The 114198-nt window shown below is 66.6% G+C and carries 111 protein-coding genes and 2 pseudogenes (2 of these 113 only partly in view); 31 read left to right on the top strand and 82 right to left on the bottom strand.

Going from position 1 to position 114198, the window contains the following annotated elements; genetic code table 11:
* Both mftF and mftE read right to left on the bottom strand, forming a co-directional pair.
* On the bottom strand, nt 1-973 hold the 5' portion of the coding sequence (mftF, locus tag AAFP30_RS17190) for a mycofactocin biosynthesis glycosyltransferase MftF (protein ID WP_419231182.1). 464 nt of this gene lie to the left of the window's left edge; only the first 973 of its 1437 coding nucleotides appear in the window; its start codon is at nt 971-973; its stop codon lies off the left edge, out of view.
* On the bottom strand, nt 970-1689 hold the full coding sequence (mftE, locus tag AAFP30_RS17185; protein WP_419231181.1) for a mycofactocin biosynthesis peptidyl-dipeptidase MftE: 720 nt from the start codon (nt 1687-1689) through the stop codon (nt 970-972). The genes mftF and mftE overlap by 4 nt, the downstream gene beginning before the upstream one ends.
* A gap of 183 nt (nt 1690-1872) precedes the next feature.
* On the opposite strand from mftE, the gene AAFP30_RS17180 reads away from it, so the two are divergent.
* On the top strand, nt 1873-2973 hold the full coding sequence (locus tag AAFP30_RS17180; protein WP_419231180.1) for a CaiB/BaiF CoA transferase family protein: 1101 nt from the start codon (nt 1873-1875) through the stop codon (nt 2971-2973).
* Between the two features lie 252 nt (nt 2974-3225).
* On the opposite strand, the gene AAFP30_RS17175 is transcribed toward AAFP30_RS17180, so the two are convergent.
* From AAFP30_RS17175 to mftA, 5 genes are all read right to left on the bottom strand, one after another.
* A complete protein-coding gene (locus tag AAFP30_RS17175) occupies nt 3226-4038 on the bottom strand; it encodes a mycofactocin-coupled SDR family oxidoreductase (RefSeq protein ID WP_419231179.1) in 813 nt (270 codons plus the stop codon).
* A gap of 113 nt (nt 4039-4151) precedes the next feature.
* Complete coding sequence (gene mftD / locus AAFP30_RS17170) at nt 4152-5354, bottom strand: pre-mycofactocin synthase MftD (RefSeq protein WP_419231178.1); 1203 nt, start codon at nt 5352-5354, stop codon at nt 4152-4154.
* A gap of 43 nt (nt 5355-5397) precedes the next feature.
* Nucleotides 5398-6663, bottom strand: coding sequence for a mycofactocin radical SAM maturase (mftC, locus tag AAFP30_RS17165; RefSeq protein WP_419231177.1), 1266 nt, complete (start codon nt 6661-6663; stop codon nt 5398-5400).
* A 62-nt stretch (nt 6664-6725) separates the two neighbouring features.
* Nucleotides 6726-7088: a mycofactocin biosynthesis chaperone MftB gene (gene mftB / locus AAFP30_RS17160; RefSeq protein WP_419231176.1), complete on the bottom strand. Its 363-nt coding sequence runs from the start codon at nt 7086-7088 to the stop codon at nt 6726-6728.
* Nucleotides 7088-7186, bottom strand: coding sequence for a mycofactocin precursor MftA (gene mftA / locus AAFP30_RS17155; protein ID WP_419231175.1), 99 nt, complete (start codon nt 7184-7186; stop codon nt 7088-7090). Before mftA ends, mftB begins: the two co-directional genes overlap by 1 nt.
* 106 nt (nt 7187-7292) lie before the next feature.
* On the opposite strand from mftA, the gene mftR reads away from it, so the two are divergent.
* From mftR to AAFP30_RS17140, 3 genes are all read left to right on the top strand, one after another.
* Nucleotides 7293-7913 carry a mycofactocin system transcriptional regulator gene (gene mftR / locus AAFP30_RS17150; RefSeq protein WP_419231174.1) on the top strand — a complete coding sequence of 207 codons (621 nt, stop codon included), beginning with the start codon at nt 7293-7295 and terminating at the stop codon, nt 7911-7913.
* Between the two features lie 73 nt (nt 7914-7986).
* Complete coding sequence (locus AAFP30_RS17145; protein WP_419231173.1) at nt 7987-9042, top strand: 2Fe-2S iron-sulfur cluster-binding protein; 1056 nt, start codon at nt 7987-7989, stop codon at nt 9040-9042.
* Nucleotides 9043-9083: 41 nt separating this feature from the next.
* Nucleotides 9084-9467 carry a hypothetical protein gene (locus tag AAFP30_RS17140; protein ID WP_419231172.1) on the top strand — a complete coding sequence of 128 codons (384 nt, stop codon included), beginning with the start codon at nt 9084-9086 and terminating at the stop codon, nt 9465-9467.
* A gap of 215 nt (nt 9468-9682) precedes the next feature.
* On the opposite strand, the gene AAFP30_RS17135 is transcribed toward AAFP30_RS17140, so the two are convergent.
* From AAFP30_RS17135 to AAFP30_RS17090, 10 genes are all read right to left on the bottom strand, one after another.
* On the bottom strand, nt 9683-10375 hold the full coding sequence (locus tag AAFP30_RS17135; protein ID WP_419231257.1) for a DNA alkylation repair protein: 693 nt from the start codon (nt 10373-10375) through the stop codon (nt 9683-9685).
* 33 nt (nt 10376-10408) lie between these two features.
* Nucleotides 10409-11623, bottom strand: a complete 1215-nt coding sequence (locus AAFP30_RS17130) for an NAD(P)/FAD-dependent oxidoreductase (RefSeq protein ID WP_419231171.1) — start codon at nt 11621-11623, stop codon at nt 10409-10411.
* A 31-nt stretch (nt 11624-11654) separates the two neighbouring features.
* Nucleotides 11655-12185 (bottom strand): hypothetical protein, encoded by a 531-nt coding sequence (locus tag AAFP30_RS17125; protein ID WP_419231170.1) that lies wholly within the window; start codon nt 12183-12185, stop codon nt 11655-11657.
* Nucleotides 12182-12754: a hypothetical protein gene (locus tag AAFP30_RS17120; RefSeq protein ID WP_419231169.1), complete on the bottom strand. Its 573-nt coding sequence runs from the start codon at nt 12752-12754 to the stop codon at nt 12182-12184. Before AAFP30_RS17120 ends, AAFP30_RS17125 begins: the two co-directional genes overlap by 4 nt.
* A gap of 41 nt (nt 12755-12795) precedes the next feature.
* On the bottom strand, nt 12796-13287 hold the full coding sequence (locus tag AAFP30_RS17115) for a hypothetical protein (protein ID WP_419231168.1): 492 nt from the start codon (nt 13285-13287) through the stop codon (nt 12796-12798).
* Nucleotides 13284-13844 (bottom strand): hypothetical protein, encoded by a 561-nt coding sequence (locus tag AAFP30_RS17110; RefSeq protein WP_419231167.1) that lies wholly within the window; start codon nt 13842-13844, stop codon nt 13284-13286. Before AAFP30_RS17110 ends, AAFP30_RS17115 begins: the two co-directional genes overlap by 4 nt.
* Nucleotides 13845-13982: 138 nt before the next feature.
* The gene (locus AAFP30_RS17105; RefSeq protein ID WP_419231166.1) at nt 13983-14840 is read right to left on the bottom strand and encodes an SDR family oxidoreductase; all 858 of its coding nucleotides are present in this window, start codon (nt 14838-14840) and stop codon (nt 13983-13985) included.
* 38 nt (nt 14841-14878) lie between these two features.
* Nucleotides 14879-15487, bottom strand: a complete 609-nt coding sequence (locus AAFP30_RS17100; protein ID WP_419231165.1) for a TetR/AcrR family transcriptional regulator — start codon at nt 15485-15487, stop codon at nt 14879-14881.
* Nucleotides 15484-16821, bottom strand: a complete 1338-nt coding sequence (locus AAFP30_RS17095; protein WP_419231164.1) for a cytochrome P450 — start codon at nt 16819-16821, stop codon at nt 15484-15486. Before AAFP30_RS17095 ends, AAFP30_RS17100 begins: the two co-directional genes overlap by 4 nt.
* Nucleotides 16822-16885: 64 nt before the next feature.
* Nucleotides 16886-17881 (bottom strand): o-succinylbenzoate synthase, encoded by a 996-nt coding sequence (locus tag AAFP30_RS17090; protein WP_419231163.1) that lies wholly within the window; start codon nt 17879-17881, stop codon nt 16886-16888.
* A gap of 74 nt (nt 17882-17955) precedes the next feature.
* On the opposite strand from AAFP30_RS17090, the gene AAFP30_RS17085 reads away from it, so the two are divergent.
* Complete coding sequence (locus AAFP30_RS17085; protein WP_419231162.1) at nt 17956-18882, top strand: oxygenase MpaB family protein; 927 nt, start codon at nt 17956-17958, stop codon at nt 18880-18882.
* A 12-nt stretch (nt 18883-18894) separates the two neighbouring features.
* Here AAFP30_RS17085 and AAFP30_RS17080 read toward each other — a convergent pair whose 3' ends face one another.
* The 9 genes from AAFP30_RS17080 to AAFP30_RS17040 form a co-directional block, all read right to left on the bottom strand.
* The gene (locus AAFP30_RS17080; protein ID WP_419231161.1) at nt 18895-19650 is read right to left on the bottom strand and encodes an alpha/beta fold hydrolase; all 756 of its coding nucleotides are present in this window, start codon (nt 19648-19650) and stop codon (nt 18895-18897) included.
* A gap of 72 nt (nt 19651-19722) precedes the next feature.
* Entirely contained in the window at nt 19723-20706 is a 984-nt protein-coding gene (locus AAFP30_RS17075; protein WP_419231160.1) for a hypothetical protein, read from the bottom strand.
* Between the two features lie 372 nt (nt 20707-21078).
* Entirely contained in the window at nt 21079-22020 is a 942-nt protein-coding gene (locus tag AAFP30_RS17070; protein WP_419231256.1) for an alpha/beta hydrolase, read from the bottom strand.
* Nucleotides 22021-22384: 364 nt separating this feature from the next.
* Nucleotides 22385-23575, bottom strand: coding sequence for an elongation factor Tu (gene tuf, locus AAFP30_RS17065; RefSeq protein ID WP_419231159.1), 1191 nt, complete (start codon nt 23573-23575; stop codon nt 22385-22387).
* Nucleotides 23576-23702: 127 nt separating this feature from the next.
* The gene (gene fusA / locus AAFP30_RS17060) at nt 23703-25808 is read right to left on the bottom strand and encodes an elongation factor G (RefSeq protein ID WP_419231158.1); all 2106 of its coding nucleotides are present in this window, start codon (nt 25806-25808) and stop codon (nt 23703-23705) included.
* A 93-nt stretch (nt 25809-25901) separates the two neighbouring features.
* Nucleotides 25902-26372, bottom strand: coding sequence for a 30S ribosomal protein S7 (rpsG, locus tag AAFP30_RS17055; protein ID WP_419231157.1), 471 nt, complete (start codon nt 26370-26372; stop codon nt 25902-25904).
* A 6-nt stretch (nt 26373-26378) separates the two neighbouring features.
* Nucleotides 26379-26750: a 30S ribosomal protein S12 gene (gene rpsL / locus AAFP30_RS17050; RefSeq protein WP_419231156.1), complete on the bottom strand. Its 372-nt coding sequence runs from the start codon at nt 26748-26750 to the stop codon at nt 26379-26381.
* Between the two features lie 431 nt (nt 26751-27181).
* Nucleotides 27182-27811, bottom strand: a complete 630-nt coding sequence (locus AAFP30_RS17045) for a hypothetical protein (RefSeq protein WP_419231155.1) — start codon at nt 27809-27811, stop codon at nt 27182-27184.
* Between the two features lie 141 nt (nt 27812-27952).
* Nucleotides 27953-28849 carry an exodeoxyribonuclease III gene (locus AAFP30_RS17040; protein WP_419231154.1) on the bottom strand — a complete coding sequence of 299 codons (897 nt, stop codon included), beginning with the start codon at nt 28847-28849 and terminating at the stop codon, nt 27953-27955.
* A 72-nt stretch (nt 28850-28921) separates the two neighbouring features.
* Between AAFP30_RS17040 and AAFP30_RS17035 the strand changes: the two genes are divergently transcribed.
* Nucleotides 28922-29521: a Pr6Pr family membrane protein gene (locus AAFP30_RS17035; protein WP_419231153.1), complete on the top strand. Its 600-nt coding sequence runs from the start codon at nt 28922-28924 to the stop codon at nt 29519-29521.
* Between the two features lie 72 nt (nt 29522-29593).
* Here AAFP30_RS17035 and AAFP30_RS17030 read toward each other — a convergent pair whose 3' ends face one another.
* A complete protein-coding gene (locus AAFP30_RS17030; protein WP_419231152.1) occupies nt 29594-31138 on the bottom strand; it encodes a DUF222 domain-containing protein in 1545 nt (514 codons plus the stop codon).
* A 116-nt stretch (nt 31139-31254) separates the two neighbouring features.
* On the opposite strand from AAFP30_RS17030, the gene AAFP30_RS17025 reads away from it, so the two are divergent.
* The gene (locus tag AAFP30_RS17025; protein WP_419231151.1) at nt 31255-32892 is read left to right on the top strand and encodes a sigma-54-dependent Fis family transcriptional regulator; all 1638 of its coding nucleotides are present in this window, start codon (nt 31255-31257) and stop codon (nt 32890-32892) included.
* Between the two features lie 9 nt (nt 32893-32901).
* Here the strand turns inward: AAFP30_RS17025 and AAFP30_RS17020 are convergent, their stop codons facing one another.
* Complete coding sequence (locus AAFP30_RS17020) at nt 32902-34038, bottom strand: HPP family protein (protein ID WP_419231150.1); 1137 nt, start codon at nt 34036-34038, stop codon at nt 32902-32904.
* Between the two features lie 228 nt (nt 34039-34266).
* Between AAFP30_RS17020 and AAFP30_RS17015 the strand changes: the two genes are divergently transcribed.
* The 3 genes from AAFP30_RS17015 to AAFP30_RS17005 all read left to right on the top strand — a co-directional run bounded on the left by AAFP30_RS17015 (nt 34267) and on the right by AAFP30_RS17005 (nt 37899).
* On the top strand, nt 34267-35763 hold the full coding sequence (locus AAFP30_RS17015) for an aldehyde dehydrogenase family protein (RefSeq protein ID WP_419231149.1): 1497 nt from the start codon (nt 34267-34269) through the stop codon (nt 35761-35763).
* A gap of 34 nt (nt 35764-35797) precedes the next feature.
* Nucleotides 35798-36916, top strand: coding sequence for an NDMA-dependent alcohol dehydrogenase (locus tag AAFP30_RS17010; protein WP_419231148.1), 1119 nt, complete (start codon nt 35798-35800; stop codon nt 36914-36916).
* A 173-nt stretch (nt 36917-37089) separates the two neighbouring features.
* The gene (locus AAFP30_RS17005) at nt 37090-37899 is read left to right on the top strand and encodes an alpha/beta fold hydrolase (RefSeq protein WP_419231147.1); all 810 of its coding nucleotides are present in this window, start codon (nt 37090-37092) and stop codon (nt 37897-37899) included.
* A gap of 21 nt (nt 37900-37920) precedes the next feature.
* On the opposite strand, the gene AAFP30_RS17000 is transcribed toward AAFP30_RS17005, so the two are convergent.
* From AAFP30_RS17000 to AAFP30_RS16950, 11 genes are all read right to left on the bottom strand, one after another.
* Nucleotides 37921-39228, bottom strand: coding sequence for an ammonium transporter (locus AAFP30_RS17000; protein ID WP_419231146.1), 1308 nt, complete (start codon nt 39226-39228; stop codon nt 37921-37923).
* Between the two features lie 126 nt (nt 39229-39354).
* Nucleotides 39355-40410 (bottom strand): YdcF family protein, encoded by a 1056-nt coding sequence (locus AAFP30_RS16995; protein WP_419231145.1) that lies wholly within the window; start codon nt 40408-40410, stop codon nt 39355-39357.
* A gap of 25 nt (nt 40411-40435) precedes the next feature.
* The gene (locus AAFP30_RS16990) at nt 40436-41059 is read right to left on the bottom strand and encodes a TetR/AcrR family transcriptional regulator (RefSeq protein ID WP_419231144.1); all 624 of its coding nucleotides are present in this window, start codon (nt 41057-41059) and stop codon (nt 40436-40438) included.
* Nucleotides 41056-41853 carry an enoyl-CoA hydratase family protein gene (locus AAFP30_RS16985; RefSeq protein ID WP_419231143.1) on the bottom strand — a complete coding sequence of 266 codons (798 nt, stop codon included), beginning with the start codon at nt 41851-41853 and terminating at the stop codon, nt 41056-41058. Before AAFP30_RS16985 ends, AAFP30_RS16990 begins: the two co-directional genes overlap by 4 nt.
* Before the next feature lie 17 nt (nt 41854-41870).
* The gene (locus AAFP30_RS16980) at nt 41871-43040 is read right to left on the bottom strand and encodes an acyl-CoA dehydrogenase family protein (RefSeq protein WP_419231142.1); all 1170 of its coding nucleotides are present in this window, start codon (nt 43038-43040) and stop codon (nt 41871-41873) included.
* Nucleotides 43037-45025: a biotin carboxylase N-terminal domain-containing protein gene (locus AAFP30_RS16975; protein WP_419231141.1), complete on the bottom strand. Its 1989-nt coding sequence runs from the start codon at nt 45023-45025 to the stop codon at nt 43037-43039. The genes AAFP30_RS16980 and AAFP30_RS16975 overlap by 4 nt, the downstream gene beginning before the upstream one ends.
* Before the next feature lie 8 nt (nt 45026-45033).
* Nucleotides 45034-46632 carry an acyl-CoA carboxylase subunit beta gene (locus tag AAFP30_RS16970; protein ID WP_419231140.1) on the bottom strand — a complete coding sequence of 533 codons (1599 nt, stop codon included), beginning with the start codon at nt 46630-46632 and terminating at the stop codon, nt 45034-45036.
* Entirely contained in the window at nt 46629-47789 is a 1161-nt protein-coding gene (locus AAFP30_RS16965) for an acyl-CoA dehydrogenase family protein (RefSeq protein WP_419231139.1), read from the bottom strand. The genes AAFP30_RS16970 and AAFP30_RS16965 overlap by 4 nt, the downstream gene beginning before the upstream one ends.
* A 3-nt stretch (nt 47790-47792) precedes the next feature.
* Complete coding sequence (locus AAFP30_RS16960) at nt 47793-49520, bottom strand: acyclic terpene utilization AtuA family protein (RefSeq protein WP_419231138.1); 1728 nt, start codon at nt 49518-49520, stop codon at nt 47793-47795.
* Nucleotide 49521: 1 nt separating this feature from the next.
* Nucleotides 49522-50322 (bottom strand): TIGR03084 family metal-binding protein, encoded by an 801-nt coding sequence (locus tag AAFP30_RS16955; protein WP_419231137.1) that lies wholly within the window; start codon nt 50320-50322, stop codon nt 49522-49524.
* 412 nt (nt 50323-50734) lie between these two features.
* The gene (locus AAFP30_RS16950; RefSeq protein ID WP_419231136.1) at nt 50735-51664 is read right to left on the bottom strand and encodes a PaaI family thioesterase; all 930 of its coding nucleotides are present in this window, start codon (nt 51662-51664) and stop codon (nt 50735-50737) included.
* A gap of 119 nt (nt 51665-51783) precedes the next feature.
* On the opposite strand from AAFP30_RS16950, the gene AAFP30_RS16945 reads away from it, so the two are divergent.
* The 5 genes from AAFP30_RS16945 to AAFP30_RS16925 all read left to right on the top strand — a co-directional run bounded on the left by AAFP30_RS16945 (nt 51784) and on the right by AAFP30_RS16925 (nt 57079).
* A complete protein-coding gene (locus AAFP30_RS16945; RefSeq protein ID WP_419231135.1) occupies nt 51784-52245 on the top strand; it encodes a hypothetical protein in 462 nt (153 codons plus the stop codon).
* An 85-nt stretch (nt 52246-52330) separates the two neighbouring features.
* Nucleotides 52331-53920, top strand: coding sequence for a fatty-acid--CoA ligase FadD1 (gene fadD1 / locus AAFP30_RS16940; protein ID WP_419231134.1), 1590 nt, complete (start codon nt 52331-52333; stop codon nt 53918-53920).
* A complete protein-coding gene (locus tag AAFP30_RS16935) occupies nt 53917-55011 on the top strand; it encodes a TIGR03857 family LLM class F420-dependent oxidoreductase (RefSeq protein WP_419231133.1) in 1095 nt (364 codons plus the stop codon). The genes fadD1 and AAFP30_RS16935 overlap by 4 nt, the downstream gene beginning before the upstream one ends.
* Complete coding sequence (locus tag AAFP30_RS16930) at nt 55008-56066, top strand: phosphotransferase (protein WP_419231132.1); 1059 nt, start codon at nt 55008-55010, stop codon at nt 56064-56066. The genes AAFP30_RS16935 and AAFP30_RS16930 overlap by 4 nt, the downstream gene beginning before the upstream one ends.
* Nucleotides 56063-57079 (top strand): NAD-dependent epimerase/dehydratase family protein, encoded by a 1017-nt coding sequence (locus tag AAFP30_RS16925; RefSeq protein ID WP_419231131.1) that lies wholly within the window; start codon nt 56063-56065, stop codon nt 57077-57079. The genes AAFP30_RS16930 and AAFP30_RS16925 overlap by 4 nt, the downstream gene beginning before the upstream one ends.
* A gap of 190 nt (nt 57080-57269) precedes the next feature.
* Here AAFP30_RS16925 and AAFP30_RS16920 read toward each other — a convergent pair whose 3' ends face one another.
* From AAFP30_RS16920 to AAFP30_RS16885, 8 genes are read right to left on the bottom strand one after another with little or no spacing between them, the layout of a single operon-like run.
* Nucleotides 57270-58148 carry an SDR family NAD(P)-dependent oxidoreductase gene (locus AAFP30_RS16920; RefSeq protein ID WP_419231130.1) on the bottom strand — a complete coding sequence of 293 codons (879 nt, stop codon included), beginning with the start codon at nt 58146-58148 and terminating at the stop codon, nt 57270-57272.
* Nucleotides 58148-59416 (bottom strand): hypothetical protein, encoded by a 1269-nt coding sequence (locus AAFP30_RS16915; RefSeq protein WP_419231129.1) that lies wholly within the window; start codon nt 59414-59416, stop codon nt 58148-58150. The genes AAFP30_RS16920 and AAFP30_RS16915 overlap by 1 nt, the downstream gene beginning before the upstream one ends.
* A 5-nt stretch (nt 59417-59421) precedes the next feature.
* On the bottom strand, nt 59422-59964 hold the full coding sequence (locus AAFP30_RS16910; protein ID WP_419231128.1) for a nuclear transport factor 2 family protein: 543 nt from the start codon (nt 59962-59964) through the stop codon (nt 59422-59424).
* Nucleotides 59965-59979: 15 nt separating this feature from the next.
* Nucleotides 59980-60177, bottom strand: a complete 198-nt coding sequence (locus tag AAFP30_RS16905) for a ferredoxin (RefSeq protein ID WP_419231127.1) — start codon at nt 60175-60177, stop codon at nt 59980-59982.
* A 5-nt stretch (nt 60178-60182) separates the two neighbouring features.
* Nucleotides 60183-61532 carry a cytochrome P450 gene (locus AAFP30_RS16900; protein WP_419231126.1) on the bottom strand — a complete coding sequence of 450 codons (1350 nt, stop codon included), beginning with the start codon at nt 61530-61532 and terminating at the stop codon, nt 60183-60185.
* Nucleotides 61532-62347 (bottom strand): SDR family oxidoreductase, encoded by an 816-nt coding sequence (locus tag AAFP30_RS16895; RefSeq protein ID WP_419231125.1) that lies wholly within the window; start codon nt 62345-62347, stop codon nt 61532-61534. Before AAFP30_RS16895 ends, AAFP30_RS16900 begins: the two co-directional genes overlap by 1 nt.
* Complete coding sequence (locus AAFP30_RS16890; RefSeq protein ID WP_419231124.1) at nt 62347-63600, bottom strand: cytochrome P450; 1254 nt, start codon at nt 63598-63600, stop codon at nt 62347-62349. Before AAFP30_RS16890 ends, AAFP30_RS16895 begins: the two co-directional genes overlap by 1 nt.
* Nucleotides 63597-64181, bottom strand: coding sequence for a TetR/AcrR family transcriptional regulator (locus tag AAFP30_RS16885; protein ID WP_419231123.1), 585 nt, complete (start codon nt 64179-64181; stop codon nt 63597-63599). Before AAFP30_RS16885 ends, AAFP30_RS16890 begins: the two co-directional genes overlap by 4 nt.
* Nucleotides 64182-64245: 64 nt before the next feature.
* Here AAFP30_RS16885 and AAFP30_RS16880 point away from each other — a divergent pair, with 64 nt between their 5' ends.
* From AAFP30_RS16880 to AAFP30_RS16860, 5 genes are all read left to right on the top strand, one after another.
* Nucleotides 64246-65712, top strand: coding sequence for an aldehyde dehydrogenase (locus AAFP30_RS16880; protein WP_419231255.1), 1467 nt, complete (start codon nt 64246-64248; stop codon nt 65710-65712).
* A gap of 72 nt (nt 65713-65784) precedes the next feature.
* Nucleotides 65785-66519, top strand: coding sequence for an SDR family oxidoreductase (locus tag AAFP30_RS16875; protein WP_419231122.1), 735 nt, complete (start codon nt 65785-65787; stop codon nt 66517-66519).
* Complete coding sequence (locus AAFP30_RS16870; RefSeq protein ID WP_419231121.1) at nt 66516-67388, top strand: NAD(P)-dependent oxidoreductase; 873 nt, start codon at nt 66516-66518, stop codon at nt 67386-67388. Before AAFP30_RS16875 ends, AAFP30_RS16870 begins: the two co-directional genes overlap by 4 nt.
* Nucleotides 67385-67771 carry a carboxymuconolactone decarboxylase family protein gene (locus AAFP30_RS16865; protein WP_419231120.1) on the top strand — a complete coding sequence of 129 codons (387 nt, stop codon included), beginning with the start codon at nt 67385-67387 and terminating at the stop codon, nt 67769-67771. The genes AAFP30_RS16870 and AAFP30_RS16865 overlap by 4 nt, the downstream gene beginning before the upstream one ends.
* The gene (locus AAFP30_RS16860) at nt 67768-69138 is read left to right on the top strand and encodes an alpha/beta hydrolase domain-containing protein (RefSeq protein WP_419231119.1); all 1371 of its coding nucleotides are present in this window, start codon (nt 67768-67770) and stop codon (nt 69136-69138) included. Before AAFP30_RS16865 ends, AAFP30_RS16860 begins: the two co-directional genes overlap by 4 nt.
* 24 nt (nt 69139-69162) lie before the next feature.
* Here the strand turns inward: AAFP30_RS16860 and AAFP30_RS16855 are convergent, their stop codons facing one another.
* Nucleotides 69163-70281: a hypothetical protein gene (locus AAFP30_RS16855; protein ID WP_419231118.1), complete on the bottom strand. Its 1119-nt coding sequence runs from the start codon at nt 70279-70281 to the stop codon at nt 69163-69165.
* A gap of 139 nt (nt 70282-70420) precedes the next feature.
* On the opposite strand from AAFP30_RS16855, the gene AAFP30_RS16850 reads away from it, so the two are divergent.
* Complete coding sequence (locus AAFP30_RS16850; protein ID WP_419231117.1) at nt 70421-71008, top strand: helix-turn-helix domain-containing protein; 588 nt, start codon at nt 70421-70423, stop codon at nt 71006-71008.
* A gap of 116 nt (nt 71009-71124) precedes the next feature.
* Here AAFP30_RS16850 and AAFP30_RS16845 read toward each other — a convergent pair whose 3' ends face one another.
* The 4 genes from AAFP30_RS16845 to AAFP30_RS16830 are packed head-to-tail and all read right to left on the bottom strand — an operon-like array spanning nt 71125 to nt 76181.
* Entirely contained in the window at nt 71125-72270 is a 1146-nt protein-coding gene (locus tag AAFP30_RS16845) for an alpha/beta fold hydrolase (protein WP_419231115.1), read from the bottom strand.
* A complete protein-coding gene (locus AAFP30_RS16840) occupies nt 72267-73652 on the bottom strand; it encodes a wax ester/triacylglycerol synthase domain-containing protein (RefSeq protein ID WP_419231114.1) in 1386 nt (461 codons plus the stop codon). Before AAFP30_RS16840 ends, AAFP30_RS16845 begins: the two co-directional genes overlap by 4 nt.
* 9 nt (nt 73653-73661) lie before the next feature.
* Nucleotides 73662-75344, bottom strand: a complete 1683-nt coding sequence (locus AAFP30_RS16835) for an AMP-binding protein (protein ID WP_419231113.1) — start codon at nt 75342-75344, stop codon at nt 73662-73664.
* A 9-nt stretch (nt 75345-75353) separates the two neighbouring features.
* Nucleotides 75354-76181, bottom strand: a complete 828-nt coding sequence (locus AAFP30_RS16830; RefSeq protein WP_419231112.1) for a lysophospholipid acyltransferase family protein — start codon at nt 76179-76181, stop codon at nt 75354-75356.
* A 160-nt stretch (nt 76182-76341) separates the two neighbouring features.
* On the opposite strand from AAFP30_RS16830, the gene AAFP30_RS16825 reads away from it, so the two are divergent.
* Nucleotides 76342-76995 carry a PaaI family thioesterase gene (locus tag AAFP30_RS16825; protein WP_419231110.1) on the top strand — a complete coding sequence of 218 codons (654 nt, stop codon included), beginning with the start codon at nt 76342-76344 and terminating at the stop codon, nt 76993-76995.
* Here the strand turns inward: AAFP30_RS16825 and AAFP30_RS16820 are convergent, their stop codons facing one another.
* Genes AAFP30_RS16820 through AAFP30_RS16810 form a run of 3 tightly spaced genes read right to left on the bottom strand, consistent with a single transcriptional unit; the run spans nt 76996 to nt 81816 of the window.
* On the bottom strand, nt 76996-77730 hold the full coding sequence (locus tag AAFP30_RS16820; RefSeq protein ID WP_419231109.1) for an ABC transporter ATP-binding protein: 735 nt from the start codon (nt 77728-77730) through the stop codon (nt 76996-76998).
* A complete protein-coding gene (locus AAFP30_RS16815) occupies nt 77727-80549 on the bottom strand; it encodes an ABC transporter permease subunit (RefSeq protein WP_419231108.1) in 2823 nt (940 codons plus the stop codon). The genes AAFP30_RS16820 and AAFP30_RS16815 overlap by 4 nt, the downstream gene beginning before the upstream one ends.
* Nucleotides 80550-80559: 10 nt before the next feature.
* On the bottom strand, nt 80560-81816 hold the full coding sequence (locus AAFP30_RS16810) for an ABC transporter substrate-binding protein (RefSeq protein ID WP_419231107.1): 1257 nt from the start codon (nt 81814-81816) through the stop codon (nt 80560-80562).
* Nucleotides 81817-82055: 239 nt separating this feature from the next.
* Here AAFP30_RS16810 and AAFP30_RS16805 point away from each other — a divergent pair, with 239 nt between their 5' ends.
* Entirely contained in the window at nt 82056-82973 is a 918-nt protein-coding gene (locus AAFP30_RS16805; protein WP_419231106.1) for an amidohydrolase family protein, read from the top strand.
* Between the two features lie 24 nt (nt 82974-82997).
* Here the strand turns inward: AAFP30_RS16805 and AAFP30_RS16800 are convergent, their stop codons facing one another.
* The 8 genes and pseudogenes from AAFP30_RS16800 to AAFP30_RS16765 all read right to left on the bottom strand — a co-directional run bounded on the left by AAFP30_RS16800 (nt 82998) and on the right by AAFP30_RS16765 (nt 88817).
* Nucleotides 82998-83711, bottom strand: coding sequence for a nucleotidyl transferase AbiEii/AbiGii toxin family protein (locus AAFP30_RS16800; protein WP_419231105.1), 714 nt, complete (start codon nt 83709-83711; stop codon nt 82998-83000).
* A complete protein-coding gene (locus AAFP30_RS16795; RefSeq protein ID WP_419231103.1) occupies nt 83680-84174 on the bottom strand; it encodes a helix-turn-helix domain-containing protein in 495 nt (164 codons plus the stop codon). The genes AAFP30_RS16800 and AAFP30_RS16795 overlap by 32 nt, the downstream gene beginning before the upstream one ends.
* 82 nt (nt 84175-84256) lie before the next feature.
* A complete protein-coding gene (locus AAFP30_RS16790) occupies nt 84257-85021 on the bottom strand; it encodes an amino acid ABC transporter ATP-binding protein (RefSeq protein WP_419231102.1) in 765 nt (254 codons plus the stop codon).
* A gap of 1 nt (nt 85022) precedes the next feature.
* Complete coding sequence (locus AAFP30_RS16785; RefSeq protein ID WP_419231101.1) at nt 85023-86837, bottom strand: ABC transporter substrate-binding protein/permease; 1815 nt, start codon at nt 86835-86837, stop codon at nt 85023-85025.
* 65 nt (nt 86838-86902) lie between these two features.
* Nucleotides 86903-86992 (bottom strand): annotated as a pseudogene (locus tag AAFP30_RS16780) (VapC toxin family PIN domain ribonuclease); the annotation flags it as partial.
* A gap of 186 nt (nt 86993-87178) precedes the next feature.
* Nucleotides 87179-87331 (bottom strand): annotated as a pseudogene (locus AAFP30_RS16775) (type II toxin-antitoxin system VapB family antitoxin); the annotation flags it as partial.
* Between the two features lie 148 nt (nt 87332-87479).
* Nucleotides 87480-87749, bottom strand: coding sequence for a DUF2277 domain-containing protein (locus tag AAFP30_RS16770; RefSeq protein WP_419231100.1), 270 nt, complete (start codon nt 87747-87749; stop codon nt 87480-87482).
* A gap of 99 nt (nt 87750-87848) precedes the next feature.
* A complete protein-coding gene (locus AAFP30_RS16765) occupies nt 87849-88817 on the bottom strand; it encodes an NADPH:quinone oxidoreductase family protein (protein ID WP_419231099.1) in 969 nt (322 codons plus the stop codon).
* 49 nt (nt 88818-88866) lie between these two features.
* On the opposite strand from AAFP30_RS16765, the gene AAFP30_RS16760 reads away from it, so the two are divergent.
* The gene (locus tag AAFP30_RS16760; RefSeq protein WP_419231098.1) at nt 88867-89562 is read left to right on the top strand and encodes a class I SAM-dependent methyltransferase; all 696 of its coding nucleotides are present in this window, start codon (nt 88867-88869) and stop codon (nt 89560-89562) included.
* Nucleotides 89563-89642: 80 nt separating this feature from the next.
* On the opposite strand, the gene AAFP30_RS16755 is transcribed toward AAFP30_RS16760, so the two are convergent.
* From AAFP30_RS16755 to AAFP30_RS16740, 4 genes are all read right to left on the bottom strand, one after another.
* Nucleotides 89643-90599, bottom strand: a complete 957-nt coding sequence (locus tag AAFP30_RS16755; protein ID WP_419231097.1) for a hypothetical protein — start codon at nt 90597-90599, stop codon at nt 89643-89645.
* Nucleotides 90600-90745: 146 nt separating this feature from the next.
* Complete coding sequence (locus tag AAFP30_RS16750) at nt 90746-91504, bottom strand: SDR family NAD(P)-dependent oxidoreductase (RefSeq protein ID WP_419231096.1); 759 nt, start codon at nt 91502-91504, stop codon at nt 90746-90748.
* On the bottom strand, nt 91501-92427 hold the full coding sequence (locus AAFP30_RS16745) for an alpha/beta hydrolase (protein ID WP_419231095.1): 927 nt from the start codon (nt 92425-92427) through the stop codon (nt 91501-91503). Before AAFP30_RS16745 ends, AAFP30_RS16750 begins: the two co-directional genes overlap by 4 nt.
* A gap of 2 nt (nt 92428-92429) precedes the next feature.
* Complete coding sequence (locus AAFP30_RS16740) at nt 92430-93827, bottom strand: flavin-containing monooxygenase (RefSeq protein ID WP_419231093.1); 1398 nt, start codon at nt 93825-93827, stop codon at nt 92430-92432.
* 123 nt (nt 93828-93950) lie between these two features.
* Here AAFP30_RS16740 and AAFP30_RS16735 point away from each other — a divergent pair, with 123 nt between their 5' ends.
* A complete protein-coding gene (locus tag AAFP30_RS16735; protein ID WP_419231092.1) occupies nt 93951-94589 on the top strand; it encodes a TetR/AcrR family transcriptional regulator in 639 nt (212 codons plus the stop codon).
* A 202-nt stretch (nt 94590-94791) separates the two neighbouring features.
* Here AAFP30_RS16735 and AAFP30_RS16730 read toward each other — a convergent pair whose 3' ends face one another.
* The 5 genes from AAFP30_RS16730 to AAFP30_RS16710 are packed head-to-tail and all read right to left on the bottom strand — an operon-like array spanning nt 94792 to nt 100437.
* Nucleotides 94792-95649 (bottom strand): LLM class F420-dependent oxidoreductase, encoded by an 858-nt coding sequence (locus AAFP30_RS16730; RefSeq protein ID WP_419231091.1) that lies wholly within the window; start codon nt 95647-95649, stop codon nt 94792-94794.
* Between the two features lie 54 nt (nt 95650-95703).
* Nucleotides 95704-96750, bottom strand: coding sequence for a prenyltransferase (locus AAFP30_RS16725; protein ID WP_419231089.1), 1047 nt, complete (start codon nt 96748-96750; stop codon nt 95704-95706).
* Entirely contained in the window at nt 96747-97487 is a 741-nt protein-coding gene (locus AAFP30_RS16720; RefSeq protein ID WP_419231088.1) for a class I SAM-dependent methyltransferase, read from the bottom strand. Before AAFP30_RS16720 ends, AAFP30_RS16725 begins: the two co-directional genes overlap by 4 nt.
* Entirely contained in the window at nt 97481-98755 is a 1275-nt protein-coding gene (locus AAFP30_RS16715; RefSeq protein ID WP_419231087.1) for a glycosyltransferase family 4 protein, read from the bottom strand. Before AAFP30_RS16715 ends, AAFP30_RS16720 begins: the two co-directional genes overlap by 7 nt.
* 2 nt (nt 98756-98757) lie before the next feature.
* Nucleotides 98758-100437: an FAD-dependent oxidoreductase gene (locus AAFP30_RS16710; RefSeq protein ID WP_419231085.1), complete on the bottom strand. Its 1680-nt coding sequence runs from the start codon at nt 100435-100437 to the stop codon at nt 98758-98760.
* Nucleotides 100438-100591: 154 nt separating this feature from the next.
* On the opposite strand from AAFP30_RS16710, the gene AAFP30_RS16705 reads away from it, so the two are divergent.
* Entirely contained in the window at nt 100592-101374 is a 783-nt protein-coding gene (locus AAFP30_RS16705) for an acyl-[acyl-carrier-protein] thioesterase (protein ID WP_419231254.1), read from the top strand.
* Nucleotides 101375-101387: 13 nt separating this feature from the next.
* Here AAFP30_RS16705 and AAFP30_RS16700 read toward each other — a convergent pair whose 3' ends face one another.
* The 8 genes from AAFP30_RS16700 to AAFP30_RS16665 form a co-directional block, all read right to left on the bottom strand.
* On the bottom strand, nt 101388-101942 hold the full coding sequence (locus tag AAFP30_RS16700; RefSeq protein WP_419231084.1) for a DUF3558 domain-containing protein: 555 nt from the start codon (nt 101940-101942) through the stop codon (nt 101388-101390).
* The gene (locus AAFP30_RS16695; protein WP_419231082.1) at nt 101939-102832 is read right to left on the bottom strand and encodes a DUF3558 family protein; all 894 of its coding nucleotides are present in this window, start codon (nt 102830-102832) and stop codon (nt 101939-101941) included. The genes AAFP30_RS16700 and AAFP30_RS16695 overlap by 4 nt, the downstream gene beginning before the upstream one ends.
* A 10-nt stretch (nt 102833-102842) precedes the next feature.
* The gene (locus AAFP30_RS16690) at nt 102843-103037 is read right to left on the bottom strand and encodes a hypothetical protein (RefSeq protein ID WP_419231081.1); all 195 of its coding nucleotides are present in this window, start codon (nt 103035-103037) and stop codon (nt 102843-102845) included.
* A 242-nt stretch (nt 103038-103279) separates the two neighbouring features.
* Nucleotides 103280-104947, bottom strand: coding sequence for an allophanate hydrolase (gene atzF / locus AAFP30_RS16685; RefSeq protein WP_419231080.1), 1668 nt, complete (start codon nt 104945-104947; stop codon nt 103280-103282).
* Nucleotides 104944-106980 (bottom strand): 5-oxoprolinase/urea amidolyase family protein, encoded by a 2037-nt coding sequence (locus AAFP30_RS16680; protein ID WP_419231079.1) that lies wholly within the window; start codon nt 106978-106980, stop codon nt 104944-104946. Before AAFP30_RS16680 ends, atzF begins: the two co-directional genes overlap by 4 nt.
* Nucleotides 106981-106985: 5 nt before the next feature.
* Nucleotides 106986-107651, bottom strand: coding sequence for an urea amidolyase associated protein UAAP2 (locus AAFP30_RS16675; RefSeq protein ID WP_419231078.1), 666 nt, complete (start codon nt 107649-107651; stop codon nt 106986-106988).
* 120 nt (nt 107652-107771) lie between these two features.
* The gene (locus AAFP30_RS16670) at nt 107772-108611 is read right to left on the bottom strand and encodes an urea amidolyase associated protein UAAP1 (RefSeq protein ID WP_419231077.1); all 840 of its coding nucleotides are present in this window, start codon (nt 108609-108611) and stop codon (nt 107772-107774) included.
* A 109-nt stretch (nt 108612-108720) separates the two neighbouring features.
* Nucleotides 108721-110247 carry an amino acid permease gene (locus AAFP30_RS16665; protein WP_419231076.1) on the bottom strand — a complete coding sequence of 509 codons (1527 nt, stop codon included), beginning with the start codon at nt 110245-110247 and terminating at the stop codon, nt 108721-108723.
* A gap of 244 nt (nt 110248-110491) precedes the next feature.
* Between AAFP30_RS16665 and AAFP30_RS16660 the strand changes: the two genes are divergently transcribed.
* The gene (locus AAFP30_RS16660; RefSeq protein ID WP_419231075.1) at nt 110492-111139 is read left to right on the top strand and encodes a TetR/AcrR family transcriptional regulator; all 648 of its coding nucleotides are present in this window, start codon (nt 110492-110494) and stop codon (nt 111137-111139) included.
* Here AAFP30_RS16660 and AAFP30_RS16655 read toward each other — a convergent pair.
* On the bottom strand, nt 111105-111602 hold the full coding sequence (locus AAFP30_RS16655; protein ID WP_419231074.1) for a DUF4188 domain-containing protein: 498 nt from the start codon (nt 111600-111602) through the stop codon (nt 111105-111107). The genes AAFP30_RS16660 and AAFP30_RS16655 overlap by 35 nt on opposite strands.
* Nucleotides 111603-111657: 55 nt before the next feature.
* On the opposite strand from AAFP30_RS16655, the gene AAFP30_RS16650 reads away from it, so the two are divergent.
* Genes AAFP30_RS16650 through AAFP30_RS16635 form a run of 4 tightly spaced genes read left to right on the top strand, consistent with a single transcriptional unit; the run spans nt 111658 to nt 113709 of the window.
* Nucleotides 111658-112230, top strand: a complete 573-nt coding sequence (locus AAFP30_RS16650; RefSeq protein ID WP_419231073.1) for a WHG domain-containing protein — start codon at nt 111658-111660, stop codon at nt 112228-112230.
* Between the two features lie 29 nt (nt 112231-112259).
* Nucleotides 112260-112778: a MarR family winged helix-turn-helix transcriptional regulator gene (locus AAFP30_RS16645; protein WP_419231072.1), complete on the top strand. Its 519-nt coding sequence runs from the start codon at nt 112260-112262 to the stop codon at nt 112776-112778.
* On the top strand, nt 112775-113143 hold the full coding sequence (locus tag AAFP30_RS16640; RefSeq protein WP_419231071.1) for a DoxX family protein: 369 nt from the start codon (nt 112775-112777) through the stop codon (nt 113141-113143). The genes AAFP30_RS16645 and AAFP30_RS16640 overlap by 4 nt, the downstream gene beginning before the upstream one ends.
* A complete protein-coding gene (locus AAFP30_RS16635; RefSeq protein ID WP_419231070.1) occupies nt 113119-113709 on the top strand; it encodes a hypothetical protein in 591 nt (196 codons plus the stop codon). The genes AAFP30_RS16640 and AAFP30_RS16635 overlap by 25 nt, the downstream gene beginning before the upstream one ends.
* A gap of 126 nt (nt 113710-113835) precedes the next feature.
* Here the strand turns inward: AAFP30_RS16635 and mmsB are convergent, their stop codons facing one another.
* Nucleotides 113836-114198 carry the 3' portion of a 3-hydroxyisobutyrate dehydrogenase gene (mmsB, locus tag AAFP30_RS16630; protein ID WP_419231069.1) on the bottom strand. 507 nt of this gene lie beyond the right edge of the window, so 363 of the gene's 870 nt are visible here — the last part of the coding sequence; its start codon lies beyond the right edge, outside the window; the stop codon is at nt 113836-113838.

Here is a 114198-nt window from a genome sequence, read left to right as displayed (position 1 = left end):
TGACGACCGGAGCCGCGAATCCGCCGTGCCGGTCGGCCAGATGTGCGGCGCCAGTGCCGTAGTACCGGCGACGATCGAGCACCGAACGCAGGTCGGTGCGATGGTCGTGGGCCACCTCGGCGACCGGGTCGTAGCGAATTCGCCACCCCGCCTTGTGCGTCCGCCAGCACAGGTCGACGTCCTCGGCGACCCGCAGCGACTCGTCGAACTCCTCGAAGGCGCAGCGCCGCACGACCATTGCCGCGCTCGGCACATACGGCGTGGGTGTGCCCGGTACGACGGCACATTCGGCCGGCCCCATGTCAAGCGACGAGTAGCCGTTCTCGTAGCGTTCGGCCAGTCCGACGCCGTGCCGGGTGCGGCTCAGTCCGACGATCCGCGGTGCGACGATCCCCACCGACGGGTCGGAGAAATGCCCGAGCAGCATGGTCAGCCACTCCGCGGACGGGACGACGTCGGAATCGAGGAAGGCCACGAAGTCGGTGGTCGCTGCGGCCGCCCCGGCGTTGCGGGCCGCCGACGGTCCGCGGTTGTGACCGAAGCGGATGACCCGCACACCGTCACCGGTCACGTGGATCGGTTCCGGGGACCCGTCGTCGACGACGATCACCGGGGAGGTACCGGCCACCGCCGCGAGCAGTCGATCGACGCCCGCCTGGTTGCCCCGCACCGGCACGACGATGGTCACGTCGTCGGGCTTCGGTCCGAACATCGGACGCGGATGGGCGATCCCGGCGTCCAGCAGACGACGAGACAGTGTACGGGTTGCGTTGTCGCACACTTCGATTCGACCATCGGCCGAGGTCATGCCGAGCGCCGCGTCGGACAGTCGCAACATCCGGGTGGGCGATCCGCCGACCAGGTAGCGCAGATCGTGGCGTCGCGCGCACCGCATGTCGATCTGCACCTGGAAGCCGTCCGGCAGGCGGGTGTCCACGGCGGCCGACCGCGCGGCGTCGTCCACAGCGGTCACCGCAGCCGTCCCGTTTCGTCGACCGCCCACGCCGACACCGCATCGCACAGCCCGACCACCAGCGCATCGGTCACCGCCGCGCCGTGCCCAGCGGTGGCACCGGTCGGGTCGCCGAGCACGCCGTTGGCACTCACCGCCGCCACCCCACCACTGCGCATCTGCGGCAGCAAGGTGGCGATCGGCGCCACGTTGCCCGCCTCGACCGCCGAGCCGCGCACGTCGTCGGGCGAGAAGTGCAGCAGCACAGAGGTTTCGGTATTGCCCGCATGGGCGTCGGCACCGGGCACCGCGCAGGGGAACCAGGCGACGTCGCGACCCTCGTACCGCAACCGCTGCACCGCGGAGACCAGCGTCGAACCGTTGCCACCGTGCCCGTTGACGAAGACCAGGCGGTCGGCCCAGCGGCAGGCGCTGCGCCCGTATTCCAGCAGCAACAGATGCAGCGCGTCATGGCCGAGGGAGATGGTGCCGGGAAACCCCTCGTGTTCGCCGCTGGCGCCGTAGTTGAGTCCGGGCGCGCTCAGCACCAGCGGCGAGTCATCCTGAGCACCACGATCCGCCGCGCGGGTCGCCACCATTGTCGCGATGCGGCTGTCGGTGTCGAGCGGAAGATGCGGACCGTGCTGCTCCGTGGCCCCCAGCGGCACCAGCAGAGTCACCGAACGATCCGACACCTCTGGCCAACACAGTTGCCCCAGCGCCACCCGACGTGTCATTGGACCAACTCTAGCGACGCATCGGGTGACTGGTAACCGCCTCGCGCGGTTTTCTTCGGTCGGGATCGGATCCCTGACCGACCAGCCAGCAGCCCTCCTGTCCGAGCGATCGATCGGTTATGCGATGCTGATCGGACAACGTGACGCCCGACACGGCGGGCGGCGACGCACCGGAGGTTCTTCATGACGTCTCAGAACAGCGGAAAGAGTGGTCCGCTCAGCGCAATCCGCGTGATCGAGTTCGCCGGCATCGGCCCGGGACCGCACGCCGCGATGATGTTGGCCGATCTCGGAGCGGACGTCATCCGCGTGCAGCGTGCGGGTTCCCTGCCCGCCGAGGGCCGGCCTGCTGACGCCCTCCTGCGCGGACGTCGCGTCGTCGAGGCGAATCTGAAGGATGCGGCCGACCGCGAGGAGATCCTGCGCCTGGTCGGCAAGGCTGACGTCGTCCTCGAGGGTTTCCGTCCCGGTGTGATGGAGCGTCTCGGACTCGGACCCGACGATCTCGCCGCGGTGAATCCGGGTCTGGTGTACGGCCGGATGACCGGGTGGGGGCAGGAAGGTCCGCGCGCCGATCGCGCCGGCCACGACATCAACTACATCTCGCTGACCGGCATGCTGCACGCGATCGGCCGTAAGGAAGACCGCCCGGTGCCGCCCCTGAATCTCGCAGGCGATTTCGGTGGCGGATCGATGTTCCTGGTGATGGGTGTGCTCTCCGCACTGCTGGAGCGCCAGACCTCCGGTAAGGGGCAGGTCGTCGACGCCGCGATGGTCGACGGCGCCTCGGTGCTCGGCCAGATGATGTGGGCCTTCCGCGGCACCGGACTGTGGAGTGATGAGCGCGGCGTCAACATGCTCGACACCGGCGCCCCCTACTACGAGGTCTACGAGACCTCCGACGGCAAGTACATGGCCGTCGGCGCCATCGAGCCGCAGTTCTATGCCGAACTGCTGACGGGTCTCGGCCTCGCCGACGCGGATCTCCCCGGCCAGAACGACGTCGCCAACTGGCCCAAGCTCGAGCAGGTCTTCACCGAGACCTTCAAGTCGCGTACCCGTGACGAGTGGACCAAGATCTTCGACGGCACCGACGCCTGCACCTCCCCGGTCCTGACCTTCGGTGAGGCCCCCTCGGACCCGCACATGTCGGCGCGCTCCAACCTCGTCGAGATCGACGGCGTCACCCAGGCCCAAGTCGCCCCAAGGTTCTCCCGCACGGTGCCGGCAACCCCCACCGGCCCCGCGCGCGAGGCGACCCCGGCCAGCGACGTCTGGACCTGACCTCCCGAACGTCACCAGCACGAACGTTGACAGCGCCCTGAAATTCGTTGACGGCGCCCAGCAACACATCGACGGCGCCCGGGGCACCCAACCCTGGGCGCCGTCAACGAATTTCAGGGCGCTGTCAACACGAAAGACACCTGACGCAAGGGCGCACGAAAGACACCTGGCACGAGGGCGCACGAAAGACACCTGACGCAAGGGCGCACGAAAGGCACCTGACGCGAAGGCGCACAAAGGCAGGGGCCGAGGCTAGACCTTCGAATTGCCCATGTCGATCTGGAACTCGGCGGCGGTGATCGCTTTGGCTCCGTCGGACGCGAGGTAGAGCACGGCGTCGGAGATCTCGTCGAGACCGGCGACCGGGTGGTAGTTGAGGATCGACGTGAGGTGTGGGGTCACCCACGGCATGCCGAAGATGCGGTGCGCCTCGGTGTCGGCGACGCCCATCGGGGTGTCGACCGCGTACGGGTGCACACTGTTGACCCGAATCCGATAGTGCCCCAGCTCTTTCGCCGCGGTCTGGGTGAGCCCGCGGAGTCCGAACTTCGACGCGGAGTACGACGCCTGCAGCGGCATCGCTTTCAGTCCGGCGACCGAGCTGATGACGGTGATCGACCCACCGTTCCCCGCTTCGATCATCGTCGGGATGGTGGCGCGCAACGTCTTCCACGTCCCGACGAGGTTGGTGTCGACGACGTCCGTGAACTGTTCCTCGGTCAGTTCCCAGGTCGCACCCCAGGTGAGGATGCCGGCGTTGGCGACCACGTGGTCGAGCCGCCCGAACTGTTCGACACCGTCGGCTACCAGCTGCTGCTGAAACGCAAGGTCGCGCGTATCGCCTTGGCGGGCCAGGATTTTGCCGCCTGCCTCTTCGACAAGCCGCACTGTTTCGGCAAGATCGTCGGCGGTCGCCGCCGGATATGTGGTGTGCTCGGCCACCGGCCCCGCGATGTCGAGGCCGATGATCGACGCACCCTCTGCCGCAAACCGCAGCGCATGGTTGCGCCCCTGCCCCCGCGCGATCCCCGTGATGTAGACGACCAACCCGTCAAACGTTCCCATGGGAAAAACTGTAACACGTTCTACTTTGGCAACCCCGACCAACTCACATGTCCAGCACGACGCCCACTCGACCCGAAGGGGGCCGAGTGGGCGTCAAAGCAAGGTGCGTGCGCTCAGATCTGGCCGAACTGCCTTTCGAAGCCTTCCGGGATGATCAGGTCTTCCCGGCTCAGCTCGTGAACACTCTTGTGCCCCAACCCCATCACAACGCCGTCGAGGCCCATGCGGAGGAGGTCGAGGACGTTCTCGACGCCGGTCTGGCCGTTGGCGGCGAGACCCCACAGATAGGCACGACCGATCATCACCGCACGCGCGCCGAGGGCGATCGCCTTGGCGACGTCGCTGCCGCGGCGGATGCCACCGTCGAGGAGCACCTCGATGTCGTTGCCCACCGCGTCGGCAATCGCCGGGAGCAGGCGAATGGTCGCCGGTGTGCCGTCGAGGTTGTTGCCGCCGTGGTTGGACACCGACAGCGCCGACGCACCGATGTCCACGGCCCGCTTGGCGTCGTCGAGGCGGGTGACGCCCTTGACCATGAACGGCGCGTCGCCCCACTGCTCGCGCAGCCACTTGAGGTCTTCCCAGGTGGGCGGCGGGGTGCCCATCCATTCGCCGTACGCACCGAAGAAGGTCGGGCCGGGTTCTTCCACCGCGCGCGACACGTTCGGTGCGGTGAGATCAGGGATGATGAGCTTGCCGTCCTTGAACCAGTCCAGCGCGTACCGCGGCTTGACCGCGATCTCCGGCGCCAGTCGCAACAACGCGGCGAAGTCGACCTTCTCCGGGATCTCCGGACTGCCCCAGTCACGACCGGTGTTGAACACCCAGTCGGTGGTGACGATCAGGCCCTTGGCACCGGCTTCCTTGGCGCGCATCGCGCGGTGCAGGATCTCGTCGCGGGTACCGAGCCAGTAGATCTGGAAGAAGATCTTGTCGTTGACCGCGGTCACTTCCTCAACCGGATGAGAAGCGAAGCTGGACAACCCCATTGCGGTTCCGCGGGCGGCGGCGGCGCGGGCGACGGCCACCTCGCCGTCGGGGTCGACGGCCTGCACACCGGTCGGCGAGATCATCACCGGGAACGACAGTTCCTGGCCGAGGACCGTCGTCGACAGCTCCCGGTCGGGCTGCGCGCCGATCACGTGCGGCGTGAACTCGATCTCCTTGAACGCGTCCACGTTGTCGTTCACCGTGACTCCGGCCTGCGTGCCGGCGATCAACGAGGAGTACACCGACTTCGGCAGGCGTTTCTTGGAACGTCGCTGCGCCTCGGCAACGCTCTCGAACCAGGGGTTACGGGCCCAGGGGTTCTTCATTGTTCGTACATCCCTATCTCATACGGTTCGCCAGATGGCGGGTTTACAGCTTGACCGGCGTGAACCCGGCGAGCGGGTTCTCGTCGCAGCTCTTGGACGGCGGACGGGTCATCAGCGTCAGCGGGGTGCCACGCGAATGATCTTTGTTCGCAGAGGGTTTGGTGCGTTCACCGGCGAGCAACTCCTCGCCGTAGCCCTGCACGCACTCCGGATCGGGCCCGGCCAGGGGCAGGCCGGTGAAGAATTTCGCGGCCATGCAACCGCCGCGGCACGCGTCGAAGTGGGCGCACTTCGTGCAGGCGCCCGCGTTCTGCGGCTCACGTAGTTCGAGGAACAGATCCGAGTTCTGCCAGATCTGCTGGAAACCACCGTCGGTCGTGATGTTGCCGGCGAGGAAATTCTCGTGAATGGCGAAGGGGCAGGCGTAGACGTCGCCGACGGGATCGATGAGGCATACGACGCGCCCGGCGCCACACAGGTTCAGACCCGGAAGCGCGCCACCGCCGTCCACTCCGCCGAAGGCCGACAGGTGGAAGAACGAGTCACCGGTCAAGACCCCATCACCGTGTGCGACAAGCCAATTGTAGAGCTCGCGCTGCTGTTCCGGCAGCGGGTGCAGGTCATCCCACACGTCCGCACCGCGACCCGAGGGACGCAGCCGGGTGATCCGCAGGGTGGCGTTGTAGCGGTCGGCGAGCGCCTTGAACTCGTCGAGCTGCGCGACGTTCTGCCGCGTCATGACCACACTGATCTTCGCATCCTTGAAGCCCGCCTCATGCAGATTCTCCAGGGCGCGCACGGCCATGTCGAAGGAGCCGGGACCGCGGACGGCGTCGTTGACCTCGGCGGTCGCGCCGTCGAGGGAGATCTGCACGTCGACGTAGTCCGACGCGGCCAACCGCGCGGCGACCTTCTTGTCGATACGTAATCCGTTGGTGGAGAACTTGACTCCGACCTGGTGACTCGTCGCGTAGTCGACGAGTTCCCAGAAGTCGGGTCGCACCGTCGGTTCGCCGCCGCCGATGTTCACATAGAACACCTGCATACGCTGCAGTTCGTCGATGATCGCCTTGCACTGTTCAGTCGAGAGCTCACGCGGATCGCGCTTACCCGACGACGAGAGGCAGTGCACGCACGCCAGGTTGCACGCGTAGGTCAGCTCCCAGGTGAGGCAGATCGGAGCGTCGAGACCCTTCTCGAACTGGTCGACCAGCCGCCCCACCTTGGGCGGCGCGGCCACGGGGGCCGGTGGGGTCAGTAGGGACGGAACCGAAGTCGTTACGGTGGGCGGCTTTTCGAGCGTGGTCATCGGTGACTCCTTGGGCTGGTCGAGTCGGCAAACGAAGTGGGCAGGGTGACGGTGGGAGAAGTTCAGGCGGCAGTACGCCGGATGATCATTCCCGAGTCGGCAAGCGCGCCGAGCGCCTGCAGGTAGAGGGGCCGCTCTGCGGCGCCGATACCGGCTGCCGTCAGGGCTCCCTCCGCTTCGTCGTGATCGGTCAACGATCCCACGATGCCCACGACGGTGAGGTTCTTGAGGAACGAGAGCTTACGGGTGCCGAAGTGGTACAGGAGCGCGCCGAAGGGCTCCGGGCGCAGCGCCACTTTGGGATTGAGCATCCATGCGGCCGTTGTATCGAATTGTTCGGACATGACTGGCTGGGGTGAGGGCCCGGGCCCGGTGGCCGCGTCCACGCGGCCACCGGAAACCGGACTCGATGTCGGGGCTGACATCAGTAGACCCCGCACATCCCGTCGATCGACACCTCTTCGACAAGAGACTCGCCCACGAGCTCGGTCTCCTGCATGGACGTAGCTGCCTGATCGGCCATGATCCAACCTCCAATTTGTTGTCGTGATGTGGATCACCGAATACTATAATGGCACCCGGTGCAGAAAAACACCCCAACGCCAAAACTAGCCGGACGGACAGGTGGAATGAGGTCGTCGGATCAGGCACGGCAGCGTGGCCGCGCCACCCAAGCGGGTCGCCGCCCGCTCACCTCACGTGCGCAGATCAGCAACGTCGCCATCGATCTCTTCACCTCGCGCGGCTTCGACGAGACCAGCGTCGATGATGTCGCCGACGCGGTCGGCATCGCGCGACGCACCCTGTTCCGCTACTACCCCTCCAAGAACGCCATTGCCTGGGGCGACTTCGACGAACACCTCGACGACATGCGCACCCTGTTGGCCGACATCCCCACCGAGTTACCGATGTCCGAGGCTCTGCGCCGGGCGCTCATCTCATTCAACGAGGTGCCGTCGGACGAGGTGGACGGCCACCGCAGGCGCATGGCCCTCCTGTTGGGAGTCCCTGCACTACAGGCACATTCGATGCTGATGTACGCCGATTGGCGGCACGTCATCGCCGAGTACTGCGCCCACCGCCTCGGGCTCGACGAGCGCGACCATCTCCCCCAGACCATCGCGTGGATGTGCCTGGGCATCGCACTGTCCGCCTATGAGCAGTGGCTGGCCGATCCCACCACCGATCTCGAGGCGCTCATCGAGGCGGGGAGTCGTACGCTGGCGCACGGAGTCGACGCGCTGTCCTGATCGGCAGTCCATGGGCTAAGCTGAACTAGAACGTGTTCTAGTTTCGAGTGGTTTCGAGTGGAGAGGTGGCGAGATGACCGAACTGACGCCGCACGGTTCGCGCAGCGTGATCCTGACGGTCGCCGAGGTCATCGACGAGACGCGCGATGCGCGCTCGGTCGTCTTCGACGTCCCCGACACCCAGCGCGAGCACTTCACCGACTACAAGCCGGGACAGTTCCTCACCCTGCGTATCCCCAGCGACCAGACGGGCTCGGTGGCGCGCTGCTATTCGCTGGCCTCCTCACCGCGTACCGACGACAAGCCGAAGGTCACCGTCAAACGGACCGTCGACGGCTACGGTTCCAACTGGGTGTGTGACAACCTGGCCGCGGGCTCGCAGATCGAAGTGCTGCCGCCGTCGGGAGTCTTCACGCCGAAGGACGTCGACACCAAACTGCTGCTGATCGCCGCCGGCTCCGGGGTCACCCCGGTGATGTCGATCCTCAAGGCCGCACTCCACGCCGGCACCGCGCCGATCACGTTCTTCTACGCCAACCGGGATGTCGACGACGTGATCTTCGCCGACGAACTGCACGATCTCCAAGCGGCGCACGCGGATCGGCTCACCCTCATCCACTGGCTCGAGTCGCTGCAGGGATTGCCGAACGATCAGGTGCTGGCCACCACCTTCCGCGCCTACGCTGATCACAGCGCATACCTCTGCGGCCCCGGACCATTCATGGACGCGGTCCACAAAGGCCTTGCGGGAGCGAACTTTCCGCACCACAACGTACACACCGAGGTGTACAACTCGTTGTCCGGCGATCCGTTCGCCGACGTCGAACTCGCCGAGGTCAGCGACGAAGAAGATGCCGAATCGGCGACCGTCGAGGTGGAACTCGACGGCGAAACCCACAATCTGCGCTGGCCCCGGTCACGGTCGCTGGTCGACGTGATGCTCGCGGCCGGGCTCGACGCGCCCTATTCCTGCCAGGAGGGCGAGTGCGGTTCGTGCGCGTGCACGCTGACCGAGGGTACGGTCGAGATGGAGAACACCGGCGCGCTCGACCCCGAGGACATCGCCGACGGTTACATCCTCGGGTGCCAGGCGCATCCGACGTCGGATGCGCTGAAGATCGAGTTCTGACCATCGGTTGGCGCGCCGAGCAATTATCGACCAGGAGGACCATGAGTTCGACCCGATTCACCCCCGACAAGCTTGCCAAGGGCATGGCAGCGATGCTATTCGCCATTGGCACACTGCATTTCGTCGCCCCCAAACCGTTCGACGAGATCATCCCCGAGGAGATCCCGGCCGATCCGCGCACCCTGACCTATGCGTCCGGGGTCGCCGAGGTGGCCATCGGCGCGGGTCTGCTGGCGCCGAAGACCCGACGGCTCTCCGGCGGACTGGCCGCCGCGCTGTTCGTCGCGGTCTATCCGGCCAACATCAACATGGTCCGACTGTGGTGGGACAAGGGTCCCGCCGCGCGGGCGATCGCGATCGGACGACTTCCGTTGCAACTCCCAATGATCTGGGCTGCGGTGAAAGTGGCGCGGGCGCAAGGGTAAAGGGGTGGCCCTTCGTGGCTCGTCGCTAGCGCTCCTCGCACCTCAGGGAGCGAAGAAAACGTCGCGCGACCCCGTGGTCCCTGAGGAGCCCGCGAGCGCCAGCCAGCGTCACCACATCGCCCCCTGAGGAGCCCGCGAGCGCCAGCCAGCGTCACCACATCGCTCCCTGAGGAGCCCGCGAACGCCAGCGAGCGAGCGTCACGAAGGGCGCCCGGTCACAACGCTCGATAGTGCGCTCGCTGTTCGACGGTGAGATGTTCGGTGGCATAGGAGAGCGCGGTGCGACCCATCTGCGCCGCGTGCTCCTCCAAGAACCCCAGCAGCAGTTCACGATCCACACGTTTGCCGAGTTCGCGCAGCATCCAGCCGCTCGCCTTCTGGATCAGGTCGCGGCGGTCGTCGAGGACGATCGGTACCACCGCGAGGGTGGCATCGGCCGAGCCGTGTTTGAGGAACGCGAACGTGCCGACGATGCCGACCCTTCGTGGCCATAGTTCCGGGTCGCGGGCATACTCCAGCAGCGGACCGTAATCGGCCCTGCTCCGTAGCCATTCACCCAGGATCGGGTCGGCGGATGAGTCGACCAGATCCCAGTTGTCGACCCGTCCGGCCCGTACTGCGGCGCGGTACTGCTCCACCCAGGGTTCTCGGGTGGACTTGTCTGCGCGTTCGAACTCGTTGCGCAACAAGATCAGTGCGGTCAGTCGGTGCTCATGGACCGCGGAAGCCAGCAGTGCGTTGACCGTTTCGGCGTCGACACCCCGAAATCGCTTGGCCACCTTACGTTGCGCAGGCACGGTGACGCCGATAAAGACGTCACCCTCGCCGTACTCCCCCGGCCCCGTCTTGAAGAAGCGCGCCGAGCCGATGGCCCGTTCCGGATCCGCGACCTCGGCGAGCGCCGCGATGATCCGGTCAGCGTCCGCCGTGGTGGCCACGGCTCAGCCCAGCACCTCGGAAATCGGTGTGGGGGTGAGCAATTTGGCCCGCGTCTTCATCACCGCGCCCACCTTGCCTGCGCCGACGACGCCGGTGAGGATGCCGTCGCGGCTGTAGTAGGCGAGGAATTTCGCGCCGTCGTCGTCGACGACGTGGACGTCGTCGGTCGCTCGCGGGCTGCCGAGCACCTGAATCTTGAGTCCGTACTGGTCACTCCAGAAGTACGGCGCCGACGCCGGGATCATCGCGTCGCTGCCGGTCACCCGGTGGGCCACCGCGGTCGCCTGCTCGACGGTGTGCGTCCAGTGTTCGACGCGTCGCAGTTGACCGTCCTCGTCACGCCAGTTGGCGACGTCGCCGAGCGCGAAGACATCCGGCACCGACGTCGCACCATGCTGATCACAGGCGATTCCGCCACCGAATTCCCGTGCGGCCACCTCGATTCCGGAGCCGTCGAGGTAGTCGATCACCGGCGTGGAACCGATACCGACGACCACGATGTCGGCGTCGATCTCGGAGCCGTCGGCCAGCCGTACCCCGCGCACCCGGGAGCCGTCGGTGAGCACCTCGTCGACGCCGATTCCGGTGCGCACGTCGACACCGCGTTCCTTGTGCATCCGGGTGACCAGCGCGCCGATCTGCTCGCCGAGCGCCGCGGCCAACGGGGTCGGGGCGGGTTCGACGATCGTCACGGTCATGCCGCGCGCGGAGAGGGAGGCGGCCACTTCGCAGCCGATGAATCCGGCGCCGACGATCACTGCCCGGGTGGCACTCTCGGCGTCGGCGCGCAGCGCGAGTGCGTCGTCGACGGTGCGCAGCACGTGTACGCCGGCGATCTCGTCGGTGCCCGGCAGGGGCCGCGGCAGCAGTCCGGTCGCCAGGATCAGCGTGTCGTAGACCAGGGTTTCCGAATGCGCCGGATCGTCGAGCCGCTCGATGGTGACGGTGTGGTCGTCCGGCGAGATCGCGCTCACCCGCTCTCCGGTGCGTAATGCGATCGACGATTCGGCGAAGAACTCGGCCGGTTTGAGGTCGACGCGGTCGTCGTCGCCGAGCAGCACCGACTTCGACAGCGGCGGACGGTCGTAGGGCGGATGTGTTTCCGCCCCGATCAACGTGATCGGTCCGGTGTAGTCGTTGGCACGGAGGCTCTCGGCCACGCGAATGCCGCCCAGACCTGCCCCAACCACCACGACACCCGCGGGTGATCCACTCATCCCGTATTCCTCCATCAGCTCGAGTTCCCCGTCATCGCGTGACGTCCCCGACCGCTCCCAGGGCGGCCAGACGCCAATTCCCCTCGACATTACGCATGAGCGCCCACCTCGCGATAGGTGTGCGTTCGCCATCGCCGGATGTCGAGACGCCCGGCACGCGGATCATCTGGTCGGCGAACACCAGGACTTCGGCACGGTCGGTGTCGTAGGTATCGACCCCGACGCCCTGCACTTGCACCGTCATACTCGCGCCGGTTTCCACGGCGGTGGGCAGCACCACGTCGGGTCCCTCACTCCGGTAGCGCACCAGCAGTGGACCGGTCAGCTGCGCGGTCACGGCGGTGCGGGTGGCGGCATCATCGGTGGGCGCGAAGGTCATCAGCGCGGTGATCGCGTCGCGGGTCGCGGCCAGCACCGCGCTGCGTTCGGCGTCGTCGGGTACCGGTTGCGCGCGTCGGATACCGAATGCCGCCACCACCGCGACGAGCACCGCTATCAGAGCGATCGCGGCCGCCGCGATGGCCCGGCGACGCCTGGTTCGGGGGCTGCGGGTCTCGCTCATGTCAGTCCCGCCTGCGACAGCCGCCAGCCTGCATCGGTCCGGGTCATGGTGGCCTGCACGGTGATCCGCCGATCATCAGGTGCCCCGCCGAGCAGCTCCGGGTTGGTGGCCTCGGCGACCAGCAGCACCGTCGAGGTGGCGCCCACGTCCTCGGACGGTGGGTCGACGACCAGCCCGGAGGCCAGCACCTCCCCCGTCGACGGTGCGCCCTGCGCCCGGATCTCTGCGGCGATCGGTAGCCAGTTGTCGGCCAGCCGTTCGCGTTGCTCGCCGGTGGTGGCCGCGATCGCCCGCCGCACGTACTCCTCCGGGTTCTGCGGGTCCGCGGTCAGCAGTGTGGCCACCGCGGAGTCCGCGGCGGCGAGCACGTCGGCGTTGGTGTCGGCGCGGTCGGTCGCGGTGTGATGGCGCACCGTGGCGGCGACGAGGAATCCGGCGAGTACCACCGCGAGGACGAGCAGGCCGGCCACCGTCGCAAGTACGATCGTCGTCCGACGGCGGGCCCGCGCCCGCAACGGTTCGGCGGCCGCGATCCGCGCCGCCCGCAATCGGTCGGTTGCGTCTGTCACCCGCCCCCTAGCCCGGTCCACCGCCTCCGGTTCCGGCGCGTTCACTGCAGCACCTCCAGGTCACCGAGGACCCACCGTCCGTCGATGTGCTCGAACTGCGCGGTGACCGAATGCTGTTCGACGACAACCGGTCCGGACACCGGCGTGGTGGTGACAGTCGCGCGGATGAGTGTGTCGCCGTGATCGGCGTCCGCGTCGGTCACTCCGACGGCGTCGGGTACCCACACCACACTGCGCACGCCGGCGGCCGGCGGCCGGGTCAGTTCGGTGGCGTGATTGGTGGCGAACCGCCCGCCGACGAGCCCCCGAGCGCGTTTCCGGTCGGCCGCCCAACTGTCGGAGTCGACCGAGAACACCTGCGCAACAATCTTTCCCGCCGCCTCTCGCAACTCGTGCCGCGATGTTTCGACGGCCTCGTCCGTAGCGACCGCGCGCAACATCCAGACCAGCACGCCACCGAGGACGGCGACCACGATCAGCGCGCTGGCGAGCAGGATCGTGGCCGCACGCACGGACAGGATTCGTGAGGTCATGGAAGGTATTGCACCGCCGCGAGTTTCAGCGTGCCCGCATCCGGCGCGACCAGGACGCGCAGCCGGAATTGGCGGGTCTGCGGCGGGGTGGTGAAGTCGACGGTGGCGGCGACGAGCACGGCAGCGCTGTCACCGGTGCGCGCCGACACGCCCGCGCCGTCGACGGTGCCGCGTCCGACGGTGCCCTGTGACCGCACAAATTCGGTGTAGCTGTCGGCGGATTGGGCGAACTGGTCGTAGAAGTCGCCGGTGGCGCCGTCGAGGATGCGCCGCGCGGCGTCGGCACGTCGGAAGTCCGGGCTGAGCAGCAGCGCGACCCGCGAGGTGGCGGCGCGTTGGTAGTCGGCGTCGGTGTAGGCACGCTCGGCCCGCACCCACAGGGTGACCGCGGTCGCTGCGGCGGCAACCGCCACGATCGCGAGGACCGACAGCCACACCCAGGCTCGGGGTGCCCGCCGCACGCCGGCATCGATCTCGGCGACCGCGAGCTCGTCGCGAGCGGCGCGAAGCTCGGCACGTGCAGTGCGCACGTCGTCGAGTCGACGGTCGGCAGCCATGCGTGTCCCCTCCCGGCGTGTCCCCCTCGAATCGCCTCCACCCTAACGACTACGGGTGGCGCAGATCACCATGGGCCCTTCGAGACGGCCCTCCGCTCGCGCTCCGGGCCTCCTCAGGGATCGGCGTAACAGCAGCGGTCAGCCGCCGATGCGCTTGCTGTAGGCGGCACGCCGTTCGGTGTCGACGTCGAGAAACATCGTGTCCAGCTTGGTCATTCGACGCGAGGCACGCTTCATCCGCTGTCCGAACAGGGCGTTGGCGTGCACCCAGGCCATCGAGCGGGGCGCGGTGACCCGTACGCGTGGCCGCGCGATGATGCCGAGGACCTCGGCAGCCACCTCGTCGGGACCGATCGCGCGGACCAGTGAGTTCGTCGTGAGACCGTCGATCAACGCAGTGCGGGTGAATGTCGGCAGCACCGTGCTGACCCGCACCCCGGTACCGGTAAGTTCGGCGTCGAGCGCCTCGGAGAACTCGATGACCCCGGCCTTGGCGCCGTTGTAGACGGCCATGCCCGGCGTGGGCAGCCGTCCCGCGACGGATGCGATGTTGACGATCTGCCCATGTCCCCGCGCCACCATCCGGCGGGCGGCGAGTTGGGTGCCGGTCATCACGCCGAACAGGTCGATGTCGAGGGTGCGGCGGATCATTGCCGGATCGAAGGTGAGGAAGTCGCCGACCGGCATGATGCCTGCATTGTTGATGAGCACGTCGATGGGGCCGACGGTGGCCTCGACCGCGTCGAGGAACTCCTCGAACGACCGTCGCTCGGTGACGTCGACGGTGAAGCCGCCCACCCCGAGGTCGGCCGCGGCCTTGCCGACCGCTTCTCCATCGACGTCACCGAGCGCGACCCGCGCGCCGGCCTCGAACAGGTGAGTCGCGGTCTCGAATCCGATACCGCGGGCACCGCCGGTGATGGCGATGACCTTGCCGCGCAACGCGGCTCGGATTTCCTGATGATCAGGACGGTTACGACGAACACGCAGCGGCATGGCAGAACTCCTTGACGGACAACAGAAATCGGTAAACGTCACCAGATCATCGGGGCGAGATAGGTGGCGGCAAGATCGCGGACCGCTTCGGCGGTTTGCCGTTCCGGTTCCGACGCCGGGAACTCGAGAAACGAGATCACCAGTCGCACATGCAGTTCCACCGCATGCCGCAGCTCCGTGTCTGGCATCTGGGCACCGGCGGACCGCAGGGTGGCGGCCACCCGGTGGGTGACCATGTCGATGAACAGCGACGTCACCGCCGAGGTGATGCCCTTCATCTCCGAGTCGGTCAGCACGAGTCGATGCATCAGCGGGTCGTCGGTGATCATCGACGCACCTTCGGCGAACGCCTCGACGACGGCCTCGCGCGGTCCGAGTCCGACGACGGTTTCCTCGAGTCGACGCATGCCCTTCTCGTAGAGGTCGTTGGCCACCGCGAGCAGCAGCGCCTCCTTGTTGGGGAAGCGCCGGTAGAGGGTGCTGCGGCTGACACCGGCCTGATTGGCGACCTCGTCGACGTTGGCCCGACGCACCCCGACCGCGGTGAACTCGGCCGCCGCCGCGGTGAGGATCGCCTGCTCCTGATCCTCTGGGCTCTCGGTGTTGCGGATCTTGCGACGAGGCTTGGCGGTGGACTTGGTGGTCATCGCCGGATCACCGTGGCCGGAAGTTTGTCCTTGGGCACCGGTAGTGCGCTGTAGTCCATGGGGATCTCGTAATCGCGCGGCACCGACCACTCGTAGCCACGCAGCAGGTGATGCATGATCGTCTTGATCTCCATCTGACCAAAGTACAGTCCGATGCATTTGTGCACGCCACCCCCGAACGGCGTCCAGGCCAGCCGATGACCCTTGTCCTCGGCGCGTTCCGGCGAGAAGCGTTCGGGGTCGAACATCTCGGGGTTGGTGAAGAACTCGGGATCGCGATGGTTTGTCAGCTGCGGAATCGTCACGAACGTGCCCTCGGGCACGTAGTAACCGCCCACCGAGGTGTCCTTGACCGCCACCCGCGGCTGCCCCGGCACCGGCGGACAGAGCCGCAGTGATTCCTTGAGCACCAGATCGAGCACCGTCATCGAACCCAGATCGTCGTACCCGAGTTCCGGATTCATCGACAGCGACTCCTCGCGCGCCTTGTGTTGCCACTCAGGAGATTTCGCCATCCAGTAGGCCATCTGGGTCATGGTGATGGTGGACGTGTCGTGGGCGGCCATCAGCACGAAGATCATGTGGTTGACGACATCGGCGTCGGTGAAGCGGTGGCCGTCATCGCTTTCGGCGTGGCAGAGGACCGAGAACAGGTCCGGGGTCTCGCGGGCGCGTTTGGCGTCGATGTTGGCGTAGAAGAACTCCTCGAGCACCTTGCGGGAGCGCAGTCCCTTCCACCACCGTCCGCCGGGCACCGGCTTGCGGACGTAGGCGACGCCGGCGCGCACGGTCTCGATGAACGCCTTGTTGAGCGTGTCGGCCTCGGCCTGGGGCAGTTCCACGCCGAGGAACACCTCGAGTGCCACGTCGAGCGTCAACGACTTGAACTCGTTGAACAGCTTTACTTTTCCGGTCGGGAATCGCTGCATGCGGTCGGCGATCATCGGCTGCATCTCTTGCATGTAGCCCTTGAGCGCCGACGGCGTGAACGCCTGCTGCATGATGTGGCGATGATGGCGGTGCTCGTCGAAGTCGAGCAGCATGATGCCGCGATTGAAGAACGGCCCGATCATGTAACCCCACGCCGGACCGTTGGCGAACGCCTTGTCGCGGTTCATCAGAATCTCGTCGGCGGCCCGCGCGCCGGCGAACGTCACGAACTCGGTCCCGAACGCGTGCAGCGACGACACCTCGCCGTACCGAGCCCGCCGAGCCTCCCCGTAGCCGAACGGGTCGCGGCGCATCGACATCATCTCGAGGATGCCGTTGCGTTCGACGCAGGGCACCTCGACCAACCCGCTCCCCGTCGGGGCTTTCGCCAGCACCTTCGCCATCGCATGCCTCCTCGCCGCGGTGTCACCGGGCGGCGACGATGTGACCGGAGTCGCAGCCCTGCTCCTATTGGAACAGATTTGCCAAAATGTTTCTAGTACCTGACGGCGGTTCGCTCAGTGCGTCGTGGCACCGACGCAGCCGGTCGTGCCACCAGGCCGTACGTTCCGGCGCGACGAATGCGTGATCGATCTCGGTCTCCGGATCACACCATCGGGGTCTGACAATTCCCCTCTCCGGGACGAACGGCTCGGCCACATCCCCGACGAACAGCGACCCGGTCCCCAGCCCACAGGCGTGGTCGAGATGCGGGAGGGCCGCCGCCGCCGCGACCCCGGCGGCCATGCCGACCGCAGAATCCAGCGCCGACGACACCACCACCGGCAGCCCGATCTCGTCGGACAGCGTGAGCAGCGCGCGCATGCCACCGAGCGGCGCGACCTTGACCACTGCGATGTCGGCCGCATCGGCGGCCACCACCCGCATCGGGTCGGATGCCTTGCGGATGGATTCGTCTGCGGCGATCGGCACGTCGACGGCGCGACGCACCTCGGCGAGCTCTTCGACTGTGACACAAGGCTGTTCGGCGTACTCGACGTCACCGATCGCGCGGATCGCAGTGATCGCCTCGGCCACCGACCAGTTGGTGTTGGCGTCGATGCGCACTTTCTCGACGACCTCTCGAGCCGCCGCGACCCGCGCCACATCATCGTCGAGGGTCTGACCGGGCTCGGCGACCTTGACCTTCGCCGTCGTCGCACCCGGGTAGCGCGCGAGGATCGCGGCCACCTCGTCGGCGGGGACGGCCGGCACGGTCGCGTTGATCGGCACCGCGTCCCGGACGAGGGCCGGCGGCCCGAGGTAGGCCGCCTCGATGCCCGCTGCCAGCCACATAGCGGCTTCGACGTCGTCATACTCCACGAACGGCCCGAACTCGCCCCACCCTGCTGGACCGCGGAAGATCATCGTCTCGCGGGTGGTGATGCCGCGGAATCGGGTGCGCATCGGCAGCGCGACGACGATTGACTCGGCGAGCAGTTCCGCCGCGGACGGTGGCGTCATTCGGCCAACCTCTTCCTCTCATCTCGTTGGAACAAACCTTCACATTCGTTCCAACGTGGGTTACGCTGCGTCGTATGTCAGTCAACCAGGACTTCGACGCCAGCATCCGCGAGGCCGAACCCATGATCGTCGAGGACACACCGGTCGCCTCGCCGCGTCTCGGCGCCGACTCGCTGATCTGGAAGTTCTACGGCGACTCCCGCGGCATCCTCGGCTTTCAGCGCCTCGCCGGCACCGAGAACTGCATCGAACAACTCGGCCAGGCGGTCCTCGACCACTCGATCATCTTCGACGACTTCCTCGGCCGCGCCCGCCGCACCGGACCGCCGGTGATGAAGACCGTCTACAGCACCGAACCGCAGAAGTGGGGTCGCACCGTCCGCGACTTCCACCGCGACATCAAGGGCATCACGCCCAGCGACGGCTCGCGCTATCACGCGCTCAATCCGGAACTCTTCTATTGGGCGCACGCCACCTTCGTCGACCAGGTCCTCTACATCACCGACACCTTCATCCGCCGCCTCAGCTACGCCGAAAAGGTCCAGATCTTCGAGGAGTCCAAGGTCTGGTACAGCCTCTACGGCGTCAGCGACCGCGGCCAACCGCAAACCTACGACGAGTTCTGCGCCTACTGGGACGACATGCTCGCCCGGTTCGTGCCGCATAAGACCATCGTCTACGCCACCGGGTACATCCGGCAGGGACTGCCGCGGCCGAAGAAGATCCCGGCGCCGGTATGGGCGGTGCTCTCCCGGCCGTTGAACGCCTTCATCCGTACGGTCGTCGTCGGGACGCTGCCGCCGCAGATGCGGGAGGTGTGCGGACTCGAGTGGAATGCGAAGCGGGAGCGAAACTTCCAACGGTTCGCGCGCGGGATGCGCGGGCTGAATCCGGTGTTCAACCGGTTGCCGCTGAAATGGCTCTACGTCCCGTGGGCCTACGACGCCTGGACCGCGATCGGCGTCGATCCGCGTCCGCTGCACAACAAGCAGGGTGCCTGAGCCCGGATCAATTCACTGATCGCCCAGAAACCCAGCCACCACCCGATTGAACTCGCCGCGACGGTCGCGGTGCACACTGTGGCCGGCGTCGATCAGCGTAAATTGTCCGTCCGGCAGCGTCTCACTCAATGTCCGAAGGTGCTGCGGCGGAAGGAAACTTCGCGAGCCTCCGGAGATCACCAGAGTCGGTGATCCAACCTCGGCGAGGTCGGCCCACCACTGCGGATCGGCGACGGTGAACTGCGGGCTGACGGCTCCCATCATGCTGCGGTCGAAGCGGACCAGCGGGGCCGGATTGAGCAGCGCCCATCCGATACCGCGGATCGTCTCGCCGAGGGACGCGCCGGCGGTGATGCCCTCGTCGACGTCAGCCTGATGCCGCGGCATCGGCGGGATCTCTTCGAGGACCATCCGACCGATCCGGTCCGGGTCTGCCATCGCCAGCCGGAGCGTTCCCTGCGCCCCCAACGAGTGCGCGACGACATCGACGCGCGCCACCTGGAGTTCGTCGAGAACGAACCTGAGGTCGTCGCGGAAGTCGTCGAGCAGATAACTCGGCGCATGCGCGCTGCGGCCGTGGCCGCGCAGGTCGACGGAGATCACCGGGCGATCCGCACGCTCGCACTGCGCCGCCAACGATCGCCACGTGCTGTGGTCGGTGGCCATGCCATGCACGAGAAGGACCGGTACACCGTCGGTCGGCTCACCGAATGTCCGGACGGCAAGCCGCAGATCGCCCGAAGGGCCCTGCCGTTGCATGAATCGCATGGTGGTCACCATAGCGGTCGCTGGGTATTCGTCGGGTTGTTGGACAGCGCGGCAACCGTCCGTATCTTCACCTCAGCACGCCGACTCGCCGTACCGGTCCCAGAACGGCGGCTGGTCGGGGCCGTCGTCGCGGTACGGGTGATCGTAATGAAGGTCGTCGCGTGCGGGACGCAGCCGGAGGCCGGTGCCGAGATCGCCGTCGAGTGTTTCGGTGATCTTGCGGCCAATCGTCGAGAAGTCATGCGCCGCCGACGAATGCGGATACATGTCGGACAGCAACGCGAGCCAGTGGTAGACCTGCCGCAAGTCATCGGCGGCGAGTGGCCCGTTGGCCCACTCGGTCTCCTGTGTCGTCCTACTCCATGATTGCCACGGGTAATCCGACGAGGCGGGTGGTGCCACCGCGAAGAGTCCCTGCACGATCACATCGTTGCGTTCGGCCCCTGATTCCGCACGCCACCGCTGCACCACCTGCGCGTAGGTGGCGTAGTCCGCCGCGGTCCAATTCGACTGCCGGAGGTCACGCCATCCGGCACGGCGCAGCGATCGCACGGCCCGGGTCTCCAACACCGGACTCGGATGATGCGCATCGCCACCGCCGGCGAAGTAGAGGAACCAGGTGAACCCACTCGACGCCAAACGATCGATCGCGTTGCGCCCGTCCGGTTTGAGCAGGGTGAACGCCTCGGCCGGATCCTCCCGACTCGCCTGCGCCGCTCGCTGCAACAGTTCTCCGAGGTACACGCGATCTGCGGCCACCGCGGCTATTCGTTGTTTCGTGTCACTATGTCGGCGTCCCTGACAAAACGCAATCGTGTTCCACAGCAGTGCGATCGCATCGTCAGGCGAGTGCACCGAGACTGCACCCAGGTCGAACAGGCCTCGCCTCGAGATGGTGTCACCGTGCATGACGTCGGGAAAGTCGTGCACGGCGAATTCGGTGTGCCACCAGTCCCGGTCGATCGATACCGCGTCGTCGAAGATCTCAGCGGCGCGGTCGCCTGCGGCCAGCCAGATTGACAACGCGGTGGGCACGGGAATCGTGAGGGGCTTCATGCCATGTTGGACGCACGAACACCCCGGCCGGTTCCACCGCCTCATCGGCAGGGAACGCCGGCGCAGCTCGGCGACAAATCGTGTCGGTGGGTTGGGCTACCGTGTGCCTAGATCAATTGATGCGGGGTCCGCGGGTTGTCGCGGACGAGGATGTGGGTGTCCTGGCGACTCTCCCGAAAGCATGGTCCCGCAAGTGTTCTCCTTCTCTGATCCCGTTGCCGACGACGCGGCTCTGACTCGAGTGTCATCGACCGCTGCGCCTGGTCTGGCCCGGGAGATGCAGCGCCGCGCACGGCAGGCCGATGCCGGTATCCGCGACGCCCCGGACAAGGCGGCGACCGGGGAAGTGTCCGTACGTAGGTGCCGACCAGCTCACCGATCGCGGAACCACCCGGCACGCTGCGCCCGGAACACCATGTCCTGCCAATAACCCCATTGGTGGGTGCCGAGGATCGGGTAGTCGGTGGTCACCCGTACGTTCTGGATGGCCGCGGCCAGCTCGAACGCCCGCGTCTGGGCCAGTGTCGCGACCTCGAGCGGCGTGCCCTTCACCGATCCGATCGCGTCGGTGTTGTACGGCCCCCACAACCCGGTGGCCGCGGCGATCCGGACCCGCATGCCACGCATGCGCGGGAGCTGGGTGAGAGGGTCGTTGTTGAGCCAACGGACGTCCCACGGCGGCCCCCACATGGCATCGGCACTGAAGGGCCCCACCCCGGCCTCGAGGCCGGCGTCGATCAGCGCCACCCGCACCGCCTCGCGCATCGTCGGCGCCGACAGCGTCAGAAACCCCGACATCGAGAACACGTGCGAGATCCGATTGCGGTGGTAGGCACCGTAGATGAGCGCGGAACTGCCACTCATCGACACGCCCATCAGCGCATACTTCCCCTTCGGTCCGACGGCGAGACCACGAGCGTCCAGCGCCCGGATGATGCTCGTGAGCCGGCAACCCCAGCGATAGCGGTACTTGATCTTGTTGCCCGGACTCGCCGCGTTCCAGTCCGAGTAGAAGCTCGCCAGCCCGCCCGCGGGCTCGACGACATTGACCCCGCGGTTGGCCAGTCGCTGAATGCGCGTCTCGTGTCGCCAGCCGCTCATGTCCGACGTCGCACGCAAACCGTCGAGCGCGATGACCGTCTTGTAGTTGCCCCACCGCGTCCACATGTCCACCGGTGTGGCCGGCATCCCGCAGCCACCGACATAGAAGCGTCCGAAACTCGCCGCGTTGGCGCTACCGGAGCTGACCGTCCCCAGGCAGGCCACCGCGACGACGGTGAGGAGGAGGGCGAGCGCACGACGACGGCGGCGCATCACCGACGGGCGCCATTTCACAGACAACTGCACTGTCGAACAGTAATTCGACGCTGATCCGCGATGCTACGGCTGTGATCAGACCTCGCCACGCTTGAGACCGGCCTGTTACCAGTGGGGCCAATGTGACCAGAGTGTCTCGCTGCCCGGTCTGTGCATATTGCCGCGCCACCGCCGCAACCTCATCCCGCACCCGCGGGTCCGATCGCAGGTCGATCGCCCCCTGAGTCGATATCCCGTTGCGGCGCAAGATCTCGAAGATCTCCCCCGCCAGTTGAGCCGACGACACAGCACCCAGGAATAGCAAAGACGCCCAACCACTTTCACGGTTGGGCGCCTTGGCTTGACTCAGTGAGTCAGAAGGTCACTTGGTGATCTTCGTGACGCGACCGGCACCAACGGTGCGGCCACCCTCGCGGATCGCGAAGCGCAGGCCCTCGTCCATGGCGACCGGCTGGATGAGCTTGACGCTCATCTCGGTGTTGTCGCCCGGCATGACCATTTCGGTGCCCTCGGGGAGGGTCACGACGCCGGTCACGTCCGTGGTACGGAAGTAGAACTGCGGACGGTAGTTGTTGAAGAACGGGGTGTGACGGCCGCCCTCGTCCTTGGACAGGATGTAGGCCTGGCCCTCGAACTCGGTGTGCGGGGTCGTGGTGCCCGGCTTCACGATGACCTGACCGCGCTCGACGTCCTCACGCTTGAGGCCGCGGAGCAGCAGACCGGCGTTGTCGCCGGCCTGAGCCGAATCGAGCAGCTTGTGGAACATCTCGATACCGGTGACGGTGGTCTTCTGCGACTTCTCGCGGATACCGACGATCTCGACTTCCTCGTTCACGTTGACCTCGCCGCGCTCCACACGACCGGTGACCACGGTGCCGCGGCCGGTGATGGTGAAGACGTCCTCGACGGGCATCAGGAACGGCTTGTCGGTCTCGCGGACCGGATCCGGGATCGACTCGTCGACGGCAGCCATGAGCTCCTCGATCGACTTCGCCCACTCGGCGTCACCCTCGAGCGCCTTGAGCGCCGAGACCTTGACGACCGGAGCTTCCTCGTCGAACTCCTGGGCGGCCAGCAGTTCGCGGACCTCCATCTCGACGAGCTCGATGATCTCGTCGTCGTCGACCATGTCGGCCTTGTTCAGGGCGACGAGGATGTAGGGCACACCGACCTGGCGGGCCAGCAGCACGTGCTCACGGGTCTGCGGCATCGGGCCGTCAGTGGCGGCGACCACGAGGATCGCGCCGTCCATCTGAGCGGCACCGGTGATCATGTTCTTGATGTAGTCCGCGTGACCGGGGGCGTCAACGTGTGCGTAGTGACGCTTCTCGGTCTCGTACTCCACGTGCGAGATGTTGATCGTGATACCACGAGCCTTCTCTTCCGGAGCCTTGTCGATCTGATCGAACGCAAAGCTCTGGTTGAGCTCCGGGTACTTGTCGTGCAGCACCTTGGTGATGGCCGCGGTCAGCGTGGTCTTGCCGTGGTCGACGTGACCGATGGTGCCGATGTTCACGTGCGGCTTGGTCCGCTCGAACTTCGCCTTCGCCACTTGATTGTCCTCCTGGACTGTTGCTCTGCCGGGTGGATCCCGGCAGGGGTGTTTTCGGTTTACTTACGTTGTCGCGCCCGCTTTTCGGTGGCCGGCGCTACGCCAAAGCCGTTGGCGGAGTAGCGAACTACTCGCCAGTGGCCTTCGCGATGATCTCCTTCGACACGTTCGACGGAACTTCCGCGTACGAGTCGAACACCATGGAGTAGTTAGCCCGGCCCTGAGTCTTCGACCGAAGGTCTCCGATGTAGCCGAACATCTCCGACAGCGGTACCTGTGCCTTGACGACACGTGCACCGCTGCGCTCCTCCATGGCCTGGATCTGGCCACGGCGGGAGTTCAGGTCGCCGATCACGTCACCCATGTAGTCCTCCGGAGTCGTGACCTCAACGGCCATGATCGGCTCCAGGATGACGGGCGACGCCATCTTCGCAGCCTCTTTGAGAGCCTGCGATCCGGCGATCTTGAAGGCCATTTCCGAGGAGTCGACGTCGTGGTACGCACCGTCGAGCAGGGTGACCTTCAAGTTGACCAGGGGGTAGCCGGCGAGCACACCGTACTGCATCGCGTCCTGCGCACCGGCATCCACCGACGGGATGTACTCGCGCGGGACACGACCACCGGTGACGGCGTTCTCGAACTCGTAGGTCGCACCATCCTCGGCGTCCACCAGGGGCTCGAGTTTGATGATGACCTTCGCGAACTGGCCGGAGCCACCCGTCTGCTTCTTGTGGGTGTAGTCGTGCTTCTCCACGATCTTGCGGATGGTCTCGCGGTAGGCCACCTGGGGCTTGCCCACGTTGGCCTCGACCTTGAACTCGCGCTTCATGCGGTCGACCAGGATGTCGAGGTGGAGCTCGCCCATGCCGCCGATGACGGTCTGGCCGGTCTCCTCGTCGAGCTTGACCGAGAAGGTCGGATCCTCTTCGGCGAGCTTCTGGATCGCAGTGCCCAGCTTCTCCTGGTCGGACTTGGTCTTCGGCTCGATCGAGACGTTGATGACCGGGTCCGGGAAGCTCATCGACTCGAGCACGATCGGGGCGCTCGAATCGCACAGGGTGTCACCGGTGGTGGTGTCCTTGAGGCCGATCATCGCGTAGATGTGGCCTGCGCGGGCGTCCTCCACCGGCATTTCCTTGTTGGCATGCATCTGGAAGAGCTTGCCGATGCGTTCCTTCTTGCCCTTGGTCGCGTTGAGCACCTGAGTGCCCGCCGTGATGTGGCCGGAGTAGACGCGGACGAAGGTCAGCTTGCCGAAGAACGGGTGAGCCGCGATCTTGAACGCGAGAGCCGAGAACGGCTCGTCGGCGCTCGGCTTACGGGAGAGGATCTCCTCTTCGTTGCCGACCGCGTGGCCCTCGACGCTCGGCACGTCCAACGGGGACGGCAGGTAGTCGATGACCGCGTCCAGCATCGGCTGGACACCCTTGTTCTTGAACGCGGAACCGCAGATCACCGGGTAGTACTCACGCGCGATGGTGAGCTTCCGGATGGCACCCTTGATCTCTTCGGTGGTGAGTCCCTCGCCACCGAAATGCTTCTCCAGCAGCGCCTCGTCGGACTCGGCCACGGTCTCGAGCAGCTTCTCGCGGTACTCGGCAGCCTGATCGACGAGATCAGCGGGGATCTCCTCGAAGGTCGGCTCGGCGCCGATCTCGACGGTGCCGCGCCAGGTGATGGCCTTCTGCTCGATCAGGTCGACGACGCCGTCGAAGTCGTCCTCGGCACCGATCGGGATCTGCAGCACGAGCGGCTTCGCGCCGAGGCGCTCCTCGATGGTGCGCACGGTGAAGAAGAAGTCCGCACCGAGCTTGTCCATCTTGTTGACGAAGCAGATACGCGGGACGTCGTACTTCTCGGCCTGCCGCCAGACCTGCTCGGACTGCGGCTCGACACCTTCCTTGCCGTCGAACACGGCAACGGCACCGTCGAGCACGCGGAGGCTGCGCTCCACCTCGACGGTGAAGTCGACGTGACCCGGGGTGTCGATGATGTTGATCTGGTTCTTGTTCCAGAAACAGGTGACCGCAGCGGAGGTAATGGTGATACCCCGCTCCTTCTCCTGCTCCATCCAGTCGGTGGTCGAGGCGCCGTCGTGGGTTTCACCGATCTTGTAGTTCACACCGGTGTAGTAGAGGATTCGCTCGGTCGCGGTGGTCTTACCGGCATCGATGTGGGCCATGATGCCGATGTTGCGAACCTTGTTGAGGTCGCTGAGCACTTCCTGTGCCACGTGGTTTCCCTTCGGGAATAGCTATTGACTAGGGCTGTCTGCTTCGTGTGACCCCTGGAACCTTGTGGGTCAGCGGTCACACGAAGCGACCAATCACCAGCGGTAGTGCGCGAACGCCCGGTTGGCCTCGGCCATCTTGTGGGTGTCCTCGCGACGCTTGACCGAAGCGCCGAGACCGTTGGAGGCGTCGAGCAGTTCGTTGGCCAGACGCTCGACCATCGTCTTCTCGCGACGCTGACGGCTGAAGGTCACCAGCCAACGCAGTGCGAGAGTGTTCGCGCGGCCCGGCTTGACCTCGATCGGCACCTGGTAGGTGGCGCCACCGACGCGGCGGCTCTTGACCTCGAGGGTCGGCTTGACGTTGTCCAGCGCGCGCTTGAGGGTGATGACCGGATCGGTGCCGGTCTTGTCGCGAGCCTGCTCCAGCGCGCCGTAGACGATGCGCTCTGCGGTCGACTTCTTGCCGTCGAGCAGGATCTTGTTGACGAGCTGGGTGACCAGGGGCGAACCGTAAACCGGGTCGTTGATCAGCGGGCGCTTGGGTGCGGGTCCTTTACGTGGCATGACTTATCAGTTCCCCTTCTTGGCGCCGTAGCGGCTGCGAGCCTGCTTGCGGTCCTTGACACCCTGGGTGTCGAGCGAGCCGCGGACGATGCGGTAGCGAACACCCGGGAGGTCCTTCACACGACCACCGCGGACGAGCACCATCGAGTGCTCCTGAAGGTTGTGACCTTCGCCGGGGATGTAGGCGGTGACCTCGACCGAGCTGGTCAGACGCACGCGGGCGACCTTACGCAGCGCAGAGTTCGGCTTCTTGGGGGTGGTGGTGTAGACGCGGGTGCACACGCCACGACGCTGCGGGCTCCCCTTGAGCGCCGCGGTCTTCTTCTTCGCGGGCTTGTCCGTGCGGCCCTTGCGGACCAGCTGGTTAATGGTTGGCACTAGGTGCTTCTTCCTTCTGTTGGCAGTGGCCGTCGACGTCCGATGATGGACGCGAGCAGCCGTTTTTCGGTTGTCGTCGCGGTTTGTGCTCCGGGCAAATCACCGGTGGCCTTACGGCTCCGCCGGCGCTTCCGCAACTCGCCCCACCAGCACATTCATGCTGGTCAGTACATTTATTGCTACCCCGAGGTCGGGTGTGTCGTACACTCAACTGCGGTCTCGCCTGTCAGTCCGCCACCACGTGGACGTAGTCCCGCGAGGGCATGCGGACTGGCCCAGCTGTGCCGGGCACCGCCGACCAACTCTACCGATCGAGTTTGCACAGGTCAAAAAACCGATTCACCAGGTCGACGCGGGGTGAACGCGTGGTGAACCGGGCGCGTGGATCGGGCCGAATCCCCAGCGGAATCCGACCCGATCGCATTCCGCGACTATGGAGTGTTCCACCAGGTGACCACCGACGGCCAGGCCTTCGGATTGGAGGTCTGGTAGCCGAGGTACGCGCCGATCGCGGCGCCGACACCGGCCCCGATCCAGCCGAACACGATGAAGCCGATGAGACCGCCGACCAGCGTCGACACCGGGGTGTTCCCGGTCCAGCCCTTGTTCAGCTCGGTCCACATCATGTCGTAGCGCTGCGCCTTGCTAATGCGCTTGGCCCGCGGCTTGGACTGCTGCTTCTTGGCGGCGGTGGTGGCCGCGCGATCGAGCACCGCCCGGTACTGCGGACTGACGACCGGAGTCAGCGTGGCGGTGGTGCCGTCCGCACTGACCGCCGAGCGCAGCGGCACCCGGAATCCGTCCATGGTCCCGACGAGCGGCATCGCGTCGACGACCTTGCCGTTCTTGCTGACGACCTGCAGTTCGGTGCCGGCCGCGTTCGGCACGAACAGTCCGTCGCGCAGTTTGGCGACGACGCTCTGGTGATCGGCGGAGAATCCGGCCGTCACGAACGTCGTGGTTCCCTTCGCCGGCGCGGCCTGCGCATTGGCGAACGGCAGGACGAGCGCGAACGCGGTGAGCGTCGCGATCGCCAGCAGAACACTGCGAATGTGTTTCATTGACCCCAACTTCAGCTGAAATGTGACTGTCCTCGGCACAGTTGCTGAGAGACGGCTGAAGATTAACGTCTCGGTCCGACAAAGTTCGCAAGCGGCTGGTCGATTACCGGATCCTCCCTAGTACTGAGTCCCGGTAACCCGTCACTCCGACGACTGCGGCAACTTCACCTTCGAGGCTCCCCGCTTCGCCGGGTTCGACGGCGGCGGCACCATCGGCCCGATGTCGCCATCGGGCGCCTCATCGAGGTCGACGATCACCGGCGCGTGATCGCTCGGCTTGGTGCCCTTGCGCGCCTTGCGGTCCACCCACGCCGCCTGCGCGCGGGCGGCCACGTCGCCGCCGGCCAGGATCAGATCGATCCGCATGCCCAGATCCTTGTGGAACATTCCGGCACGGTAGTCCCAATAGCTGAACACGCGGTCATCCGGCCAGCGGTCGCGCACGACGTCGTGCAGGCCCAGCGATTCCAGGCCGGCGAGTGCGGCCCGCTCGGGCTCGGTGACGTGCGTGTGACCGACGTAGGCGGCGGGATCGAAGACGTCGGCGTCGGTGGGTGCGATGTTCATGTCGCCGCAGAGCATGGTGTTCGCCGCAAGATCCGCGCCGACACCGGCGGACACGGTATCCCGCAGGCGCGCAAGCCATTCCAGCTTGTAGCGGTAGTGGTCGGAGTCCGGCTCGCGCCCGTTGGGCACGTAGAGCGAGTAGATCCGGATACCGCCGCACTGCGCCGAGACCGCCCGCGCCTCGGCCGGCGCGTCGGGGTCGGGGTAGCCGGGTGCTCCGTCGAAGCCGCGCTGCACGTCGTCGAGACCGACCCGCGACAGCAGCGCGACCCCGTTCCATTGTCCTTGTCCGACATGGGCGATCTCGTAGCCACGTTCGGCCAGGTCGACACCCAGCGCCTCGTCGAAGGCGGCGTCGGAGAGCTTGGTCTCCTGCAGGCAGACCACGTCCGGCTGCCGTTCGTCGAGCCACGGCAACAGCCGCGGGATCCGCTGCTTGACGGAGTTCACGTTCCAGGTCGCGACACGCATGGGTGCCACCGTATCGGCCGGACGCGATCTTGCTCACAGCCGATCCTGAGGTGGCGTGACAGAATCGCCGCCATGTCCGACCGCCGCTGGTGGGCACGCCTGGCCCGACTCGGCATCGCCGCGCTCGGCGTGGCCGCCCTCGTGACCCTTCCACTCCAGCAGTTCGACGATCCGGGCTTCAGTCTCGGCAACTTCTTCAGCTACTTCACGATCCTGTCGAATGCGGTGGCCGTCGTCGTACTGCTGGTCGGGGCGATCGCCGCACCAACCGGCGCAGCCTGGCAATGGGTGCGAGGCGCGACGACCACCGCGATGGTGATCACCGCCATCGTCTACGCATTGCTGCTGTCCGGGATCGATGTCAACCTGCACATCGACTGGGTGAACGGTGTCTTGCACCGCGTCGTGCCGCTGTATCTCCTCGTTGACTGGGCGGTGTTCCGGCCGCGCCGGCTCCCCCGCCGCAGCTGGTTGTCGTGGCTGACCGTCCCACTGGTCTACGGCGTCTACACGCTCATTCGGGGGCCGATCGTCAACTGGTATCCGTACCCGTTCCTCGACCCTCGCGCTCAGGGATACCTCGAGATGACACTGTCGGTGGTGATGGTGTTCGCCGGGATGGCCGCACTCGCAGGCGGGGTGTTTTGGTTGGGGACGCGGCGCGCGGCCTGACGAGTTGCCTGGCCACGACGACTGCCCCGATGTCCTGGTGGGGACTCGGGGTAGTCGTGGTTCGTGGGGTTGTCAGGTGGCTGGTCGCATCGTGGCTGGGTCGTATCGGGTGACCGACCAGCGGCAGGCGATCAGTTTCGGCACGCGGCGGCGTTCGGGTGGTGGCCTCGTGTCGTGGGTGCCGCGGGGTGTGGGTCCGCGTGGGGCTTGGGTGAGGCGTTCCCCGCGTCGGTAGGCGGCCAGGGCTTCGGCGAGGTCGTGGCTGCGGTTGATCCGTAGTGGGTTGGGTGCGATGGTGTCCTCGCCGTTCAGCACCCAGGCGGCGCGTCCGGCATCGGGGCCGTCGGACACCATGTGGGTGGTGAACTGTCCGCGTTTGTGCCCGACCATCCGATTGTGTTTCGGACATGCCGGGGCGAGGTCGATGATGTCGGTCCACCCACCCTGGGCCCAATCCTTCTGCGCATGGTGGGCTTCGGTGGTCGCGAACGGCTGATCGCAGTCCGGGGCGGAGCAGCCGCCGTCGGCGGCGAACAGCGCGAACCGTTGCGACCGGTTGGCCTGCCCCAGATACAGCACCTCGGTACGGTGACCCTCGAACACCGCCAAGTGTTGCTGGGCTTTCGCGGCCAAGTCGATCACGTCACTGATCGGCACGACGGCACCGCTGGTGGTCTCGCCGACCCCCGCTTGTTCACGTAGTGCTTCTTCGGTGACCTTGATGATCAGATGCGGCGGCAACCCGCGGTGACTCGTGCCGAGCAGGCCTCCGTCGAGCACCGCCTGCAGAAGGGCTTTCAATGCGTCGTGATTGCGTTGCGACTGCGACCGCAGATCCCGGCGAGCGGCCTCCCGCAGGACTTCGTCGTCCACGTCATCGGCACTGCCGCGGGGTGAGTCCGGATGGTCCGGGTCATTCATCCCGGGAGCGGCCCAAGCGGCGATCACCACATCAAGCATCGCCCGCGTCAACGGGTCCAGCGTGGCCGAGAGTTTGCTCATCAACTGCGCGTCCTGGCCGCGCAGGTTCAACCCTCGTTGGCGGGCGCGGTCGGCGTCATCGGTGACGGTGCCATCGGGGTCGAGGTGGGCCAGGATGCGGGCACCGAGTTTCTCGATGCCGGCCGGTCCGTGGTCGCGGGCGAAGTCGGCCATCATCGCCTCGGCGCGGGTCTTTTCGTCGGCGGAGACTTTGGCGGGGATGCGGTCGAGGGTGTCCAGCGCGGCGTGGATGTGGTCGGGGCCGATCGCCCCTTCCGCAGCGGCCTGGGCGAGGGTGGGGCATTGGGGGTCGAGGAGATCGCCGGAGAGCGCATGGAACTGCAGCAACGCTTTCATGTGATCTTGACGGCGTTTCGGGTCGGTGATCCGTAGTCGGGCGGTCATGAAGTTCGACAGGGTCCGATGCCCCAACCTGCGGTGCGCGTCACGATCGGACACGTCCCCGACCCGCCGCAACCCGATCGGATACAACCGTCGGGTGGCATGCTCATGCATCTCCGCGGCACGAACCACGTCGGCATCGGAGGCGGGAGTGGTGTCGAGCGCGGCGATCCGGTCGATCGCAGCGTGCAACGCGGCGTAGGCGGCGGTCACCTCCGCCTCTGGAGGTGGCACCCCCCGGCACCTCATTCTCGAACACGTGTTCGATTCTAGCTGCTGCCGGTGTGCCCCACAAGAGGCATTTCGAGCGCGTGAATCCTTCACACCACGCCCGATCTGTGCCATGGTGTGTGACCATCGACACTTCCCTCTCTGATATCGACCGCGCCCCGCAACGATCCGTCATCGCACAATCGTGGCGGCGTTCGGCGCTCGCCGGGGTCTCCCCCGACGATCCGACGCCGAGCACGCTGGTGGACATCGCGTCGGCCGATCCTCTCCTCGATGCCGCACGCCCGGTCCTCGACGATGCCGCCGCCCGTCTCGCCGACACCCACACGTCACTGCTGCTCGTCGACCATGAATGCCGAATGGTCACCCGGGTCGCGTTCGGCAGCACCGTGGAACGCCGACTCGACGAGCTCGGCGCCAGCCCCGGCGCCGCGTTCGGGGAAGACGTCGTGGGCACCACAGCCCTCGGTACGCCGGTCGAGACCCGCGGCGGGATCGCGATCAACGGCAGCGAGCACTACCTCGAGCAGTTCAAGTCGCTCAGTTGCTTCGGCCAGCCGATCGTCCACCCCGCGACCCGACGCCTCGCCGGCATACTCTGCATGACCGAGGTCTCCGACCAGGTGAATCCACTCGCGGTGCCGTTCGTCAACGGGATCGTCGCCGACATCGCCGACCGACTTCTCGACCGCTCCCGCGCCCATCAACGTCGGGTGCTCGACGCGTTCCAGCGCGCCGCACCACGCCGCGACATCGCCGTCGCCGCGCTCGGCGACGACCTGCAGCTCACCAATGCCCTTGCCGCCGAACTGCTCTCCACCACGGACATCGGCACCCTACGCATGGTGGCCGCCGATCCCGGTCTGCGGGAGTCGACGCTGCCGCTGACCCTGGTCTCCGGGGTCGACGTCGACATGCGGGTCGAACCGGTGGCCGGGGTGCGAGGGGCAGCGCTGTTCTGGCTGCGGCCGATCGAGACGCCCTCGCCGACCACGACATTCACCGCTGCACCCCCCGCGACGGCCCCGGCAAGCATCGCGATCACCGGTGAGCCGGGCACAGGTCGCAGCACGCGGGCCCGCGCGGCCGTCGATCATGCCGAACCCGTCGTCGTCGATGTCGCCGATGAGCTGATCGCGGGCACGGTTCCGGACATCCCCGCACTGGTGTCGCAGGGACGACGCGAGCATCGTCCGACGATCGTGGACGGCGCCGACCTCCTGGACGAGAAGTCGCTCACGCTACTCGGGCGGGCGGCCACCCAGGCCACGTCGGGCGCACCGATCGTGGTCGTGACCGGGCCCCGCGAACAGGCCGGATCGACGCTCGCCGCGCTGCTCGCGCGCTGCGCCACCCGTGTCGATCTCGTCCCGCTGCGGCACCGCACCTCCGAACTCGCGGCACTCGCCGCCACGACCTTGACCGATTTCGACGCCGACCTGGCGCTGTCGGGTCAGGCGACCGACGCGTTGATGTGTCAGGACTGGCCGGGCAATCTCACCGAGTTGGGCTCGGTGCTGCGTCGCGCCGCCGACGCATGCCGCGCGCGTGCGGCACGGGTGGTCGAGCCCGGCGACCTGCCCGAGGGCTACCGCACCACCAGCCGCGCCGCACATCTGTCCGGACGCGAGCAGGCCGAACGCACGGCGATCGTCGATGCCCTCGATCGCGCCGGCGGCAACAAGGTGCATGCCGCGCGGGAACTCGGGATCAGCCGCACCACCTTGTACGCGCGGATGCGCGCACTCGGGGTGTAGAACTCTGGTTCAGGCGGCGTGCAAGGTCTGCCGCGCGAGGGCGGTGATCAGGTCGGTCTGCGTCACGATGCCCACCAGGATCTCACCGTCGAGCACCGGGATCGCGTCGTAGCCGCTGTCCGACAGCATCGGTAACAACGCTGCGATCGGCGTTCCGGTGGACGCGACCGGCAGGTCGACCGCCATCAGTTCGTCGGCGCGGATGCCGGCGCCCGGCCGGCGCGAGGGACGTTCGACGAGTGATCGCCACGCCCGACCGGGAGGCGGCAGCCGGTCGACGAGATGCAGTTGGAACACCACCCCGAGGTAGCGATAGCCGGCCGCGACGACCGGCAGAGACGTGAAGCCGTGCGCGCGGAACAGTGCGGCGAGTTCGGTGATGGTGGTCTCGGCACGCACGGTGATCAGGTCGCGCGACATGATGTCGGCGGCGGTCAGTGGGCCGGTCAGGTGCGTGGCGGCCTGCATCTCGGCGGCGCCGACGAGTCGGGCGAGGTCGGCGACGCCGAGGTTCAGCGACTGTTGATAGCGCTCGAGGATGCCGGTCAGTTCGTCCTCGGACAGCCCGAGACGTTCGGCCGGCGGCGGAGCGGCGTCGAACTGCCGGAACGGGTAGCGACGGCCGGTCAGTCGCGCGTAGACGATGGCCAGTGCGACCAACAGCACGGTGCCGACGGCCACGGGTGCGAGAGCGAATCGAAAACCCAAGGCGTGGATGGCTTCTGGGCTCAGCGCGGCGGTGAGGGCGACGGCCCCGGCCGGTGGGTGCACCGCGTGGCACAGGATCATCGCGGCAACCGCCAGCCCGACGGCGAGCGCAACCCGCAGCACTGGCTCATCGATGAGGATGGTGACCGCGACACCTACCAGGGCGGCGACGGTGTTACCGACAACCGCCGGCCACGGTTGCGCGAGCGGACTGTTGGGCGCGGCGAACACGAGAACTGTCGTCGCACCGAACGGCGCGATCATGTACAGACCGAGCTGCAGGTCGACGCCCGAACACATCAAGACCATCCCGACGACCGCCAGGCCAAGTGCGGCCCCGAGGCCGGCCCGGATCGCTTCTCGCGGCGACACCGCGGAGTGCGCCGGTCCCAGACCGCGCAGGGCGGCACGCACCTGCGGCGATAGACGTGCGGTCATGATGCTCCTCTTGCGCGAGACGGCCGACAGACGTGATGCGGCCGAGGGACATCGTAGCGACGTGCCCTCCCCCCGGGTAAGGCGAGCCTCACTCGGTGTTCACCCGGGTGTTCAGATTCTGGACACGGCGGGCGCGGCGATCAATGGCAGAAATGAAGCAGGTCACATTTATGACCCAGATCACTCGGACACGAGTCCGGGTGCCACTGCCCGACCAGGAGGTTGTCCATGACCGCCGTCGCCACCGACCTACTCCCCAAGGTCCGCGACTTCATCTCCCGCGACCGTCAGATGCTCATCGGAGGTGAATGGGTGTGGGCGTCGTCCGGTCGCACCTTCGAGACCATCGACCCCGCCACCGCGCGTCCCATCACCTCGGTCGCCCACGGCGACGCCACCGACATCGACCGGGCCGTCGCCGCCGCCCGACAGGCCTTCGACGACGGACCGTGGACCCGGATGAAGCCGAACGAGCGCGAACGACTGCTGTGGAAGGTCGGCGACCTGCTCACCGAACGCGCCGCCGAGTTCGGCCAACTCGAGGCCATCGACAACGGCAAGGCCGCAACCATCGCGACCGCCGTCGACACGTCGTGGTCGGCCGACATCTTCCGCTACAACGCGGGCCTGGCCACCAAGATCACCGGCTCCACCGTCGACGTGTCCATGCCCTTCGTCCCCGGTGGTGAGTTCCACGCCTACACGCTGCGCGAGCCGGTCGGCGTGTGCGGCCTGATCGTGCCGTGGAACTTCCCGCTCTTGATGGCGGCGTTCAAGCTGGCCCCCGCGCTCGCCGCCGGCAACACCGTCATCCTCAAGCCCGCCGAGCAGACCCCGCTCACCGCTCTGCTGCTCGGCGAGATCTTCCAGGAAGCCGGGTTCCCGCCCGGCGTGGTCAACATCGTCACCGGCTACGGCGAGGCGGGCGCGGCCCTCGCCGCCCACGACGACGTCGACAAGATCGCTTTTACCGGCTCTACCGAGGTCGGTAAGAAGATCGTCGAGGCCGCCAAGGGCAACCTGAAGAAGGTGTCGCTGGAGCTCGGCGGCAAGAGCCCCAACATCGTGTTCGCCGACGCCGACTTCGAGAAGGCGGTCGCCGGATCGGTGGCGGCGTGGATGTTCAACCACGGCCAGTGCTGCGTCGCCGGTACCCGACTCTTCGTCGAACGCCCCATCTTCGACGACTTCACCGCTGCCGTCGCCGAGGCGGCGTCGCAGGCCAAGATCGGACCGGGACTGGATCCGACCACCGAGCTCGGTCCGCTGGTATCGCAGGAACAGTTCGATCGCGTCTCCGGCTACCTGTCGGCCGGTATCGCCGACGGCGCCCGCGCGCTGACCGGCGGAAAGCGTTGGGGCGACGAGGGTTTCTTCATCGAGCCGACAGTGTTCGTCGACGTCGAGCCGCACTTCTCCATCGTGAGTGAGGAGATCTTCGGCCCGGTCGTCGCCGCGCTGCCGTTCGACGCCGACACCGGAGTCGCTGCGGCCGCGAATGATTCGATCTACGGTCTGGCCGCCGGTATCTGGACCCAGGACCTGTCCAAGGCGCACAAGACCGCTCGCCAGATCAAGGCCGGGTCGGTCTGGGTCAACCAGTACAACGGCTTCGACACCGCGATGCCCTTCGGCGGCTACAAGCAGTCCGGCTGGGGACGCGAACTCGGGTCGTCGGCGATCGACCTGTACACGCAGACCAAAGCCGTCAACATCGCCCTCTGACTTCTCCCCCATCACACATCAAGGAGCACAACACATGTCGATGACCACCAAGGCCGCCGTCCTCACCGCGCCGGGCAAGCCGTTCGAGATCGTCGAACTCGACCTCGACGAGCCCCGCGAGGGAGAGGTCCTGATCAAGTACACCGCTGCCGGACTGTGCCATTCGGACCTGCACCTCACCGACGGCGACCTCCCGCCGCGCTATCCCATCGTCGGCGGCCACGAGGGCTCCGGCATCATCGAGGCCATCGGCGCCGGCGTGACCAAGGTCAAGCCCGGCGACCACGTCGTCTGCAGTTTCATCCCCAACTGCGGCACGTGCCGCTACTGTTCGACCGGACGCCAGAACCTGTGCGACATGGGCGCCACCATCCTCGAGGGCTCCATGCCCGACGGAACATTCCGATTCCATTCCGGCAAGGATGATTTCGGTGCCATGTGCATGCTCGGCACCTTCGCCGAACGCGCCACCATCTCCCAGCACTCGGTGGTCAAGGTCGACGACTGGCTGCCCCTGGACAAGGCGGTGCTCGTCGGCTGCGGCGTCCCCTCCGGTTGGGGCACCTCGGTCTATGCCGGTGGGGTGCGTGCCGGTGACACCGTGGTCATCTACGGCATCGGCGGCCTGGGCATCAACGCGGTGCAGGGTGCGGTGTCCGCGGGCGCCAAGCATGTCGTCGTCGTCGATCCGGTGGCGTTCAAACGGGACACCGCAATCAAATTCGGTGCGACGCACGCTTTCGCCGATCCGGCTGAGGCTGCGGCGAAGGTCAACGAACTCACCTGGGGCCAGGGTGCCGATCAGGCACTGATCCTCGTCGGTACCGTCGATGTCGAGGTCGTGCAGAACGCGACCGCAATCGTCGGCAAGGGCGGCGTGGTGGTGATCACCGGTCTGGCGGATCCGACGAAACTGACCGTGCAGCTGTCGGGGACCGACCTCGTGCTGAACCAGAAGACGGTCAAGGGCACGCTGTTCGGCTCGGCCAACCCGCAGTACGACATCGTCCGACTGCTGCGGCTCTACGATGCCGGCCAGCTCAAGCTCGACGAGCTGATCACGCAGACCTACACCCTCGATCAGGTCAACGAGGGCTATCAGGATCTGCGGGACGGCAAGAACATTCGCGGTGTGATCATCCACGACAGCTGATCCTTCTCGCGAGAAGCCCGGTCTGGGCGCGGAGTGCTCCCCCTGCCCCGCGCCCAGACCGTTCCACCTACCCCGCCCAAGCGAAGTGGACGTTCTCCGCTGATCGAGTAAGCCCGGCGACGAAGGAGCCGAGCGCATCGAGATCCACCCAACCGGAATCAAGGAGGGCAACGATGCCCAGTCTGTCCGTCCCAGGTGCCGAACTGCATTACGACAGCGCCGGTTCCGGCCCTCCCCTGGTTCTCGTGCACGGCTCTGCCACCGATTCGACGACGTGGACACCGGTCGTCAATGACCTCGCTGCGCATCATCGCGTGATCACTTACGACCGACGGGGTTACGGTCGCTGCACCCAGGATCCGGTGCGCGATCACCGGATTCACGCCGACGATCTGCGGGCGCTGCTGACCCGGGTCGTCGGCGAGCCGGCCCACGTCGTCGGCTGGAGCGCCGGCGGCAACGTCGCATTGGCGACGGCGGTGAACCATCCCGCACTGTTCTCCGGGCTGTGCATCGTCGAGGCACCGTTCCACGGTATTCGGCACGCTGATCGTGGAGTGATGTCGGTTGCGCTGCGACTCAAGCTCTTACAGGCCCTCGGCCGGCGCACGGGCGCAGCCGAGGTCTTTCTCCGGTGGGCGTCGGGATTGCGCTCGGGCGGCAACTCGTTCGATCGTCTCGAACCGGACCTGCGCGAAGGTCTCCTCGCCTACGCCGACAACATCCTGGCCGAATGGGATCCACATCCCTACGGCATCATGGTCGAGCACGTATCGGCCGCCGCGGTTGCCGACCTCGACATCCCGATCACCTGGGTGCTCGGCTCCGAAAGCCTGCCCTGGCTGCACGGACTACAGGCCAGGGTCGCCGACGCCCGGCCCGACATGGTCACCGTGGTGGTGCCGGGTGCCGGTCATCTCGTGCACCACGACGCACCGCAAGAGTTCGTTCGCGCCGTCCGCAGCACCGTGTCCGCGGCCTGATCACACGCTCCGGCGCGGGCCTCAGCCGCGCACGATGTGGAAGTCGTAGGCCGACTCGGCGTGCTGTCCGTCGTCGATGCCGTCCATCTCGTGCTGCCGGTCGGCGCGAATCCCGATGGTGTGCTTGAGTGCCAGCCCGATGACGGCGGTCACCGCAAGCGCGTAGGCGAGCACGACGAGCACCGCGACCGCCTGCCGCCACAGCTGATCGAGCCCACCGCCGTAGAACAGGCCGTCGACGCCCGCGGGTGCCGACGAGCTCGCGACCAGACCGATCATCAGCATCCCGACGACGCCACTGACGAAGTGCACACCCACGACGTCGAGCGAATCGTCGTATCCCCAACGGAACTTCAGCTCGATGGCGTACGACGCGACGGCCCCGGCCACCGCGCCGATCGCGAGTGCGCCGATCGGCGTCACCGACGAACAGGACGGGGTGATCGCGACCAGGCCGGCGACCACGCCCGAGGCGGCACCGAAGGAGGTCGGCCTGCCGTGCCGGACGCGTTCCACGATGAGCCACCCGACCATCGACATCGCCCCGGCGCCAATCGTATTGGCGGCGATGAGCGCGGCGGCACCGTTGGCGGCCAGCGTCGAGCCGGCGTTGAACCCGAACCAGCCGAACCAGAGCAGTCCGGCCCCGAGCATCACGAACGGCAGATTGTGTGGGCGCATCGGATCTTTCGGCCAGCCCCGTCGTCGTCCGAGGAGCAGTGCGACGACGAGCGCCGATGCGCCCGAGTTGATCTCCACGACGGTGCCGCCGGCGAAGTCGATGGCCTTGAGATGCGACGCGATCCACCCGCCGTGTTCGGCGGTCAGGCCCGGCGTGCTGAATACCCAGTGCGCCACCGGGACATACACCAGCAGGGTCCACAGGCCCGCGAAAATAAGCCAGGACGTGAACTTCATGCGGTCGGCGACGGCACCCGCGATGAGCGCGACGGTGACCATCGCGAAGCCCGCCTGGAACACCACGAACAGGATGGCCGGGATGTTCGCGACCAGCGGCATCCCATCGGTGTCGGTGCCACCAGGTCCGAAATGTCCGAAAAGTCCTTTCAGGCCAGGGAAACTGGTGAGGTTGCCGATGACGCCGCCATGGTCGGGACCGAACGCCAGTGAGTAGCCGACGACCGCCCAGACGATCCACACGACGGGTATCGCCGACAGACACATCATCATCATGTTGAGCACGCTCTTGGAGCGGACCATGCCGCCGTAGAACAGTCCGAGCGCCGGTGTCATCAGCAACACCAGCGCGAATGCCGCCAACAGCCACGCGGTGTCGGCGCCGTTCGGGGTGCCAAGGCTCGGGAACATGTGGTCTCCTCGATCGATCACCGGCCACACCCGCGTGGCCGGTAGGCCACTATCGAATCATGGACCGACCGATCCCGCCGAGATCAGCTCCTCGTCGTATCGCCGTCGAGTCGTCGCTCGCGGCAGTCAGCGCACCATCACATTCCACACACCGGCCAACCACGGCACCGACAGCATGACCACCGCAGCGATATTCAGCCATCGATGATCGCGCAGAATCGCGGCGTACTCCCGCAGTTCGGCGTTCGGCACGAAGTACGACGCCGTCGGCGCGCCGGTACTGAAGCCGTCGAGGGAGACCTGGCGCATCAGGGTGGCCGCGCGGAAGGCGTGATAGTTGCTGGTGACAACGGCGACGGGTCCGTCGATGCCGCGCTCGCGGAGGAGTTGCGCCGAGTAGCGCAGGTTCTCGGCGGTATCGGTGGACCGGTCCTCGCGGATCACTCGATCCGGTTCCGCCCCGTGGTCGATCGCGTAATCCGCCATGGCCGCGGCCTCCGAGCGCCGTTCGTCGCTGCCGCGCCCACCCGAGCACACAAGCACGGGCCGCCGCCCGGTTCGGATTGCGAAGTCGTACAGTTCCATACCCCGATCCAGTCGGCCGGCGAGGAGCGGCCCGACCGTGCACCCGTCAATGAGACCGGCGCCGAGGACGATGACCGCGCCGACAGGTTCACGCTTCGCTCGGCGCCGTCCCCACCAGCCGTACAGATACGACCACAAGACGACCACCGCGAGCACAAAGCCGAGGTACGCGGCGGGGAGCCCAACCGCCGCGAGAAGCAGCAGCAGCGTATTGCTCGGCCCGGGTTCGAACCAACCGATCACGATGCCCACAACGACGGCGATCACGTAGCCGAAGATGGCGGCGCCCAGCACCAACGACAGCATGGTGGCGGGGCGTCGGCCTTCTCGTCGGATCATCTCGAACCCGTTGCCGAGGAGATAGACCCCGAGGGCGGTCATCGCCAGCAGTCCGCACACTCCGAGCACCAGGAGGACCACCGCACCCGTCTTCGTGCTGTTGTCGGCGGCGATCTCGACGATCAGTCCGGTGATGCCGAGAATCGCTGTCAGCAGGGCCGCGCCCAGGTAGACACCCGGCCGCAGCCGTCGCGGTTCCCGCCACGCGGTGATCACCGCGCTGAGCGCGAAGACGAGGGTCAGCAGGAAGAGCGACACGACTCCATGCTGCCAGGTCGGGCGGTCAGTGGTCCGGCGCCAGGGCCGCCGCCACCAGGTCCGTCCAGGTGTCGACGACCTGCGCCCGGCGTTTGGAGTCGTCACTCAGGGTGTCGGCCAGACCCAGTCCGCGGGCAAAGTCGAGGGTGGCCTGCGCGATGCGATGGGTCTGCGGGTATCGACCCTCGGGGTCCAGGGCGGCAACCGTCATCTGGTGTGCCGCATGGGCGAACTTGCTCTCCATCGGCAGGATCAGTTCGCGCAGTGCGGAATCCGACGCGGCGGCGGCCCACACCTGCAGCGACGCCTTGAATGCAGTGCCAGTGTAGAGTTCGACGGCCCGGTCGATGGCAGCGCGGATACGGTCGGGTCCGTCCGGCAGCGCCCGCATCTTGCTCGATGCGCTGACGGTCATGTCGTCGAAGATCTGCTCGAGCACTGCGGTGATCAGCGCTTCCCGGGTGGGAAAATGATGTTGTGCCGCACCGCGGGACACCCCGGCTCGTTCGGCGACGGCAGCGACGGTGGCTGCGGCCCAGCCATTTTCGGCCAATGCCTCGGCTGCCGATCGCAGGAGGCGTTCCCGGGTCAGCCGTGACCGCTCCTGCTGCGGGGCTCGCGGCGGGGTGGAGCGCGCTCCGGTCGTCATGTCGGGTCCGCGGTGAGGTCCCAGGGCGGACGAGTCTTGCCGAGGAAGGCTGTCATGCCTTGGCGCGCTTCGTCGGAGGCGAACAGCGCCGCCGATTCGTCGGCGCGCTGCTGCGCATGCTCCTCGAACTCCGCGAGGAGTACGGCGGTGGTGAGCGCCTTTGACGCCGCCAACCCCTGTGGCGATGCTCGACGCAGTCCCGCGACGATGGTGTCGACGCCGGAATCGAGCCCTTCGGCAGTGGCGAATGATTCGGTGATCAGACCGGTGCTGACGGCCGTTGGTGCGTCGAACGTCTCGCCCGACAGGAAGTAGCGACCGACCGCCCGCGCGGTCATCTTGGGCAGCAGCACCAGCGAGATCACCGACGGCGACAGCCCGAGTCGGGATTCGGTGAGCGCGAACGTACATGCCGGGCCGGCCAGTGCGATGTCGGCGGCGCCCACCAAGCCGAAGCCGCCGGCGCGTACGTGGCCGTCGATCTTGGCGATGACCGGCTTGGGGAGTTCCAGGATGGTGCGGATGACGTCGAGCATCGCGCCCGTCCCCTGGGCCGACGCCTCCTCCACGGAGGCTCCCCGCGCCAGCGCCTCACTGAGATCTGCTCCGGCACAGAATGTTCCGCCGGCGTGGGTGAGGACCACAGCACGCGCCTCGCTGTTGTCCCGGGCATGCCGTAGGCCTGCCAGCAGTTGCTCGACGAGCGCGCTGCTCAGCGCGTTGCGGTTCGTCGGCGAATCCAGGGTGAGGGTGAGGATGCCGCCGTCAATCGACGAGTGGACGACTTCGGTCATCGCGTTCTCCCGTTATCTCAGTACGACTTGGGCAGGCCGAGGCTGGTCTGCGCGACGAAGTTGAGGATCATCTCCCGGCTCACGGGCGCGATGCGCGCGATGCGCGCCAGGCTCAGCATCGGGGCGAGTCCGTATTCGCTGGTGAGTCCGTTGCCGCCCATGGAGTGCACGGCGTGGTCGACGATCTTGACGCAGGCCTCGGCGGCCGCATATTTGGCCATGTTGGCGGGTTCGGCGGCGCCCCAGTCGTCGCCGGCGTCATACAGGGTGGCCGCCTTCTGCATCATCAGCTTGGCCAGTTCGAGTTCGATCTTGCCTTGTGCCAATGGATGTGCGATCGCCTGGTGCGCGCCGATCGGGGTCTTCCACACGGTGCGGTCGGTGACGTACTCGACGGCCCGATCCAGCGCGTAGCGACCCATGCCGACCGCCGACGCAGCACCCATGATGCGTTCCGGGTTGAGTCCCGCGAAGAGCTGGCTGATGGCGGCGTCCTCGGAGCCGACGAGCGCGTCGGCGGGCAGCCGCACGTCGTCGAGGAAGAGCAGGAACTGCTTCTCCGGGTTCTGCAGTTCCATCTGGATCTGCTTGTACTCGAAGTTCGGTGCGTCCGTGGGCACGATGAACAACGACGGTTTGAGGCGGCCGGTCTTGGCGTCCTCGGTGCGGGCGACGATCAACACGGCTTGCGCCTGGTCGACGCCGGAGATGTAGATCTTGCGGCCGCCCAGGATCCAGTCCGATCCGTCGCGGCGGGCGGTGGTGGTGATGTTGTGCGAGTTGGAGCCTGCGTCGGGTTCGGTGATGCCGAAGGCCATGGTGATCGAGCCGTCGACGAGGCCGGGCAGCCACCGCTGTTTCTGCTCGTCGGTGCCGAATCGGGCGATGACGTTGCCGCAGATGGCCGGTGACACCACCAGCATCAGGAGGCTGGTGCCGGCCGCCGCGAGTTCCTCCATCACGATGGACAGCTCGTACATGCCGGCACCACCGCCGCCGAACTCCTCGGGCAGGTTCACTCCGATGAAGCCGAGTTTGCCTGCTTCGGTCCACAACTCGTCGGTCTTGCGGCCTTCGCGGGCGCATTCGCGGAAGTACTCGGCGCCGTACTTGTTGCCTAGTGCGGCGACCGACGCGCGCAGGTCGGTGCGTTCGGGGGATTCGACGAACGGGTTGGTCTCGGTCATCCGGCTTTCTCCTCTGATTCTTCGTCGCTGATCACGGCGAGCACGTCGCCGACGGAAAGTTGTTGTCCGGCTTCCACGGACAGGCTCGCGACGATACCGTCGGCGGGTGCGGCGACGGTGTGTTCCATCTTCATCGCCTCGAGCCAGAGCAGCGGCTGTCCCGCGGTGACGCGATCCCCTTCGGCGACCGCGATCCGGATGACCGAGCCGGGCATCGGCGCAAGGAGCGAGCCTGGTCGTTGCACCGAGGCCGGATCGATGAAGCGCGGCACTCGCCGCAGCGCCACCGACGTTCCCGGGCCCTCGACGAAGACGAGGTCGTCGTGGTGGGACACGCTCAGTGTTCTGCGTACCCCGCGGACGTCGAGGATCGCCGCCGACGCGGTGACCTCGATGACCGAAACGTCCTCGGCATCCGGAAGTTCCACCGCATCACGCCGCCGCCGGTACCGCACCTCGAGTTCCTCGTCGCGGTGGGTGTCGACGTAGCGTTTGACCTGGAAGCCGGACGCAAGGTTACGCCAGCCGCTGGGCAGTCCCGCCTGCACGCGGGCGGCGTCGCGACCGGCGGCTGCGTCGGTCAGTGCGGCGGCGATCGCGGCGTGGCGCCGGTCGTCATCGTCGGCCAGTGGTGTCGCCAGCACGTCCAGGCCGACCGTGTCGATGAACGCGGTGTCGGTGTCCCCGGACCGGAACTGGCTGCTGCGCAGCGTGTTCACCAGCATGTCGCGATTGGTCACCGGGCCGTGCAGCCGCGCGTCGGACAGCGCGCGGGCGAGCATGGCGGCGGCGCGTGCCCGGTTGGGTGCCCAGCTGATGACCTTCGCCAGCATCGGGTCGTAGTAGGTCGAGATCTCGCTGCCGTCGGTGATGCCGGAGTCGACTCGAATGCCGGGCCGGTCCAGCGGCCCGAACGTGACGTCGGCCGGTAGTTCGATGGCGTGCACGGTGCCCGACTGCGGTTGCCAGTCGGCGGCCGGGTCCTCGGCGTAGAGCCGCACCTCGATGGCGTGTCCTCGGCTGCACGGCAGCTCGGGATCGAGGTGCTCCCCCATCGCCACCCGCAGTTGCCACTCCACCAGGTCCAGGCCGGTGGTGAGTTCGGTGACCGGATGTTCCACCTGCAGGCGGGTATTGGTCTCCAGGAAGTAGAACCGGCCGCCGGCGTCGGCGAGGAACTCGACGGTACCGGCGCCGGCGTAGCCGATGGCCTCGGCGGCGCGGCGGGCAGCGGTGAACAGTCGCTCCCGCAGATCGCCGCCGAGCCGTTCGACGAGCGGTGCCGGGGCTTCTTCGATCACCTTCTGGTGGCGCCGCTGGATGGAGCATTCGCGTTCCCCGACGGCCCACACCGCGCCGTGGGTGTCGGCCATGATCTGCACCTCGATGTGGTGACCGCGCTCGACGTAGGGTTCGCAGAACACGGTGGGATCGCCGAACGCCGATTCCGCTTCGCGCGCAGCGCCGGTCACCGCCTCGTCGAGATCGTTGAGGGTCCGCACGATGCGCATACCGCGCCCGCCGCCGCCGGCCGACGCCTTGATCAGCAGCGGCAGGTCGTCGGTGGTGACTGCCGCGGGGTCGATGTTGCCGAGCACGGGGACCCCAGCGTCGGCCATCAGTTTCTTGGCGTTCACCTTGGAACCCATCGCGGTGATCGCCGTCGGCGGCGGTCCGATCCAGGTGAGACCGGCGTCGAGCACCGCTTGCGCGAATTCCGCGTTCTCTGAGAGGAATCCGTAGCCGGGATGGATCGCGTCGGCACCGGCGGACCGCGCCGCGTCGATGATGAGGTCGCCGCGCAGGTAGGTCTCAGCGGACGTCGAGCCTGGCAGCCGGACCGCGGTGTCGGCGAACGTGACGTGCGGTGCGTGGGCGTCGGGATCGGAAAAGACTGCGACGGTGCGTAATCCCATGGACTGTGCAGTGGTGAAGACGCGGCAGGCGATCTCGCCGCGATTGGCCACGAGTACTGAAGTGATCATGTCCCGCCTCACATCCGGAAGACGCCGAAGTTGGTGCTGCCCTCGACGGGCGCACTGTGAATCGACGACAGACACAGTCCGAGAATCGTTCTCGTGTCACGCGGGTCGATGACCCCGTCGTCGTAGAGCATGCCGGACAGGAACGCCGGGACCGACTCCGCTTCGATCTGGGATTCGACCATCGCGCGCATCGCGGTATCGGCGGATTCGTCGACGGTGCCGCCGCGGGCTTCGGTGGCGGCCCGGTTGACGATGGAGATGACGCCGGCGAGCTGCGCAGCGCCCATCACCGCGGATTTCGCACTGGGCCAGGCGAATAGGAACCGCGGATCGTAGGCGCGGCCACACATGCCGTAGTGGCCGGCACCGTAACTGGCGCCCATCAGGATGGAGATGTGCGGCACCGTCGAATTGGAGACCGCGTTGATCATCATCGCACCGTGTTTGATGATGCCGTTCTGCTCGTACTCCTTGCCCACCATGTAGCCGGTGGTGTTGTGCAGGAACAGCAGTGGCGTGTTGCTGCGGTTGGCGAGCTGGATGAACTGGGTGGCCTTCTGGGATTCCTGGCTGAACAGGACGCCCTGCGCGTTGGCCAGGATGCCGATCGGGTAGCCGTGGATGCGGGCCCACCCGGTGCACAGCGAACTGCCGTACTCGGGTTTGAACTCGTCGAAGTCGCTGTCGTCGACGATGCGGGCGATCACATCGCGGGGATTGAACGGGATCTTCAGGTCCGACGGGACGATGCCGAGCAGTTCTTCGGGATCATAGCGGGGCGCAACGGGTTCGGACACCGGACCGGGTCCCTGTTTGCGCCAATTGAGGCGGGAGACGATACGTCGGCCGATGCGGACGGCGTCCTGCTCGTCGGCGGCATAGTAGTCGGCCAGTCCGGACTGGCGGGCGTGCATCTGTGCGCCGCCGAGGGATTCGTCGTCGCTGTCCTCGCCGGTCGCCATCTTCACCAGCGGCGGACCGCCGAGGAATACCTTGGACTGGTTCTCGATCATCACCACGTGATCGCTCATGCCGGGCACGTAGGCGCCACCAGCGGTGGAGTTGCCGAACACCAGGGCGATCGTGGGGATGCCCGCGGCCGACAACCGGGTGAGGTCGCGGAACATGCGTCCGCCGGGGACGAACACCTCCTTCTGGGTGGGGAGGTCGGCGCCGCCGGATTCCACCAGGGAGATCACCGGCAGGCGGTTGGCGAAGGCGATGTCGTTGGTGCGCAGAATCTTCCGCAGCGTCCACGGGTTGGAGGTGCCGCCCTTGACGGTGGGATCGTTGGCGACGATGACGCATTCGACGCCCTCGACGACACCGATGCCGGTGACGACCGAGGCGCCGACCTGGAAGTCGGAGCCGTAGGCGGCCAGTGGGCAGAGTTCCAGGAAGGCGGAATCCTCGTCGACCAGCAGCTCGATGCGTTCGCGGGCAGTCATCTTGCCGCGCTTGCGATGTCGGGCGACATACTTCTCGCCGCCGCCTGCGAGTGCCTTGTCGAACTCGGACTGCAGCTCGATCAGCTTGTCGGACATGACGCTTTCCGCGGCGCGGTAGTCCTCGCCGGCCGGGTCGAGCGTGGAGCGGATCACGGTCATTGCTGGTACCCCAATCGTTTTGCCGCCAGTCCGGTGAGGATTTCGGTGGTGCCGCCTCCGATGCCGAGGATCCGCATGTCGCGGTACTGGCGTTCCACCTCGGTGCCGGTCATGTAGCCGAGGCCGCCGAAGAGTTGAACGGCCTTGTCGGCCACCCATTCGCCGGTCTCGACGGCGGTGTTCTTGGCGAAACACACCTCGGCGATGAGGTCGTCGTCGGAGCTGACCTTTCGTTCGACCAGGGCGCGTGTGTAGGTACGGGCGATGTCGATCTTTCGGGCCATCTCGGTGATGGTGTCCTGCACGGACTGTCGGGCGATGAGCGGTTTGCCGAAGGTCTGGCGGTCGCGGACCCAGTCGAGGGTGAGGTCGTGGCAGCGCTGCGCGCTGGCGTACGCCTGCACCGCGAGGCCGGAGCGTTCGGTGACGAAGGCGGTCGCGATCTGCGCGAAACCCGAGTTCTCCTCGCCCACGAGGTTGGTGACCGGCACCCGGACGTCGACGAAGGACAGTTCGGCGGTATCCGAACTGCGCCAGCCCATCTTGTCGAGTTTGCGGGTGACGGTGAAGCCGGGTGTGTCCTTGTCGATGATGAGTAGGGAGACCCCGGAGGCGCCCGGCCCGCCGGTGCGGACGGCGGTGACCACGAAGTCGGCGCGCACCGCGGAGGTGATGTAGGTCTTGGCGCCGTTGACCACGTAGTGCTCGCCGTCGCGGACCGCTGCGGTGCGCAGGTGTCCGACGTCGCTGCCACCGTCGGGTTCGGTGATGGCGAGGCTGCCGATCTTCTCTCCCGCCAGAGTGGGACGCACGTACCGGTCGATCTGCTCGGTGTCGCCGGCCGCGATGATGTGCGGCAGAGCGATGCCGTGGGTGAACAGCGAGGCGAACACGCCGCCTGCGGCACCGGCGTAGTGGAACTCCTCGCCGAGGATCGACGAGTCGATCAGGTCACCGCCGGAGCCACCGAACTCTTCGGGGACACCGAGGCCGAAGAGCCCGAGTTTGGCTGCCTCGCGGTGCAGTTCGCGGGGTAGCAGGCCGTCGCGTTCCCACTCGTCCTGGTATGGGAGAACATGTCGGTCGACGAACCCCCGGATCGCCGAACGCAATTCGCGGCGTTCGGGGGTGTCCCAGATAGGGCTGGTGATGGGCACGGATCAGTCTCCTGCGGTGAAGGTGAGCGGGATGGGGACGGGGCGAGAACGAAGCCATTCGCCCATGCCCTTGGCTTGCGGGTCGAAGCGGACGTTGTCGGAGACGCCACGGCCGAGGACTCCCTCGATGACGAAGTTGACGGCGTTGAGGTTCGGTAGTCGGTAGCGGCGCACGGTGAGGTCGGCGACTTCCGGCAGCAGTTCCTTGAGCAGGGTGGTGTCCAGGGTGCGGTCGAGCCAGTCGAAGTGATCCGGATTGGGCACCCACACACCGATATTCGCCGCACCTCCCTTGTCGCCGCTGCGGGCGCCGGCCACCGTTCCCAGCGGGAGCAACGACGTCGGCCCCCAGTTCGGCGACGGGTCGTCGGCGTCGTCGGGTTGGGCGTGGTTGACGGTGTCCTCGGGCACCTCGGTGCGCAGCGGGCTCGGCTCGATGATCTCGACGACCCCGGTATGCAGCGCGACGCGATGCTCGACGGCCGCGGCGTCGACGTAGCCCGGCTCGAACACCCCGTACGGAGTGCCGTTGCCGGGTGGGGTGGTCGCGAAGAACCCGGGGTAGGACGCGAGGGCGAGTTCGACTGCGGCCGCGGAGAAGACACGTCCCACCTTCTTCGCATCGGGATCGCGGACCACGCACCGCAGCAGCGCACTCGCCTGTTCCTCGGTCGTCCCATCGGCCCGGTCGAGGCGGGAGAGCTCCCAGGTGATCTCGGCCGGTTCGGTCGGCAGGGCGGCGAGGAACTGCTCCTTGAACAGGTCGGCCTTGGCCTCGATGTCAAGGCCCGTCAGCACCATGGTCATCTCGTTCCGCACGCCCGCAAGGTGATTCAGCGACACCTTGGTGGTCGACGGTGGTGCTTCACCGGCGACGCCGGTGATGGCCACGCGGTCGGCGCCGTCCTGGTGCAGCGTGATCGTGTCGAGCCGGGTGGTGACATCGGGGCCCAGGTAGCGCGGTCCGCCGATCTCGTAAAGGAGTTGCGCGGTAACCGTACCGACGGTGACCGCGCCACCGGTGTTCGCGTGCTTGGTGATCACCGACGCCCCGTCGGCGGAGATCTCGGCGATCGGGAAACCGAGGTGACCCATCTGGGGGAGTTCGGTGAAGAAGGAGTAGTTGCCGCCGGTGGCCTGCGCCCCGCACTCGATGATGTGGCCGGCCACGATGGCGCCGGCCAGTGCGTCGAGATCGTCGTATTTCCAACCGAATTCGCTGGCCGCGGGCCCGACGGTCAACGACGCGTCGGTGACTCGTCCGGTGACGACGATCTCCGCGCCGGCGTCGAGCGCGCTCTTGATGCCGAAGCCGCCGAGGTAGGCGTTCGCGGTCAGCGGCTCGCCGAGGCCGAGTTCGGTTGCGCGGTCACCGAGGTCGTCGCCGTCGACAAAAGCGATGTCGGCTTCGAGGCCGAGCTTCTCGGTGAGCTCGCGGAGTGCGACCGTGAGGCCGTGCGGATTGAGTCCGCCGGCATTGGTGACGATGCGGACCCCCTTGTCGAGTGCGAGACCGAGGCAATCCTCCATCTGACGCAGAAAGGTCTTGGCGTACCCCGTCTTCGGGTCCTTCATGCGGTCCCGGCCGAGGATGAGCATGGTGAGTTCGGCGAGATAGTCGCCGGTCAGATAGTCGAGGTCGCCGCCCTCGAGCATTTCGCGCATGGCCGAGAAGCGGTCGCCGTAGAAACCCGACGCATTACCGATCCGGACGATCTTCTTCTGGGTCATGTCAGTTCCCCTTCCCCGCGGCGCCAGCTTCGCGACCCGATCCGGGCGGACCCGCGAAAGCTTGTGCGATACCAGCCCATTCGCGCGCTTGGTCGCCAATGATCTCCAGGTCGAGGTCGTCGACGTGCCGACGCTGGGTCACGAGTTCGCAGAAGTCGAGTGCCGGACCGCGGACGATCTGAGTGGCGTCGTCGGGTCCCCACGTCCACAGCTCGCCCGACGGCGCCGTCAACTCGTAGCGGAACGGTTCGGCAGGCGGAGTCTTCTCGTTCACCACGTAGGCGAAATCCCTGGTGCGCACCCCGATGTGGGCGACCGCTTTGATCCGGTTGGTCGGTGTGCGAGTGACGCCGAGTGCGTCGGCCACGTCCAAGCCATGTGCCCAGGTCTCCATCAGCCGCGCGGTGGCCATCGACGCCGCCGACATCGGCGGCCCGAACCACGGGATCTTCACCCCGTCCGGCACCTGCCGCAGGGCATCGGCCAACGCGGTGCGGGCGACCCGCCAGTCGGCCAGCAGTTGTGCCGGCGGCACGCTCGCCTTCTGTTCCGCCGCGGCGTCGACGAATCCCGCCGGATTCTCCAACGCTGTGGCGACCGCCGCCGTGAATGCGTCCGGATCGGTGGCCGCCAGCGCCGCCACCTCATCGGTCCACGCCAGATGCCCGATCTGATGCGCGATCGTCCACCCGGGCGCCGGCGTCACCCGCGTCCACTCCCCGTCGTCGAGTCCCGACACCAGGTCGTCGAGCTCCCCCGATTCCGCCGTCAGGTCTGCCACCACACCGTCCACGAGCGCCATGCGACCACCATCACACACCACCCAAGAAAAATCAATCACGCATGATTGTTTTACAAAGCCCGGATAGGACGAGGTTCGGATAGGACAAAACCCGGATAGCGGTTGCGAAGAGCGTTGACAGCGCCCTGGAATTCATTGACAGCGCCCACAGCAAACCCCGTACCCGGATAGCGCGCGGGTGGAGCGTTGACAGCGCCGTGAATTTCATTGACAGCGCCCGTCCCTCCCCGAACCGCGAGCAGACACCCAGGTCACGGGCGCGGTCAACGAAATTCAGGGCGCTGTCAACGCAACTCCCGGCGTCAGCCGGCACCAAGCAACCACCGCCAGGGCGCGGTCAATCAGCTCCAGGGCGCTGTCAACGCAACCCAGGGCGCTGTCAACGCCGCTGAAGGCGCCGTCAACGCAACGCTCAGCGGTACTGGATATCTGCCGCGCAGCGGCTGAGCAACATGCCGTCGTGTGCGCGCATCGTCGCCTCGACCGAGGCAATCCGTCGCCCGATCTTCACCGGTTCAACGTCGACGACCACTTCCCCGCCGTGCACCGCAGGCGAACGCAGGAAGCTGATGGCGAGGTCGCCGACCTGGTAGTCACGCCCGGCGGCAGCGTTGGCGTGACCGGCGAACGAGCACGCCTGGGCGACGATCGCGGCGATCACGCCGCCGTGCATGGTGCCGAAGACGTTGCCCATCCAGGGCTCGGTGCGTGCGGTGAACCGGATTCCGACGCCGTGCGCGTGGTCGACGACCTCAACTCGACCGTTCAGCAACTCGGTGATCGGTCCGGCCGCACGGACGCCTTCCGCAATCTGTTCGACGACGGCCCGGCCCGGCAGACCCGGGTCGATGGCCGGCGGCAGCGGAACGGAATCAACTCCGATCGCGGGAGCGGTCGCGCCTCGGTCATCCCGGGTCGGATTGGTGGCAGCGCTACGGCCAACCGCCACATTGCGCGCGGTCCCCGCGGAGCAGACATGGCCGGTCGAGGTGGCGATCTCGATGCGCGTCGAGCCGAAGCCGTGGTCATGCATGAGGAGTTCCGCGGTGCCGGTGACGCGATCCGACACGTCGATGTGCCCCTGCATGGACATGGCCAACCGCGCCTGCACGCACGGCGACCCGCTCGGCCCGTAGGAATAGAAGGGCAATCCGCCGATGTGATCGAACAGCACCGCCAGGGCGGGCAGATCGATCCGGCCGCGGTGGTCGGCGAACCGGCTGCTCAGCTGTTGCTCGGCCGCCACGGTCCGCGGGCCGGTCAGCGCCACACTCCCGATACCGAATGCAGAGACCGGGTCGGTATGCGTGTGCCGTGTCGACGTGTCCGAATCTGCAACCATGCGTACCGTCATATCAGCCGTGTCCACAGGTGGCCCAACCGTGCGAGCGGCTATCCTGGTGCGCGATCTCGCGTGCGGGGGAACTGGAGGGAAATCTGATGTCTGTGGGACGAGCAACAATGGCGCGACGTGCAGCTTTGGCAGCAAGTGCTGCCGCGGCGATGGCAACTGCGACACTCATCACAACCGGCGCCGCCCAGGCCGCACCGGCGACCCTGGCGGTACAGCAGGTGCCGAACGTCGGCGTCACCGTGTCGACCAGCAACGGCGTCACCGATGCGTTCGCCGCGCGGCTGGCAGCCACCCCGGCGGCTGCGGGATCGACGCAGTTGAGCATCCGGCCGGAGAACGCCAAGGCGTGCTCCACCAATCTGGCGAACTCACGTGCCGCGATCACCTGGCGCAACATGACGACCAACAAGTCCGACGACATCGTCTTCCCGGTATGTGCCGCAGGCAAGCCGTCGGCCGGTGTCGTCGTGCCGACCGGTGCCGGCCGCATCACGTTCACCACGACGATCATCGATCGCACGCAGCAGACGTTCACGGTCAGCCCCGGGTCGGGTTCGTTCCGCCGCTGATCACCAGGTAGACGCCGGAAATGTCCGAATAGACATTTCCGGCGAATCTGTTCACTAAAACGAGAACACGTTCTACAGTGTTGGCGTGGCCGATACTGTGACCCAGCTCCTCGAAGAGCGTGCGAACGACGACAACCTGGCGATCACCTACGAGGGTCGGCAGTGGTCCTGGCGGGAGTACATCGCCGATGCCCGCCGCATGGCCGCCGCCGTCCTCGGGGTCGCCGACCCGGTCCGCCCGATGCACATCGGCACCCTGCTGGGCAACACTCCGGATATGCTGCTCGCGCTGGCGGCGGGTGCGCTCGGCGGCTACGTCACCGTTGGCGTCAACAACACTCGACGGGGCGACGGACTCGCCGCCGACATCCTGCGCGCCGACTGCCAGACCCTCATCACCGACGCCGAGCACCTCCCCCTGCTCGACGGCCTCGATCTCCCCGGCGTGCGGGTCCTCGACACGACGTCGTCTGAGTGGACCGATCTCCTGAACGCAGCCGGCGAGCTGACCCCGCATTCGGTGCCCACCGCGATGGACACCTTCATGCTCATCTTCACCTCTGGCACAAGCGGCAATCCCAAACCGGTTCAGTTCGCACACATGATGATTCCGTTCGCCGGCCCGGTACTCGCCGACAAGTACAGCATTGGTCCCGGCGACGTGTGCTACCTGTCGATGCCACTGTTCCATTCGGCCTGCCTGATGGGCGGCTACTGCGTGGCGCTGTGCGGCGGCGCCGCGATCGCACCGGCGAAGTTTTCCGCGTCGACCTTCCTCCAGGACATCCGGCGCTATAACGCCACCTACATGAACTACGTCGGCAAGCCTCTCGCCTACATCCTCGCCACCGAGGAGAAGCCCGACGACGCCGACAACCCACTGCGGGCCGCCTTCGGCAACGAGGCCACCGACCGCGACATCGACGAGTTCTCCCGGCGTTTCGACTGCACCGTATGGGATGGCTTCGGCTCGACCGAACTGGCCATCATCATCACCCGTGAACCGGGCACCCCCCACGGTTCCATCGGCAAGGGATTTCCCAATGTGGCCGTGTATAATTCGGCCACACTCACCGAATGCCCGCGTGCCGAGTTCGACGAGAACGGCGCGCTCACAAACGCCGACGAGGCGATCGGCGAACTGGTCAACATCGAGGGTGCCGGCATGTTCGCCGGCTACTACAACGACGCCACCGCTACTGGCGAACGCATTCGGGACGGCAAATACTGGTCCGGCGACCTCGCCTACAAGGACGCCGACGACTGGATCTACCTGGCCGGCCGCACCGGCGACTGGATGCGCGTCGACGGCGAGAACCTGGCTGCCGGACCGATAGAACGAATCCTGTTACGTGTCCCCGAAATCAACCGGGTGGCGGTTTACGGGGTGCCTGATGAGCACGTCGGTGATGCGGTGATGGCGGCCGTCGTCCTGCAGGACGGTGCGGATCTCACTCCGGCGGCATTCGCTGAACAGCTTGCGGCACAGCCTGATCTGTCTCCCAAGGCGTGGCCACGCTTCGTCCGCGTCGAACGCGACCTGCCGACGACGGCGACGAACAAGATCCTCAAGCGCGCACTGAAGCAGGACGGCGCGACCACCGGCGAGGGGACACTCTGGGTACGTGATGGCCGATCGCGGGAGTACCGCGTGGCCGAATCCGCCGCCGTATGAGCGAGATCCTCTCGGAGATCGGCTATTACGCACTGTCCCGCCACCCGGTGACGCCCGCCGAACTGGTCGCCGAGGCCCGACTGGCCGACGAGGCGGGTTTCGGGACCGCGTTCGTCTCCGAACGCTTCAACGTCAAGGATGCCGCGGTACTCAGTGGCGCGCTCGCCGCCGCGACGACGCGAATGGGGGTGGCGACCGCCGCGACGAATCACACCACCCGGCATCCGATCATCACCGCGACGATGGGCGCCACGCTCGCCGAGTTGTCCGGCGGCCGTTTCGCTCTGGGCCTCGGGCGGGGCATCACACCGCAGTGGCAGATTCTCCATCTGCCGATCATCACCGGTGCCCAGCTCGAGGACATCGCGAGTGTGCTCCGAAAGCTGTGGGCCGGCGAGATGATTGTGGGACACGAGGGTCCGATCGGCTCGTACCCACTGTTGAACCTCGGGGTCACCGTCGAGCCCCCACCGATCATGCTGGTCACGATGAGCCCGAAAACCCTTGCGCTGGCCGGGCGTATCGCCGACGGCGTGGTGCTGCACACCTTCCTCTCCGACGACGCCACCCGCACCGCGGTCGCGACTGTCCGGGAGGCCGCCGCGCGGGCCGGCCGCGACCCCGCGTCGGTCCGGATCTGGTCGGTGGTCGCGACCGTCCCCGACCACCTCGACGACGACGATCGGCTTCGGCGTCTCTACGGACGACTCGCCACCTATCTGCAGGGTTATCCGGATGTACTGGTGCGCGCCAACGGGTGGCGGGCCGAAGACCTGGATACGGTACGCGGCACCACTGCGTTCAGCGGAGCGCGCGGACCGATCGACGCGACGGCCACGGTCGCCGAGTTGACCGAACTCGCCGACGCCATCCCGAATCAGTGGGTTGCCGACAGCGCCGCGGGTAGCGCCGCTGATTGCGCCACAACCCTTGTGCACCAGTTTGATCTGGGAGTCGACTCGGTCATCCTGCACGGCGCAACGCCGTCGGAGCTTCTCCCCGTCGTCGATGCCTACCGTGCCGTGCGACCCGCCCGTGCCACCCTTCCCGCCAATCCTGGCGCCATGACCGTCTCCGGAGCACGCACATGACCGCTGCCACCACCATCCCGACGCGCGCGATCGAGCTGACGCCCGAATGGCTCACCACCACACTGCGTTCGGCGGGCCACGCCGAGATCACCGTCACCGGAGTCGACGTCGAACCGGTCGGCTCGGGACAGATGGCCGGCTCCTACCGACTGACACTCACCTACGCCGAACCCGGGCCGCTGCCGCCGACGATGGTCGCCAAGATGGCGATCGGCGATCAGTCCCAACGGGAATTCGCGTCGGGCGTGTTCCGCAACGAAGTGTTGTTCTACAGCCGGATCGCGCCGACGCTGACGGTACCTGTTCCTCGCGCGTACGCGGCGGTCATCTCCGACACGCACACCGAGTTCGTGCTGCTGCTCGACGACATGGCGCCCGCGACCCAGGGCGATCAGATCGCCGGGTGCACACCGGAACAGGCGCGGGCGATCGCCGTTGCGGCGGCGGGACTGCACGGACCACGCTGGTGCGATGAGACCTTGCTCGAGTTGCCCGGGCTGGTGCTCCCCACGCACGACGATCGGGTGTTGATGGACTCGGTGCTCGCGCCGATGGCCGACGCCTTCCGCGCGCGATTCGCCCTCGACGACAAGGAATCCGCCACCATCGACTGGCTCGTGGCCACCGCGGGCGATTGGCTCGAACGCCCGCCCACCCGGTTCGCTCTGATCCACGGTGACCTGCGCATCGACAATGTCCTCTTCGGCGCCGACGGCGCAGTCACGGTGATCGACTGGCAGACCATCACGCCCGGCAACCCGCTGCGCGACATCGCCTTTCTCTTGGCATCGAGTCTGAACCCGGCGGACCGGCGCACCCACGAACGTGACATCGTCGGTGCCTACCACACGGCGCTGCTCGACCACGGCGTCACCGACTACAGCTTTGACGACTGCTGGCGCGACTACCTCGATTCGCTCATCCAGAGTCCACTGATCATCGTGTTCGGTTGTGGTGCAGCGATTCCCACCGAACGCGGCGATCGAATGTTCGCCACCATGTTGGCCCGTACCGCCGCCGCGCTCAACGACCTGAATCCGGACGCACTGCGATGAAACTGGTGATCGGTGCATCCGGCTTCCTCGGCTCGCACGTGGTGCGGCAACTCGTGGAGTCGGGTGAGCGCGTGCGCATCCTGATCCGCGAGACCAGCGACACCCGAGCCATCGACGACCTCGACGTGGAGCGAGTGATCGGTTCGCTGCGGGACCCCGGTGTTGTCACTACCGCACTCGACGGCTGCGACGTGGTGTTCTACTGCGCCGTGGACACCCGCTCCTGGCTGCCCGATCCCGCTCCCCTTTATGAGACCAACGTCGAGGCGCTGCGGGCAGTCCTCGACGTCGCCGTCAAGGCCGATCTGCAGAGGTTCGTGTTCACCAGCACGCTCGCCACCATCGGGCGGGTGCAGGGTCGCAAAGCGACCGAGACGGACGCATTCAACTGGGCCGACAAGGCACCCGAGTACGTGAAATCGCGGGTGGCAGCAGAGGATCTGGTGATGACCTACGTCCGCGACCGCGGACTGCCGGCCGTCGCTATGTGTGTATCCAACACCTATGGTGCCGGTGATTGGCAACCCACCCCACACGGATCGTTCGTCGCGGGAGCCGCATTGGGCAAGCTGCCGTTCATCATCAAGGGTTGTTCGTCGGAGACTGTCGGGATCGACGACGCCGCACGAGCATTGATCCTGGCCGCCGATCGGGGTCGTATCGGCGAGCGCTACATCGTCTCCGAACGGTTCCTCGATCTCGGCGAGATCGTGGCCATCGCGGCGCGGACCGCGGGCCGACCGGCGCCGCGCCTCGTGTTGCACCGGCCGGTGCTGTACGTGTGCGGCGCCTACGGCTCGATGATGGCCAAACTCACCGGCAAGCCGCGCCAGATGACGCTGACGTCGGTGCGGCTGATGCACATCATGTCGCCGATGGATCACTCGAAAGCCGAGCGTGAATTGGGTTGGCACCCATTGCCGGTTCCCGATGCGGTCGCCGAGGGTGCGCGATTCTGGTTGGATCGGGTGGCGCGACGTCGAGCGGCGCGATCCGCTCCCCCCGCCGGCTGAAGAGCGACGAGCGAACCTATCCCGCCGGCTGAGGAGCGACGAGCGAGCTTGCGAGCCCGACGCGTCACGAAGCCCGCCCACGTCGCCCTTCGTGGCTCGGCTGGCGCCTCGCACCCCAGGGATCGGGTGGTCACGCACATCGCACACACTCAGGGTTCGGGTGGTCGCGCTCCGTGCTTGAGGAACGGATTTACTTCAGCAATGCCGCGAGCTCCTCGAGACCGTACGGCGCGGTCTCCTGATGATCGCGGTAGGCGACGAACGTCGGCTGCTGCGGGTCGTATCGCCCGATGAATCCGCCGGCCGCCGTGTAGATCTGCCCGGTCAGGTGGCGGGCACCGTCGCCGGCGAGGAAGACATACAGGGCGGCAACGTAGTCCGGCGGCGCCGGGTCGAGCGCGGCGTCCCGGGTGAGCTCGTCGAGAATCCCACGCCGGTACAGGTTCTCGATGTGCGCGACATAGTCGTCGCCGGAGGACAACCGTGACTTCGCACCGGGCATTACGACATTGACCCGCACACCCCGGTCGGCGAGGTCGGCGGCCGCAGCCAGCGCGAGCGCATTGACTCCCCCTTTTGCCGCGGGATAGCCGCTGCCACCGAACATCCCGAGCGAGGCGGCCGATCCCGTGAGCACGATCGACCCCGATCCCTGCTCAACGAACACCCGCCCGGCCGCCTGCGTCAGATGGAACGCACTCATCAGATGCGCGTCGACCTGTTCGCGGAACTCGTCGGACGTGATGGTCAGGATCGTCGATCCCACCGGTTCGGCGATGCCCGCACAGTTGATGGCGATGTCGAGTGCCCCGAACTCGGCAAGTGCGGTGTCGACCATCTGTTGGGCGACACCGTCCTCACCCGCCGATCCCACCACACCGATCGCGTAGCCACCGCCGCCCCGGATTTCGGCAACGGTCTCCGAAACCGCTTCCGGGTCACGACCGTTGACGATCACCGATACCCCTCTACCGGTGAGCGCATAGGTGACGGCGAGTCCGATACCGCGAGTACCGCCGGCCACGACGGCTACTCGTCCGGACAGGCTGAGTTCGGGCTCGCCGTTCATCACACCCCGCTGGTGACCGGCGTGATCGGGATCGACCTGCCCCGGTCGCTGAACTCGAAGGTGGCACCGGAACTGAACCGCGCAACCGCCACCTCACCCGATTCCTTCCGGGCTTGCTCGCCCATGCCGAAGGTCACCTCGAGTGCGTCATCGACCATAACCGCGTCCGCGACCGCCCAATGCGGATCGACCGCGGTGGCCGCGGCCTGCAGCGGCTCGAAGTGCTCGTCGGTCAGCAACGTCACCCACCCGCCGTCGGTCATGGCGTCGGAGTGCCGCGGAATCCGCAGCCGTACCTGGTCCCCGTCGACAGCCACCGAGACACCCGTGTACTGCGTCGGCCCGAAGCACGGGTGCAGCGCGAGTACCGTCGCCAGGCCCTCGGCGTCGCGTCCCACACCCAAAGCCGCGCGGAGCCGGTCGGCGCTGAGGCCGGCAATGCCGGTGAGTTGCTTCCGATAGATCTCGCTCACCTGCTCGGTGCCCGACGCGACTCGTCGCAGCGAGACCAGGAAGCCGAGTGCGAGCAGCTGGTGTTGCAGTGCAACCTCTTCCGCAGTTCGGACGAGCAGACTGTGCGACCATTCCCGGAACTGCAGGTCGTCGACGAGCGGGCCTCGATAGTCAATCCAGCCGTCCGTCGACTCCTCATCGACCGAGGACAGCTCAACGGAAGCGGCCCTGCGCGTGAACATCTCTTCGGCGTCCGGCGGTAGCGGCAACTCCTCGCGGTCCGGTTCGATGGTGACCGTCCACGCGCAGTGTGGGTGTCGGTCGGCCGGCAGGCGCGGCGGCCGGTGGATCGGGCGAATGCGGGCTCGCCGGTTGGTGGCGATCGCCGTGGCGTCGAACGTGGGATCCTCGATGTCGTGACACATCGTGGTCACGTATTCGTCGCCCATCGGCTCGACGTCCATCAGTGCGCCACAGTGATTCAGCACGAAGGCACCGTGATATTTGTCGGTGATCTCGTAGCGGAAGTCCATGAACTGCGGTGGCGCACCGATGTCGAGTTGCAGGCATTTGAACATGTCCTCGACGCCGTCGCCGTCGATGCCCATGGTGGTCCGCATCCGGTGGGTGTAGACCGGGCTTGCGGCCATCCATTCCTCGATGGCGACCTGTCCCATCACTTCTCGGCCGAAGGCGCTGATGAGATGGGCCATGCCGCTGCGGTCGATCAACTGGCCGGACAGCAGGAGTTCGGGCAGCAGGATCGCCAGTTGTTCCTGGCTCAGATCTGAGTAGCTCGGGGCTGGTCGAGTCATTCAGATCACCAGAACGGCACGGGCGCTTTGCCGAACGGATACCACCCGGGTTGGTCGCCGGTGGCCTTCTCGATCCGCTTGAGCATGCCGTCGCTCATCGCGTTGTTCTTCAGCATCTCGATGAACAGGGCGGACACGTTGCCGTAGTCGAAGAAGTCACGTTGCCAACGGAATTGGAAGTTACCGCCGTATTTGAACCAGCTGCCCTGAATGCCCTCGAGGGCATAGTGGCTGCCGTCGTCCCTGGTGCCTTCATACACTTGCTTCCACAAGCCGATCATCGAGCCGGTCTGGTCGTCGATCACCCACTCCTGGTAGGGATACTCCCAGCCTTCGAGTCCCTCCATCTCCTGCCCCAGCGCGATGTCCCGTATCTCGTCGCGGCCCACGGCCATGAAGTCCTTGTCGGGCCCGTAGTTCCAGCCGTAGGTGGCGTCCTCGGTGTAGAACTCGGCCAGCGGCTTCCAGTCACCGGCCTTCTCGGCCACGACGTTGGCGTCCAGCCACCGTTGTTTCATCTCTTCCAGTTCGGCGCGATCAAAAGGCATGTCTCTCACTCCCGTTCACTCGTCGTCTTCGACAATTCTCAAAGCTTGGGTGGGGCAATACTGCACGGCGGCCTCGACCTCGGCGCGCTGACTCTCGGCGGGACGGTCGACCAAGATCTTGACGTGGTCGGAGTGCGTCTCGAATACCTCCGGTGCCTCCATCTCGCACATGCCGTGTCCTTGGCAGATGTCGAGGTCGACCTCGATACGCATCGCCATCACCGTTGCCGCCGCCGATACGCTACGCGGCACGGCTGCTGCAACTGAACGACCATCTTGGAGTGATCGTTGCGGTAGCTCTCCGATGGCTGCAGCATCTCGAACTCGTAGTTCTGGAACAGCACCGAAAAGATTGCCTTGAGCTGCATGATCGCGAATTGTGCACCGACACAGCGGTGTCGGCCAGCACCGAAGGGAATCCACGTCCACCGGTTGACGAGATCCTCCTGCCGCGGCTTCTCGTAGCGGTCGGGGTCGAAGGTATCCGGGTTCGGGAAGTCCTCAGGGAGCCGGTTGGAGATCGCCGGCGAGACGGCGATCGTCTGCCCGGCCTTGATTTCGAAGTCCTCGACGTGGAAGTCCTGCTGTACCAACCGCATCAGGATGATCAGGGGCGGATGGAGCCGCAGCGCCTCTTTGAGCGCGTTCTCCAGCTGCGGCATCTGCCGGGTGTGCGCGAAGGTGTACTCGGGTCGCTCGCCGGCGGGCGTGTCGCCGTAGATCTCGTCGAGTTCGTCGTAGACGCGTTTCATGTAGTCGGGATTGCGCAACAGTTCGATCAGCGTCCACGCGGCGGTGCCCTGCGTTGTGTGATGCCCGGCAAACATCATCGAGATGAACATGCCGGTGATCGTGTTCGCGTCGAACCCGACCTGGATCAGCACATCCATCAGATCGCGGTCATCCTTCTCCGCAACCGGATTCGCGATCCGCTCGTCCATCACACCTTGGATGAACGCGACGAGTTCGGCTCGGGCGGCGTCGCGCTTGCGGAAGCTCTCGATATCCGCGTACGCGTCGACATAGGCGATCGGATCGGTCCCCTTCTCCAGGTCGTGAAAGAGTTCCGACACATGCTTGTTCAGCTGTTCGCGGAACTTGCGGCCGATCAAGCAGGCCGACGACGTGTAGAGCGTCAACTCGCCGAAGAACTCCAGCAGGTCAATCTCGCCTTCATCGCCCCACTGCGCGATGATGCGTTCCACCTCATTCGGGATGGTGACCGCATGCTGCTTCATGTGCGGGCCCTTGAGCGCGGAGTTGTGGATCGCCTTGGAGCGCTCCTCCGGGCTGGCGTCGAACACCACGCCCTCGCCGAACACCGGTGTCATGAACGGGTATGCGGCGGCCTGGTCGAGATCCTCCTCGGGCGCCCGAAAGAACTCCTCGTTGGCCAGCGCCCCGGAGACGAGCACCACTTCACGGTCGGCGAGTTGGAATTGTCCCACGTCACCGCACTCTTCACGGGTTCGCCAGAACAGTCCGATCGGGTCGGTGGCGAGTTCGTCGAGGTGGCCGTGTTCGCCGTCTCCGCCGGAGACGCGCTTGGGCTTGGTCAGCGCGGTCATCAGTGATTCCCCTTTTCCTGCTCGGTGGTCGGTGCACGCTTGGCTCGCGGGACGGCGCCTTCGGCTTCGACCTCGACGGCCCGCATCTGGGCGCCCCGCGGCATCGTCACCATCGCCGACACCGCCTGCGCGATGTGTTCGGGGGCAAGGAAATTACCGTGCCGGGCGAGTCCGTGCTTGATCCAGTCGTTGAGCATGTTCTCGGTCGTCGTGTCGTCGAGGTTCATGCCCATCCCGGTCAGCGTCTGCCCCGGGCGCACCACACCGGCCCGCACGCCGGTGCCCTCGAGTTCGAGTTGAATGGTGGCGACGAGGCCGTCGATACCGGATTTTGCCGCGACGTAGGCCGACGACCAGGGCCGCGGATGCAGTGCGACGTCGGAGCCGATGAAGACGAAATCACCTCGGGCACGGTCGATCATGCCGCCGATCACCGCGCGGTAGAGCCGGTAGGCGCCGTTGAGGTGAATGTTGACCTGGTCGGCGAACTCTTCCGGCGTGAACTCGTAGGACAGGCCGACCGCGAGATCGCCGGCGCCGGCCACGACGATCTCCAACGGGCCCAGTGCCGCTTCGGCTTTGGCGACGCAGTCGGTGACCGACGCCGGGGCGGTGACGTCGAGCGGTACGGCCACCGCTTCGCCGCCGGCCGTGGTGATCTTTTCCGCGAGTTCCTGCAGCTTCTCCACGCGCCGCGCGGCGAGTGCGACGGGATGGCCTGCGGCGGCGAGATATTCGGCGGTCGCCGCGCCGATGCCCGACGAGGCTCCGGCGACGAGTACCGGACGTCGCTCGGGATGAGGGATGAAGGCCATCAGCGCACCTGCACTTTCACCGGGAGTTCAGCGAATCCACGCACGTTCACCGAGTGCACACGCACCGCGTTGTCGATGTCGATGTCCACGCTGCGAATGGATTTGACGACCTCGGCGAGACCGATGTTGGACTCGAGTCGTGCGAGGTGCGCGCCGAGACAGAAGTGGGCGCCGAGACCGAAACTCATCAGCGCCTGGCTGCAGTCACGACCGATCGTGTAGGTGTCGGCGTCGTCGCCGAACACCTCCTCATCGCGGTTCGCGGATCCGACGAGCAGCAGGACCCGATGTCCTTCGGGGATCACGAAATCCCCGTAGTCCGCGTCGGCGACCACCCGCCGCAACACCATCTGCGTGGAGTTGTCGTATCGCAGGGTCTCCTCGGTCCAGTCCGGTACCGCGTCGGCGTCGGCGAGCGGTTTGGCCAGTTCATCGGGATTGCGCCAGCCCCAATAGAGGGCATTGGCAAGTAGTTTCGTCGTGGTCTCATTGCCGGCAACCACCATCAGGACCATGAACCCGACGATCTCGTCCTCGGTGAGCTTGATCTTCTCGCCCGTCTCGTCGTCGTCGATCTCGGCGGAGATCAACGCCGACACCAAATCCTCGCCCGGGCGCTTGCGGCGATCGGCGATGAGCGCCGAATAGTACTTGTGCAGTTCGATATAGGCGTAGATCGCGGCCTCGGGGATGTCGGTGACCCCCTCTTCGCGGTGCAGCAGGAGATCGGACTGGTGGCGTAGGTGCGTCCGGTCGGCCTCGGGTACCCCGAGGAGTTCGGAGACGACGTCCATCGGCAGCAGTCCGGCGAAGTCGGCGATGTAGTCGAACTCGCCCTTGTCCAGGCATTTGCTCCAATGCTGGTGGGTGAGCGCGGTGATACGGCCGGCGAGTTCATTGACGCGCCGCGGGGTGAAGCCCTTGGACACGAGCTTGCGGATGCGCATGTGCTTGGGGTCGTCCATCGCCAGGAACGACATGGATTTGTGCGCATCGGGCCCATACGACGACGGGTCCATCGACACGCCCCAACTGTTGGACAGCCGTGTGGTGTCCCGGAATCCGTTCCGAACATCCTCGTGGCGGGCCAGTGCCCAGAAGTCCATCTCGGCGTTGTAGTAGACCGGTGATTCCCGCCGGAGGCGCAGGTAGGTCGGGTACGGATCCTCGTGGAACCCATAGGCGTACGGGTCGAACGGGAGGCGTTGCTCCATCCCGGCGACCGTCCCCGTACCCGGGGTGGTGTCGGTCATGACTTCTCCATCAGTAGATGTGCGGCTGCGACAAGACGTTCCGAGGTTTGCTCATAGGACATGTGGCCCATGCCCGCGTGGACGAGGCCGCCGGCGTAGATCATCTCGAGCGCGTCGACGAGCGGGCCCGGGTTCTCCGGGTCGACCTCGAGTGCCTGGGCAAGGCGGATCCGAATGAATCCGCCGATTCGAATGCGCAGGTGTTCCACGTCGGGGTCGGTGCCGAGCAGGGCCATGGTCACTGCACCGCCGAGCTGCCCTTCACCCGCGACCACCATCGATACCTCGCGCAGCACCTGCGCGACCCGCTCTTCCGGCGTTGCCAGCGGGTCCGGTTCGGCCACCCCGGCGGAGAGCCGACGCCAGAACACCTCGGCGACAAGGTGACTCTTCGACGAGAAGTAGGTGTATGCGGTGGCCGGCGCGACACCGGCCATCTTGGCGACCATGCGGACGGTGAGCCCGTCGAACCCCTCGTCGTTGAGTACTTCGACGGCCGCGTCGGTGAGTCGCGTGACCGTTTCGGCCTGCTGCTGGGTCAGCCGCCGGCGAGTGGATTCCTGCGATACGGGACTGGACATGTGAGCGAGGCTACACTAGGTTTGAACGCGAGTCCAGACACCTGTCCAGATGGAGTTTCAGACCATGGCCCTACGCCCCGCGTCGTCGTCGGATCTACTGATCGACGGCAAACTCGTGCCCGGCAGCGCCGGCACCTTCGACATCGTCAATCCCGCCACCGAGGAGATCATCGGCCAGGCGGCCGATGCCACCGCCGCCGACATGGATACCGCGATCGCCGCCGCGCGTCGCGCCTTCGACACCACCGACTGGTCGCGAGATCATGCCTTCCGCGCCAGATGCTTACGTCAGTTGCGTGATGCCCTGTTGGCCCACGCCGACGAGTTGCGGGCACTGGCGACCGAGGAGGTCGGCTGTCCCACGTTCTTGACCAGCGGCCCGCAGTTCGAAGGGCCGGTCAACGACCTCGGCTACTTCGCCGATCTCGCCGAGAACTTCACGTGGACCGAGGATCTGGGCGAGGCCAAGCCGATGGGCTTGAAGAACCATCGCGAGATCCGTCGGGAGGCCGTTGGCGTCGTCGGCGCCATCACCCCGTGGAACTTCCCGCACCAGATCAACTTCGCCAAGATCGGACCGGCGCTCGCCGCGGGCTGCACCGTGGTCCTCAAACCCGCTCCGGACACCCCGTGGGCGGCAGCGCTGGTCGGTAAGGTCATCGCTGAGGAGACCGACTTCCCGCCCGGTGTCGTCAACATCGTCACCTCCAGCGACCACTCCGTCGGGGCGCAGCTCTCAACCGACCCACGCGTGGACATCGTGTCCTTCACCGGATCCACCGCCACCGGCAAGAAGGTGATGGCCGCCGCGTCGGAGTCGCTGAAGAAGGTGTTCCTCGAACTCGGCGGCAAATCGGCATTCATCGTCCTCGACGACGCCGACCTCAAGAGTGCCTGTGCGATGGCCGCTTTCGCGGTCGTCACGCACGCCGGTCAGGGTTGCGCCATCACCACCCGACTCCTCGTGCCCCGGGAGAAACTCGACGAGGCGATCGCCGCCACCCGCGACGCCATGGCCGGCCTACCTGCGAGCGACCCCACCGACGCCGGAACCATCTGCGGCCCACTGATCTCCGCCACCCAGCTCGAACGCGTCGAGGGTTACATCGCGCTCGCGAAGGAAGAGGGCGGCACCATCGAGACGGGCGGCGGCCGCCCCGCCGACAAGGACAAGGGCTTCTTCATCGAGCCCACCCTGATCTCCGGCCTCGACAACTCCGCCCGCGTCGCCCGGGAAGAGATCTTCGGACCGGTCCTGGTGATCATCGCCCACGACGGCGACGACGATGCAATCCGCATCGCCAACGACTCCCCCTACGGCCTGTCCGGCATGGTCTACGGCACCGATGAAGACCGGATCACCAAGGTGGTCAACGGGGTTCGCACCGGCACCATGGGTGTCAATGGCGGCATCTGGTACGCCGCGGACGTCCCGTTCGGCGGCTACAAGCAATCCGGTATCGGCCGCGAGATGGGTGTCGCCGGGTTCGAGGAGTACCTGGAGACCAAAGCCGTTGCGCGGCCTGCGTGAGAGATCTCGATGCGGTTCCTCGCAAGCTCGGAGCCCTACTCGATCAACGGAAGAACCAACCAAGGAGAAACCATGACCAACCGCTTCACTGACAAAGTCGCCATCGTGACCGGCGCCGCCGGCGGCATCGGCGAGGCCTACGCCCGCGCACTCGCCGCCGAGGGCGCAACCGTCGTCATCGCCGATCTGAACGACGAAAAGGGCAAGCAGGTGGCCGAGGACATCGGCGGACTCTACGTAAGCACCGATGTCGCCGACGAGCAGTCGGCGCAGGCACTGGCCCAGGCCACCGTCGACGCCTACGGGAAGATCGACTACCTGGTCAACAACGCCGCCATCTACGGTGGCATGAAACTCGACTTCCTGATCACCGTGCCGTGGGACTACTACAAGAAGTTCATGAGCGTGAACCTCGACGGCGCTCTCAACGTCACCCGCGCCGTCTACCCACACATGACGGGTGGTGGTTCGATCGTCAACCAATCCTCCACCGCCGCATGGCTCTACAGTGGCTTTTACGGACTGGCCAAGGTCGGCATCAACGGCCTCACCCAGCAGTTGGCCACCGAACTCGGCGGACAGAACATCCGCGTGAACGCCATTGCACCCGGACCCATCGACACCGAGGCGACCCGGACCACCACCCCTAAGGAGATGGTCCAGGACATCGTGAACCACCTGCCGCTCAAGCGGTTCGGGACCCCGCAGGATCTGGTCGGTATGTGCCTGTTCCTGCTCTCCGACGAGGCCTCCTGGGTGACCGGGCAGATCTTCAACGTCGACGGCGGGCAGGTCATTCGGTCGTGAGCGAATCGATTCGGCTCGGCTACGTCGGCCTCGGCAATATCGGCGGCCCGATGGCCGGCAGTCTCGCGAAGTGGGCGGGCGGCCTCACCGTCTTCGACCTGTCCGACGAGGCCGTCGCCAAACTCGTGGATCAGGGTGCGCAGCAAGCTGATTCTCTCGCCGATCTGGCTGCCGCCACCGACATCATCGGGATCTGTGTTCTCAACGACGAACAGGTACGCACGGTGGTCACCGGCGACCGCGGGCTGTTGTCGGCCGCGCGCCCCGGCACCATCATCACCGTGCACTCGACGATCAGCCCGGAGACCGCGGTCGACCTCGCGGCCGTGTGCGCCGAGCGCGGCGTCGTGCTGCTCGACGCACCCATCTCCGGTGGCGCGATGGCCGCCGAGCAGGGGCGGCTGGCGATCATGGTCGGCGGTGCCCGCGACTCGTACGAAAGGCTCAAGGAGCCATACGCGCTCGCCGCGGAGATGTTGATCCACGCCGGCCCCGAGGTCGGTGCGGGCACCAAGATGAAACTCGCCCGGAATCTCCTGCATTTCGTCTCGTTCACCGCCACCGCGGAAGCGGCGCGTCTCGCCGAAGCGGCCGGGATCGACATCACCAAACTCGGCAAGGTCGTCCGGCACACCGACTCGATCACCGGTGGAGCCGGAGCGATCATGCTGCGCGACACGACCGCCGAGATCGAGGACGGTGATTTCTGGCGGGACATCTTCCTGCCGGTGCGTACCCTGGGTGAGAAGGACCTATCCCTCGCGTTGGCCCTCGGCGGTCAACTCGGCGTCGATCTTCCGTTGGCGCAGATCGCGAATCGCGATCTGGCTGCGGCCCTCGGCGTGCCCCATCACGAAGGAGAGTCATGACGAACGTCGAGGACACACCCCAGACCGAGCAGCGCGCTCGAGGCCTGGAGATGATGTCGAAGGTGTACGGCTGGGAGATGTCCGACGGCCCGGGTGATTTCTTCGCACACACCGCCGATCAGGTCTTCGGCGAAGTGTGGTCACGTGAGGGACTCTCGATCCGCGACCGTCGGCTGGTTCTGCTCGGAGCGCTCGCCCAGTCCGGTCAGATCGACGTTGCCGAGATCCAGGCCGGCGCCGCACTCGGTAACGGCGAGCTGACGCCGGAGCAACTCGAGGAGATCTCGCTGTTCCTCTGTTACTACATCGGGTGGCCGCTGGGGACCAAGATGCACTTCATGTTCGGGAAAGTGATCGAGAAGCATCGCGAGAGCCAGAAGTGATCTCCGGCATCACCTTTCGTGAACTCACCGGCGGTAATGGCTGCTCGATCCTCAGTGCGAGCCCGGGTCCGGAGCTCGACACCCACGGCTATCGCGAGAACGAGTACGCCGCAACCGGCCTCGCGACTCGAAGCGAGATGACCGAGAACGCGACGATCGCCCCGGCCGGAGAGGACTCGTTCACCACCCGGGTCCTCGTCCGGCGCCCCGAACGCGATGTCGACTTCAACGGCACCCTCGTCGTCGAGTGGCTCAACGTGAGTTCCGGAACAGACGCCGCCCCCGACTACACCTACCTGGCCGAGGAGCTCGTGCGCAGCGGATATGCGTGGGCGGGGGTCTCGGCACAGTACATCGGCATCGAAGGCGGGCATGGTTCGGTATCGGGCATCGACGCACCCGCGCCGCAGAGCCTGGCCGAGAAGGATCCCGACCGGTATGCGGGGCTGCATCATCCCGGCGACGCCTACTGCTTCGACATCTTCGGTGTCGTCGGCGACGCATTGCGCTCCCCCGACGACAACCATCCGATGTCCGAATTGACGGTGCGTCAGACCCTCGCCGTCGGCGAATCCCAATCGGCGATGGCCCTGACCACCTATGCGAACAGCTTTGCCGCCTACCACAAGGTGTTCGACGGCATCCTGATCCACAGCCGGGCGGCCGGTGACATGCCGCTCGGCGACGTCGGGAGCGGCATCGCCGTCGACACGGTCTTCTCGCGCGAGCCCACCACCATCCGCGACGACCTCGACATCCCGGTGTTCATCGTGCAGACCGAGACCGACGTGCTCACCAATTTTCAGTTTCATCGCTCGCGGCAACCCGACACCGATCGGGTACGCATTTGGGAGATCGCCGGCACCGCACACGCGGACCTGCACCAGATCGGCCCGTACGAGGAAATGTTGGGGTGTCCGACGCCGGTCAACCGTGGGCAACAACGCTTTCCGCTGCGGGCCGCGCTCCATCACTTGAACGCCTGGGCTGCCGGCGCATCCACGCCGCCGATTGCTGCCCCGCTCGAGGTGACCACGGCCAACGGCACAACCGGCTTCGTCCTCGACGATGTTGGGAACGTCCTCAGCGGAGTGCGAACCCCCTGCGTCGACGCCCCCACCCAGGTGCTGAGCGGTGTGGTGACCGGTGACCTGCCCCGCATCTGCATCCTCTTTGGGTCGACCACCGACGCCCCGGTCGATGCGCTCCGTCGCCGGTACGACGATGCCAGGGACTACCTGGAGAAATACCATGCGGCAACCGATCTCATGATCGCCGACGGATTCGCCCTGCCCGCCGATCGAGATGAGATCGTCGCCGACGCGCGGCCCGACATTCTCGAGGGTATTGCCTCAACCGCTCCCTGAGAACGAAAACGGGTTGCGCCCCAGCTACGACGGGCACACTGCGGCGCGCGGATTCGCGGGTGTGTCGCATTCTCCCGGGAGGCCGAACGCGCTGAATGCGTCGGCGCGCGGGCCGGCGTCGACCGGGTGGACGGTAGAGATGGCCGGCGTGACCGGTCGGCCGTCACTCCATCGCCCCATGTAGCTCAGATCGGTGTCGCAGAAGCGACCGGTCAACGAACAGGATTGCAGTGCGTCGCCGACCCGGTAGATCCCGAAGAACCGGACGGCGTCATTGGGCGCGAGAAGCGTGTTCGGCGAGAGATGAGTCGCATCGAGCCGCTGCAACGGACCACGAACATCACTGCGCACCATCACATATCGCTTGTTCGATACAGGCACTGTGTAGGCGCTGAACTGATCGATCCCGAGGCGTGCGTCGAGGATGTTGTCGTGGTCGTAGTTCTCCACGACCACATGGGTGTGCGCAGGCAGTGCGATCTTCCCGGTGCCCACGCCGGTCGCGAAGGCCGGCGCAAGTTGGAACAGCCACAACGCTTTCGACCCCCAGCCCCGGGCCACGGCATGCTGTGCGAGGTACGGGACCGCGCCGCCACCCATCGAATGACCGACGATACCGAGCCGTGTGAAATCCCCGCGCGGTGCAAAGTTTTTCGCGATCGTCAGGGCGGCGTCCTCTTTCGGCACCGAGCGGGCGAAGTCGTAGGGATTGGTCGGCCAACTGGCGAAGACGACAACGTTGCCCGTGCTGACAAAGTGGTTGATGATGTCGGCGTACAGCAGGCTGCTGCCCAGCAGTTGGTCGTCGATACCGGCGAGCAAGCCGTGGACGACCACGACGACCGGACGCTTGGCGTCGTTACAGTGGCCACCCGTGAGTGGTGTGGCCCCTCGCCCGGCGGGGCTGTAGATGGTGATCTTCTGGGTGATGTCGTGCGGATTGGGTTCGATCCTGGTCGAGGCAGCGCACGGACCGTTGGCGCCGAGGCCGCGAGTCGGTTGCGATGGCGGCGTCAGCGGCGCATCGGCCCTCGCGATTGCGGGCACGGCCAGTGCCATCGGCCCCACGGCCATCAGCGCCGCGACGACGATCGCCGTCCGGATCAGTGCATGAAGGCATTGCGAGATAGACGATCTCATCATGTGTCCCACCCCCCGTGAGAGCTCCGCGCGGCATCCCCAGCTGTCGCAGAGCTTGGGTCCGGCGACGTCGCCGGACTCGTGGGATCCATCTTTCAGCGCGACACCTGGGTATGTCAAGAATGACGGTAGACTCTTATAAGTGACGATTGACGAAGTGTCAGAAGCGAATCAATTGGTCGCACGGAACATCCGGCGCTTCCGCGTGGAACGTGGATACTCACTGGGCGAACTGGCACGCCGGTCGGGGCTCGCCAAGCAGACGGTGTCCAAGATCGAACAGGGCACCGGCAATCCGACGGTGGAGACGTTGATCTTGATCTGTGCCGCACTGGATGTTTCGGCGCGCCGGGTGCTCACCGAATGGGGAACGCCGGTCTACGTGCAGCGGGCCGGCGACTCCGTGTGGTCGTCCACTGGGCCGAGTGCCGAGCGACTCCTCGACGAGGTGTACGGAACAGGCTACGTCCGTAATCTGCTGGTGCGGTTCGAGCGTGACGGCACGGACGACGCGGTGATCGAGGCACACTCGCCGGGAACGCTGCACCACGTCTTCGTCAGCGAGGGTCGTCTCGAGCTGGGTCCGGTCGGTGATCTGGTCGTCGCGTTCGCCGGCGACTTCGTCCGGTACCCGGCCGATGTTCCGCACCAATGTCTGTGCGTCAGTGACCGAGCGGTGGCGCACATCGTCACCACCCGGCCTCAGTTACAACAGTTCGATGCGACGTGATGATCCGAAAGTCTCCCTCCCGCATCGAGATCATGTGCGCGTCGGTCTCGATGCGGTCGTCGCAAGCTCCTCCCTTACTCGACCAGCGGGAAATGCGGTCGTCGCAAGCTCCTCCCTTACTCGACCAGCGGGAAATGCGGTCGCCGCAGAAAGCCATCCGCGGCGTGGCGCACATCCTGCGACATCGCGTGCCCCACATGACTTCCCCGATACCAGTGCACGCGGCCACCCCAGTGCCGATGCAGTCGTTGGGCGGCAGCGACCGAGGTGACGCGGTCGTTGAGGGCGCCGATGACCATGCGGCGGTCCGGCTTTGGCATCGGATCGGCGGTCAGCGGATCGATGACCGACGACACTGCGCGGACCGGGTCGCTGCTCATCAGCCGCGCCAGCGCCCGTCCTTTGGAGCCGCCGCGCGCCATGTGATGGGCGAGCGTGTCGTGCATCCCCAGCATGGGTACCACAGCCAGCACCGAGTCGATGCGGGCGTCGAGGGAAGCCACCATCGCGGCGATGGGCCCGCCCAATGACGTTCCGGCAATGGCGATCTCGGCGGGCTCGTGGCTGTCGATCCAGGTGATCAGGGAGCGGATCTCGGCGATGGCGCGCACCGTGATCAGGACGTTGAGCAGCGGATCGAAGCCGGGATAGGCGATCGGTCGCAGCCGCCGCAGCCCGTGGGCGGGCAGGACCGGGAACACGACTTCGTAGCCGAGTTTCTTGTGCAGGTGCGAGGCATGGAAGGCGTACAGGTCGTCGGCGCGGCCTTGCGCGGCGCCGTGTACCCAGATCAGCCATCGCCGTCGACTGCGGCCGCGGGACAGGACGCGTACCGAGGCGACCCCGTCGGCGTACGGGTCGAGCAGCGACACCGACTCCGGCAGTTTCGATTCAACGGCGTAGTCGATGTGGTGGAATCCGGTGGTGCCGAACACCTTGCGGTCGCGCGAGAGAATCTGCGGCGCACCGGGGTCCACGTGCACACCGGACGGTCCGAGGGCGGCGAATTCGTCGGCGACCTCCGCGCAGCGGGCGACGTTGGCCTCCACCAGCTCAAGCGGCGGGATGTCGCGGATCACCGAGTTGACCGCGATGAACAACTCGTCGATCGCGGTCTCCCCGACCGCCCGGGGCCCGCACCCCGCGGCGGGCAGTCCGCCGGCGGCATCACCACGTCCGGCCATCCGCGAACTGCCGATCGCGCGCGGCAGCACGCCGGCGAACAATCCGACCCGCGCCAGCCCCGACTCCCAGTCGATCAAGCGGGCTCTCCCGCCAACTCCGACGCGTCAGAGACATGCAGCGCCTCTTCGAGTTCCGTTACCGCATCGCCGACCCGGTCGAGGAACCCCGCCGGATCGGGCATGGATTCGGGAGTGGCGATGAGTCCCATACTGATTCGGCCGGCATAGCTGTAGGCGGTGAGGTTCACGTCGGCGGGTGCGATGGCCAGCGCGAAGGAGATCCAGTCGACGACCTCGATGTCGCCGATCCAGCGGGTTTCCCTGGGGCCCGGCATGTTCGCGGTGGTGATGTTGTTCATCACCAGCGGTGCGCGGTGTGCAGCGAGTCCCCGGAAAACCGGTCCGAGCCGTCCGGTGTAGGTGGCGACCTTCTCGGTGAGGTCGAATCCGATGTCGCGGCGACGTCGCACCGTGGCGGCGCAACTCTCGGCGGTGCCGACCACCCGCGCCACCGGATCGGCGATGTCGGTGCGCAGATAGGCGGCAGCGGTGGCGATCTCATTGCCGTGGGTCCGCGTCGAGGTGAGGTCGCGGCATACCCCGAACACCGTCACCGATACGCCGGGTTCCTCGCCTCGGGCCAGTAGCTCGGCGCGCATGGCGCCGGCGATGATCCCGTGCAGGGCACCGTTCACCGTGGTGTCGGTGGCCACCGCGATGCGCTGCACCGATGCCAGTGGGATCGACGCGGAGGCACACACCCGCTGCGCACCGCTACGCGCGTTGAAGCTGTTGCGGCGCACCGTCAACGGTACCGGGATGCGGTCTGCGCCGTCGTCGCTACGCTTGACGCGGGCGGCGTGGGCGAAGTCGGACACGACCGTCGGCACGCCGCGCAGGAGTCGCCAGGATTCCGACCGCGCGGCCTGCCACAGCGTCCGATGGTCATGGGGGGCATCGATGTCAGCAACCGGGGCAGGTGACACCCGGCCATCGGCCGCCGAGGTCGCGGCCATGAACGTGTTGAGCGCGGCGAGACCGTCGGCGACCGCGTGATGCACCCGCACCACCACCGCCTGCCGACCACCCGCAAGTCCGTGGACCAGGGTCAGCGCCCACAGCGGACGCGCCCGGTCCAACTGCTCCACCGCGAGATCGGCGAGCACCGCATCAAGGTCGGCACGCACGCCGGGGACCGCGACATAGCGTTCGTCGAGGTGGTCGCTGACGTCGAAATCGTTGTCGTGCACCCAGAACGGGCGCGCCGGGTAACCGGGGAGCCACCGCAACTTCTGCGTCGCGCGGGGAAACATACCCAGGTAACGCGGGAGTACGTCGACGAGCTCGGCGAGCGTGACCGGTCGGCCACGCCGCAACGGATCGAGCACCGCGACCTTGAGGGTGTGCATCGGCGTCGACGGTGTCTCCATGTTCAGCATCAGGGCGTCGGGCCCGGTCATGCGTTCCACCTAGCTGACCTTCCGTTCTGATTGTGCTGTGGGCGAGAGAAGTTCTCGTGTGAGGATCTTGCCGGTCGCGTTGCGCGGCAGTTCGTCGAGGAAGTACACGTCGCGCGGCACCTTGAACCCGGCCAACTGCTCGCGCACATGTTCACGGATCTGGTCAGCACCGATCACCGCGTGCGGCGCACGAACGACGTACGCCGCCAACCGCTGCCCGAACCGGTCGTCGTCGACGCCGAGCACGGCGACCTCGGTGACGACGTCCAGCTCGCCGATGACCTGTTCGACCTCGAGCGGGTAGACGTTTTCGCCGCCGGACACGATCATCTCGTCGTCGCGGCCGACCACGAACAGGCGTCCCTGGTCGTCGAACCGCCCGACGTCCCCGGAGACCATGTAGCCGTCTGCGAAGGCCTTGGTGTCGTCGGAGGTGTAGCCGTCGAAGCCGGAGTTGTTGGCCACCACGATCTTCCCGATCTCACCGACGGGGAGTTCATGGTCGGTGTCATCGAGGATGCGGATGCTGGTGCCGGTGAGGGGGCGTCCTGCGGTGTCGGGTGCGGCCCGCAGGTCGCTGGGCGTGGCGGTGCTGATCAGTCCCGCCTCGGTGGCGTTGTAGCTGTTGTAGACGACATCGCCGAAACGATTCATGAAGGCCAACAACGCATCTGTGCGCATCCGAGAACCGCTGGCGGTGACGAAACGCAGCGTCGAGATCGGCCGTAAGTCGAGTTCGTCGTCGGGCAGATCCATGATGCGCTCGAGCATCACCGGGACGACGGCGAGGCCGGTAGCACCGTGGCGGCGCACGAGGTCGAGGGTGTCGGCCGGGTCGAATCGGCGTTGCATGATCATGGTGGAGGTCATGGTGGCCGCGATCGCCACCTGCCCGAATCCCCACGCGTGGAAGGCGGGTGCCGCGATGACAGTGGATTCTCCCGCCCGCCAGGGAATCCGGTCCAGGATGGCGGCCAGCGACGACACGTCGGTGCTGCCCCCGCGCCGCGCACCCTTGGGCGTTCCGGTGGTGCCGGAGGTGAGCAGCACGATGCGGCCCGCACGCTCCGGCCGAGGCGCGCGTTCGCCGAGGTGCGCGGCGATCAGGTCGTCGACGGTGCCGACCGTATCCATCGTCGGCACAATGGTTTCCGGCCACGCCCGCACGTACCGCAACGTCGGGCAGCGTCGGGCGGCCGTCGCGACGAGGTCGGCGAACTCGTCGTCGGCGACGATGAGGTCGGCACCTTCGCGATCGAGGACGTCGGTGAGTTGCGGTGCGGCGAAGCCGGTGTTCAGCAGTATCGTGTCGATGCCGAGTCGAGTTCCGGCGGTGAGGGTTTCGACGAGGTGCCGATGGTTGCGGCACAGCACGGCCAAGGTCCGGATCGGCGGACCGGGCATCGCGGCGACGGCCGCGGCGAACGCGTCGACGTGCTGATCGAGTTCACCCCAGGTCAGTTGGCCGGCGTCGTCGATGAGGGCGGTGGTGTGTGGGGTGCGGGCGGCGGCGAGGCCGATGCCGCTGACCGGGGACGCGCCGCCGTGACGGCGCAGGGCCAGTCCCATCTGCAGATAGCGGTCGGGGCGCAGCGCGGTGAGAAATCCGCTGCGCAGCAACACCGTTGTCAGCCACCGGCCCGCCGCGATGCGGTCGCGCAGGGTGGCCATCGTGGTGTGAAGGTTCGTCATGGGGATCACCTATCCCAGGATCGGCAACCGGCGGTTGCGGGCGAGCTCGTCGAGGGCGTGTTGCATGTGTTTGCGGACGTGGCGGTCGACCTCGGCGATGTCGGGGTCGTCGCCGAACTCCGCGCGGATGTCGATCGGGTCGAGGACCTGGGTCACCAGTTTCGACGGCAGTGGCACGTTCGGCGGGAAGCCGGGGGTGATGCCGAAGGGCAGTCCGAGTCCGAGCGGCACGCTCTTGATCCGCAACAGCTTGTCGACGCGCAGGAACTTGGCGAGTCCGTCGCCGCGGTTGAGGAAGATCTGGGTTTCCTGTCCGCCGATCGTCACGATGGGCACGATCGGTACGTCGGCTTCCAGCGCGGTGCGGATGTAGCCGGTGCGGCCGTGGAAGTCGATGGTGGCGCTCTGGCGGGTGGGGCGCATGGCCTCCCAGTCACCGCCCGGAAAGACGATTGTCGCCGCACCGGCGCGCAGCACGTCGACGGCGTTGCGACGATCCGCACGTAAGAACCCGAACCCGGAGAAGATGGCGTCACCCAGACCGGTGAACAGCAGGTCGTGAGCCAGGGTGAACAGCGGCCGCCGCGCGCCGAACCTGTCGGCGAAAGCCACCGAGATGACCGGGACGTCGAAGGCGAGCAGACCACCGGAGTGGTTCGAGACGAGCAGGGCACCGCCGTCCGGCACCTTGTCGATGCCGCGGACCTCGGACCGGAAGTACCCCTTCGCGACCAGCCGCAACACTGGCAGCACTGACCGAATCCAGGTCTCGTTGCGGCGGCCCTGCGGCGCGGTGCGGACGTCTTCGATGTCGGCGGTGTCGGTGGTCATCGCCATCACTCCCCTGCATGCGATGCTCCGAACCGGGCGACCCGAGGCCGGATCTCCAGTTCGGTAAACTAGAACTTGTTCTACTGCTAAATTAGAACACGTTCTAGTTTTGCTGGCCACTGAGAGTAACCAAGGCCACAGTGTCGACCGCCGAGTCAGGAGCGCCATGGAGTTCACCCTGGAGGACATCTCGGACGCGGAGATCGCCCGACGTCGGGCGCTCTTCGAGCCGTTGACCGACGCGGTGCGCGGGTTGATCGATGCCACCATCCGGACCGAGGTGGACGACGACACCATCCGGGACGTTCAGCAGATGATCGCTGATGCGACCGACCGCTTGCGTGCGGCGCAGATCGACGGTGCCTACGGGGTGCGCTACACCGCCGACATGCAGGGGATGCCGTGGGGCAACGCTGTCATCGGAGTGCGTAACGCGATCGCTCCGCCGCTGCGCACCGTCCGGCATCCCGACGGTCTGGTGAGCACCGACTTTGTCCTCGGGGCCGCGTACGAGGGTCCACCCGGCTGTGTGCACGGCGGGGTCGCCGCACTACTGCTCGATCAGGTGCTGGGTGAGGCCGCCAGCGCCGACCAGGCACCCGGCTACACCGGCACTATCTCGGTGCGCTATCTCCGGCCCACCCCGCTCGGCGCCCTACATTCGGAGGCGATCATCGTCGAACGCCAGGGGCGCAAGAAGATCGTGCGGGGGTCGATCTCGGATGCGGACGGACAAACGGTGACCGCCGAGGGCGTCTTCATCGTGCCCAAGACCTGGGAAGGCCCGATGCCGCACAGTACCCGAGGCGCACCGTCGTGATCACGACGCTGTGACGCCACCCAGGTAGGCGCGTTCGACCCGACCGAGGTCGGCGGCCAGTGCACTCGCGTCGTCGGCCAACACAACCTGTCCGTGGACGAGCACGATGCCGCGATCGGCGATCTCCAGGGCCAGCCGGACATGCTGCTCGACCAGAACGATGGCGGTGCCGTCGCGTTCGGCCACCGAATGCAGAACGGGCAGGATCGATTCGACGATGACCGGCGCGAGGCCCATGCTCAGTTCGTCGATCAGCAGCACCTTCGGCCGTTGCAGAAGCGCTCGTCCGATGGCGAGCATCTGCTGCTCACCACCGGAGAGCTGACCCGCAGCAACCTTCAGCCGCGGCCGCAACGCCGGGAAGTGCTGCAGCACAGGATCGATGGCATCTCGAGCGCGGTAGCCGCGCCCGCTGATCGCCAGGCGCAGGTTCTGTTCGGTGGTCAGTCGCCGGAACAGCGATCGATCGTCGGGTACCAGCACCGCACCGGATCGTACTGCCGCACGGGGATTTCCGCTCGGAGGTTCCTCGCCGGCGATCGTCACCGTGCCACCCAGCCGCGGCAGCAGTCCCGCCAACGTCATGAGCAGGGTGGTCTTACCTGCCCCGTTCGGACCGAGGAGTGCGACGATTTCTCCCTGGGTGACAACAAGGTTCAGGTCACGGACACACGGGGTGGTGCGGGTGTGCCCGGCCTGCAGGCCGTGACACTCCAGGACGGTCTCGGTGCTCACTGGGTCACTTCCTCGGGTACGTGGTGATCTGCGGACGAGTCATCCGACGCCGCAGGCGATCCCAGATAGGCTTCGACGACGGCCGGGTTGGCGCGGATCTCGTCGGGGGTGCCGGTGGCGATCACCGCGCCGAGGTCCAGCACGATCACCCGGTCACAGATGCTCAACACGAGATCCATGTCGTGGTCGACGAGCAGCATGCTCACGCCCATTCCGCGTGCCGCCCGCAGTCGTTCACCGAGCCAGCGGCTTTCGGTGCTGTCGAGGCCGGCCGCCGGTTCGTCGAGCAGGGCCACCCGGGGACGTCCGGCCAGCACCCGCGCGACCGACACGAGTTGCCGTTGCCCCTGGGATAGGTCACCGGCGGTCACGTCGGACAGCTCGCGAATATCCAAGAGCTGCAGCACTTCCAGCACGCTACCGTGGGTATCGCCGCCACGGATGGCGCCGACGGTGATGTTCTCGACGACTGTCAGTTCGTCGTAGAGTTCGATGTCCTGGAAGGTGCGGCCCAAGCCTGCCCTGCTGCGTCGATGCGGTGGTAGACCGGAGATCTGCGTGCCGCACACCGTGACCTGTCCTGTGGCCGGCGCGAATCCGCCGATGGCGTCGATCAGGGTGGTCTTGCCCGCCCCGTTCGGTCCGATGAGGCCGACGATCTCCCCGGCCTGCACGTCGAAGCCGACGTCGTGGACCGCGGTCACCGGACCGTACCGAACCGTCACGTCGCGCACCTGCAGCACCGCTGCTCCCGAGCCCTCCCGATCCCTGAGGTGCGAGTTACGAAGGGCTTCGTGACGCGTCGGGCTCGCTTCGCTCGCACGTCGCTCCTCAGCCGGCAAGTAATCGCGATCCCTGGGTTGCGAGGCGCCGGCCGAGCCACGAAGGGCCACCCTCCGCCCCGGAATCCGAATCCGGTGCAGATACCCGGCCAGTCCGTCGGGATTGGCGACGACGGTGAGCACCAACAGAATTCCGCTGATCAGCAGGTAGTAGTCACCGAAGTGCAGGTAGCGGTCGATGACGAAGTACAGCACCCCGCCGGGGGCGAGCACCCCGGCGAGCAGTCCGCCCGAGATCGAGGTCACGCCGGCGATGTAGAACACCGCGAACAGTCCGATCCCGGCGAACACCGTGTAGGTGCCGGCGGTCGCGAGGGTCTGTTGGTAGGCGAGCAGCGCGCCACCGAGACCGGCCATGAACGAGGCGATCGCGAACGCCGTCAGTTTGGTGGCACCGACGTTGATTCCGGCGGCCGCGGCGGACCGTTCGTTCGCCCGGACCGCGAGCATCGAGGCGCCAAGGCTGCTGCGGCGCAACCATGCCACACCGTAGGCCACCAGCATCAGCACGATCAGGCACAGCACGCCGAACGCGATTCGTGGATAGCCCTGCCCCGCACCGATTCCCAGGTCGATGCCGAACAGTGTCGGGGATCCGACCGGTGCACCCTGTAGGCCGCCGTTGAGGCTCGGATTGCGAAACCAGAAGGCCTCCAGGAAGACTGCGAGCGCGAGTGTCGCGACCATCAGCGGCAATCCGCGCACTCGCAGCGCGGGGAGTCCGACCACCACACCGATGATCATCGCCACTACCGCCGCGAGGAGTGGGGCGATCGGGAACGGGATGGACAGGTCGTCGGCGAATCGGCTGAGGCTGTATGCCCCCGCGCCCGCGAGGGTGAGTTGGGCGAGCGACACCTGGCCTGCATAGCCGGTGACCACCACCTGCGACAGCGCGATGACCGCGAAGATGAAGGTGCAGATCACCGCCAGCCGCAGACTGCCGGAGGTGGCCAGTAGCGCGACCAGCGCGACCGCGGCACCGCAGACACCCGGGACCAGTAGCCGATCGGGTCGCGGCGTACGCCCCAGATCCTGTCGGGTGACGACGCCGCGGCCGGGCAGCGGTTGCCCACGGACCAGCAGGAACCCGACGATGAGGATCAGCGGAACCGCCTCGGCCACACCGGCGTCGGGCAGCCAGTCGATGCTCGCCTGTAGGTTCGTCGCCTCCGATTGCAGCATGCCGATCGCTAGGCCGGCGCCGACGGTGAGGGCGATGCCGGAGAAGTTCCCGACGAGTGCGGCGGCCAGGGCGGGCACGATGAACATGGTGTAGGCGACCGGGTTGAGCGGCACGATCGGCGCGATGACGACCCCACCGAAACCGGCGGTGGCACTGGACAGTGCCCAGTTGCTGATGGCGATCTTGTCCGGCGACAAGCCGGTGACCAGCGCGCCCTTCTCCGACTCAGCCGCCGCTTCGGTGGCGACACCGAAACGGGTGTAGCGCAACACGAGTCCGGCGCATATCGCGATCCCGACGATTGCCGCTGCCAGCCAGAGCCGATCGGTGGGGACGGCACTCTGCCCGACGTCGAGTGTCTTCTGCGCGAAGATCGGTGCCACGGTGGGTGAGTCGGCGCCCACCCGGAGCGCGATGAGTGCCTGGATCACCAGCATCACGCCGATGGAGGCGACCGCCTTCGCGAGCACCGGCGCAGTCCGCAATGGACGGAAGACGACGAGGTAGAGGACCACTCCGACGACCGCCGCCACGATGACCGAAACCAGGAGTGCCGGAAAGGCTTTCCACGGCCCACCGAGATCGATGGTGGCGGGCAGTCCCGGAATCGGGTTCAGCAGTTCGCCGTGTCGCAGGTAGGCGTAGGTGTAAGCGGCGTATAGCGCGACCGCCCCGGTGGCGAAGTTCACCACACCGGAACTCTTGAACGTCATCACCAGGGCGAGGCCGAGCGCTGCGTAGACCGCACCGTTGCCCAGGCCGAGCGCGAGGAACGCGAGATGATCTGTCATGGGAAGCCGATCAGCTGTTGTTGACGACGACGGTGTTCTCGAGCTTGGTGTTCGCGTCGATGTCGCTGACCAGAATCGACTTGCTGCACAGCGCCTTCAGCGCAGGCACGGCGGTTCCGTTGCAGGTGAAGGTGAGACCCGGGGCGGCGGGCAGCGGTACGTTCTTCGCGTTGGCGAGCGCTGCGGCGAAGGTCTGCGGCGTGACCGGCCCGGTGAGTGACTTGCCGACTTCGCCGAGCGACATGATGACCTGGTAGCCGAGGTATCCGATGCCGGCGGGATCGGTGTCGGGTGCGTAGGTGGCCATGACGTTCTTGTACAGGTCCACGGTCGGGTCCTGGGCGCTCAGGTTCACCGTGGTGAACGCCTTGGCCCCGGCGATGGTCTGCGGGCCGACGGCCTCGACGACCGGCTTGTCCAGGCACGTGGCGATCAGGTATTTCTTGACCGTCGGTGCGACGGTCTGCAGCGCCTTGAGCGAACTGATGCACTGGCGGGTATCGCCGAGGATGGTCACGGCGTCGGGTTTGTCGGCCAGACCGGCGGTGATCTGCGGTGTCGGATCGGCCACCGAGGTGGGCACGGCGACGACGTTGAGGTCGACGCCAGCCTGCTTGAACATCGGATCGCCGACGGCCTTGACCGAGGCTGCCGCGTCGCCGGTGTCGCCGATGATGATCGACAGCTTCTTGACGCCGTCCTTGGCCGCGGTGGCCGCCTGACCGGCGAGGACCGCGACGATGCCGCCCGACAGCATCGACGCACTCGGCGTCACCATCTCGACCTGTGACACCGGGGCCTGCGCGACGAACGGGATGCCCGCGCCGGTGATGATCGGCACCATCACCGCACCCTGACCGCCGAACGGGGCGGCGACCACGGCGACCTTCTGTTCCACCATCTCGTTGGCGCACTTGGTCGCCGACGCGGGGTCCTCCTGCTGCTTGCAGACGACGAGGTCGACCTTGTGCCCGCCGATGCCGCCGCCGTTGTTGTTGAGGTAGTCGGCCGCGGCCTGCCCGGCTTCCCGCACCATCGGCAGGGTGATGGCGCCACCCTCCGGGGTGATGTAACCGACCTTGATGGGGTCACCGGTGGCCGGGTTCGACGGCAGGGCAGCCGCCGACGCACCACCGGTCGCCTCGGCAGTCCCCGACGACGAACTGTCGTCGGCGCAGGCGGTGACGCCGCCGACGGTGAGCAACGCGGTAGCGCCGAGGAGGGTCGTCGTTCGCAATGCGCGCCGGATGGAGCGGGGTGCTTTCACGGTGGTGCCTTTCAGGTATGACAGCGTCGAGGGGCTGACAGTGAAACGCGTTGCAGTCAACGCACGCCCGGCTGAGCACTAGCCGAGTGCAGGGTGTCGAATATCACTGGTGCGAGATATTTTTCACAATTTTCGGACGGTATCGAACTCCGGTCTCGGTGACCGGAACAAGTTGCAGTTCTCACCCATCTGGGGCCGACCGTGTCCGGCAACCGAGCGGGTGGGTTAGCGTGGAGATCGTGACCGAGGACCACGCCGGCAGCGCCGCCGCACCATTCGATTCCGGTGAGGCCGCCGACGTCCGGCGCCTCTGGCACGATCTGGGTCTACCCGGCCTGATCGACGTCCACACCCACTTCATGCCGAAACCGGTGATGGACAAGGTGTGGGCCTACTTCGACTCCGCCGGACCGCTCGTCGGACGGGAATGGCCGATCACCTACCGCGCCGACGAGGACGTCCGGGTAGCCGGCCTACAGGCCTTCGGGGTGCAGGCCTATTCGTCGCTCGTGTACCCGCACAAACCGAACATGGCCGAATGGCTCAACGGGTGGGCCGCCGACTTCGCCGCCCACCATCCCGACTGCCTGCACACCGCGACGTTCTACCCAGAGGAGCAGGCCACCGGCTACGTGTCCCGCGCGATCGCCGACGGCACACGAGTCTTCAAGTGCCACATCCAGGTTGGCGACTTCTCCCCCATCGATCCACAGCTCGACGGGGTGTGGTCGCAGATCGCCGACAGTCAGGTTCCGGTGATCATCCACTGCGGCTCCGGACCCGCGCCCGGCACCTACACCGGTCCGGAGCCGATTGCCACTCTGCTGCACCGGTTTCCGTCGTTGCCGTTGATCGTCGCGCACATGGGGATGCCGGAGTACACCGCGTTTCTCGATCTCGCGGAGCAGTATCCGAATGTCCGCCTCGACACCACGATGGCGTTCACCGACTTCAGCGAGGAGACGGTGCCGTTCCCGCCCGAGGCGCGGCAACGCCTGCTCGACGTCGGGCACAAGATTCTGTTCGGCAGCGACTACCCCAACATTCCCTACAGTTATCTGCATGCGCTCGAGGCGATCACGCGTCTCGACCTCGGCGACGACTGGGTGCGCGGGGTGTTGCACGATAACGCCGCGGCCCTGTTCGGGATCTCCTGAGAGACATCGAGACCGCGCCGAATCTCACCCCCGACTCAGGCGTTTGATCCTTGCCCACAGAACGGCTTTCGGTACGGTCATATGAAGTTCTCGAATGCAGTCGTCGAGCCGGTGCGGATCCTCCTGAAGGACGCGGATCGACTTCGTCAGGTCCTTGATGACTGAGGACCTATAGGCGGTTTCGGCTTTGGCTATCGCCTTGTCCACGAGAGTCTGGCTGATATCCATCATGGCCAGGTCGATCAGGTCGCGACTGTAGACTGACCGATCCGCCCATCGGTCCGAATTGGCCAACAGCTTGGTGGTGGCCATGTCGAGAGGTGTCAAAGTCCTTACCCCGCAAATGACGTCATCTGATGCCGGCTCATCGAGCGTGATCCGGCCCTCGGAGATGATCTCGAGCTTGATCGGCGCGCCGTCGGCATCGACCACCGTTCTGATGCCGTACTGGTCCGTCCTGACCGGTCGGAGTTGAGTGATCGACGTGCGGGTCAGCGCATTGATGCTCCCGACACGGCGAACCCGCTCTCGAAGGTCTCCGTAACCGGCCCGGTCGGACACGATCAGGTCGATGCCTCGGGACTCGCGAAACTCGCTGTAGCGCAAGGCGATCGCTGTCCCACCACCAAAATAGCATTTGCACGCAGCAAGCAACTCGGCGTCGAGCGCCTCGAGGATGGAGGCGATACGGGAATGGTGCGGCCGCTCAAACAAGGATAATACCGCTCCCATGGGCATCGGCCAGGTGTTGCACAAATCTGCGCTCGTCGTCGGTCATCGCAGCCTGGTCGATGTGTCGCCAATTGCGCTCGTACAACTCCAACGCCTCAACCTCCGGGATACTGGATTCCGGGCTCAAGTGCCAGGAGATGGCTTGTAGCTGCTGGTAATCCCCGATACGCACGGTCTGCACCGTGGCCGATGGTGCGGGCACCGATGCACGCTCGGCGGCGGCAGGCCGAGGTGCTTCGCCGACGGTCAGCTCGAGGCCAAGCGCCGTGGCGGCGTTCAGGTACGCGCCGATGGTCACCGATGGTGATCCGGCCTCGATGCGGTGCAGGGTCACCCGCGACATCCCGGCTGATTCGGCGGTTGTCGTAGCGCTGACACCCAACGCCAACCGCCTAGCCCGCAGCACTCGCCCTATCTCGGCCAGCGCACGCTCAGCGTGGGACGGAGTATCCGGGCTGCGCGCAGGCATGTATCTCATTATGTACACCGGGCGCCGTCAGCGCAGTCGATTTGATCGCCAACCGCCTCGCACGGACTGAAGGATTCGCCTGTCACAACACCTGAGACAGGAACGCACGCAACCGGTCCGACTCGGCGTCGGTGAAGATCTGATCGGGTGTACCGGTTTCCACCACTGCACCGTGATCCATGAACACCACGTTGTCGGAGACGTTGCGGGCGTAGCCCATCTCGTGGGTGACGACAACCATCGTCATGCCTTCCGCAGCAAGGTCGGTCATCAACGCGAGGATGCCCTTGACGAGCTCGGGGTCCAGCGCCGAGGTGGCCTCGTCGAAGAACATCACCTGCGGTTCCATCGCGAGGGCGCGGGCGATGGCCACGCGTTGCTGCTGACCGCCGGACAGGTTGCCGGGGCGGGCATCGGCCTTGGCGGTGAGCCCCACGACCTCGAGTTGGGCCATCGCCGCCGCGCGCGCCGCGTCCTTGCTCAGCCCGCGCAGCTTCTGCGGTCCCAGCGCGACGTTCTCCACCACGGTCTTGTGCGGGAACAGGTTGAATTGCTGGAACACCATGCCGATGCGTCGTCGTAGTTCGTCGGGATTGTCCTGTAGCACCGAACGGCCGTCGAGCAGGATGTCACCACTGTCGGGTTCATGCAGCCGGTTGAGCACTCGCAGCAGCGTCGATTTACCGGAGCCCGACGGCCCGATGACGGTGGTGGTGCTGCCGGCGTCGACGTGGATGTCGACGCCGCGCAGGACGAGGTTCTTGCCGAACGACAGGTGAAGATCCTTGCCGGTCAACGAGACCGCGTCGCGGGTGGGTGCGGTGGCGGCGGCGGAAGCGGTGGACATGTCATCCCTCCTGGACCGGGCTGGCGGTGACGGGCAGCGGTTCGTCGTCGACCGGGCGGCCGGTGCGCAAGCGTTTGTCGATGTAGTTCACGAGGTGGGTCAGCGGCACCGTCAGGATCAGGTACATGATGCCGGCGGCCACCAGTGGTGACAGGTTTCCGGTCTGCGCGTTGAGGTCTCGGCCGACGGCGAACAGCTCGCGCTGGGTGGCGAGCAGCCCGAGGAAGTAGATCAGCGAGCTGTCCTTGATGAGGCTGATGAACTGATTCATCAAGGCGGGCAGCACCCGTCGTACGCCCTGCGGGATCACCACCAAACGCATGGAGTCGCGGTAGGAGAAGCCGATCGCGCGGGAGGCCTCCATCTGCCCGTTGTCGACGCTCTGGATGCCGGAGCGGAAGATCTCCCCGATGTAGGCGGCGGCGAGCAGCGCGAGGGCGAACGCGCCGAGCCAGTACGGGTTGTTGCCGGTGAGGTTCTTGACCACCGGCCCGACGCCGAGGCCGACGATCAGGATGATCACCACCGCGGGCAGACCGCGGAAGATGTCGGTGTAGACCCGCGCCGGCCAGCGTAGCCACCGCGATCGGGACAGGCCGGCCACCGCGAGCACCATGCCGAGGATGGTGCCGATGACGCCGGACACGATCGACAGAATGATCGTGTTGGGCAGGCCCGTCTTGATCAGGTCCGGGAACGCCTGCTTGTAGAGCTCCCAGTTGAAGAACGTCGAGCCGAGTTGCGCGAGGGTGCTCTTGGGGGCGGTGGCCTCGGTGTCGTCCTCCTTGGCGGCATTGGCCTTTGCGATGGCCGCGAAGTCGGGCAGCTGCGGTTCCGGTGCGGCCTTGCTGCCGGGCTTCCAGCCCGCCGGGAGTTCGCGCGGTACCCAGTCGCTGTAGAGCTTGGCGTAGGTGCCGTCGGCGATGATCGCGTCGAGTCCCGAGTTGAGTGCGTCGACCAACTTCGGCTTGTCGCGGGCGACGGCCCAGGCGACGAAGTTGTTGACGCTGAACGTGTTCTCCACGATGGACGTGCCGTCACCGGGTTTGACCGCCCCCTGGGCCTGCTGCGACGGCGCGACCCACGCGTCGATCTGACCCGTCTTGAGGTTGGCGTAGGCGGTGGCATAGTCGGGGAACTTGACCGGGTCGAGGTGCAGGGTGTTGACCACGTAGTCGTCCTGCACGGTGCCCTGCACGACGCCGATCCGGGTGCCGGAGTTCAGATCCTTGAACCCCTTGATGCTGCTGCCGTTTGGCACCACCAGCGAGAAGTAGCCGAAGTCGTAGCCGTTGGTGAAGCCGACGGTCTTGCGACGCTCGTCGGTGGTGGTGATCGACGACGACCCGACGTCGAACCGGTGGTTGGCCACCTGCGAGAGCAGGCCGGAGAACTCGGTGCCGGCAAACTGGATCTTCAGGCCGAGCTTGGCGGCGACGGCCTTGAGGAGTTCGTTGTCGAAGCCGGTGAAGTTGCCTTCGCTGTTGACGCAGATGCTCGGACCGGCGTCGGACAGTGTGCCCACCGAGATGGTGCCGGGGTTGATGAGGCCGAGGTTGTTGATGTCGAGCTGGTCGATCGGCGTCGTGGTGGCCGTGGTGTAGCGGTCCTCCCCACCCTGATCGGCCGCGGCGAGGTTCGTCGGTGCGGCCGACGCGGAGTTCTGGCCGGGCGGCGAGCAGTTGTCGGCGGGGGCCGCGGCGGCGCGGGGTGCGGGGCCGGCGACGGCGATCAGCAGGGCGATCAACGCGGCGACGACGGCGAAGGCCGCAAAACGCACGGATCGAGGCGCGGGTGTCGGACTCGGTGGGGTCACCGGTGTCAGCCTAGCCAGCGGAAGCTTCGAACGGCGAATGGTTCAGATCAGAGTGAGGATAAGGCTCACACGACGACGCGACGAGCTCGCACGTCAGGCAGATGGCGGGCGGCCAATTCGAAGTCGGCGTCATCGTGGAGAACGACGGAACTCCGCACGTTGCGGTTCACATGAACCCACTGCGCCTCTTGCGAGCGAAAATCTCCATTGTCTATTGATCTCCGGTTGACGTTCGAGCCGCCACAGGGCGGAGGAGTCGACCAGGAAGCTGATCAACTCTCGGCATCCTTCTCAGCATTCCGCCGCTTGAGCCACCCCTCATAGTCCCAGTCCTTCGCGTCCTCTTGCGACTGGGCGATGGCCGCTATCCGACGAAAACTCTCAACGTAGTCACGCATCGCGAAGTTCACGGCCTCGTCCTTGCTGGTGATTCCGGCGATCAGCATGACCTCAGCCAGTGCTTCGTCGTCAAGATCAATCTGAGTTACCGACACGAGAGCCTCCCCGATACTGACCAGAAAATGGGACATGTAGTGACGAACAAGATACTCGTCACCCGGCTGGGACCTGCACTTACGAGTTAGACGTACCGCGAACTCGGGCGGTTCCACCTGACGGGCTCATGTAGGTGTGTTCGTCGCTTCAGCCCCGCGCCGCGATCCGCGCCCGTACTTCCGGCCGACGCAGCGGCGGCACCGTCTTGGGCGGTTGCCGCCGCTCTGGCAGGGCGTCGAGGAGTTCGTGGGTGGTCGCGGTGACCGCGCGGACCGCCGCCTCGAAGGCCTCTTCGTTGGCGGCCGAGGGATGCCGGATGCCACTCACCTTGCGGATGTATTGCCGGGCCGCGGCCTCGATCTCCTCGTCGGTGGCCGCGGGTTCCAGCCCGCGCAGTTCGGTGATGTTGCGGCACATGGGTTTCTCCTGTCGGTCCACCCGCTCGTTGAGCAGGCACGTGCGAGCGCAGCGAGCCCGAGCCGTGTCGAAACGCCGGCACCGGGCCCGCCGGCAGAGTCAGTCGGCGATCTTGACGACCGCCTTCCCCAGGATCCGCCCTTCGGCGAGATCGGTCAACGCGTCGGACAGTTGATCCAGGGAGTAGGTGGTGTTGACCATCGGCCGCATCCCGGCGGCGATCATCTCGGTCAGTTCGTCGTGCAGCAGTTCGGGGACGCCGGGGTGGGTGCGGACGTATTCGCCCCACGCGGCGCCGACGACGGCGATGTTGCGGAACAGCACCCGGTTGAGCTTGACGGTCGGGATGCCGCCGGCGGCGAAGCCGATCACCACGTAGCGGCCGTCCGGTGCGACCTGGCGCAGCGCCTCGTCGAAGACCTCTCCGCCGGAGGGGTCGATCATCACGTCGACACCCTCGGGGGCGATCTCCTTGAGCTTGGCGCCCCAGCCTTCCTCGAGCTGGACGATCTCGTCGGCGCCGGCCTCTCGCAGCAGTTCCTCGGCGCCCTTGCGGTGCACGATGGCAATCACCTTGGCGCCCATGGCCTTTGCCACCATGATCGATGCAGTGCCGACGCCACCCGCGGCGCCGAGCACGCCGACGATCTCGCCCGGCGCGGTCTGCGCGCGGATCTTCAGCGCGAACAGCGCGGTCTGGTAGTTGATGCCCATCGCGGCGCCCTGGTCGAAGGTCAAGCCCTCGGGCAGCGGCAGCAGCTGTTCCGGCGACGCCACGAGGCGCTCGGCGAAACCGCCGACGATCGACGCGACGAGCACCTTGTCGCCGGCCTTCACCGACGCTCCATCCGGTGCCTGCGCGACCACACCGGCGACCTCGGTGCCCGGGGTGAACGGCGTCGGCATCCGCAGCTGGTACTTGCCCTGACTCATCAGCAGGTCGGGGAAGCAGATGCCGCACGACTTGATGTCGACGACGACCTGCCCGTCTGCGGGCGTCGGGTCGTCGACGTCGGTCAGCTGCAGGGCGGATGGGCCGGACTCTTCGGTGAGCACTTGTGCTTTCATACGGGTCACCCTACGCGGCCGCGACCGAGCGTTCGATAGCATTGCCCGCATGACCGCTTCGTCGGCGACGACGCCGAATGCCCCCTCCCCCGAACGTCTGGCCGCGGCCGCCGAGGCACCGGGTTTCATGCCGCACGACGAGGCGATGACACTCTTCGAAATCGCGGGTGAGTATCTGGGCCAACCGAATTCGACGCGGGTAGGCGTGGAGATCGGCACCTACTGCGGGAAGTCGACGGTCTATCTGGGCTCTGCCGCCGAACCATACGGCGCCATCATCGTCACCGTCGACCACCACCGCGGCTCCGAAGAGCATCAGCCGGGTTGGGAGTACCACGACACCGCGTTGGTCGATCCGCATTCGGGCACGCTCGACACCTCCGCCCGCTTCCGGCAGACGATGTTCGACGCCAAGCTGGAGAAGACCGTCATCGGGATGCTCGCGGGCTCCACGATGGCCGCCCGCGTGTGGGGCAAGCCGACCGACTTCGTGTTCATCGACGGTGGACACAGCATGGCCGCCGCGCAGAACGACTACGACGGCTGGGCCAAATGGGTGCGCATCGGTGGGGCGCTGCTGATCCACGACGTGTTCCCCAACCCCGATGACGGCGGGCGTCCGCCCTACGAGATCTACCGGCAGGCGCTGGCCACCGGGCAATTCACCGAGGTGCGCGCCGAAGGGTCGCTGCGGGTGCTGCGTCGCGACGGTGGCGAGGTGGGCGCGGCGCTGCCCGTGCAGTAGTGCTCACGGTTCTTCCCCCGGCCGCGTAACGATTCTTCGGTTGCAGCAGGGGAAAGGTCACGGAGTCGGGGGAAGAACTGTCAGTCGATGATGCCACCGGCCCGGAGCGCGGCGATTACTTTGGCGTGCAGTACCTTCGGACGCTTGGCGTCCCTCCAAATCCACCGAACCATCCGTGGTCCGGTCGCCCGAATGGCGTCCTCCCGCACCTTTTCCGTGAAGAGCACCTCCTCCGGTAGGCGGTCACCCCACGGACTCGACCGATGGTATTTGAGTTTCCCGTCGAACTCCCCGACGACGCGGAGCACTCCCTGCCTATCCCGCCAACCGTAATCACTGCGCACCGTTTTCCGGTGGCCGTCGATCTCGACCTCGATCTTCACCTGTAACTCCGGTGGTGGAATCGACGGGCAGTCCGCGAGTACCAGACGGCTCAACGACTCGCCGACACTCTCGGACAGACCGCTAGCCAGACTGACTGCGTGTCGAAGCCGAGCCGCTCCGTGGTGGCGACTCAGACGTTTCACCTCCTCCTCGATCTCCTCCATCGTGACGCCCAGGTGGAGTCCGGAATCCAGGACGCACACGCCTTGCTGCAGTGTTCCGTTGCGGGCGACGTCGCACATGGATCGAGGTCGCGAGGTGAGCGCGACACCGCTCATCCCGACCACGGCCGAATCGGCGAGTTTCGCTTGATGGATGACGCCATGCATGATCTTCTTGCCCGTCGTGGCGGAGGTGAAGTGTACCGTCGCGAAGTCCGGTGTCAGCATGGGAACTCGGTGCAAAGCAGCGGCCGACTGGTGACTGACGGTACGGCCCGGTCCGCTGGTTCGGGCGGCGGCGATCACCATGGCGCGGTAACGCTCGAGTTTCTCGGTGAAGGTCTGCGCGGTCGTTGCGGGCAAATACGAGCCACGCCAGATACGTTCCTGAATGCCGGCACCGACGGCACGACGCAGTTCGGCGTCGGTGCCGCCGGCGGCGATCACCTCAGATCGGAACACAAGGTGCTCACGGAAGTCGAAGTCGTCCATGTCGACTGATCATGCCCCGGATCGCCGACGACGCTCAGAATCTATCCACAGGCCACAGGGGCGTGAAGTTCGTCCCCCGACCCCATAACCGTCCCCCCGCTGCAACCGGAGAACCTTCATGCAGCCGGGGGAAGAAGCGAGAGGCCCTACACGCCCATCATCGCGCGCACCTTGCCGAGCACGTCCGGGTAGCGCTGCAGGTGGGCGCCGCCGTTGACGTCGAAGGCGGCGCCGGTGATCCAGGCGGCGCGATCGGACACCAAGAACGCCGCCATCGAAGCGATCTCCTCAGGCTGCCCGGCCCTCCCGAGCGGGGTGTTCTCGACGTACTCCTCCATCAAGCCGGGGACCAGCGCCAGGCCCGCGGTGAGCGGGGTGTCGACGACGCCGGGTTGGATGGCGTTGACTCGCACGCCGCGTGCGGCCATCTCGAGGGCCGCCACCTCGACGAGCATCGTCACGCCGGCCTTCGACGCGCAATACGACGCCATCGCAGCACCGGGTTGGCGTGCGTTGAGGGAGGAGATCACCACGATGGAGCCGCCGTCGGCGATCCGCTGGCCGGCGTGCTTGAGGACGAGGAACGATCCGGTCAGGCACACGTCGATGGTCGTCTGCCACTGTTCCAGCGGCAGTTCGGTGATCGCGCCCGGCATCGTCAGCCCCGCGCAGCTGACGACGACCCGCAGATCGTCGAGGCCGTCGAATCCGGCGGCCACCGATTCCTCGCTGGTCACGTCCATGGTGATAGCCCGCGCCGAGCCACCAAGGTCAGCCGCGGCCGCCTGTGCGGCTTCACCATTCACGTCCGCGACGACCACCGCATATCCGTCGGCGGCCAGCGCGCGGGCGGTGGCCAGGCCGATGCCCGACGCACCACCGACCACGACTGCGGTGCCGCTCACCCGACCACCTCGACGGTCCGGGCGAGATGCCGTGTCAGGAACGAGATCTCGTGGGTGACAGCGGGTTCGAACCAGTCGTTGCCGTCGAAGATGTCGAAGTGATCGCACGGATAGTGCCGCACTTCGGCGCGGGCAGCGAACCCGGCCTTGGCCGCGGCGTAGGCGGGTGCCCCCTGGTCGAAGTCGGCGATCTGCATCAACACCGGCGCCGCCACGTCATGGGCCGCCTTGTCGGCGCGGAAACTACCCAGTTCCAACCCGATCGACGCGTCGACCTCGTTGCGCCACGACGGTCCGGCGATGGCGAGGTAGTCCTCGTAGAATCCCGGCGAGGTGAGCGCCGCCTTCTCCCCTGGTCGGCCGACGACCGGCATCATGGTGGCCGGCCGGCCCAACTTGCCGGCGATCGCACTGCCGATACCGACGACGGTGGAGCGTGCCATCGACGCCGCACCGACCTGCGGGTAATGGTGTATCCCGGCGGCGAGCCCGTTGACCAGCGGGACGACCGTGATGGCAGCGGCAATGTCGGTGCGGCCGGCGGCCACGATGAGCACGTGGCCACCGGACTGGGAGATCCCCCAGAGGATCACCCGTTCCGGGTCGACGCCCGGCTGACGTTTGGCCGCGTCGATGGCGGCGCGGTAGTCCTCTTGTTGTCCCTCCATCGAGATCCGTTGCCGGGGTTCGCCACCCGACAGCCCGAAGCCGCGGTAGTCGAAGGCGAAGACGGCGAGGCCGGCGTCGGCGAAGCGCTGTGCATAAGCCTCGAGTCCGGAGTCCTTGGTGCCGGCGAAGCCGTGCGCCATGACCACCACGGGGCGACCGGCCGGGCCGTCGAACGCCGACGTCTCGACCCCTGGGAAAAACCATGCGTCGCAGCTGGTTCCGTGCGATTGAAACGTTACCGTCTGATGGCTCATGGTCACTCCTGTCCGGTGGCGGCGACGGCGCCGACGGGTTCGCGATCCTCGACCACTTCCGCCCAGCGGTAACCGCCCTGCTCGGCCGCGCGTCGGCGTCCGGCGGGAATCTCCTTGGCGCGCATGTTGTGTTCGTAGAGATAGTGATCGAGCTGCTGGGTGTGACGTGGCCGGTCGAGCATGTGGCCGGTGAAGAACTGCATGTCCTCGGTGATCACGCGGTGCATCTCGCTCTGCGACGGCAGCCGATACTGACCGACCGCGTAGGCGCCGACCAGACGTGCCTGGCATTCGACGAACGGGAACAGGGTCGGGGTGGCCTGGGCGAAGCCGGCGAAGATCAGATCGTCGATGCCCGGGTAAAACATTCGCTTGTACAGGTCGATCCGATTGTCCGGGGCGCTGATGAAGTCGGGGTCGAAGAACGGGAAAGTGATGTTGTAACCGGTGGCGTAGATGATGATGTCGAAGTCGTCGGAGGTGCCGTCCTCGAAATGCACGGTCGAGCCGTCGAGCAGGGAGATATTCGGTTTGGGGATCACGTCACCCGATCCGAGCCGCAGTGGCAATTCCACCGATTGCGTCGGATGCGCTTCGAAGAACTTGTGATTCGGCGTCGGCAGGCCGAAATCCTCGGGGCGACCGGCCGTCATCGGCTGCATCACCTGCATGAACTTGCGCTGCCACGAGAACGGAATGTACGGCGAGGTGTGGTAGTACTTGTCGGCCGGCTTGCCGGCGAAGTACTTCGGCACGATCCAGGCACCCGACCGCGTGGACAGGGTCAGTTTGTTGCCCAACGCTTTCGACGACAACTCGACCGCGATGTCGGCGGCGCTGTTGCCCAGGCCGACGACCAGGATGCGTTTGCCGGAGAAGTCGTGCGGCGTCTGCGGGTCGATGTAGTGGTGGGCGTGCATGCTGGTGCCGGTGAACTCGCCGGGGAAGTCGGGCAGTCGTGGATCCCAGTGGTGTCCGTTGGCGACGACCAGCAGGTCGAATCGACGACGCTCTCCGCGTTGGGTTTCCAGCTCCCACCCGCCATCGGTGAGCCGCTCGGCGTGGACAATACCGTTGCCGAACTCGATGTTGTCGAGCAGACCGAAGGCCTCCGCGTAGCTGTCGAGGTACTGCTTGATCTGCGTGTGATGCGGGAAGTCTGGATAGTCGTCGGGCATCGGAAAATCGCGGAACGACAGCTGATGCTTGGAGGTGTCGATGTGCAGCGACCGGTAAGCACTGCTGTGGCCGTTCGGGTTACCGAAGGCCCAGTTGCCGCCGATCCGGTCCGAGGACTCGAAACAGGTGTACGGCACGCCGTAGTCGGCCAGCATCTTGCCTGCGGTCAGGCCACTGATACCGGCACCGATGACGGCCGTTGTCGGTAGATATGCGCTCATGTTTTCCCATCCGGTGGGCCCACCACGGAGCCGGTAGACAGATTCCTATTTCTGTCTACCGCATCGGGCTGCCCGGGTAAACAGATTCGGGGGAATTGTCCACGGATTTGTTAGGGTGCGGGGGTGAGCGAGTCGACGACGGCGCAGCAGCGACCCACCGGAACGGTGAGCGCACGGTTGCTCGACGCCACCGAGAAACTGCTCGCCGACAAGGGGATCCGGTCGACCACGATGCAGGAAGTGGCCGAAACCGCCGGGGTGTCCCGGGCGTGGCTCTACCGCCATTTTCCGGACAAACCGACGCTGATCGGCGCCGCGATCGTGCGGCTCAACGAATCGTTCTGGGCCGACGCCGTCACCGAACTCGACGGGATCGAAGGCTTCGACCGGCAGATCGCCAGCGGCGTGCGGATCGGTCGCGGCGCCTACGACGACCCGGGTGCGCTGCTGATGCGTCTGCGCACCACCGAACCCGAGGACTTCGACGCGTGCGCCGGCGTTGGCGTCAGCGGCCTGGTCCCCGACCTGGCCGCCTTCTGGCGCCCCTACGTCGACGCGGCCGCCGAGCGCGGCGAGATCCACCCGGATCACGATCTCGCCGAGGTGGCGGAATGGGTTGCGCGCGTATTGATCAGCTTGGGCACCGTACCCTCGGACACCATCGATCCCGACGACGCCGACCAGGTCCTGCGGCATGTACGGCGGTATGTCATGCCGGGGTTGCGTGCAGCGCCGGCGGGAGACGCTTCCCCCGCTGGTTGAGCAGCCCGCGAGGCACCAGCCGAGCGAGCGTGTCGAAACCAGCACACCTGCCTGGTAACCCGTTTCGACCAGCGCCGGGCTCGCTGCGCTCGCTCGTCGCGCTCAACGAGCGGTGGGCCGGTGTGCCCGTTTCGACCAGCGTCGGGCTCGCTGCGCTCGCTCAACGCGCGGGGCTCAACCTGCGCACGGGGTCGCGACACGATCACACGACGGCCGGACTGATCCCCAACTTCCCCGCAAGCTTCGCCAGGTACCCGGAGGCACGTTCGACGCTGTCGTCGGGCAGACCGTAGAGCACTTGTGTCACACCGATTTCCCGCCACTTGTCGAGCTTCTCGGCGACAGGTTTGAAGTCCAACACAACGATTTGCGGCTCGCCATCGCGACCCGCGTCAGACCAGATCTGGTGCAGCAGAGCGACCGAGCCCTCGATGTCGTCTTCGCCGGGGGTGGTGATCCAGCCGTCGGCGCTGCGGGCGATCCACTTGAAGTTCTTCTCGTTGCCCGCCGCACCGACGAGGGTCGGCAACAAGCCCTGCGGTGGTTTGGGCCACGCCCAACTCGGGCCGAAATCGACGAACTCGCCGTGGTATTCGGCTTCCTCGTCGGTCCACAGGGCACGCATCGCCTCGAGGTATTCGCGCAGCATGGTGCGACGTCGCTTCGGCGGGACGTTGTGGTCGGACAATTCGTCGAGGTTCCACCCGAATCCGACGCCGAGGGTCAGCCGGCCGCCGGAGATGTGGTCCACCGTGGCAAGGGTTTTCGCGAGGGTGATGGGATCGGACTGCACCGGCAGTGCGACGGCGGTGGCGAGTCGGATGCGCTCGGTCACCGCGGCGGCAGCCGCCAGCGAGGTCCACGGATCCAGGGTCCGCATGTAGCGATCGTCCGGCAGTGACGAATCCCCGGTGCCGGGATGCGCGGCGTCACGGCGAGTCGGGATGTGTCCGTGCTCCGGGACGAAGTACGACGCGAATCCGGCGTCTTCGATCAGCGGCGCGAGCACCTGCGGCTTGAGCCCGCGATCGCTGGTGAACTGCACGATTCCGAATTCCATGAACCCCTCCACGCCTCACGCCGCCCAGCGCCGGACGGCTGACTGGACACCAGTCTAGGCGATACGGGCGCGCGGGACCAGAGTCTCCCGCACATCCCGGAAGATTCCGTTGCCGTCGCTGGTGCGGCTGACGGCGTCGGCGGCCAGGACGACCGCCGCGGAGGTCCAGCAACTCTTCTCCACCGGCCAGCGCTTGCCATCGGAGAACACCAGGCCGGTCCAGTAAGAGCCGTCCGGATCCCGCAGGTGCTGAATCGATTCGATGAGGCGGACGGCGTCGGCGGTGTCACCGAGAGCGTCGAGGGCGAGTGCCAGTTCGCAGGTCTCGGCACCGGTCACCCAGGGTCGATGGTCGACGCAGCGAATTCCCTTGCCGCGCACCACGAACTCGTCCCAGCGCCGGGAGATGAGTTCCTGTCCGGCCCGGCCCCGCACCGCGCCACCGAGGACCGGGTAGTACCAGTCCATCGAGTGTTCGGACGGCGGCACGAAGATCTCTGGCCGGTCGCGCAGCGCGTCACCGAGGTCGGTGTGCGCGATTTCCCATTCCTCGTCGGGTTGACCCATCTCCTCGGCGATGCGGATCGCGCAGTCGAGAGACTGAAAGATGCTGGCGTTGCCGGTGATCTGGGCGTCGTCGAACATGGCACCGGTGGCGTGATCGCCAGCCCACCGGAACGCGCCGTCGGGTCGCCGGAACTTCAGCACGAGGTCGATGGCCGCCCACACCGTCGGCCACATCTTGTTGAGGAACGCGCCGTCACCGGTGATCAGGTAGTGATGCCAGACCCCGACCGCGACGTAGGCGCAGAAGTTGCTGTCGGTGTTGGCGTCCTCGATGCGCCCCTCGACGAAGCGGATCGGCCAGGAACCGTCGTCGCGTTGCTGTCGACGCGACCACTCGTAGGCGGCCTCGGCCTCGGCGATGCGACCGGTGACGGTGAGCGCCATCGCCGATTCGATGTGGTCCCATGGGTCCGTCTGTCCGCCCGGAAACCATGGCAGCGCACCGGAATCCTCCTGCATGCCCGCGATCGCCGCACCGGTCGCATCGACCTGGGCCGGTGTCAGCACTCCCGCGATCGCGGGCATCGAGGTCACGATGCCGAGGACTCGGCGGGGGCGTCGATCGGCTTGCGCAGGTACAGCGCCACCGACTTGCCGATGAACGGATTGAGCGCCTGCTCCCCCACGCGCGTCACCCACGGCTTGCTCATCATGTCCCAGACCAGCAGCTGGTGATACCCCTTCACCAGGAAGTTGTCGTTGTTCTCCACGCCGACAGCACATTTGAGCCACCAGTAGGGGGCGTGCAACGCGTGCGCGTGGTCGGTGCCGGTGACCTCGAGGCCGGCAGTGGTCAGCTTGTCGGCGAGTTCGGATGCCTTGTAGATCCGCACGTGGCCACCCTCGACCTCGTGATACTCGTCCGACAGTGCCCAGCACACCTTCTCCGGCCAGTACCGCGGCACGGTGACCGCGGCCAGCCCACCCGGCTTGAGGATGCGCACCATCTCGGCCATCGCCGCCTCGTCGGACGGGACGTGCTCGAGGATCTCCGACATGAGCACCACGTCGAAGCTGTTGTCGGCGTATGGAAGTCGTAGAGCGTCGCCGACCTCGGCACGAGCCTTCGCCGACGCCGGCACGTGGCCCTCGGCCATCATGGCGTCGAACATCTCACCGACATCGGCCATGTCACTCTCGGACATGTCGAACGCGATGACGTCAGCGCCACGCCGGAACATCTCGAACGAGTGCCTCCCCTGTCCCGCCCCGATGTCGATCGCCTTGACTCCCGGTCCGACGCCGAGACGGTCGAAATCCACTGTCAGCACGCGTTATTCCCCTCTTCCTTCACCGTGCGCCCTTCTTTGGCCAGCACGGTTTCGTAATGTGCGGCGGTCTTGGCGGCCACCGCGGCCCAGCTGTAGCGTTCCTCGACGCGAGCGCGCCCACCGGCGCCGAGCGTGCGGCGCAACTCCTCGTCGTCGAGCAGCCGGCCGATCGCCTGGGCAAGTTTCCCGGAGTCGCGCGGCGGAACCAACAGCGCGGCTTCTTCTTTGGTGCCCACAACTTCCGGGATGGCGCCGGCGCGGGTCGCGACGAGTGGCGTCGCGCAGCTCATCGCCTCCACGGCCGGCAGCGAGAAACCTTCGTAAAGTGAAGGGACACAGGCCACTTGGGCCGACGCGAGGAGTTCGGCCATCTCCTCGTCCTCGAGTCCGGAGACCACGCGGACCTTGTCACCGATGGCGAGCTCGTCGATCATCTTGGCGGACGGGCCATTCGGGTCCAGCTTGGACACAAGCACGAGTTCGACGTCGCGTTCGGAGCTGAGCTTGGCGACCGCCTCGAGGAGGTACGACACGCCCTTGAGCGGGGCGTCGGCGCTCGCGATACACGCGATGCGGCCCGGTACGCGTTCCACGCCCGGCTTGAAGATCGCGGTGTCGACGCCGAGCGGGATGGTGGTGATCCGGCCGGCCGGGATGTCGAAGGCCTTGCGGATGTCGACCTCGCTGCTGCGCGAGACCGTCAGCAGTTCGGGAATCCGCCGCGACACCCGACCCTGCATGCGCAGGAACGAATGCCAACGCCACGCGGTGATCTTGCGCCAGCCCTTGGCCGCCTTGACCGCGAGCGTGCGGTCGCGGGTGATCGGGTGATGGATCGTGGCGATCAGCGGGAAGCCGGCCTTCTGGATGTCGAGCAGACCGTAGCCGAGGCACTGGTTGTCGTGCACGATGTCGAAGTCGTCGCGTCGCTCCTTGAGGAGGCGGGCGACGCGCAGGCTGAAGGTCAGCGGTTCGCCGAAGCTGGCGGTCCACATGGCGCCGACCTCGAGGGCGTCGATCCAGTCGCGGTATTCGCCGGGTCGCGGCGTGCGGAACGGGTCCGGCTCGTCGTAAAGGCCCATGCTGGGCACCTTGGTGAGTTTGACGCCGGCGTCGATGGCGACCTGGTCGAGGTCCGGGTACGGCTGCCCGGAGAAGATCTCCACCTCGTGCCCGAGCAGCGCGAGTTCCCGCGACAGATGCCGGACGTAGACGCCCTGGCCGCCGCAGTGCGGCTTGCTGCGATACGACAGCAGTGCAACGCGCATGTCTACTGCACCGCTTCCAGGCCCGCGGCCGACTCGCACTCTGCGACCGACACGATCTTGACGCGACGACGCCCGGCGTCGTTGCCCGCGGCACGCTCGGCGGCGTCGATGGCCTTCCACCCGTCGAGATCGATGCGGTGGGCACCATTGCTCGCGACGATGTCGGCGACGTCGTCGCGCGATGTCGCCGGAGCGCTCGTGACCCCGTCGACGAAGTCGCGCAGCACGGCCTCCGCGGTCTGCTGACCACACATTCGGTTCATCCCGATCCCCCCGGTCGCCCCTCGTTTGATCCAACCCGTCACATACAACCCCGGCATCACGTCGCCGTCGGCTCCCGTCTGCACCCGTCCCTCGGTGTTCGGCACCACGCCCCGCGTCTCATCGAAGGGCAGGTCCGTCACCGGAAGGCCACGGTAGCCGATGGCGCGCAAGACCAGTCCGGTCGAGATCTCGAGCTTCTCCTCGGTCGGGGTGACCGCGATCCGTTCGGTTCCCTCCGCGTAGACGTTGCGCACACAGGTCAGTGTCTCGACTCCGCCGTCACCCGACAACTCGAGCGGCGATACCAGGAACCGGAACACGATCCGCCGGTTGCCGTCGGTGGCGGGGCGTTCGGCGAACTCGCGAGCGAGGCGGATCTTGGTGGCGATGGTCGAGTCGAGCGTGTCGTCGGACAGCGCGGCCTCGGTGGCCGGGTCCAGCGCCAGCTCTTGCGCGTCGATGATCACGTCGACGCCCTCGACATCGCCGAGCGCGAGGAATTCGCTGTTGGTGTAGGCGGCCTGCGCGATACCGCGACGCCCGAGCAACACCACCTCTTTGACCTGCGATTCCCGCAGCTTGGCCAGCGCGTGGTCGGCGATGTCGGTGCGGGCGAGGTCGTCGGGATCGCTGACCAGGATGCGTGCGACATCGAGCGCCACGTTGCCGTTGCCGACGACGACGGCACGTTCGGTGGACAGGTCGACGTCGAAGTCCGCGTAGTCGGGGTGGCCGTTGTACCAGGCGACGAACTCGGTCGCCGGGATCGAACCGGGCAGATCCTCGCCGGCAATACCCAGGTGCTTGTCGGTTGCGGCACCGACTGCGTAGACGACGGCGTGATAGCGGTCGACGAGTTCGGCGTGGCTGATGTGCTTGCCGACCTCGACGTTGAGGAAGTACGCGAAGTTGCGTTTGGCCGCGGTCGCCGCGAAGGTCTTCTCGACGCCCTTGGTCGACGCGTGGTCGGGGGCGACGCCGGCGCGGACCAGGCCGTACGGATGCGGCAGCCGGTCGAACATGTCGACCTTGACCTGCGGCTTGCGGACCAGGTCCTCGGCGGCGTAGAAGGCGGCGGGACCTGCGCCGACGATCGCGACGTGCAGTTCCCCGTCGGGCAGTTGCGGCGCCTTCTTCGGCGGTACCAGTCCGCCTTCGACGTCGTGGTCCTTGTAGTAGTCGGCGTTGATCTGCAGGTACGGCTCGTCGCGTTCCTCGAGCTGGTCGTCGGGCAGGATCGCCTCGACGGGACACTCGTCGATGCACGCGCCGCAGTCGATACAGGTCTCCGGATCGATGAACAACATCTCCGCGGTGAAGAACTCCGGCTCATCCGGGGTGGGGTGAATGCAATTGACCGGACACACGGCGACGCAACTGGCGTCGTTACAACATGGCCGGGTGATCACATGCGCCATCTGCTGTTTCCTCGCGATCCAACACGTGGAACGTGTTCTAGTTTTTCTGTTCTCTGTATCTTAACTAGGAAACCACGAGCACGGCGAAAGCAGGCACCCGGTGAGCACTTCCCGCACGGCGGAATCGGTCGCAATCGAACCACTCTCCGACCGGATGGAGGGCGCACGATATTTCGAGGTGGACTATCGGGTGCGCACCGGCGACGTGGATCAGGAGATGCGTGTCCGCCTCGACGCCGTCGCCCGATATCTGCAGGACATCGCCAACGACAACATCGAGGCCACCGAGTTCCACTCGACCGACCCGTTCTGGATTGTGCGCCGCACGGTCATCGACGTGATCCGGCCGATCTCCTGGCCTGCCACCGTGACCGCGCAGCGCTGGTGCGGCGCGCTCTCGACCCGGTGGACCAATATGCGGGTGCGGCTGACCGCCGAGCACGAGACCAACCGGTTCAACCCCGAGGCGCGTCCGGAAGGGTTGATCGAGACCGAGGCGTTCTGGATCAATGTCAACGACCAGGGTATGCCGTCGCGGCTGACCGACGAGGCGTTCGAGATGTTGTCGTCGATGACCGACGTGCACCGGTTGCGGTGGAAGTCGATGAACCCGGAACAGGCGCCGACTGCCGATGAGGTCGACCTCCCCGACCGCGAGCACGTGCTGCGCAGCACCGACTTCGACCCGTTCAAGCACCTCAACAATGCCGCCTATCTCGAGGCGGTCGAGGACGAACTGCAGGGTCATCCCGATCTCGTCGACGTACCCCATCGTGCGGTGATCGAGTACCTGCGGCCGATCGTGCCGGGCACCGCACTGACCGTGCGCCGGGTCCGCGAACCCGGGCGGCTGCTGATGTGGGTACTGATGGACGACACTGCGAGCGGCGAACAGGTCGTCGCGTCGACGGTGTCGGTGGTGCCGCTGCCGGTGTGACCTCCCGATCCGTTCACTGACCGCCCGACAGCAGCAGTTCCATGAGCTTGATCGGTGCGGCACACGGATCGGCCGGGACCGCAGCGGTGCGCGGTTCGACCCACCAGGTGTAGACGCCCCGGCTCGGCGAACGGGCCGTGACCCCGCACACCGCAGGACGTTTCGGGTCGCGCTGGGTGAACGCGGCCTGGCTGGCAACCTTGATGTTCTCGGTCTCGTATCCGAGTTTCTTCGCGGTCTCCTTCTCGACGTTGGGGTCACCCCACTCGAACCAGTTGAAGGTGACGTCGGCCAGCGTCGATCCTTCCACGATCCACCGACAGATCGCGCCGTTGAACGTGCCGCGCGCGATGGCACCCTCACCGCCGACGGCCTGCCCGATCTGCGCCGCGGACAACACCTGGCATTCGAGCAGCAGCTTGTCGAACTGATCGGTGTCGACAGCGCCTTCTTGCTCGTTGTCGGCGGCACCCACCGCCACTGGTTCGCCGTCGATGGAGCGCGCGCAGGCAGCGGAGACCGCGACGATCAGCAACAGCGCCGCCACGACGCCGACGATGCGCCTCATGTCGACCGCTCGATCGACATCGTGGACAGCTGCTTGGCGGCGTTGCAGATCTGCTCGGTCGGTGGCGGTTGCGCACCGGCCACGGTCGAGCCCGCGCTCACCGACCATTCGAAGAAGTCCGCACCGAAAGCGATGCCGATCTCGCAGATGCCGGTGTCGGAGGCGATGAACCCCTTGTGTCCGTTGATCTCGATGTCCTTGGTGGATTCGCGCGAGAGCTGTTCGGTGGCTCGCTCACGGCCGATCGGCGATCCGCGGTACCAGTTGAACGAGGCAACCGGCCCGGTGCGGTCGGCGTTGCTGCTCCACTCGCACGCCGATGCGTTGTTGACGGTGTTGGCCAGGCCGGAGAACGTCGTGATCTGTGCGACCTCTTCGCTGGTGACGCCGCCGCAGGCCCCGAAGTAGGGTCCGCTGCCGGCCTTGCCGGGCGGTTCGGGCGTCTTTGGTGACGCGGGATCGTCGTCGGCGCTCGAGCATCCGGCGAGCAGCAGCGCGACCGCCGCGACCACGGCGATCAGGAAGCCACCGTCGCGCAACCGTAGCCGATCGAGTTCGCGCCGTTCACGTTTCGTGGGCCGACCGGCGCCGGGATCGCGGCGCGGCTGGCTCGCGAGCACTTCCCGCGGCGGAGGTGGCGGGCTGTGGTCGATGAAGCATTCGGCGGCGGCCGGGGCGGACACGCGTTTGCTGATCAGCTTGGTGACCTCGACGACGCGGTCGTGGCCGTGCAGCCGGACCGCCACCTCGTCGCCGATACTCACCGGTTGGGCGGGTTTGGCGGTCACCCCGTTGACCCGGACGTGTCCGCCGCGGCAGGCCGCACCCGCCGCGGACCGGGTTTTGGTCAGCCGGATCGCCCAGATCCAGCTGTCGACGCGTATGGTCATCCGCCCCGCGTTACTTCTGCCGTGTGAGGAAGTAGTAGCCGGCACCGGCGGCCGCAACCCCGACGATCACGGCCAGCCAGAAGTTGGTGACCGCCCACAGAACGAGGAAAAGCACGATGCCCGGTGACACCGCGGCCAGTGACATGCCGGGATGCTGCCGGACGACCTCGCCGACCGCTTGCCTCTTCGCCGGATCCATCGCCATGACTGCCTCCTTGGTGAGCCTGGTTTGTGGCCTCCACTGTAGCCAAGAAGACGACATGCCCCGCGGATCTCCGATCCGCCGGACGATGATGGCCCTTCGTGGCTGAGAACTCAGGATCGGGTGCTACCCCGCTGGCCGAGGGCGACGAGCGAGCTTGCGAGCCCGACGCGTCAGCTACCCCGCCGGCTGAGGGCGACGAGCGAGCTTGCGAGCCCGACGCGTCACGAAGCCCCCTCGCGACATCACCATCGTCTGCGGTCGACGCGCTCCCCCGCCGCGGCGGCGTCGGCGGCGCAGCCGAATCCGATGACCCATCGCCCGTCGGAGAGTTCCACCTTTCCGAGCATCATCGGGGCGGGCAGCGCCGCGAGGAAGGCGCCGAGGGCAGACGCCGGTAGCGACCAGATCTCACCGTCGATCGCACGGCCATCGGCCGGGTCTCGGATGAGGCCGGGTTTGGGTGGGGTGGTGTCGAGGGCGACCAGCCGGTACGACGGTGCTGTGTGCACCTCTCCTGCCCAGCGGGCGCCGCGGTCGGCCAGCTCGTGGGTGAGCGGCCCGCCCCGCATGTGGGCGCCGAACACCGCCAGCTCGATCCCGACGTCACCGTCGGCGATCTCTGGCCACGACGCCGGCACCGTGGTCGAGCCGGCGGTGAATCGCCGTGCCAGGTCGGCGACGACGGCATCCTGGTGTGCGCGCCCGAGGAAGGTGACACCGAATTGTGCTCGGGTGCCGTCGGATTCGTCGACCACACCCGCCGGAACAGCAACACCGCAGAGGTCGAAGAGGTTGCAGAAGTTGGTGTAGGTACCCATGCGGGAGTTCACGCCGATCGGGTCGGCGGCCACCTCGCCGACGGTGGGATGGCAGGGCGCGGTCGGCACCAGCAGGGCGTCGGCGTCGCCGAGTTCGGCCATCGCTTCGGCCCGCAGTTCGGTGAGTCGACGACGCGCTCGCAGGAGGTCGACAGCGCTGAATCGGTCGGCGTGACCGATGATCTCGGCGACAACCGGGTCGACACCCGCGGCGCTCGCATCGGCGGCGGTCAGGAAGTCCCCGACCGCGTCGAACCGTTCGGCGACCAGGGCGTCGTCGTAGAGCAGTTTCGCGGCAGTGAGGAATGCGGTCAGGTCGATGGGTTTGACACGCATCCCGGCCTCTTCGGCACGCGTGACGGCGGCGGCAAATGCGGCGCGCCAGGCGTCGTCGAGTTCGGGCAGCTCTGCAGGGATGGCAACCGTCGGTTGCTCGGATGCGGCAAAAAGTGTTGTGGGCCCGAAGGGTCGGGGTGCGTAGGCACGGGCCATCGCACCCATGGCACGCTCCGCGAGGGCGAGGTCGGCGGCAAAGATCGTGACGGTGTCGTAGCTGGCGCAGGCCGGAACGACGCCGCCGGTGGACACCACACCCAGTGTCGGCTTGATCCCGACGATCCCTTGCAGCCCAGCCGGAATCCGACCGGAGCCGGCGGTGTCGGTGCCGATGGCGATGTCGGCGAACCCGAGAGCAACGGCCACCGCAGACCCGGAGCTGGAGCCACCCGAGATGTGGTCCGGTCGACGTGAATCCCGCACCGCACCATAGGGACTGCGTGTGCCGACGAGGCCGGTGGCAAACTGGTCGAGGTTGGTCTTGCCGATGATCACGGCTCCCGCGTTCTTCAGCGCGGCGACCGCGTCGGCATCGTCGGTCGGTTCGTAGGCGTAGCCGGGGCAGGCGGCGGTGGTCGGCAGGCCCGCGACGTCGACGTTGTCCTTGACCGCCAGCACGATTCCCGCCAGGGGGCCGCCGGCGGCGATCGACGCGCGGTAATCGGCCTCGACGCCTTCTTGGTTCCGGAGCGTGATGAAGACCTCAGGTCGGTCCTGTTCGGCGATTTGCTGGTAGATGTCGTCGATGCGGCTCATGCGACCTTTCCCTGTTCGATCTCGATCTCGGCCTCCGACGGAATCGCGGTGACCGCGAATTCACCTTGCTGCGACCACCGTTCGCGTTCCTCGGCGCGGGCGATCTCCATGGCGGAGCGGGTGACGGCGATGTCGTCGGCCTCGCTGTCGAGGAAGCGTTGGTGTTCAGCGAGGGAGAACGTGCCGTCGGTGATCCGCACAGAGTCTCCACGGCCGGCGGCGACGTCGGCGCGCATGTCCAGCAGTTCGTCGGCGCTCACCGGGTACCACCGGATCTGGTCGAAGAACCGCAGCAGCCACGGGTGTTCCGGGTCGAATCCTGGTGCGGGCAGCGGATGTCGATGGTTCCATACCTGGGTGGTACGGCCGACGAACTGGTAGCCGCCTGGGCCTTCCATACCGTAGATGCAGAGGTAGGCACCACCGATGCCGACGGCATTCTCCGGGGTCCAGGTGCGGGCCGGGTTGTACTTCGTGGTGACCAGACGATGGCGCGGATCCAGCGGAACCGCCACCGGCGCACCGAGATACACGTCACCGAGACCGAGGACCAGGTAACTCGCGTCAAAGACGATGCGGTGCACGTCGTCGACGGAGTCGAGTCCGTTCATCCGACGGATGAACTCGATATTCCACGGGCACCACGGTGCGTCGCCGCGGACGCCGAGCATGTACCGTTCGATCGCCTCGCGGGTCGCCGGATCGTCCCACGACAAGGGTAGGTGCACGGTGCGACTGGGCACGACGAGGTCGTCGGCGGCGGGTAGCTGACTCTCGCACTCGGTGAGCCACTGCAGCATTCGTTGCTGTGACCAGACGTCGGGGTCGGCCTTGACCTGCAGGGAACGGATTCCGGGGGTGAGGTCGACCAGTCCGGCGGGGCGTTCGGCGTCGATGCGTTCGGCCAGCGCGTGCACGCGGGCGCGGAGCGCGAGATCGAGTCGCATGTCACCGTATTCGACCAGGATGTTGTCGTCCCCGCTGCGCCGGTAGGTGACCGCGGTGGTGCCGTCGGCGGTGGTGGTGCTCCCGAGGATGCCGTTGTCGGTGTCACCGCCGGCGGAGAGGACGTGCGCGAAGGATGCGCGGCGGGCGGCACCGATCTCCGCGGTCGACGCGGTGTGCTCGCTGCGCACCGCGACGAATCGCACGGTGTCTCCGGGCTTGAGCTGACCCAGCTTCCAGCGTTCGGCGGCGACGACGGTCACCGGGCAGACGAACCCGCCGAGGCTGGGGCCGTCGGGTCCGAGCAGGATCGGGGTGTCTCCGGTGAAGTCCAGGGCACCAACCGAATACGCGTTGTCGTGGATGTTCGACGGGTGCAGGCCGGCTTCGCCGCCGTCGGAGCGGGCCCAGCGCGGCTGGGGTCCGATGAGCCGGATGCCGGTGCGGTCAGAGTTGAAGTGGACCTCGTAGTCGGTGGCGAACACGTCGGCGATGTCGTCTTCGGTGAAGAACTCCGGTGCGCCGTGCGGGCCGACCGTGACACCGAGTTGCCAGGCGTTGGTCATCGCCGGTTGTTCGTCGCCGAGAATGCGGCGTGCTGTCCGGGTGTCGCTGTCGGCCAACGGGAGTTGGTCACCGTCGGCGAGTTTGCGGCCGTCGTGACCGCCGAAGCGGCCCATGGTGAAGGTGGATCGGCTACCGAGGTAGTCCTCGGCGTCGAGACCACCGGCGACGGCGATGTACACGCGCATGCCGTACGCGCCGACGGCCCCGATGTCGAGCGTGTCACCGGCCGACAGGTGCAGCGGAACCCATTGCGGCATCGGCTTTCCGGACACCGTGACGGTGGCGGGTGCGCCGGTCACCGCGACGGTGACCGGGGCGTCGAACCGTAACGCGGGTCCCATCAGGGTGGCTTCGAGTCCCGCGGCGTCGTCGGGGTTGCCGACGGCGGCGTTCGCGAGGCGGAAGGACAGGTCGTCCATCGGACCCGACGGCGGGACGCCGACCTTCCAGTAACCGATGCGGCCCGGCCAGTCCTGGATGGTGGTGAGCGGTCCGGCGCGAAGAACGGTGATGGCAGTCATGGCGGTCACCGCTCCGGACGGGTGACGATCACGCGGACGGCCGTCGGGTCGAATCCGTTGCAGGGGTTGTTGATCTGCGGGCAGTTGGAGATCAACACGAGGGTGTCGACGTCGGCCCGCAGCGCCAGCCGCTTGCCCGGCGCGGAAAGGCCGTCAACGATGCCGAGGGATCCGTCGGGGTCGACGGGGACGTTCATGAAGAAGTTGATGTTGCCGACGAGATCGGCTTTGCCCAGGCCGTGCCTGCTGCCCTCGATGAGGAAGTTCTCCACGCACGCGTGCTGATGCTTGGTGTGGTGGCCGTAGCGCAGGGTGTTGGATTCCTGCGAGCAGGCGCCGCCGACGGTGTCGTGATTGCCGACCTCGTCGGCGACAATCGTCATCAGCGGCAACGATTCCTGGTCGCGGATCACCGATCCGGTGGTGAGGAAGATGTTGCCCTGCGCGGCGATGGTGGCTTGCGCGGAGTAGCGGATTGCGTGGTCGTCGGCGCCGAAGAACAGCGTGTCGACGGCCTGGTTACCGTAGAGGTCGACGATGGTGAGGACGTCGCCGGCGGCGACGACGCCCGACCAGGGGCCGCGCTCGGACACCTCGGCGTCGTCAATCACGGTGCCCGGTGCGAGCGTGAGCTCGTCGGCGGGGATGGTGGTGAAATCGGTGATGGTCATGTGTATTTGGTCCTTGCTCATGGTGTGGTCTCGATACGCCTCGGGCTCGCTGCGCTCGCTCGTGGCTACTCGACCAACGGAAGGAGGGTCTCGATACGCCAGCGGAAGTGGGGCGAGAGCTCAGAAATGGGCTGCGGCCCAGACGTCTTCGGAGTTCGCCACGGCACGTTGGTATTCCGGTTCGGTGTCGGCGACACCGGCGAGCAGTTCGTCGAGGTCGGCGTTCGCCTTCCAGGCGAGCAGTTCGAGTGGTCCGGTGTCGAAGGTGGGTGACGGGTCGAGCGGGTGGGCGGTGTTGACGACGGCGACCACGCACGGCAGGTGCAGGATCAGATCGACGGATTTGTCCCGGCCGGCCGATCCCTTGGACGTCAGGGTGCCGTCGGACTCCACCACGACACCGTGGAAGAAGGACAGCGACGGCGCGACATCGGTGGGCGTCAGTCCGTGTTTGGCGGCGGCCAGGGTGAACATCTCGCGTCCCGCCGGAGTGGCCGAATAGACCTGTCCATCACCGTATTTGGCCGCGTTCCCGGCCAGAGTGGTGGTGCCGCACAGCGCGTCGTGATGGCCGGACTCGTCGGCGACGACGGTGGCCAGCGCACGGCCCTGATCGCTGAGCAACGGGTGGCCGGCGCCGAGGTAGGCCTGCCACGGAACCTTGACGGTGTCGGCGACATTGAGGCGTTCCCAGGGTGCGTCGGCGCGCCACAGCAGTAGGTGCGCGCACGCCGATCCGGTGACATCGCGCAGACGCAGTCGGGTGCCGCGGGCAAGCACCTTGCTGGTGTAGCGGCCGCCGGGAATCGTTTCGGCCCACGTCAATTGGGCCGCGTCGACGTCAGCGGGCGGGGTGGGCCAGGCGCTGGCGGGCACGACGGGCATGGAGTCGGTGATGGTGCCGGCCTGCGCCCGGGCGTGGGCGCGGGCACCGGCGGTGGAGGCGGTGGTTGTGGTCATGAGAGTGGGTTTCCTTGTGCTTTTCGGCAGTCGAGTAGGGAGGAGCTGGCGACGACCGTATCGAGACCACTCGCGTGGTTTCCCCGGTCGAGTAGGGGTTTCGACGACCTCAGCCGACGGTGACCGGCTTGGGATGTTCCTTGCCGCGCGGGTAGCAGGCGATGCCGACGAGGACGGTGATCGCGATGCAGATCGGGCCGGCCCAGCGCAGGATCGGCATTTCGCCGGTCGGGTCGAAGACCTCGGCCCGGGGCCACGCCAGGTTGATCACCATGAGGACGCCGTAGGTGACGGCGAGCAGGTTGACCACGATGCCGAAGCGGCCCAGGCTGAACAGCTTCTTGCCTTCGGCGTCGACCTGCGGTCCGCCGTGCGGCCAGCCCTGGAAGCGGCGGTAGAGCATCGGGCCGGTCACCGCGAGATAGGCGAGGTAGATCAAGATGATGCAGACGCTGGCCAGCGTGGCGAAGATCGCCGAGTTGCCCACGTTGATGACCAGGATGCCGATGCACAGCACGCCGATCAGGATCGCCGGCGCGATGGGGGTGCCGGTCCGCTTGTTGACGTGCGACAGCGTGGCGGAGAACGGGAGGCGTCCGTCGCGGGCCATCGAGAACATCAGCCGCGAGCATGCGGTCTGGATCGCGAGGGTGCAGATGAAGATCGCCACCGCGACGTCGCACAGCAGGACCTTGCCCCAGAAGCTGCCGAGGACCGAGTCCAGGACGTAGGGCAGGCCGCCGGTGGCCAGCTGTTCGTCGAGGGTGGGTGCGGCCATCAGGGCGCCGAGCAGCATCAATCCGCCACCGATCGCGGACACGGTGAGCGCCAGGCGAATGGTCCGCGGGGCGACGCGTCGGGGGTTCTTGGTCTCCTCGGCGAGCTCACCGGCCGAGCCGAAGCCGACCATCACGTAAGCGGCCATCAGACCGGAGACGATGAACGCCCAGATGTAGCCGGGCTGCTGGCCGGGGATACCGGTATCGAAGACGACGTCCGGGCCGCGCCGGGCGTGGGTGAACAGGGCCAGCACGACGGCGACTACACCGACGAGTTCGCAGGTCACCCCGATGCTGTTGACGCGGCTCATCCAGGAGATACCGACGCAGTTGATGGCGGTGACCGCGACCAGCAGGATCGACCCGAGCAGGACGGCGTTGGCGGCGCCGCTGGTGCTGGTGAGGGTCGGGTCGTCGCCGATGATCTGGAATCCGCTCCACACCGACGGCAGCACGACCTGCAGGGCGATGGCGGCCGCGGAGGCGGTGACGATCTGCGCGACGATCATGAACCAGCCACCGAACCAGCCGATGACCTCGCCGCCCATGCGCCGCGACCACTGGTAGATGGCGCCGGAGATCGGGTAGCGCGCAGCGATTTCCGCGAAGCAGAGCGCGACGAGGAACTGGCCGGCGTAGACGATCGGCCAGGTCCAGAAGAACGCCGGGCCGCCGAAGCCGAAGCCGAGGCCGAAGAGCTGGAAGATCGTGGTGAGGATGGAGACAAACGAGAAGCCCGCGGCGAAGGACGCGAACTTGCCGAGCGAACGATGGAGTTGCTGGTCGTAGCCGAACTCGGAGAGGTCGTTGGCGTCTACGCCCGACGGGGCGGTCGGCGGGTTGGCGGTGGAGGTCATGTGCGGTGTCGTCTCTCTGCTGAGGCTCCACGTTGAGCGTTTTATCTGTCGGTTGATAGATAAACCCTCCACCATTTCTATCGAGTGACAGAATTGTTGCCTTCCGGAAAACGCATGCTACAGAAGTGTTACGCAATGCAGGCCCCGACGTCGAGCCGGACGGCGACCCGCCGCCAGAGACCCTGCGTGGGTTAGGGTTTTTCCGGCGTCAGACGACGATGTGCCGACGGGAATGAGGAACTTCATGGCCGCGCGAACTCCGCCGACGCCATCCGCGCCGGGGCCGGGTCGCCCCCGGCTGAAGAGTCGACGGCGCCGCGGTGACACCGCCCGCGAAGAGATCCTTGACGCCTCGGCCGAGCTGTTCACCCGCCACGGCTACACCGGCACGTCCACCCGGATGATCGCCGAGGCCGTCGGCATCCGGCAGGCGTCGATGTACCACTACTTCGCGACCAAGGACGAGATCCTCGTCGCGCTGCTCGACACCACCGTCGCCGCGCCACTCGAGCGCGCACGTGAACTGCTCGACGACGACCGACCGCCATTGGACCGACTCCTCGACCTTGCCCGATTCGACGTCACCCAGCTCGCCGAATCGCGCTGGAACCTGGGCGCACTGTATCTGCTGCCAGAGATCGGCGACGAGCCGTTCGCCGAATTCCGCACGGCGCGAGCCGAACTCGCCGACATCTACGAGACGCTGGCGCGCGCGGCGCTTGGCGACCCGGCCGACACCCGGGCACTCCTTCCCTTTCGGCTCGTCGAGTCCGCGATCATGATGCGCTCGGACGAGGAGCGCGGAGAGCTGGGGAGGCACACGGTGACCGGACTCGTGGACACGATCGTCGGGGCAATCAGGATGCTGCTCGAGCACCGTCCGCCGAGTTAGCGGCGATCCGCTGCGCTGCAGTCTTCATCCCGGCGCCGATCGGCACCACACCCACCGCCTCCCCGAGTCCATAAGGGGGCATCCCCGACGAGATCGTCTCGTGCTCGCCGATCACGTACGTCTCATGCCAGATACCAACCGCGTTCTTATCCGCATAGCGGTTGTTGAACCATCGCCATACCGGTAGGTGCGGGGCGCCGCCGTCCGCAGCGAAGCGCCGAATGTCCTCCGCCGAACGCCAATACGACACCACCATGAGCGAGCTGCCGAGATAGAGACGTGCAGCGAGGAGCCCCGAATCCGGCCGTTTGCGCAGGTAAACGAGCATGCGCGGCATGGCGAGGAAGGCGCCGAGCCATGCGCGCAGATGCCTGGGCCGCGGGAGGCTCATGCCGATCAGGAACAGCGTCGTCCCCGGCGGCGGTTGCTTGTTGGTCATCCGTCGAGCATCCGGTCGCGCCATCGTGCACTCCGTCCGAAGATTTGATAACAACGTTATGAAACGATGTTATGAAACAATGGCGACCGTGGCAAGACCCCGCGTGCACACCGCCGACCTCCGCGAACGACTCGTCGAGGAAGCGACCACGATTGTCGAGCGCGAGGGATGGGCGGCGCTGTCGGTGCGATCTGTTGCCGGCGCCGCGGACACATCCACCACCGCGGTCTACTCACTCTTCGGAAGCAAGGACGATCTTGCCCGTCGCGTCCTCATCGCCGGGTTCGAGAGCTTCGCGGCTGCGCAGGAGTCTGCCGACACCGACGACATCGGGGCTCTCGGGATCGCCTATGTGGGGTGGGCGCTGGAACACCCACGGCTGTTCGAGATGATGTTCGGCACCTCGGTCGCCGGGATCGAACCCTCCGACGAACTGACCGTTGCATCGCGACGATCCATGGCGCCCTTGCACACCGCGGTCCGGGACGCCGTCGACCGCGGCGTGTTTGTCGATGCGGACGCGGAGACCATCGTCGCGTCTCTGTGGGCACAGGTACACGGGCTCGCGGTTCTCTTGCTCGCCGGGCGATTCCCCGACGGCGCCGATCCCGTCGCCGCGGGGCAGGCAATCGTCAACGGCTGGAAGCGTTGATCGACGAGTTCATGCCCTAAGGTGATGACATGGCCGGGCGCAGCATGCCTTTCGACCCCATCGAGCAGGCACGGGAGAACTGGACCGACGCGGGATGGGGCGATGTCGCCGACGGAATGGTCGCGGTGACCTCGGTGATGCGCGCGCATCAGATCTTGCTCGCCCGGGTGGAGGCGGCGCTGCGCCCCTATGACCTGACCTTCTCCCGCTTCGAACTGCTTCGGCTGCTGGCCTTTTCCCGGCAGCGTGCACTGCCGATCACCAAGGCCAGCGACCGACTACAGGTGCACGTGACCAGCGTGACGCACGCGATCCGGCGACTCGAGGAAGCGGCGCTCGTCCGGCGGGTGCCGCACCCTACCGACGGCCGCACGACGCTGGTGGAGATCACCGAGCTGGGTCTGTCCACCGTCGAGGACGCCACCACCACCCTCAACCGAGAAGTGTTCTCCGATGTCGGCATGAGCGACACCGAGATGACGTCGTTGGTGAAAGCCATTGAATCCCTGCGCCGGAACTCCGGCGACTTCGCCGAGGAGGAACCGTGACCGTCGCCTACTGGATCGTCGCCGCGGTACTGGCCGTGTTCTATCTCTACTCCGGCGGCATGAAGATGATCCGCAGCCAGGAACAACTCGCACCCATGATGGCCTGGGCCGGTACCACCATCCCGATGACCGGCGTCCGGGCCATCGGCGCCGTCGAGGTGCTCGGCGCGATCGGGTTGATCCTGCCACCGCTCACCGGCATCGCACCCGGTCTGGCCCTGTGGGCCGCAATCGGATTCGTCGTGCTCCAGGTGTTGGCCACCGGATTCCATCTGTCGCGCGGCGAGACCAAGCAGATCGGTCTCAACATCGGGCTGATCGTGCTCTCAGCCTTCTCGGTATGGCTTGCGACGGTGTGGATCTGAACGCCGACCAGCGTCCGGAACGTCTGCATCCCATCGCCGCTGAGTTCGAAGCGACGCCAGACGGCCTGTATCTGAGATGGCCGCGCCATCATCCGGAAGCACGCCTCGTCGGATCGCCGATCGGGTGGTCACGCCTGCGCGGCGGCGACCCCGATGCGTTTTCGCCGGAGCTCTATCTCGACGACGATACAGTCGTGTTCGTGAGCGCACTATGCCACGACAAACTCCGAATGACACTGCAACAACACCGGATCCCGATGATCACCCGTCGGCCGGTGTGGTCACTCCTACTCGACCCATTCCTCGACACCGACTACGAAATCGTGCGTGAACGGTGCGAAAGCCGGTTACGCGAGTGCGGTTTTGACGACGACGAGATGCGGGCGATCCGCGCGCGGGTGGCCCCGTACGCGGATCGCTACGTGCAACTCACCTGGGAATGGCAGGATCTCGGGGAAGCCGACCTGATTGCCGGGTATCTCATCGACGCACCGGATCTGCACGCGTACGGCAAGTTTCGACGGTGGGCCGACCACATCGCCGCACGCGGGGAAATGTCGTCGTGACGTCGATGACGGCACTGTGCTGTGACCGGTGCCGCGGCCCTGATGTCCAACACCAGCCACAACTCTCGGCACTGCTCGCGTGCACTGTGCACACGAGTAGTGCCGAGAGCTGTGCCTGATGCGAGATCAGTGCAGCGACGTGATGATCGCGCTGAAGTCCAGGTCCGAATGCTGTTCGGCGAAGCCCTTGTACAGCTGCGCGGCGTGCGTGCCGAGCGGTGCGCGGGAGCCGGTGCTCGCGACGGCGTCCATCGCGAGTCCGAGATCCTTGTTCATCAGTGCGGTGGCGAAACCCGGCTTGTAGTCGTTGTTCGCCGGCGAGGTCGGCACGGGTCCGGGGACCGGGCAGTTGGTCTGTACCGCCCAGCAATTGCCGGTGGCTCCGGTGATCACGTCGTAGAGAGCCTGGTCCGAGAGGCCCAGCTTCTCGGCGAGGACGAAGGCCTCCCCCACCGCGATCTGCTGCACCGCGAGCACCATGTTGTTGCA

The organism is Gordonia sp. CPCC 205515 (assembly GCF_048537925.1).
Classification (GTDB): domain Bacteria; phylum Actinomycetota; class Actinomycetes; order Mycobacteriales; family Mycobacteriaceae; genus Gordonia.
The sequence above is the reverse complement of the archived record's forward strand: the minus strand, read 5'-3'. Positions and strand labels throughout refer to the sequence as shown.

Bases quoted from the DNA above. Each gene is read 5' to 3' on its own strand.
- mftE (WP_419231181.1), bottom strand. From the start codon at position 1,689: ATGACACGTCGGGTGGCGCTGGGGCAACTGTGTTGGCCAGAGGTGTCG.
- AAFP30_RS17180 (WP_419231180.1), top strand. From the start codon at position 1,873: ATGACGTCTCAGAACAGCGGAAAGAGTGGTCCGCTCAGCGCAATCCGC.
- AAFP30_RS17175 (WP_419231179.1), bottom strand. From the start codon at position 4,038: ATGGGAACGTTTGACGGGTTGGTCGTCTACATCACGGGGATCGCGCGG.
- mftD (WP_419231178.1), bottom strand. From the start codon at position 5,354: ATGAAGAACCCCTGGGCCCGTAACCCCTGGTTCGAGAGCGTTGCCGAG.
- mftC (WP_419231177.1), bottom strand. From the start codon at position 6,663: ATGACCACGCTCGAAAAGCCGCCCACCGTAACGACTTCGGTTCCGTCC.
- mftB (WP_419231176.1), bottom strand. From the start codon at position 7,088: ATGTCAGCCCCGACATCGAGTCCGGTTTCCGGTGGCCGCGTGGACGCG.
- mftA (WP_419231175.1), bottom strand. From the start codon at position 7,186: ATGGCCGATCAGGCAGCTACGTCCATGCAGGAGACCGAGCTCGTGGGC.
- mftR (WP_419231174.1), top strand. From the start codon at position 7,293: ATGAGGTCGTCGGATCAGGCACGGCAGCGTGGCCGCGCCACCCAAGCG.
- AAFP30_RS17145 (WP_419231173.1), top strand. From the start codon at position 7,987: ATGACCGAACTGACGCCGCACGGTTCGCGCAGCGTGATCCTGACGGTC.
- AAFP30_RS17140 (WP_419231172.1), top strand. From the start codon at position 9,084: ATGAGTTCGACCCGATTCACCCCCGACAAGCTTGCCAAGGGCATGGCA.
- AAFP30_RS17130 (WP_419231171.1), bottom strand. From the start codon at position 11,623: ATGAGTGGATCACCCGCGGGTGTCGTGGTGGTTGGGGCAGGTCTGGGC.
- AAFP30_RS17125 (WP_419231170.1), bottom strand. From the start codon at position 12,185: ATGAGCGAGACCCGCAGCCCCCGAACCAGGCGTCGCCGGGCCATCGCG.
- AAFP30_RS17115 (WP_419231168.1), bottom strand. From the start codon at position 13,287: ATGACCTCACGAATCCTGTCCGTGCGTGCGGCCACGATCCTGCTCGCC.
- AAFP30_RS17110 (WP_419231167.1), bottom strand. From the start codon at position 13,844: ATGGCTGCCGACCGTCGACTCGACGACGTGCGCACTGCACGTGCCGAG.
- AAFP30_RS17105 (WP_419231166.1), bottom strand. From the start codon at position 14,840: ATGCCGCTGCGTGTTCGTCGTAACCGTCCTGATCATCAGGAAATCCGA.
- AAFP30_RS17100 (WP_419231165.1), bottom strand. From the start codon at position 15,487: ATGACCACCAAGTCCACCGCCAAGCCTCGTCGCAAGATCCGCAACACC.
- AAFP30_RS17095 (WP_419231164.1), bottom strand. From the start codon at position 16,821: ATGGCGAAGGTGCTGGCGAAAGCCCCGACGGGGAGCGGGTTGGTCGAG.
- AAFP30_RS17090 (WP_419231163.1), bottom strand. From the start codon at position 17,881: ATGACGCCACCGTCCGCGGCGGAACTGCTCGCCGAGTCAATCGTCGTC.
- AAFP30_RS17085 (WP_419231162.1), top strand. From the start codon at position 17,956: ATGTCAGTCAACCAGGACTTCGACGCCAGCATCCGCGAGGCCGAACCC.
- AAFP30_RS17080 (WP_419231161.1), bottom strand. From the start codon at position 19,650: ATGCGATTCATGCAACGGCAGGGCCCTTCGGGCGATCTGCGGCTTGCC.
- AAFP30_RS17075 (WP_419231160.1), bottom strand. From the start codon at position 20,706: ATGAAGCCCCTCACGATTCCCGTGCCCACCGCGTTGTCAATCTGGCTG.
- AAFP30_RS17070 (WP_419231256.1), bottom strand. From the start codon at position 22,020: ATGCGCCGCCGTCGTCGTGCGCTCGCCCTCCTCCTCACCGTCGTCGCG.
- rpsG (WP_419231157.1), bottom strand. From the start codon at position 26,372: ATGCCACGTAAAGGACCCGCACCCAAGCGCCCGCTGATCAACGACCCG.
- AAFP30_RS17045 (WP_419231155.1), bottom strand. From the start codon at position 27,811: ATGAAACACATTCGCAGTGTTCTGCTGGCGATCGCGACGCTCACCGCG.
- AAFP30_RS17040 (WP_419231154.1), bottom strand. From the start codon at position 28,849: ATGCGTGTCGCGACCTGGAACGTGAACTCCGTCAAGCAGCGGATCCCG.
- AAFP30_RS17035 (WP_419231153.1), top strand. From the start codon at position 28,922: ATGTCCGACCGCCGCTGGTGGGCACGCCTGGCCCGACTCGGCATCGCC.
- AAFP30_RS17020 (WP_419231150.1), bottom strand. From the start codon at position 34,038: ATGACCGCACGTCTATCGCCGCAGGTGCGTGCCGCCCTGCGCGGTCTG.
- AAFP30_RS17015 (WP_419231149.1), top strand. From the start codon at position 34,267: ATGACCGCCGTCGCCACCGACCTACTCCCCAAGGTCCGCGACTTCATC.
- AAFP30_RS17010 (WP_419231148.1), top strand. From the start codon at position 35,798: ATGTCGATGACCACCAAGGCCGCCGTCCTCACCGCGCCGGGCAAGCCG.
- AAFP30_RS17005 (WP_419231147.1), top strand. From the start codon at position 37,090: ATGCCCAGTCTGTCCGTCCCAGGTGCCGAACTGCATTACGACAGCGCC.
- AAFP30_RS17000 (WP_419231146.1), bottom strand. From the start codon at position 39,228: ATGTTCCCGAGCCTTGGCACCCCGAACGGCGCCGACACCGCGTGGCTG.
- AAFP30_RS16990 (WP_419231144.1), bottom strand. From the start codon at position 41,059: ATGACGACCGGAGCGCGCTCCACCCCGCCGCGAGCCCCGCAGCAGGAG.
- AAFP30_RS16985 (WP_419231143.1), bottom strand. From the start codon at position 41,853: ATGACCGAAGTCGTCCACTCGTCGATTGACGGCGGCATCCTCACCCTC.
- AAFP30_RS16980 (WP_419231142.1), bottom strand. From the start codon at position 43,040: ATGACCGAGACCAACCCGTTCGTCGAATCCCCCGAACGCACCGACCTG.
- AAFP30_RS16975 (WP_419231141.1), bottom strand. From the start codon at position 45,025: ATGATCACTTCAGTACTCGTGGCCAATCGCGGCGAGATCGCCTGCCGC.
- AAFP30_RS16970 (WP_419231140.1), bottom strand. From the start codon at position 46,632: ATGACCGTGATCCGCTCCACGCTCGACCCGGCCGGCGAGGACTACCGC.
- AAFP30_RS16960 (WP_419231138.1), bottom strand. From the start codon at position 49,520: ATGACCCAGAAGAAGATCGTCCGGATCGGTAATGCGTCGGGTTTCTAC.
- AAFP30_RS16955 (WP_419231137.1), bottom strand. From the start codon at position 50,322: ATGGCGCTCGTGGACGGTGTGGTGGCAGACCTGACGGCGGAATCGGGG.
- AAFP30_RS16950 (WP_419231136.1), bottom strand. From the start codon at position 51,664: ATGGTTGCAGATTCGGACACGTCGACACGGCACACGCATACCGACCCG.
- AAFP30_RS16945 (WP_419231135.1), top strand. From the start codon at position 51,784: ATGGCGCGACGTGCAGCTTTGGCAGCAAGTGCTGCCGCGGCGATGGCA.
- AAFP30_RS16935 (WP_419231133.1), top strand. From the start codon at position 53,917: ATGAGCGAGATCCTCTCGGAGATCGGCTATTACGCACTGTCCCGCCAC.
- AAFP30_RS16930 (WP_419231132.1), top strand. From the start codon at position 55,008: ATGACCGCTGCCACCACCATCCCGACGCGCGCGATCGAGCTGACGCCC.
- AAFP30_RS16925 (WP_419231131.1), top strand. From the start codon at position 56,063: ATGAAACTGGTGATCGGTGCATCCGGCTTCCTCGGCTCGCACGTGGTG.
- AAFP30_RS16920 (WP_419231130.1), bottom strand. From the start codon at position 58,148: ATGAACGGCGAGCCCGAACTCAGCCTGTCCGGACGAGTAGCCGTCGTG.
- AAFP30_RS16915 (WP_419231129.1), bottom strand. From the start codon at position 59,416: ATGACTCGACCAGCCCCGAGCTACTCAGATCTGAGCCAGGAACAACTG.
- AAFP30_RS16910 (WP_419231128.1), bottom strand. From the start codon at position 59,964: ATGCCTTTTGATCGCGCCGAACTGGAAGAGATGAAACAACGGTGGCTG.
- AAFP30_RS16905 (WP_419231127.1), bottom strand. From the start codon at position 60,177: ATGCGTATCGAGGTCGACCTCGACATCTGCCAAGGACACGGCATGTGC.
- AAFP30_RS16900 (WP_419231126.1), bottom strand. From the start codon at position 61,532: ATGACCGCGCTGACCAAGCCCAAGCGCGTCTCCGGCGGAGACGGCGAA.
- AAFP30_RS16895 (WP_419231125.1), bottom strand. From the start codon at position 62,347: ATGGCCTTCATCCCTCATCCCGAGCGACGTCCGGTACTCGTCGCCGGA.
- AAFP30_RS16890 (WP_419231124.1), bottom strand. From the start codon at position 63,600: ATGACCGACACCACCCCGGGTACGGGGACGGTCGCCGGGATGGAGCAA.
- AAFP30_RS16885 (WP_419231123.1), bottom strand. From the start codon at position 64,181: ATGTCCAGTCCCGTATCGCAGGAATCCACTCGCCGGCGGCTGACCCAG.
- AAFP30_RS16880 (WP_419231255.1), top strand. From the start codon at position 64,246: ATGGCCCTACGCCCCGCGTCGTCGTCGGATCTACTGATCGACGGCAAA.
- AAFP30_RS16875 (WP_419231122.1), top strand. From the start codon at position 65,785: ATGACCAACCGCTTCACTGACAAAGTCGCCATCGTGACCGGCGCCGCC.
- AAFP30_RS16865 (WP_419231120.1), top strand. From the start codon at position 67,385: ATGACGAACGTCGAGGACACACCCCAGACCGAGCAGCGCGCTCGAGGC.
- AAFP30_RS16855 (WP_419231118.1), bottom strand. From the start codon at position 70,281: ATGATGAGATCGTCTATCTCGCAATGCCTTCATGCACTGATCCGGACG.
- AAFP30_RS16840 (WP_419231114.1), bottom strand. From the start codon at position 73,652: ATGACCGGGCCCGACGCCCTGATGCTGAACATGGAGACACCGTCGACG.
- AAFP30_RS16835 (WP_419231113.1), bottom strand. From the start codon at position 75,344: ATGACGAACCTTCACACCACGATGGCCACCCTGCGCGACCGCATCGCG.
- AAFP30_RS16830 (WP_419231112.1), bottom strand. From the start codon at position 76,181: ATGGCGATGACCACCGACACCGCCGACATCGAAGACGTCCGCACCGCG.
- AAFP30_RS16825 (WP_419231110.1), top strand. From the start codon at position 76,342: ATGGAGTTCACCCTGGAGGACATCTCGGACGCGGAGATCGCCCGACGT.
- AAFP30_RS16815 (WP_419231108.1), bottom strand. From the start codon at position 80,549: ATGACAGATCATCTCGCGTTCCTCGCGCTCGGCCTGGGCAACGGTGCG.
- AAFP30_RS16800 (WP_419231105.1), bottom strand. From the start codon at position 83,711: ATGCCCATGGGAGCGGTATTATCCTTGTTTGAGCGGCCGCACCATTCC.
- AAFP30_RS16795 (WP_419231103.1), bottom strand. From the start codon at position 84,174: ATGCCTGCGCGCAGCCCGGATACTCCGTCCCACGCTGAGCGTGCGCTG.
- AAFP30_RS16790 (WP_419231102.1), bottom strand. From the start codon at position 85,021: ATGTCCACCGCTTCCGCCGCCGCCACCGCACCCACCCGCGACGCGGTC.
- AAFP30_RS16770 (WP_419231100.1), bottom strand. From the start codon at position 87,749: ATGTGCCGCAACATCACCGAACTGCGCGGGCTGGAACCCGCGGCCACC.
- AAFP30_RS16765 (WP_419231099.1), bottom strand. From the start codon at position 88,817: ATGAAAGCACAAGTGCTCACCGAAGAGTCCGGCCCATCCGCCCTGCAG.
- AAFP30_RS16760 (WP_419231098.1), top strand. From the start codon at position 88,867: ATGACCGCTTCGTCGGCGACGACGCCGAATGCCCCCTCCCCCGAACGT.
- AAFP30_RS16755 (WP_419231097.1), bottom strand. From the start codon at position 90,599: ATGGACGACTTCGACTTCCGTGAGCACCTTGTGTTCCGATCTGAGGTG.
- AAFP30_RS16745 (WP_419231095.1), bottom strand. From the start codon at position 92,427: ATGAGCCATCAGACGGTAACGTTTCAATCGCACGGAACCAGCTGCGAC.
- AAFP30_RS16740 (WP_419231093.1), bottom strand. From the start codon at position 93,827: ATGAGCGCATATCTACCGACAACGGCCGTCATCGGTGCCGGTATCAGT.
- AAFP30_RS16730 (WP_419231091.1), bottom strand. From the start codon at position 95,649: ATGGAATTCGGAATCGTGCAGTTCACCAGCGATCGCGGGCTCAAGCCG.
- AAFP30_RS16715 (WP_419231087.1), bottom strand. From the start codon at position 98,755: ATGCGCGTTGCACTGCTGTCGTATCGCAGCAAGCCGCACTGCGGCGGC.
- AAFP30_RS16710 (WP_419231085.1), bottom strand. From the start codon at position 100,437: ATGGCGCATGTGATCACCCGGCCATGTTGTAACGACGCCAGTTGCGTC.
- AAFP30_RS16705 (WP_419231254.1), top strand. From the start codon at position 100,592: ATGGAGGGCGCACGATATTTCGAGGTGGACTATCGGGTGCGCACCGGC.
- AAFP30_RS16700 (WP_419231084.1), bottom strand. From the start codon at position 101,942: ATGAGGCGCATCGTCGGCGTCGTGGCGGCGCTGTTGCTGATCGTCGCG.
- AAFP30_RS16695 (WP_419231082.1), bottom strand. From the start codon at position 102,832: ATGACCATACGCGTCGACAGCTGGATCTGGGCGATCCGGCTGACCAAA.
- AAFP30_RS16690 (WP_419231081.1), bottom strand. From the start codon at position 103,037: ATGGCGATGGATCCGGCGAAGAGGCAAGCGGTCGGCGAGGTCGTCCGG.
- atzF (WP_419231080.1), bottom strand. From the start codon at position 104,947: ATGAGCCGCATCGACGACATCTACCAGCAAATCGCCGAACAGGACCGA.
- AAFP30_RS16680 (WP_419231079.1), bottom strand. From the start codon at position 106,980: ATGACTGCCATCACCGTTCTTCGCGCCGGACCGCTCACCACCATCCAG.
- AAFP30_RS16675 (WP_419231078.1), bottom strand. From the start codon at position 107,651: ATGACCATCACCGATTTCACCACCATCCCCGCCGACGAGCTCACGCTC.
- AAFP30_RS16670 (WP_419231077.1), bottom strand. From the start codon at position 108,611: ATGACCACAACCACCGCCTCCACCGCCGGTGCCCGCGCCCACGCCCGG.
- AAFP30_RS16665 (WP_419231076.1), bottom strand. From the start codon at position 110,247: ATGACCTCCACCGCCAACCCGCCGACCGCCCCGTCGGGCGTAGACGCC.
- AAFP30_RS16660 (WP_419231075.1), top strand. From the start codon at position 110,492: ATGGCCGCGCGAACTCCGCCGACGCCATCCGCGCCGGGGCCGGGTCGC.
- AAFP30_RS16655 (WP_419231074.1), bottom strand. From the start codon at position 111,602: ATGGCGCGACCGGATGCTCGACGGATGACCAACAAGCAACCGCCGCCG.
- AAFP30_RS16650 (WP_419231073.1), top strand. From the start codon at position 111,658: ATGGCGACCGTGGCAAGACCCCGCGTGCACACCGCCGACCTCCGCGAA.
- AAFP30_RS16645 (WP_419231072.1), top strand. From the start codon at position 112,260: ATGGCCGGGCGCAGCATGCCTTTCGACCCCATCGAGCAGGCACGGGAG.
- AAFP30_RS16635 (WP_419231070.1), top strand. From the start codon at position 113,119: ATGGCTTGCGACGGTGTGGATCTGAACGCCGACCAGCGTCCGGAACGT.